Source organism: Vogesella aquatica (assembly GCF_028548455.1).
GTDB lineage: Bacteria > Pseudomonadota > Gammaproteobacteria > Burkholderiales > Chromobacteriaceae > Vogesella > Vogesella aquatica.
Genome location: NZ_JAQQLF010000019.1, coordinates 1 through 80,801 on the forward strand (window position 1 = coordinate 1; position 80,801 = coordinate 80,801).

General features: G+C 62.2%; 88 protein-coding genes and 1 tRNA gene. 61 read left to right on the top strand and 28 right to left on the bottom strand.

The window, feature by feature from the left end; translation table 11 throughout:
* Positions 1 to 197 precede the first annotated feature (197 nt).
* Positions 198 to 518 (top strand): helix-turn-helix domain-containing protein, encoded by a 321-nt coding sequence (locus PQU95_RS14025; protein WP_272752583.1) that lies wholly within the window; start codon positions 198 to 200, stop codon positions 516 to 518.
* Here PQU95_RS14025 and PQU95_RS14030 read toward each other — a convergent pair.
* The 3 genes from PQU95_RS14030 to PQU95_RS14040 all read right to left on the bottom strand — a co-directional run bounded on the left by PQU95_RS14030 (position 507) and on the right by PQU95_RS14040 (position 2,275).
* Positions 507 to 1,313: a hypothetical protein gene (locus PQU95_RS14030; protein ID WP_272752584.1), complete on the bottom strand. Its 807-nt coding sequence runs from the start codon at positions 1,311 to 1,313 to the stop codon at positions 507 to 509. The genes PQU95_RS14025 and PQU95_RS14030 overlap by 12 nt on opposite strands.
* A 12-nt stretch (positions 1,314 to 1,325) precedes the next feature.
* Positions 1,326 to 1,814, bottom strand: coding sequence for a hypothetical protein (locus PQU95_RS14035; RefSeq protein ID WP_272752585.1), 489 nt, complete (start codon positions 1,812 to 1,814; stop codon positions 1,326 to 1,328).
* 371 nt (positions 1,815 to 2,185) lie between these two features.
* Positions 2,186 to 2,275: transfer RNA gene (locus PQU95_RS14040), tRNA-Ser, on the bottom strand.
* A 154-nt stretch (positions 2,276 to 2,429) separates the two neighbouring features.
* Here PQU95_RS14040 and PQU95_RS14045 point away from each other — a divergent pair.
* Positions 2,430 to 3,584, top strand: coding sequence for a pyridoxal phosphate-dependent aminotransferase (locus PQU95_RS14045; RefSeq protein WP_272752586.1), 1,155 nt, complete (start codon positions 2,430 to 2,432; stop codon positions 3,582 to 3,584).
* A 30-nt stretch (positions 3,585 to 3,614) separates the two neighbouring features.
* Here the strand turns inward: PQU95_RS14045 and PQU95_RS14050 are convergent, their stop codons facing one another.
* On the bottom strand, positions 3,615 to 4,505 hold the full coding sequence (locus PQU95_RS14050; protein ID WP_272752587.1) for an EF-hand domain-containing protein: 891 nt from the start codon (positions 4,503 to 4,505) through the stop codon (positions 3,615 to 3,617).
* Positions 4,486 to 5,055, bottom strand: a complete 570-nt coding sequence (locus PQU95_RS14055) for a LemA family protein (RefSeq protein ID WP_272752588.1) — start codon at positions 5,053 to 5,055, stop codon at positions 4,486 to 4,488. Before PQU95_RS14055 ends, PQU95_RS14050 begins: the two co-directional genes overlap by 20 nt.
* Before the next feature lie 159 nt (positions 5,056 to 5,214).
* Between PQU95_RS14055 and PQU95_RS14060 the strand changes: the two genes are divergently transcribed.
* Positions 5,215 to 6,072 carry a Rossmann-like and DUF2520 domain-containing protein gene (locus PQU95_RS14060; protein WP_272752589.1) on the top strand — a complete coding sequence of 286 codons (858 nt, stop codon included), beginning with the start codon at positions 5,215 to 5,217 and terminating at the stop codon, positions 6,070 to 6,072.
* Between the two features lie 2 nt (positions 6,073 to 6,074).
* Here the strand turns inward: PQU95_RS14060 and PQU95_RS14065 are convergent, their stop codons facing one another.
* The 3 genes from PQU95_RS14065 to PQU95_RS14075 all read right to left on the bottom strand — a co-directional run bounded on the left by PQU95_RS14065 (position 6,075) and on the right by PQU95_RS14075 (position 8,332).
* Entirely contained in the window at positions 6,075 to 6,977 is a 903-nt protein-coding gene (locus tag PQU95_RS14065) for a GGDEF domain-containing protein (RefSeq protein ID WP_272752590.1), read from the bottom strand.
* 71 nt (positions 6,978 to 7,048) lie between these two features.
* Positions 7,049 to 7,753, bottom strand: coding sequence for an SAM-dependent methyltransferase (locus tag PQU95_RS14070; RefSeq protein ID WP_272752591.1), 705 nt, complete (start codon positions 7,751 to 7,753; stop codon positions 7,049 to 7,051).
* On the bottom strand, positions 7,754 to 8,332 hold the full coding sequence (locus PQU95_RS14075) for a Maf family protein (protein WP_272752592.1): 579 nt from the start codon (positions 8,330 to 8,332) through the stop codon (positions 7,754 to 7,756).
* 120 nt (positions 8,333 to 8,452) lie between these two features.
* Here PQU95_RS14075 and PQU95_RS14080 point away from each other — a divergent pair, with 120 nt between their 5' ends.
* The 11 genes from PQU95_RS14080 (at position 8,453) to pabC (ending at position 17,638) form a co-directional block, all read left to right on the top strand.
* The gene (locus PQU95_RS14080) at positions 8,453 to 8,953 is read left to right on the top strand and encodes a YceD family protein (protein WP_147689182.1); all 501 of its coding nucleotides are present in this window, start codon (positions 8,453 to 8,455) and stop codon (positions 8,951 to 8,953) included.
* A gap of 30 nt (positions 8,954 to 8,983) precedes the next feature.
* Entirely contained in the window at positions 8,984 to 9,163 is a 180-nt protein-coding gene (gene rpmF / locus PQU95_RS14085; RefSeq protein ID WP_017509929.1) for a 50S ribosomal protein L32, read from the top strand.
* Positions 9,164 to 9,224: 61 nt separating this feature from the next.
* The gene (gene plsX, locus PQU95_RS14090; protein ID WP_026108141.1) at positions 9,225 to 10,259 is read left to right on the top strand and encodes a phosphate acyltransferase PlsX; all 1,035 of its coding nucleotides are present in this window, start codon (positions 9,225 to 9,227) and stop codon (positions 10,257 to 10,259) included.
* Between the two features lie 9 nt (positions 10,260 to 10,268).
* Positions 10,269 to 11,228 (top strand): beta-ketoacyl-ACP synthase III, encoded by a 960-nt coding sequence (locus PQU95_RS14095; RefSeq protein WP_272752593.1) that lies wholly within the window; start codon positions 10,269 to 10,271, stop codon positions 11,226 to 11,228.
* Positions 11,229 to 11,398: 170 nt separating this feature from the next.
* The gene (gene fabD / locus PQU95_RS14100; RefSeq protein ID WP_272752594.1) at positions 11,399 to 12,328 is read left to right on the top strand and encodes an ACP S-malonyltransferase; all 930 of its coding nucleotides are present in this window, start codon (positions 11,399 to 11,401) and stop codon (positions 12,326 to 12,328) included.
* A 43-nt stretch (positions 12,329 to 12,371) separates the two neighbouring features.
* The gene (gene fabG / locus PQU95_RS14105; protein WP_272752595.1) at positions 12,372 to 13,109 is read left to right on the top strand and encodes a 3-oxoacyl-ACP reductase FabG; all 738 of its coding nucleotides are present in this window, start codon (positions 12,372 to 12,374) and stop codon (positions 13,107 to 13,109) included.
* 190 nt (positions 13,110 to 13,299) lie between these two features.
* Positions 13,300 to 13,539, top strand: coding sequence for an acyl carrier protein (gene acpP / locus PQU95_RS14110; protein WP_017509934.1), 240 nt, complete (start codon positions 13,300 to 13,302; stop codon positions 13,537 to 13,539).
* Positions 13,540 to 13,701: 162 nt separating this feature from the next.
* The gene (gene fabF, locus PQU95_RS14115) at positions 13,702 to 14,943 is read left to right on the top strand and encodes a beta-ketoacyl-ACP synthase II (protein ID WP_272752596.1); all 1,242 of its coding nucleotides are present in this window, start codon (positions 13,702 to 13,704) and stop codon (positions 14,941 to 14,943) included.
* 103 nt (positions 14,944 to 15,046) lie between these two features.
* Positions 15,047 to 16,345 (top strand): aminodeoxychorismate synthase component I, encoded by a 1,299-nt coding sequence (locus PQU95_RS14120; RefSeq protein ID WP_272752597.1) that lies wholly within the window; start codon positions 15,047 to 15,049, stop codon positions 16,343 to 16,345.
* Between the two features lie 40 nt (positions 16,346 to 16,385).
* Positions 16,386 to 16,841, top strand: coding sequence for a GNAT family N-acetyltransferase (locus PQU95_RS14125; RefSeq protein WP_272752598.1), 456 nt, complete (start codon positions 16,386 to 16,388; stop codon positions 16,839 to 16,841).
* Complete coding sequence (gene pabC, locus PQU95_RS14130; protein WP_272752599.1) at positions 16,835 to 17,638, top strand: aminodeoxychorismate lyase; 804 nt, start codon at positions 16,835 to 16,837, stop codon at positions 17,636 to 17,638. The genes PQU95_RS14125 and pabC overlap by 7 nt, the downstream gene beginning before the upstream one ends.
* Positions 17,639 to 18,227: 589 nt before the next feature.
* On the opposite strand, the gene PQU95_RS14135 is transcribed toward pabC, so the two are convergent.
* On the bottom strand, positions 18,228 to 18,497 hold the full coding sequence (locus PQU95_RS14135; protein WP_272752600.1) for a DUF4936 family protein: 270 nt from the start codon (positions 18,495 to 18,497) through the stop codon (positions 18,228 to 18,230).
* A 69-nt stretch (positions 18,498 to 18,566) separates the two neighbouring features.
* Here PQU95_RS14135 and PQU95_RS14140 point away from each other — a divergent pair, with 69 nt between their 5' ends.
* From PQU95_RS14140 to PQU95_RS14150, 3 genes are read left to right on the top strand one after another with little or no spacing between them, the layout of a single operon-like run.
* Positions 18,567 to 19,460 (top strand): prephenate dehydrogenase, encoded by an 894-nt coding sequence (locus PQU95_RS14140; RefSeq protein ID WP_373321407.1) that lies wholly within the window; start codon positions 18,567 to 18,569, stop codon positions 19,458 to 19,460.
* On the top strand, positions 19,457 to 19,915 hold the full coding sequence (locus tag PQU95_RS14145; protein WP_272752602.1) for a YaiI/YqxD family protein: 459 nt from the start codon (positions 19,457 to 19,459) through the stop codon (positions 19,913 to 19,915). The genes PQU95_RS14140 and PQU95_RS14145 overlap by 4 nt, the downstream gene beginning before the upstream one ends.
* 19 nt (positions 19,916 to 19,934) lie before the next feature.
* On the top strand, positions 19,935 to 20,519 hold the full coding sequence (locus PQU95_RS14150) for a GNAT family N-acetyltransferase (RefSeq protein WP_272752603.1): 585 nt from the start codon (positions 19,935 to 19,937) through the stop codon (positions 20,517 to 20,519).
* On the opposite strand, the gene PQU95_RS14155 is transcribed toward PQU95_RS14150, so the two are convergent.
* Positions 20,510 to 20,932: a pyrophosphohydrolase domain-containing protein gene (locus PQU95_RS14155; RefSeq protein ID WP_272752604.1), complete on the bottom strand. Its 423-nt coding sequence runs from the start codon at positions 20,930 to 20,932 to the stop codon at positions 20,510 to 20,512. The genes PQU95_RS14150 and PQU95_RS14155 overlap by 10 nt on opposite strands.
* A 124-nt stretch (positions 20,933 to 21,056) precedes the next feature.
* Entirely contained in the window at positions 21,057 to 22,349 is a 1,293-nt protein-coding gene (gene aroA / locus PQU95_RS14160; RefSeq protein WP_272752605.1) for a 3-phosphoshikimate 1-carboxyvinyltransferase, read from the bottom strand.
* A 144-nt stretch (positions 22,350 to 22,493) separates the two neighbouring features.
* Between aroA and cmk the strand changes: the two genes are divergently transcribed.
* From cmk to PQU95_RS14250, 18 genes are all read left to right on the top strand, one after another.
* The gene (cmk, locus tag PQU95_RS14165) at positions 22,494 to 23,168 is read left to right on the top strand and encodes a (d)CMP kinase (RefSeq protein WP_272752606.1); all 675 of its coding nucleotides are present in this window, start codon (positions 22,494 to 22,496) and stop codon (positions 23,166 to 23,168) included.
* A 109-nt stretch (positions 23,169 to 23,277) separates the two neighbouring features.
* Entirely contained in the window at positions 23,278 to 24,960 is a 1,683-nt protein-coding gene (rpsA, locus tag PQU95_RS14170; RefSeq protein ID WP_017509947.1) for a 30S ribosomal protein S1, read from the top strand.
* Between the two features lie 9 nt (positions 24,961 to 24,969).
* Positions 24,970 to 25,263 carry an integration host factor subunit beta gene (locus tag PQU95_RS14175; protein WP_026108145.1) on the top strand — a complete coding sequence of 98 codons (294 nt, stop codon included), beginning with the start codon at positions 24,970 to 24,972 and terminating at the stop codon, positions 25,261 to 25,263.
* A gap of 125 nt (positions 25,264 to 25,388) precedes the next feature.
* Positions 25,389 to 25,679 (top strand): lipopolysaccharide assembly protein LapA domain-containing protein, encoded by a 291-nt coding sequence (locus PQU95_RS14180; protein ID WP_227302822.1) that lies wholly within the window; start codon positions 25,389 to 25,391, stop codon positions 25,677 to 25,679.
* 31 nt (positions 25,680 to 25,710) lie between these two features.
* Positions 25,711 to 26,874: a lipopolysaccharide assembly protein LapB gene (gene lapB / locus PQU95_RS14185; protein WP_272752607.1), complete on the top strand. Its 1,164-nt coding sequence runs from the start codon at positions 25,711 to 25,713 to the stop codon at positions 26,872 to 26,874.
* 31 nt (positions 26,875 to 26,905) lie between these two features.
* Positions 26,906 to 27,652, top strand: a complete 747-nt coding sequence (gene pyrF / locus PQU95_RS14190) for an orotidine-5'-phosphate decarboxylase (RefSeq protein ID WP_272752608.1) — start codon at positions 26,906 to 26,908, stop codon at positions 27,650 to 27,652.
* A gap of 13 nt (positions 27,653 to 27,665) precedes the next feature.
* Entirely contained in the window at positions 27,666 to 28,628 is a 963-nt protein-coding gene (gene rfaE1 / locus PQU95_RS14195; RefSeq protein ID WP_272752609.1) for a D-glycero-beta-D-manno-heptose-7-phosphate kinase, read from the top strand.
* Positions 28,629 to 28,654: 26 nt separating this feature from the next.
* Positions 28,655 to 29,233 (top strand): DUF924 family protein, encoded by a 579-nt coding sequence (locus tag PQU95_RS14200; RefSeq protein ID WP_272752610.1) that lies wholly within the window; start codon positions 28,655 to 28,657, stop codon positions 29,231 to 29,233.
* A gap of 19 nt (positions 29,234 to 29,252) precedes the next feature.
* Positions 29,253 to 30,248 carry an ADP-glyceromanno-heptose 6-epimerase gene (rfaD, locus tag PQU95_RS14205; protein WP_227302826.1) on the top strand — a complete coding sequence of 332 codons (996 nt, stop codon included), beginning with the start codon at positions 29,253 to 29,255 and terminating at the stop codon, positions 30,246 to 30,248.
* The gene (locus PQU95_RS14210) at positions 30,245 to 30,766 is read left to right on the top strand and encodes an NUDIX hydrolase (protein WP_272752611.1); all 522 of its coding nucleotides are present in this window, start codon (positions 30,245 to 30,247) and stop codon (positions 30,764 to 30,766) included. The genes rfaD and PQU95_RS14210 overlap by 4 nt, the downstream gene beginning before the upstream one ends.
* A gap of 68 nt (positions 30,767 to 30,834) precedes the next feature.
* The gene (gene nrdR / locus PQU95_RS14215; protein WP_017509956.1) at positions 30,835 to 31,290 is read left to right on the top strand and encodes a transcriptional regulator NrdR; all 456 of its coding nucleotides are present in this window, start codon (positions 30,835 to 30,837) and stop codon (positions 31,288 to 31,290) included.
* A 99-nt stretch (positions 31,291 to 31,389) separates the two neighbouring features.
* Positions 31,390 to 31,929: a GNAT family N-acetyltransferase gene (locus PQU95_RS14220; RefSeq protein ID WP_272752612.1), complete on the top strand. Its 540-nt coding sequence runs from the start codon at positions 31,390 to 31,392 to the stop codon at positions 31,927 to 31,929.
* A gap of 57 nt (positions 31,930 to 31,986) precedes the next feature.
* Positions 31,987 to 32,529 (top strand): GNAT family N-acetyltransferase, encoded by a 543-nt coding sequence (locus tag PQU95_RS14225; RefSeq protein WP_272752613.1) that lies wholly within the window; start codon positions 31,987 to 31,989, stop codon positions 32,527 to 32,529.
* Positions 32,529 to 33,656, top strand: a complete 1,128-nt coding sequence (gene ribD, locus PQU95_RS14230) for a bifunctional diaminohydroxyphosphoribosylaminopyrimidine deaminase/5-amino-6-(5-phosphoribosylamino)uracil reductase RibD (protein WP_272752614.1) — start codon at positions 32,529 to 32,531, stop codon at positions 33,654 to 33,656. Before PQU95_RS14225 ends, ribD begins: the two co-directional genes overlap by 1 nt.
* A gap of 7 nt (positions 33,657 to 33,663) precedes the next feature.
* The gene (locus PQU95_RS14235; protein ID WP_272752615.1) at positions 33,664 to 34,722 is read left to right on the top strand and encodes a malate/lactate/ureidoglycolate dehydrogenase; all 1,059 of its coding nucleotides are present in this window, start codon (positions 33,664 to 33,666) and stop codon (positions 34,720 to 34,722) included.
* Positions 34,723 to 34,734: 12 nt separating this feature from the next.
* Entirely contained in the window at positions 34,735 to 35,385 is a 651-nt protein-coding gene (locus tag PQU95_RS14240; protein WP_272752616.1) for a hypothetical protein, read from the top strand.
* Positions 35,386 to 35,461: 76 nt separating this feature from the next.
* A complete protein-coding gene (locus PQU95_RS14245) occupies positions 35,462 to 36,949 on the top strand; it encodes a carboxypeptidase M32 (protein ID WP_272752617.1) in 1,488 nt (495 codons plus the stop codon).
* 333 nt (positions 36,950 to 37,282) lie between these two features.
* Positions 37,283 to 38,194, top strand: a complete 912-nt coding sequence (locus tag PQU95_RS14250; RefSeq protein ID WP_272752618.1) for a sensor domain-containing diguanylate cyclase — start codon at positions 37,283 to 37,285, stop codon at positions 38,192 to 38,194.
* A 71-nt stretch (positions 38,195 to 38,265) separates the two neighbouring features.
* Here the strand turns inward: PQU95_RS14250 and PQU95_RS14255 are convergent, their stop codons facing one another.
* Both PQU95_RS14255 and PQU95_RS14260 read right to left on the bottom strand, forming a co-directional pair.
* Positions 38,266 to 38,862: a cold shock domain-containing protein gene (locus tag PQU95_RS14255; RefSeq protein WP_272752619.1), complete on the bottom strand. Its 597-nt coding sequence runs from the start codon at positions 38,860 to 38,862 to the stop codon at positions 38,266 to 38,268.
* Positions 38,863 to 38,913: 51 nt separating this feature from the next.
* The gene (locus PQU95_RS14260) at positions 38,914 to 40,353 is read right to left on the bottom strand and encodes an aminotransferase-like domain-containing protein (protein WP_272752620.1); all 1,440 of its coding nucleotides are present in this window, start codon (positions 40,351 to 40,353) and stop codon (positions 38,914 to 38,916) included.
* A gap of 151 nt (positions 40,354 to 40,504) precedes the next feature.
* Between PQU95_RS14260 and PQU95_RS14265 the strand changes: the two genes are divergently transcribed.
* The 3 genes from PQU95_RS14265 (at position 40,505) to PQU95_RS14275 (ending at position 42,648) form a co-directional block, all read left to right on the top strand.
* A complete protein-coding gene (locus PQU95_RS14265; protein ID WP_272752621.1) occupies positions 40,505 to 41,113 on the top strand; it encodes a LysE family translocator in 609 nt (202 codons plus the stop codon).
* Entirely contained in the window at positions 41,114 to 41,809 is a 696-nt protein-coding gene (locus PQU95_RS14270; RefSeq protein ID WP_272752622.1) for an aspartate/glutamate racemase family protein, read from the top strand. It begins immediately after the preceding gene.
* A 77-nt stretch (positions 41,810 to 41,886) separates the two neighbouring features.
* The gene (locus PQU95_RS14275) at positions 41,887 to 42,648 is read left to right on the top strand and encodes a substrate-binding periplasmic protein (protein ID WP_272752623.1); all 762 of its coding nucleotides are present in this window, start codon (positions 41,887 to 41,889) and stop codon (positions 42,646 to 42,648) included.
* A gap of 35 nt (positions 42,649 to 42,683) precedes the next feature.
* Here the strand turns inward: PQU95_RS14275 and PQU95_RS14280 are convergent, their stop codons facing one another.
* The 3 genes from PQU95_RS14280 to mfd form a co-directional block, all read right to left on the bottom strand.
* Complete coding sequence (locus tag PQU95_RS14280; RefSeq protein WP_272752624.1) at positions 42,684 to 43,964, bottom strand: NAD(P)/FAD-dependent oxidoreductase; 1,281 nt, start codon at positions 43,962 to 43,964, stop codon at positions 42,684 to 42,686.
* A gap of 151 nt (positions 43,965 to 44,115) precedes the next feature.
* Positions 44,116 to 45,726 carry a methyl-accepting chemotaxis protein gene (locus PQU95_RS14285; protein WP_272752625.1) on the bottom strand — a complete coding sequence of 537 codons (1,611 nt, stop codon included), beginning with the start codon at positions 45,724 to 45,726 and terminating at the stop codon, positions 44,116 to 44,118.
* A gap of 384 nt (positions 45,727 to 46,110) precedes the next feature.
* Positions 46,111 to 49,506 (bottom strand): transcription-repair coupling factor, encoded by a 3,396-nt coding sequence (gene mfd / locus PQU95_RS14290; RefSeq protein ID WP_272752626.1) that lies wholly within the window; start codon positions 49,504 to 49,506, stop codon positions 46,111 to 46,113.
* 229 nt (positions 49,507 to 49,735) lie between these two features.
* Here mfd and PQU95_RS14295 point away from each other — a divergent pair, with 229 nt between their 5' ends.
* The 11 genes from PQU95_RS14295 to PQU95_RS14345 all read left to right on the top strand — a co-directional run bounded on the left by PQU95_RS14295 (position 49,736) and on the right by PQU95_RS14345 (position 58,863).
* Positions 49,736 to 52,936 carry a sensor domain-containing protein gene (locus PQU95_RS14295; RefSeq protein ID WP_272752627.1) on the top strand — a complete coding sequence of 1,067 codons (3,201 nt, stop codon included), beginning with the start codon at positions 49,736 to 49,738 and terminating at the stop codon, positions 52,934 to 52,936.
* Between the two features lie 69 nt (positions 52,937 to 53,005).
* Positions 53,006 to 53,752, top strand: a complete 747-nt coding sequence (gene rlmB, locus PQU95_RS14300) for a 23S rRNA (guanosine(2251)-2'-O)-methyltransferase RlmB (RefSeq protein WP_017509973.1) — start codon at positions 53,006 to 53,008, stop codon at positions 53,750 to 53,752.
* 160 nt (positions 53,753 to 53,912) lie between these two features.
* Positions 53,913 to 55,418 carry a multicopper oxidase family protein gene (locus PQU95_RS14305; protein ID WP_272752628.1) on the top strand — a complete coding sequence of 502 codons (1,506 nt, stop codon included), beginning with the start codon at positions 53,913 to 53,915 and terminating at the stop codon, positions 55,416 to 55,418.
* 3 nt (positions 55,419 to 55,421) lie between these two features.
* Positions 55,422 to 55,727, top strand: a complete 306-nt coding sequence (locus PQU95_RS14310; RefSeq protein WP_017509975.1) for a metal-sensitive transcriptional regulator — start codon at positions 55,422 to 55,424, stop codon at positions 55,725 to 55,727.
* 14 nt (positions 55,728 to 55,741) lie between these two features.
* Positions 55,742 to 55,948 (top strand): heavy-metal-associated domain-containing protein, encoded by a 207-nt coding sequence (locus PQU95_RS14315; protein WP_272752629.1) that lies wholly within the window; start codon positions 55,742 to 55,744, stop codon positions 55,946 to 55,948.
* A 148-nt stretch (positions 55,949 to 56,096) separates the two neighbouring features.
* Entirely contained in the window at positions 56,097 to 56,474 is a 378-nt protein-coding gene (gene rpsF, locus PQU95_RS14320; protein WP_017509977.1) for a 30S ribosomal protein S6, read from the top strand.
* An 18-nt stretch (positions 56,475 to 56,492) separates the two neighbouring features.
* Complete coding sequence (gene priB, locus PQU95_RS14325) at positions 56,493 to 56,792, top strand: primosomal replication protein N (protein WP_272752630.1); 300 nt, start codon at positions 56,493 to 56,495, stop codon at positions 56,790 to 56,792.
* Positions 56,793 to 56,796: 4 nt separating this feature from the next.
* Positions 56,797 to 57,024, top strand: a complete 228-nt coding sequence (rpsR, locus tag PQU95_RS14330) for a 30S ribosomal protein S18 (protein WP_017509979.1) — start codon at positions 56,797 to 56,799, stop codon at positions 57,022 to 57,024.
* A gap of 23 nt (positions 57,025 to 57,047) precedes the next feature.
* Positions 57,048 to 57,497: a 50S ribosomal protein L9 gene (gene rplI / locus PQU95_RS14335; protein ID WP_272752631.1), complete on the top strand. Its 450-nt coding sequence runs from the start codon at positions 57,048 to 57,050 to the stop codon at positions 57,495 to 57,497.
* 152 nt (positions 57,498 to 57,649) lie between these two features.
* Positions 57,650 to 57,832: a hypothetical protein gene (locus PQU95_RS14340; protein WP_017509981.1), complete on the top strand. Its 183-nt coding sequence runs from the start codon at positions 57,650 to 57,652 to the stop codon at positions 57,830 to 57,832.
* Positions 57,833 to 58,038: 206 nt separating this feature from the next.
* Positions 58,039 to 58,863, top strand: a complete 825-nt coding sequence (locus PQU95_RS14345; RefSeq protein ID WP_272752632.1) for a hypothetical protein — start codon at positions 58,039 to 58,041, stop codon at positions 58,861 to 58,863.
* Between the two features lie 99 nt (positions 58,864 to 58,962).
* Here PQU95_RS14345 and PQU95_RS14350 read toward each other — a convergent pair whose 3' ends face one another.
* Together PQU95_RS14350 and PQU95_RS14355 are read right to left on the bottom strand one after the other, a co-directional pair.
* Positions 58,963 to 60,018: a GNAT family N-acetyltransferase gene (locus tag PQU95_RS14350; protein ID WP_272752633.1), complete on the bottom strand. Its 1,056-nt coding sequence runs from the start codon at positions 60,016 to 60,018 to the stop codon at positions 58,963 to 58,965.
* A gap of 145 nt (positions 60,019 to 60,163) precedes the next feature.
* Positions 60,164 to 63,049, bottom strand: coding sequence for an FAD-binding and (Fe-S)-binding domain-containing protein (locus PQU95_RS14355; RefSeq protein ID WP_272752634.1), 2,886 nt, complete (start codon positions 63,047 to 63,049; stop codon positions 60,164 to 60,166).
* 80 nt (positions 63,050 to 63,129) lie between these two features.
* On the opposite strand from PQU95_RS14355, the gene PQU95_RS14360 reads away from it, so the two are divergent.
* Complete coding sequence (locus PQU95_RS14360; protein WP_272752635.1) at positions 63,130 to 63,681, top strand: hydrolase; 552 nt, start codon at positions 63,130 to 63,132, stop codon at positions 63,679 to 63,681.
* A gap of 463 nt (positions 63,682 to 64,144) precedes the next feature.
* Here the strand turns inward: PQU95_RS14360 and PQU95_RS14365 are convergent, their stop codons facing one another.
* Genes PQU95_RS14365 through PQU95_RS14395 form a run of 7 tightly spaced genes read right to left on the bottom strand, consistent with a single transcriptional unit; the run spans position 64,145 to position 69,408 of the window.
* Positions 64,145 to 64,576, bottom strand: a complete 432-nt coding sequence (locus PQU95_RS14365) for a hypothetical protein (protein ID WP_272752636.1) — start codon at positions 64,574 to 64,576, stop codon at positions 64,145 to 64,147.
* Positions 64,573 to 65,514 (bottom strand): Nudix family hydrolase, encoded by a 942-nt coding sequence (locus PQU95_RS14370; RefSeq protein WP_272752637.1) that lies wholly within the window; start codon positions 65,512 to 65,514, stop codon positions 64,573 to 64,575. The genes PQU95_RS14365 and PQU95_RS14370 overlap by 4 nt, the downstream gene beginning before the upstream one ends.
* Positions 65,515 to 65,552: 38 nt before the next feature.
* The gene (locus PQU95_RS14375; RefSeq protein WP_272752638.1) at positions 65,553 to 66,431 is read right to left on the bottom strand and encodes an ATP-binding protein; all 879 of its coding nucleotides are present in this window, start codon (positions 66,429 to 66,431) and stop codon (positions 65,553 to 65,555) included.
* A gap of 12 nt (positions 66,432 to 66,443) precedes the next feature.
* Positions 66,444 to 66,962, bottom strand: a complete 519-nt coding sequence (locus PQU95_RS14380; RefSeq protein ID WP_272752639.1) for a GNAT family N-acetyltransferase — start codon at positions 66,960 to 66,962, stop codon at positions 66,444 to 66,446.
* Between the two features lie 3 nt (positions 66,963 to 66,965).
* Positions 66,966 to 67,634, bottom strand: coding sequence for a histidinol-phosphatase (locus tag PQU95_RS14385; protein WP_272752640.1), 669 nt, complete (start codon positions 67,632 to 67,634; stop codon positions 66,966 to 66,968).
* A gap of 1 nt (position 67,635) precedes the next feature.
* Positions 67,636 to 68,313, bottom strand: coding sequence for a DnaA regulatory inactivator Hda (gene hda / locus PQU95_RS14390; protein WP_017509990.1), 678 nt, complete (start codon positions 68,311 to 68,313; stop codon positions 67,636 to 67,638).
* A gap of 18 nt (positions 68,314 to 68,331) precedes the next feature.
* On the bottom strand, positions 68,332 to 69,408 hold the full coding sequence (locus PQU95_RS14395) for an AI-2E family transporter (protein WP_272752641.1): 1,077 nt from the start codon (positions 69,406 to 69,408) through the stop codon (positions 68,332 to 68,334).
* Positions 69,409 to 69,500: 92 nt separating this feature from the next.
* Here PQU95_RS14395 and purM point away from each other — a divergent pair, with 92 nt between their 5' ends.
* From purM to PQU95_RS14435, 8 genes are all read left to right on the top strand, one after another.
* Positions 69,501 to 70,538, top strand: coding sequence for a phosphoribosylformylglycinamidine cyclo-ligase (purM, locus tag PQU95_RS14400; protein WP_272752642.1), 1,038 nt, complete (start codon positions 69,501 to 69,503; stop codon positions 70,536 to 70,538).
* Between the two features lie 99 nt (positions 70,539 to 70,637).
* Entirely contained in the window at positions 70,638 to 71,276 is a 639-nt protein-coding gene (gene purN / locus PQU95_RS14405; protein WP_272752643.1) for a phosphoribosylglycinamide formyltransferase, read from the top strand.
* The gene (locus PQU95_RS14410) at positions 71,273 to 72,454 is read left to right on the top strand and encodes a DUF3108 domain-containing protein (RefSeq protein ID WP_272752644.1); all 1,182 of its coding nucleotides are present in this window, start codon (positions 71,273 to 71,275) and stop codon (positions 72,452 to 72,454) included. Before purN ends, PQU95_RS14410 begins: the two co-directional genes overlap by 4 nt.
* Positions 72,438 to 73,691, top strand: coding sequence for an RsmB/NOP family class I SAM-dependent RNA methyltransferase (locus tag PQU95_RS14415; RefSeq protein ID WP_272752645.1), 1,254 nt, complete (start codon positions 72,438 to 72,440; stop codon positions 73,689 to 73,691). Before PQU95_RS14410 ends, PQU95_RS14415 begins: the two co-directional genes overlap by 17 nt.
* A gap of 75 nt (positions 73,692 to 73,766) precedes the next feature.
* The gene (gene grxD / locus PQU95_RS14420; RefSeq protein WP_206211521.1) at positions 73,767 to 74,090 is read left to right on the top strand and encodes a Grx4 family monothiol glutaredoxin; all 324 of its coding nucleotides are present in this window, start codon (positions 73,767 to 73,769) and stop codon (positions 74,088 to 74,090) included.
* Between the two features lie 321 nt (positions 74,091 to 74,411).
* Positions 74,412 to 75,044 (top strand): uracil phosphoribosyltransferase, encoded by a 633-nt coding sequence (upp, locus tag PQU95_RS14425; protein ID WP_272752646.1) that lies wholly within the window; start codon positions 74,412 to 74,414, stop codon positions 75,042 to 75,044.
* A gap of 64 nt (positions 75,045 to 75,108) precedes the next feature.
* The gene (locus PQU95_RS14430; protein WP_272752647.1) at positions 75,109 to 75,765 is read left to right on the top strand and encodes a hypothetical protein; all 657 of its coding nucleotides are present in this window, start codon (positions 75,109 to 75,111) and stop codon (positions 75,763 to 75,765) included.
* A 48-nt stretch (positions 75,766 to 75,813) separates the two neighbouring features.
* The gene (locus PQU95_RS14435) at positions 75,814 to 77,058 is read left to right on the top strand and encodes a uracil-xanthine permease family protein (protein WP_272752648.1); all 1,245 of its coding nucleotides are present in this window, start codon (positions 75,814 to 75,816) and stop codon (positions 77,056 to 77,058) included.
* A gap of 92 nt (positions 77,059 to 77,150) precedes the next feature.
* Here PQU95_RS14435 and PQU95_RS14440 read toward each other — a convergent pair whose 3' ends face one another.
* From PQU95_RS14440 to PQU95_RS14450, 3 genes are all read right to left on the bottom strand, one after another.
* Entirely contained in the window at positions 77,151 to 77,465 is a 315-nt protein-coding gene (locus tag PQU95_RS14440) for a DUF2322 family protein (protein ID WP_272752649.1), read from the bottom strand.
* Between the two features lie 94 nt (positions 77,466 to 77,559).
* Positions 77,560 to 78,438 carry a 4-hydroxybenzoate octaprenyltransferase gene (gene ubiA, locus PQU95_RS14445; RefSeq protein WP_272752650.1) on the bottom strand — a complete coding sequence of 293 codons (879 nt, stop codon included), beginning with the start codon at positions 78,436 to 78,438 and terminating at the stop codon, positions 77,560 to 77,562.
* Positions 78,435 to 78,968, bottom strand: coding sequence for a chorismate--pyruvate lyase family protein (locus tag PQU95_RS14450; protein ID WP_272752651.1), 534 nt, complete (start codon positions 78,966 to 78,968; stop codon positions 78,435 to 78,437). Before PQU95_RS14450 ends, ubiA begins: the two co-directional genes overlap by 4 nt.
* Positions 78,969 to 79,037: 69 nt before the next feature.
* Here PQU95_RS14450 and PQU95_RS14455 point away from each other — a divergent pair, with 69 nt between their 5' ends.
* The 3 genes from PQU95_RS14455 to PQU95_RS14465 are packed head-to-tail and all read left to right on the top strand — an operon-like array spanning position 79,038 to position 80,618.
* Entirely contained in the window at positions 79,038 to 79,394 is a 357-nt protein-coding gene (locus PQU95_RS14455) for a CidA/LrgA family protein (protein WP_272752652.1), read from the top strand.
* Complete coding sequence (locus tag PQU95_RS14460) at positions 79,391 to 80,098, top strand: LrgB family protein (RefSeq protein ID WP_272752653.1); 708 nt, start codon at positions 79,391 to 79,393, stop codon at positions 80,096 to 80,098. Before PQU95_RS14455 ends, PQU95_RS14460 begins: the two co-directional genes overlap by 4 nt.
* 58 nt (positions 80,099 to 80,156) lie before the next feature.
* Positions 80,157 to 80,618, top strand: a complete 462-nt coding sequence (locus tag PQU95_RS14465) for a SixA phosphatase family protein (protein WP_272752654.1) — start codon at positions 80,157 to 80,159, stop codon at positions 80,616 to 80,618.
* Positions 80,619 to 80,801 lie beyond the last annotated feature (183 nt).

Below are 80,801 nucleotides of genomic sequence, written 5' to 3' on the forward strand. Positions count from 1 at the left end.
CAAGCTGTCCAGTAGTGCGTCAGGTACGTTGTGATTTTTCGAGCTCATTGTGCCTCCAGACTAGGTAGCAGTTTCCTGCCAAATGTCCGTTTACACAAAATTCAGTACACGCCCGACTGCGACTACAATGCTACGAATTACGTAGTATCTGAAATATACAGCACCTACGAATCTCGTAGCTATTTGGGCGCGAGACGATGGATGCAAATCAGCTTTGGGGTCGCCGTCTAAAGCAGGCGAGGTTGGCCGCAGGCTTATCGCAAAAGAGCCTGGGGATTACGGCGGGCATAGACCCGTTTGTGGCCAGTACCCGTATCAATCGCTATGAGCTGGGCGTGCACAAGCCAGACTTGTTGACCGCCAGTAATCTGGCCAAGACCTTGGGCGTGCCTTTGGCGTTTTTCTATGCAGAGGAGGACGATATGGCTGATTTGATCTACCGCTACAGCAAGGCAGATACGGAAGCCAAGGCGCAAGTTGTGCAGTTGCTAGCAGCGAGTCCTGGCTTAGCGGAATAGACGACGGAGTTCGTTCACCACCTCAAGCAGCAATCCTTCCGGTAGTCCTTTGACCGATTCCGGCAACTGCATGGCGAGTAACCGTTGCCTGAGCTGGTCATGCTGCTGGAAGCGTGCAGCCAGGGCTTCGTGCAGGATGGTGCGGTACGCAGTGCTATCTGGCTGCGATTGCCAGGCTTTGCGCAACGCTAACGGCCAGTGATTGAGATGGGCGGATGGCCAGATGCGGCCTGCCAAGACGAAGGGATAAGGGCTTTCTGGCAGTAACCAGCAGGCGGGGGAATCAGCGTTTTCAACGCGCCAAGTGCGGACTATTGGCGTGTGGCCCTGTGGGCTGAAGCTGATACTTCCGTCCAGTGCCGGCAAGTAGCTCAGCTGCCACGTGCTGTTTTGACCTAAGCCCAAACGCAGCCGCAAGGTAATCATGGCGTCGTCTAGCACCATGTTCGCCAGCATCAATCTGGGGGCGGTATCGGTGCCCAGCAGGTCTTTCAGTGCGTGGCCGCTGATGGTGTGACGGAGCAAGGTCAGGTCGAACCGTTTATCGCCTGTCTCCGCTGGTAGCACGCTCAGCCTGTAGCCTGGCGAAGTCAGCACACCATTAACCGAGACACCTTGTACAGTTCCGGTTGGCCGCATGCCGTAACGCAGCGGCGACCAGCACGCCAGCACCCCATCTTCAAAGTGCAGCAACACGGCACCGGCTAGCAGGCCGGGCGTCCCGTTATCGAGACGCCACGGCTCCACCAGCTCGATGTGGTGCAGCTGCTGGAAGTACAAGTCTTCAAGCAGCATGGTGCACCGTCCTTAGCCTTTGGCATCGCGATACAACTCGGTGACCCCGACATACCAAGCGGGCCGCAGCTTGGCGATGTCACCCACGCCGCTGCGCAGGTACAGCTTGGGGTCAGCGTGCGGGTATGGGTCGATCACGTAAGGCTGTGCCGATTTACCGTCCTGGCCCGTGTTGCGGTGGTAGAGCACGCACCGGCCCACCTCCCACTCGGTGTGATAGTCGGTCATCACGATGGCGATTTCCGGCAACTCCGTGTAGCTGGTGCACGGCTTCCATGCACCGCCTTTCAGGTTGTTGGCGGCCAACAGCTTGCCGAGCAAGGTTTCATCCAGCCACGGATAAAACGGGCCGACCTTGGGCATGCCCAGCGTTTCGGCCTGCTGGTACACGGTGTCTAAAGATTTGCTGCTGAGGGTCGCGATCACGGCCAGCAGATCGTCGTGGCGGTCTTGCTGGGCGACACGTTTGAATAAAGGTTGCAGAGAAGTGGGGGTAGTCATGGTGAAGCTCCTGATCCGGATGGAAAAGGCGCAGCGTCACCTGCCCGCAAGATGGCAAGTAAGGCGAAATCAACAGGGAGTGCCCAAGACGGGCGAGGAGGGTGGCTGCGCGTGGTGCCGGGCCGTGGCCGGTAGTAGGTACGGTGGCATTTTCACGTTATCACCGGCGAACAGGCTGGATCGAGGAGCGTAAAACTTTGGCAGCCTGCAGTGTCGGACGGTGCGCAATCCGTGTGGCGGGGCTGAAAAAGCAAAAAAGCGATGCACAGTAGCATCGCTGATTTGATATTAACTTTGATAGTTGCGTTGATTTTTCGTAGCCGGTAAAATACCAAATTGCCTTTTAAATCAACACTTTATCAAGTGTGTACTGGCGGAGAGGGAGGGATTCGAACCCTCGGTACGCTCGCACGTACGCCTGATTTCGAGTCAGGTACATTCGACCACTCTGCCACCTCTCCGACTCAGTAGGCTGCGGATTATAGGTAGGGCTTGGGGGGCTGTCAACTGCTAACCATGCATTTTTTTGCCAAGCCTGCCCGCGTGGCGGTGGCTGCGGCATACTGCTGTTCGATAGAGGCCGCACAGGCCCGCACAGACAAAGGGACAGCAGCAGTGAAACTCTCCAGACGGCTGGATGCCATCGCCCCGTTTCAGGTGATGGCCATCCTGGAAAAAGCCCGCGCCTTGCAGGCGGCAGGGCACGACGTGATTCACCTTGAAATCGGCGAGCCGGATTTTGCCACCCCGCAGGCTATTGTCGATGCCGGCCGCGCGGCGCTGGCCGCTGGGCATACCTTTTATACGGCGGCACAGGGTTTGCCACAGCTGCGCGAGGCGATTGCTGCGCATTACGCCAGCCAGTTTGGCGTGACGGTGGCGCCGCAGCGCATCATCGTGACTCCAGGCGCGTCCGGTGCGCTGCAGATTGCGCTGTCGCTACTGGTGGACGAGGGCGATGGTGTGCTGATGGCCGACCCTACCTACCCGTGTAACCGTCATTTTGTCAGCCTGCTGGGCGGGCAGCCGCAGGCGGTGGCGGTGGATGCAGGCAGCCGCTTCCAGCTGCTGGCGGCGGATGCCGACGCGCACTGGCAGGCCAATACCGTGGCGGCGATGGTGGCCACGCCGGCCAACCCTACCGGCACCATGCTGGCGGCAGACGAGGTGGCCGGCTTGGCCGCAGTGTGCCGTGCGCGTGGCGGGGCGCTGATTGTGGACGAGATCTACCAGGGGCTGTGCTACGGGCAGGCGCCGTTCAGCGCGCTGGCGCTGGCGGACGACGCCTTTGTGATCAACAGCTTTTCCAAGTATTTCCAGATGACAGGCTGGCGGCTGGGCTGGCTGGTGGTGCCGGATGCTTATGTCGAGCCCGCAGTACGCCTGGCGCAGAACCTGTTTTTGTGTGCGCCGGCGGCGGCGCAGTACGCGGCACTGGCCGCGTTTCAGCCGGCGGTGCTGGCCGAGCTGGAGGCGCGCCGCGCCGAGTTTGGCCGTCGTCGCGATTACCTGCTGCAGGCGCTGCCGCAGCTGGGCTGGCGTATTCCGGCGCAGCCGGACGGGGCGTTTTATGTCTATGCCGACGTGTCGGCGGTAACAGACGACAGCTTTGCCTATTGCCAGCGCGTGCTGGACGAGGTGCAGGTGGCGATTACGCCGGGGGCGGATTTTGGTGCCCATCAGGCCGGCCGCTACGTGCGGGTGGCGTACACCACCGGCGTGGAACGTCTGGCGGAGGCGGTGGCGCGTATAGCGCAGGTGCGCGGTTAAGGTTGGCCGCAGGGTGCGGGCCGGCTAGCGCTAGCCTAGCCGTGCCAGCCATACGCCGGCGGCCAGAGCAACAGCAGCGTGGCACCAGCTGAGCAGGCGTAGCTGCTGCGCCTGTGCCTGGGGCGTGCGCCAGCTAAGCATGAACGGGCGCGAGTCTGCCGGGCGGTGCAGGTGGTGGCTGGGCGGGATGCTGGCCAGGGTGCGGTGCTGTTGGTCTACGGCCTGGTGCGCGGCCTGGCGGGCGGCTTCCCATTCGTCGGGGTCCAGCTGGCCGTTGCCGTTCCGGTCAAAGCGCTGCAGCAGGCTGCTGCGGTCGGCTTTCCATTCGTTGAGCAGTAGCTGCAAATCGTCGCGCCAGGCTTGCTGGCCGGGTGGGCCGGCATGGGTGGTGACGCTGCCCAGCGCGTACAGCGGGTCGCCCTCGGCTATCCAGCTTTCCCGGTACTGGTATTGCTCGTCCTGCCACTGGCGCTGGTGCAGGGTTTCTACTTGCGCGCCGTCCGGCTCGATAACCAGCTGGCCGTTGCCCAGCTGCAGCAGCAGGGCGTTATCGCTGCTGTGGCGGGTGTAGTCTGTCAGTACGCTTTGGTGATCGTCGCGTCGCTGGCGGCTGGCGTGGTACCACACGCAGCGCATATGGCCATAGGGGGTGATCAGCGGTGGGCCGCCCACGGCGCGGGCGTGGCCGAAGAATTCGCCATAGCCTTGCACGGGTGTGGCGCTGCGGCTGGTGGGGGTGTCGGCTACCAGGCGGTAGCGGTGGTGGTAGCGCCACCATTGGTATAGGCCGAGTGTGCCTAGCGCAATGGGCGTGGCATGCGGCCAACCAGGGGCGCTGAATAGCCACAGGGGCAGGGCGGCCAGGTAGAGTGCCAGGCTGGCGCGGCCACTGGCCAAGCGGCTAGCGCTGGAAAAGCGCATTCACGTCCACGTCGCGTTTTTCTGCCTCGGCAAATCGCAGTGGCTTGGCGGGGCGAAAGCTGAACAGGCTGGCAATGACCACATCGGGAAACTGTTCGATGCGCACATTGTTCAGGTTGACGGCTTCGTTATACAGTTCGCGCCGGTCGGCAATGCTGTCTTCCAGCTGGGTAATGCGCAGCGCCAGGTGGCTGTACTGGGCGTCGGCTTTCAGCTCGGGGTAGGCTTCGGCCACGGCAAATATCTGGCCGGTAAGGCTGCGCAGCTGGCCTTCCAGCTCGCCGATGCGGCCAACGTTGGCCGCACGTGCGGCTTCGGATAGCATGGCGCGCGCTTCCATGATCCGGCTCAGGGTGTCTTGCTCGAACTGGCTGTAATGGCGGCACACGTCTACCAGCTTGGGCAGCTCTTCGTGGCGCTGCTTGAGCAAGACATCGATATTGGCCCAGCTTTTACTGACCTCGTGCTTCAGGCGCACCAGGCCGTTGTAGAGCATGACACCATAGAAAAACAGTACGGCAAAGGCGGCAAGAAACAGGATGAACGGCATGGGCGTAACCTTTCTGTAAGCAGCTGCCCGCCATTGTAGCGCCGCTTTGGTCTGCGCAGGCGGCGCGACCTATTCGTGTGGTTTATCGCGCATTGCGGCCGAGGGGCGGGGGCGAGCGCTGTTGCGCCACCTCTGCCGCGTTTATCCAAGGGGGACACCATGCAAACATTGAATATCGTCGGGGCTGGCCGCCTGGGCCAGAGCGTGGGGCGCCTGGCGGCGCTGGCTGGCTACCGTATCGGTAGCGTGTATTGTCGTAGCCTGGCTTCGGCGCAGGCGGCTTGTGCCTTTATCGGGCAGGGTATGCCGGTGGCTGGTTTGCAGCTGTTACAGCCGGCAGAGCTGACTTTGCTGGCGGTGCCGGATGCGCGCATTGCCGAGGTGGCAGCGCAGCTGGCGGCTACGGGCACCTTGGCCGCAGGGCAGGTGGCATTTCATGCCAGCGGCGCGTGCGAGGCAGCCTTGCTGGCACCGCTGGCGGCGCAGGGTGTTCATTGTGCCAGCCTGCATCCGGCATTTTCCTTTGCCGAGCCGGCGCGCGCGGTGGCCAGTTTTGCAGGAACCCGCTGTGCGCTGGAAGGCGACCAGCGCGCGTTTGACGCCTTGCAAGCGCTGGCACATGCCATTGGCGGGCAGCCTTTTTTGCTGGGGCCTGGCGGCAAGGTGGCCTACCACGCCGCCCTGGCGGTAGCATCGAACTATCTGGTGACATTGCATGAGCTGGCGCAGCAGCTGGCTGCTCAAGCCGGTATTGGCCAGGCCGATGCCAGGCTACTGTTGGGCGACCTGATGCAGAAAACGCTGGCCAATAGTCTGGCGCTAGGGCCCGCAGCCGCATTGACCGGCCCCATTGTGCGCGGCGATGCCGAGACCGTGATGCGCCATCGCACGGTGATGAGCCCCGCGCAGGATGCACTGTATTGTGCGCTAGGGCAGGCGACGCTCAGCCTGGCGGCCGCGCGGCTGGATGAGGCGCAGCAGGCCGCCGTAGCGGCCGCTTTGGGTGGGGCAGGCTGATGCTAGCCCAGCTCGATGCGATTGCGCCCGTGCTGCTTGGCGCGGTAGAGCGCAGCGTCGGCACGGTGGTAAGCGCTTTGTACGCTGTCGCCAGGTTGTAGCAGGGTCAGCCCGCCCGAGCAGCTGTAATGGAAATCGGCCAGTGCCCCTATCGGGCGTGGCGGGTGCAGGCCGCTTAATAGCTGGTGCATCAGCAGGCTGGCTTGCGCGAGTGGGGTGTCCGGCAGTACCAGCATGAATTCTTCCCCGCCCAGGCGGCCTATGCCGTCGCTGCGCCGCAGCTGGTTTTGCAGGTAGCGGGCAAAGTCCATCAGCACCAGGTCGCCAAAGGGGTGGCCGTGGCTGTCGTTGATACGTTTGAAAAAGTCGATATCCAGAATGGCCACGCAGTGTGTGCCGGAGCGTGCCAGCTGGGTTTCCAGCTGGGCCAGGATGTGGCGGCGGTTGCTCAGCCCGGTCAGCGCGTCGCTACTGGCGGCGCGCAGCGCCAGGTCGCGCGCGGTGCGCAGGCTGCGTTTGCCTGCAGCCAGGCTGCTGATGTCCACTGCGGTACAGAGCATCCAGCCGGCCTCGTTTACCGTTTCCGTCATCATGAGCCAGCGGCCGTCGTGCAGGTCGCTTTCCAGCATGCGGTAGGCTTGCTTGCCGCGCCGCGACAGGGCCGAGCCCAGCCAGGTATCAAAGTCTGCGGTGCGAATGACGGTGCCGGTGTGCTCGGCGTGGTTATCCCGCATCAGCTGCACCCAAGTGGGCATGGCGGTTTCCGCCAGGTGGTAGGCCTGGCGGAAGGCCGGGTTGGCGTAGCGCAGCGTGTCGCTGGCGTCGAACAACGCAACCAGTAGTTCGCTGCCCTGATACAGGGTTTGTAGTTGCTGGATGTGCTCGGTGTGCAGGGTGTTGGGCATGGCAGGCTCTCGCAGTCTCTGTCTTTATAGTAGCGCTTTAACAGTGAGCTGCAGCAAGCCAGGCATGCCGTTTAGCCAGCGTGAATCACAAAGATGGCCGGGCGTTTGTGGAAGTCTGGCGCGTCGCGTGGCCAGTCTTTTACCAGCCGGCTCACAATGGTTTGCGTGGGGGCGGTAAGGTCGGCCGCCACGCACAGGCGGGTGGTTGCGGCCAACGTTTCGCGCAGCTGCTGCAATAGCGCGTTGTTGCGGTAAGGCGTTTCGATAAACAGCTGGGTTTCGTTGTTTTGCCTCGAGCGCAGCTCCAGCGCCTTGATCGCTTTGGCGCGCTCGGCGGCGTCTACCGGCAGGTAGCCGTGGAAGGCAAAACACTGGCCGTTGGCGCCGCTGGCCATCATGGCCAGCAAAATGGACGACGGGCCGATCAGCGGCTCGACGCGGTAGCCCTTTTCGTGCGCCAGGGCCACCAGCTGGGCGCCAGGGTCGGCCACCGCCGGGCAGCCGGCTTCGGATACCAGGCCCAGGTCCAGCCCTGCGGCCAACGGTGTCAGCAGGGCGGCCACGTCGGCCGGTTTGGTGTGCTCGTTCAGCGTATGCATCACCAGCTCGCGTATCGGCGTGGTGACGCCCAGCTGCTTCAGGTGCTTGCGTGCGGTTTTTTCGGCTTCCACCACAAAGTGGGTCAGGTGGGTTACGCGGGCGCGTTCGCCTTCCGGCAGCCACGGTGTGTCACCTTCACCTAGCGGGGTGGGAATCAGATATAAAGTGCCAGCCATTTATAGAATCTCCACGCCTTCGTTGTGCAACATGGTCACCAGTGCAAACAGCGGTACGCCAATCAGCGAATTGGGGTCGTCGGCTTCAACCTTTTGCATCAGTGCGCCGCCCAGGGTTTCGCTCTTGGCGCTACCGGCGCAATGGAGGGCATCCGGCTCGCGGGTAAGATAGTTGCGGATCTGCTGCTCGGTCAGATTGCGCAGCGTCACCTTGGTGATGCCGACGTCTTCCTGCAGTTGGCCGCTGCGGCTGTTGTACAGCGCCAGCGCCGAATGGAAGACCACGGTGCGCCCGCTCATCCATTGCAGCATTGTCACGCCGTTTTCAAAGCTGCCCGGTTTGCCGATCTGGCGGCCATCCAGCAAGGCCACCTGGTCGCCGCCGATGATCAGCGCGTCCGGATACTGGCTGGCCAGCGACATGGCCTTGGTGCGCGCCAGGCGCACGGCGGTCTCTAGCGCGCTTTCATCGGGTAGCGGGGTTTCGTCGCACACGGGGGCGGCGGTAACGAGCGGCAGGCCCAGGCGGGCGACAATTTCACGCCGGTAAGGCGAGGTAGAAGCAAGAACAATCTGCATGGTGTATCCGGTGGGCAAGCTGCAGCGGGCGTTTTGACAACGGCCACGCGCAGGGTGTCGATAGGTTAAGTCCTGATTGTTTTGACAAAATGGCAGCGGCGATTATATCATCCAAGGTTTATGTCTAACCCGATTTTGATTGATCCGCTCGCGTTTGCCCGCGATGGTGGTTTGCTGGAAAGCGAAACACCGGTTGCAGCAATGAATGTCCGCGTGCACGAGGTGCTGGCTTCTACCGCTGGCGCAGCTCGTTTCACCGTTAGTGGTTTTAGTGACCGCTTGCGGCGTCCGTCGTTGCGTTATCGTGTTGTCGCCAATGTCGAGGTCAATTGTCAGCGTTGTCTGGCGGCCATGCCGCTGGAGGTGGTAAGCGAGGGGGTCATCACGCTGTTTGTCAGCGAGGCGAAACTGGAAGCTGCCGTAAACGTGGACGATGAACTGGACGCCATCCTGGCCGAAGAAACATTCGACGTGACCGCGCTGATCGAAGACGAAATCATTATGGGCTTGCCGCTGTCGCCGAAACACGACGATTGCGGTACGGAGCATCTGGAGCGCGCCAAGGCTGACAAGCCTAACCCCTTTGCGGTACTGGCGACGCTTAAGAAATCCGGGTCCTGAACTTTTACTTGAATTTCTTAGGAGTCGACCATGGCTGTTCAACAGAACAAAAAGTCCCCGTCCAAACGTGGCATGCACCGCGCACACGATTTTCTGACCGCTCCGTCGCTCGCTAAAGAGCCGACTACCGGCGAAACCCACCTGCGTCACCACATCAGCCCTAACGGTTTCTACCGTGGCCGTCAGGTTGTGAAGGCTAAAGGCGAGTAATCCGCGCCTTGACCACTCTTACCTTCATAACTACAGGTAGGTTTACTACCGTTTCACGTTGATGACTATCACCGTAGCGGTTGATGCAATGGGCGGTGACGTTGGCCTCAAAGTCACCGTCCCGGCATCTATCCGATTCCTCCAAGAAACCCCCGACATTCATCTGATCCTGGTTGGCGACAGTGCGGCAATCGATGCCGAGCTGCATGGCCTGCAGGATGCTTTGCGTGCGCGTGTGCGTGTTCACCATGCTACCGAAGTGGTAGGCATGGACGAATCGCCACAGCTTGCGCTGAAGAACAAGAAAGATTCGTCGATGAGGGTGGCGATTAACCTCGTCAAAGAAGGCCAGGCGCAAGCCGCCGTCTCTGCCGGTAATACCGGTGCGCTGATGGCGACGGCCAAGTTTGTCCTGAAAACCATCCCCGGTATCGACCGTCCGGCCATTGCCAAAATGATGCCTGGTATCAAGGGCAGCACCTGCGTGCTGGACCTGGGTGCCAACGTTGAATGCTCGCCGGAACAGCTGGTGCAATTCGGCATCATGGGTTCGGAGCTGGCTGCCAGCCTGACACATAAGGCAAACCCGACGGTAGGCTTGCTGAATATCGGTTCGGAAGATATCAAGGGTACAGATTCCATCAAGCGTGCAGCCGAATTGCTGCGCGAATCCGGTCTCAATTTCCACGGTAACGTTGAAGGCAACGACATCTTCAAATCGACAGTAGATGTGGTAGTCTGCGACGGCTTTACCGGCAACATTGCGCTAAAAGCATCCGAGGGGCTGGCGCACATGATTGCTACCTTCCTGCGCGAAGAGTTCGCCAGCACGTGGTGGACCAAGCTGTGCGCCCTGGCTGCCATGCCGGTGCTCAAGCGGTTCAAGGCGCGTGTTGACCCCCGCTATTACAATGGCGCCAGTTTTCTGGGCCTGCGGGGCATCGTGGTGAAAAGCCACGGCGGTACCGACGCGTTGGGGTTCCGTATTGCATTGGAGCAGGCTTGCGAGGAAGTTCGCGCCAATGTGATTGGTCACATCGCAGACCGGGTCGCTTCCCAATTACAAAATCTCAAGCGTTCCGAGTCTGAAGCTTAAAGTTAGCTCATGACCTATTCACGCATTCTTGGTACCGGCAGCTATCTGCCGGAAACCGTTATGACGAATGCGATGCTGGCAGAGCGCATCGAAACCAGTGACGAGTGGATTGTCTCTCGCACTGGTATTCGTGCGCGCCACATCGCGGCAGAAGACCAGAAAACCAGTGACCTGGCCTACCTGGCGGCGCAGCGTGCGCTGGAAAGCGCCGGTTTGCAGCCTGCCGATCTGGACCTGATCATCGTTGCCACCACCACGCCGGACATGGTGTTTCCCAGCACGGCCAGTATCTTGCAGGAAAAGCTGGGTATCCCTGGCGTACCGGCATTTGACGTGCAGGCGGTGTGCGCCGGCTTCGTGTACGCGCTGGCCACGGCCAACGGTTACATCAAAAGCGGTATGGCGAAAAACGTACTGGTCGTGGGCGCTGAAGTGATGAGCCGCCTGCTGGACTGGGGCGATCGCCGTACTTGCGTACTGTTTGGTGATGGCGCCGGTGCCGTGGTAGTCGGCCCGTCCGACGAGCCGGGCATTCTGCACGCCAAGTTGGCCGCAGACGGCCGCTACCGCGACATTCTGAAAACCGAAGCCCAGATTATCGGCGGCGAGGTGGAAGGCACACCTTATCTGCATATGGATGGCCCGGCGGTGTTCAAGTTTGCCGTGAAGGCACTGTCTGATATCGCCGAGAAAACCCTGGCCGAGGCGGGCGTGCCACAAGACAGCGTGGACTGGCTGGTGCCGCACCAGGCCAATATCCGCATCATCGAAGCCACGGCCAAGCATCTGCAGCTGTCCATGGAAAAGGTGATTGTCACGCTGCCGGAGCAGGGTAATACCTCGGCCGCCTCCATCCCGCTGGCGTTTGACCACGCGGTGCGCCAAGGCCGTATACAGCGCGGCCAGACCGTGCTGATGGAAGGTATCGGCGGTGGTTTTGCCTGGGGTGCGCTGCTGCTGCGCTTCTGATCTGCGGCAAGCCGGCCATGTAGCAATATGTAGCCGGCTTGTTTGATTTTCATCAATGAATGGCGGCTATTCGCGCTGATCTTCGTCGATCATACGAGCGTTTGAGTGTTTTCTTTGCATAAATCGCAGCGAGCAGTCATCATTCCCCCCGTTTCAAAAGGAGACCCAACATGGCGTTTGCCTTTCTCTTTCCCGGCCAGGGCTCGCAAAGCCTGAAAATGATGGACGGCTTTGCCGACCTGCCGGTAGTAAAACAGACTTTTGATGAAGCCTCTGCGGCCCTGGGCGAAGACCTGTGGGCCATACTGCAGGCCGATAGTGCCGACGCGATCAACGCCACCGTGAATACCCAGCCGCTGATGCTGGCTGCCGGTGTGGCTACCTATCGTGCCTGGCTGGCGCAAGGCGGTGTGGTGCCTGCCGCCGTAGCGGGCCACAGCCTGGGTGAATACAGCGCCCTGGTCGCTGCGGGCAGCCTGGATTTTGCCGACGCCATCCGTCTGGTGCGCTTGCGTGCGCAGGCGATGCAAGAGGCGGTGCCGGCTGGCGAAGGCGCCATGGCCGCTATCCTGAACCTGTCCGACGACGATATCCGTGCTGCGTGTGAAGAAGCCGCGCAGGGCGAAGTGGTGGAGCCGGTCAACTTCAACTCGCCAGGCCAGGTAGTGATTGCCGGCAGCAAAGCTGCCGTGGAACGCGCCATGGAGCTGTGCAAGGCGCGTGGCGCCAAACGCGCGCTGCCGCTACCGGTATCGGTGCCATCGCACTGCACGCTGATGAAGCCGGCGGCCGAACGCCTGGCTGCCGCCTTGGCCGACGTAGAGATCAAGGCCCCGCAGATCCCGGTACTGCATAACGCCGACGTGGCCAGCTACAGCGATGCGGCACAGATCCGCGACGCGCTGACCCGCCAGCTGTACTGCCCGGTGCGCTGGACCGAAACCATCCAGCAGCTGGCTGCCGGCGGTATCGTGCTGATGGCCGAGTGCGGCCCTGGCAAAGTGCTGGCAGGCCTGGCCAAGCGTATCGATGGTAATGTCAGCTGCCACGCACTGACCGACGCAGCCAAGCTGGACGCCGCCCGCGCCGAGCTGGCGTAAAGATGAAAGGTTGGCCGCATGCGGCCAGCTGCAGGAGAGAAACATGAGCTTGCAAGGTAAAGTAGCGCTGGTTACCGGCGCATCCCGCGGCATTGGTGCTGCCATTGCTGACACCCTGGCCGCCGCAGGTGCCAAGGTGATCGGTACCGCCACGTCCGAATCCGGCGCGGCCGCCATTGGCGAGCGCCTGGCGCAGTGGGGTGGTGCGGGCATGGTGCTGAACGTGGGTGAAGAGGGCGCCATCGACGCGCTGATCGACGCCATCGCCAAGGAACACGGCGACGTGGCCATTCTGGTGAACAACGCCGGTATTACCCGCGATGGCCTGCTGATGCGCATGAAGGACGACGACTGGGACGCCATCATGGACACCAACCTGAAGTCGGTGTTCAAGGCCTCCAAAGCCGTGCTGCGCGCCATGATGAAGGCCCGCACCGGCCGCATCATCAACATTGCCTCCGTCGTGGGCGCGATGGGCAACGCAGGCCAGACCAACTACGCAGCGGCCAAGGCCGGCATCATGGGCTTTACCAAGTCCATGGCGCGCGAAGTAGGCAGCCGTGGCATTACCGTGAACTGCGTGGCACCGGGCTTTATCGATACCGATATGACCCGTGCGCTGCCGGAAGCACAGCGCGACGCGCTGGTGGGCCAGATCGCGCTGGGCCGCCTGGGCGACGCACAAGACATCGCTGATGCCGTACTGTTCCTGGCGTCGGACAAGGCAGCTTACATCACCGGCCAGACACTGCACGTGAATGGCGGTATGCTGATGCCGTGATTTTTCCGGCCGCAAGGCTGGAAAATGCGGGGGTAAAAACAACATTGCCCCCGCGTTTAACCGGATTAAAGGGCCTGCTGGCGGATAAAATCAGCAAGAACTGCTGAGCTAGGTAGGCTACTCTAATTTTTTTTTGTAGAATGTCGGGGTTTTGTTGTCCCGAACACAGAAAGGTAAAGGGTTTAAACAAATGGAAAACATCGAAGCGCGCGTTAAGAAGATCGTTGCCGAGCAACTGGGCGTGAACGAAGCCGAAGTAAAAATCGACTCCTCGTTCGTGGACGATCTGGGCGCTGACTCTCTGGACACCGTTGAGCTGGTAATGGCTCTGGAAGAAGAGTTCGAGTGCGAGATTCCGGATGAAGAAGCCGAGAAGATCACCACCGTTAAGCAGGCTGTTGACTACGTAACAGCTCACCTGAACAAGTAATCCTTTTTTTAAAAGGGTTGCCTGGACCTCTGCTGGTGGCTTTGGCTCGCCTGCAGAGGTCTTTTTGCTGTAGTGGCTCTGAAACGTGCGTTTGATTTGCCGGGCGCGTAAACCGTTTCAGGACTATCGGGAGTACGCTCCCTTTTTTCACGGAGATACCCTGTGTCAAAACGCAGAGTAGTAGTGACCGGCCTCGGGCATATTTCCCCGGTTGGCAACGATGTGAGCAGTGGCTGGGCCAATCTCCTGGCCGGCAAGAGTGGTATCACCAACATCACCCGCTTTGATGCCAGCGATATCACCTGCCAGGTTGCGGGTGAGGTCAAAGGCTTCGACATCAGCCAGTACATCTCGCCCAAGGATGCACGCCGTATGGACGTGTTCATTCATTACGGTATTGCCGCCGCGCTGCAAGCGGTGGCGGATTCCGGCCTGGACGATGTGGCAGGCCTGGACAAGACCCGTGTGGGGGTGAATATCGGTTCCGGTATCGGCGGCCTGCCGCTGATCGAGGAAACCGGCGTGGCTCGCCACGAAGGCGGCATTCGCAAGATTGGCCCGTTCTTCATTCCCGGCTCGCTGATCAATATGGTAGCGGGCCACGTGTCCATCCTGAAAGGCTACCAGGGCCCGAGCTACGGCATCGTGTCTGCCTGCACCACCGGTGCGCATTGCATTGGCGATGCCGCCCGCGTGATTCAGTACGGCGACGCCGACGTGATGGTAGCCGGTGGTGCCGAAGGCACTATTTCCAGCCTGGCCGTGGGTGGCTTTGCTGCCATGAAGGCGCTGTCTACCCGCAACGACGACCCGGCTACCGCCTCCCGCCCGTGGGACAAAGGCCGTGACGGCTTCGTCATGGGCGAGGGCGCCGGCGTACTGGTGCTGGAGGAGTACGAACACGCGGTAAAACGCGGCGCCAAAATCTACGCCGAGCTGGTGGGTTTCGGCATGAGCTCCGACGCGCACCACATTACTGCCCCTAGTGCAGAAGGCCCGGCACGCGGCGTGCTGAACGCCCTGCGCGACGCCGGCCTGAACCCGGACCAGGTGCAGTACGTGAACGCCCATGGCACCTCCACCCCGCTGGGTGATGCCAACGAAACCAATGCGCTGAAGATCGCGTTTGGCGACCACGCCAAGAAACTGGTAGTGAACTCCACCAAGTCCATGACCGGCCACTTGCTGGGCGGCGCGGGCGGTGTAGAAGCCATCTACTCGATTCTGGCCGTGCATAACCAGGTTTCCCCGCCGACCATCAACCTGCACGAGCAGGATATCGAAGGTGGCTGCGACCTGGACTACTGCGCCAATACCGCGCGTGACATGAAGATCGACGTGGCCATCTCCAACTCCTTCGGGTTCGGTGGTACCAACGGTACACTGGTGTTCAAACGCGTATAAATGCCGACACGTCGCGCAGGCGACGTTGACAGCCAAGACCGCTGCGATAAACTCGCGCGGTCTTTTTCTTTTGCGGCTGCCGTTACCGCGGCGCCCGACGCCCATGCATTACGAACTGCTGAACCACACGCCAGACCTGCTGGCCCTGCACGCTGCCGACCGTGGCCGTTTCCCCTACCTGATGCAGTCGTCCGGCGACATCGGCTGGGACATGCTGATGGCGCTGCCACAAGAGCGCCGCATCTACGGCGAAGGCGAGGGTGCCGCCTTCCTGGACGCGGTGCGCGCGCTGCCGCGCGAAGCGACGGTGGCCAACCCGCACGGCCTGCCGTTTACCGGCGGCTGGTTTGTGTACATGGGCTACGACTTGCTGTCCGAGTTCGAGCCCAGCGTGCCGGCTGCCATCAGCGATAGCTTCCCGCTGGCGGCGCTGTGCCGCGTGCCGGCGGCCATCCAGCTGGACCGCGCCAGCGGCCGCTGCTGGCTGATGGCCGAAACGGCAGCCCAGCTGGCCGAGCTGAAAGCCGCGTTGCAAACGGTACCCGCATTTGCGGCCAACCCGGTACAGCTAGCGGCGCTGGAAGAAGACCCGCCGCACTGGTATACCGACGCCGTGGTGCGGCTGAAGGATTATATCTACGAAGGCGACGTGTTCCAGGTAAACATCTCGCGCGGCTGGCGCGCCACCCTGCACGACAGCGTGCGCCCGGTTGATCTGTTTGCCGCGCTGCGCCGCGCCAACCCGGCGCCGTTCTCGGCGCTGGCCGACCTGGGCGACGCCTATATCGTCAGCTCCTCGCCAGAGCGCCTGGTGCGCGTGCACGACGGCTGGGTGGATACCCGCCCGATTGCCGGCACCCACCCGCGTTCGCCCGACGCCGCCGAAGACGCTGCGCTGAAGCAGCGCCTGATCAGCAGCATCAAGGAACGCGCCGAGCACGTGATGCTGATCGACCTGGAGCGTAATGACCTGGGCCGCATCTGCCAGCCTGGCACCGTGGAAGTCAACGAGCTGATGGCGGTGGCCAGCTACGCCTACGTGCACCATATCGAATCCAATGTGCGCGGCCGCATCCGCGACGGCGTGGATACCGTAGAAGTATTTCGTGCGCTATTCCCCGGTGGCACCATTACCGGCTGCCCCAAGGTGCGCACCATGCAGATCATCCGCGAGCTGGAAAACAGCGCACGCCGCGCCTACACCGGCAGCCTGGGCTACCTGAACCGCGACGGCACGCTGGATGTGAACATCCTGATCCGTACCTTCATGCAGCAGGGCCAGCAGCTGCGCTTCCGCGCCGGCGGCGGCATCGTGGCCGATTCCGACCCGCAGCGCGAGCTGCAGGAAACCCGCCACAAGGCCCGCGGCCTGCTGCGCGCGCTTGGTGTAGAGCAAGCCTGAGCCACGGCTGACAAGGTTGGCCGCATACCCAGGAGACGCCATGTACCGCATTGCCCCCGCCGACCCCGCCCACCCGCAGGCCATGGCCATGCAGGCGGCGTTGTCTGCCACATTGGCAGCCATGACCGGCGATAGCGGCCAAGCTTCGTTTGACGCCGGTGATGTGCGTGGCGACGGTGCCGTGTTCCTGCTGGCCTGCGATGGCTACGGGGCGGCGCAAGGCTGTGGCGCGCTGCGACCCTTGCAGCCGGGCGTGGCCGAGCTCAAGCGCATGTACGCCGCGCCCGGCAGCCAGGGCCTGGGCGCGCAGGTGTTGGCGGCGCTGGAGCAGCACGCGCAGCGGCTGGGCTACCGTGCCGTATGGCTGTCCACCCGCCGCATCAATACCCGTGCCGTGCAGTTTTACCTGCGCCACGGTTACCGCGAGATTCCCCCTTATGGCCATTATGTTGGCCGCAGTGCGTCCATTTGCCTGGGCAAGGAGCTGACATGCTGATCAATGGTGTGCCGGCAGACCACCTGCCGGCCAGCGACCGTGGCCTGGCCTACGGCGACGGCCTATACCGCACGCTGGAGGTGCTGGCTGGCCGGCCGCAGCTGTGGCGCTGGCAATGGCAAAGGTTGGCCGCAGACTGCGCCGCGCTGCGCCTGCCGTGCCCGGACGAGGCGCTGCTGCTGGCCGAAATCGCCACCGTCTGCGCCGGCTTGCCGCGTGCGGTGGCCAAGGTGGTGCTGACACGGGGCAGCGGCCAACGTGGCTACGCCATACCCGCGCAGGTGCAGCCCACCCGCATCGTCAGCGCTGCCGCCTGGGCCGGTTACCCGCCCGAGCGCGCCATGCACGGCATCACCGTGCGCTGGTGCAACACACAGCTGGGTTTGCAGCCATTACTGGCGGGTATCAAGCACCTGAACCGGCTGGAAAACGTGCTGGCGCGCAGCGAGTGGGACGACCCGGCGATTGCCGAAGGCCTGATGCTGGACAGCGATGGTACGGTAGTGGAAGGCACCATGAGCAACCTGTTCTGGGTGCGCGCAGGCCAGCTATATACGCCGCCGCTGGACCGCTGCGGCGTGTCCGGCGCCATGCGTGCCTGCGTGATCGACACTGCGCACCAGCTGGGCATTGCCGTGACCGAGCAGCGCCTGCTGCCGGCCGAGTTGCTGGCGGCCGACGAGGCTTTTGTCTGCAACAGCCTGGCCGGCATCTGGCCGCTACGCCAGCTTGATGGCCACACCTGGCAGGCGTGGCCGCTTACCACCCGCCTGCAGCAGGCGCTGGCGGCGGGCTGATTAGCAACCGGCTATAAGCCTGCCCCATCCTGGGCTAGCCGAAAGCGCGCCACCATCTGCGGTATGCTGCCGGCCAGCTCTGCGACGGTGGCGCAGCTTCTCCCGGCCTTTTGCGCCATCTGTTCCATGCTGCGTGCCAGCAGCTGGTTGATGTCGCGCTGTTCATCCAGCGCTTTGCGGATGGCCTCCTGTTCCGCCCGTGTCCTGGCTGGCAGGCGGTCAACTGTGGCTAGCTGTCATGCGTGGTTTGCCCCGGTGCCTGTCATTGCTGTGTGCCAGGCTTCCTGGTGTTGTGGCTGCTGCGTTGGCTGTTGTCGCGTGGGGCTGCCCTGCGGGCGGCGGCGGTGCGCCGGCGGGGCCGTGTCCATGCCGGGCTGAGTTCTTCCTCGGTCTGTTCCGGGTCGTGCCCGGTCGCCTTGCGCTTTACATCCCCGGCTTGGCCATCACGGCCATCAGCAGCAGGCTGCTGCCGAATGCGGCAAGCCGTTTCTGTCGACGGGTAAAGTGCTGATACATGGCACACCTCCCTTTATCAGGCTGGGTGGTGACACCAGGGTTTGTAAGGTGGCGATTGAAAGGCCATCCTGTTTTAAATTTCTGTGAAACATTCGGCGTGCCGTGCCACACCCAGCCAGCTGGCATCGGTCGCCACGGCACGGCTTAGCGCTTGCTCTAGTGCTGCCAGGTCAGTCACCGGCTCGTAGATTTCCATCCAGGTGTGCGCATCGTCGCGACGTTGCAATAATCTGCCTTTTATCTGCATTTCCGATGCTATCTGCGCCATTATTTTTCGAGAAGAGCACTCAAAAGACGGGAAATTGCCGTCAATGCGGTAATAGATGTACAGCGAAACAGACATGATGCACCTCTTGGTCAAGCGGGAATGCGGTTATGATAACGGCTCTGACACACAGTAATGGGCAATAGCATGCAGGCGGGTGAGGGCAGATTGACCCTGGTAGTGATAGGCGTGGGCCTGATTGGCGGCTCGTTTGCGCTGGCCTTGCGCCGCGCCGGCCGGGTGGCCAAGGTCATCGGGGTAGGGCGCTCTGCGGCCAACCTGCAGCGGGCCGTCGAGTTAGGTGTCATCGACGAGGCCAGCCACAGTGCGGCCGAGGCGGTACGCCACGCTGACGTGGTGCTGGTGGCCACGCCGGTAGGGCAGATGGGGCGCGTGTTTGCCGAGATCGCGCCGTACCTGCCGCCGCACTGCGTGGTGACCGATGGCGGCAGCACCAAGAGCGACGTGGTGGCGCTGATGCGCAGCCACCTGCCTGCCCACCTGGCCGGTTGCGTGCCGGCGCATCCGATTGCCGGCTCCGACCTGTCCGGTGCCGCCGCCGCGCAGTACGGCCTGTACGATAACCGCCGCATCGTGGTGACACCGCTGCCGGAAACCCGCCCCGACGCGGCCCTGCTGGTGCGCGAGCTGTGGCAGGCCTGCGGCGCCCGTGTCTACGAGATGAGCGCCGCCGAGCACGACGCCGTGTTTGCCACTGTCAGCCACCTGCCGCACCTGCTGGCCTTTGCCTACGTGGATACCATCGTGGCCAAGGCCGATGCCGCGCGCTGCTTCGATTTTGCCGCCACCGGCTTTCGCGACTTTACCCGTATTGCCGGCAGCCACCCCGAGATGTGGCGCGATATCGCATTGGCCAACCGCGACGCGCTGCTGGTGGAGCTGGACGCGTTCCAGGCTACCTTGGCCGCACTGCGGCAGGAGCTGGTGGCCGGCGACGCCGAGGCGATGACCACCCGCTTCGAGCGCGCCCGCGCAGCCCGCCAGCAATGGCAACAACACTTCAACCGGGGCAACGCATGACGATCTGGGTAGACGCCGACGCCTGTCCGGCGGTGATCAAGGAAATTCTGTTTCGCGCCGCCGACCGTACTGGTACGGCTACTGTGCTGGTGGCCAACCAGCTGCTGCGCGTGCCGCCGTCGCCGCATATACGCGCTGTGCAAGTACCAGCCGGTTTCGACGTGGCCGACAACCATATCGCACAGCAGGCGCAGCCGGGCGATATCGTGGTGACCGCCGACATCCCGCTGGCGGCGCAAGTGGTAGCCAAAGGCGCGCTGGCGCTGAACCCGCGCGGCGAGCTGTACAGCGACGCCACCATCCGCGAGGCGCTGGCGCTGCGCAATTTCATGACCGAGCTGCGTGATAGCGGGGTACAGACCGGCGGCCCGGCCGCCTTCAGCCAGCGCGACCGCCAGGCGTTTGGCGCCCAGCTGGACAAGCTGCTGCAAAGGTTGGCCGCAGGCCGCCGCTAAGCCCCCGTTTTGCCGTGTCATGGACACCTTGTCTTTACCTGCCACACTTGCCGACCTGCGGGTATTGCCCTTGCAAGCCGCTGACATCCCGGCGCTGCAGGCATTCTATGCGGCCAACCCGCTGTATTTCGAGGCGACGGGCGGCGAGCCAGCGCAGCCCGCTGCTGCCGAGGCCGACTTTCATGCCAGGCCACCGCCCGACATGCCGTACCGGCAGCGCTGGCTACTGGCGCTGTGCGATGAGCATGGGCAATGGCAGGCGGTAGTGGAAGTGCTTGCCGGGCTGCTGCTACCGCAGGCGTGGCATATCGCGCTGTTTATGGTGGATGCGCGCCATCACGGCCAGGGCTTGGCCGCGCAGCTGTATAACGCGCTGGAAGCGTGGGCGCTGGCCCGTGGTGCGTATTGGCTGCGCCTGGGCGTGGTGATGGGGCACAGCCGTGCCGAGCGCTTCTGGCTGCGGCAGGGTTTTGTTGAGGTCACGCAGCGCCACGCTGTGCAGATGGGGCGGCGCAGTAACAGCCTGCGGGTGATGCTGAAACCGCTACGCAGCAGTGTGGCAGCCTACCTGCAGCAGGTGCCGCGCGACCGGCCTCAGGCCTGAGACGCCGCGCGGATCACGCCGACTTTGTCTGCCGGCTGCCAGCCTGCCGGTTTCAGCAGCTTGCCGTCGGCGCGGCGCAGTACCTGGCCGTCCACGCACTTGGCCAGGTTGGCCGCATGGATGGCGTCGAACATCGCCTGCAGCGGCAAGCCCTGCGACAGCAGTAGCCCGCACAACACGTTCAGCACATCCACCCCCTCGGCAGCCAGTTCGGCTTGCAGCTGCTGCTGCGTGGCGGCGTCGGCCTGCGGCATGGCCTGGTAGTCGGCCAGCGCGGTCTGGAATTCCTGCCATTCCTCTTGCAGCATGGTCTGCCACATCGCTAATGCCTGCGGCTGGAAGCTGGGGGTGTCGGGGGCGGCCATGTCGAAGCGCTGCATGAAGTCGCGGCGCACAGCAAACGGGTTGTTCATTATCTTGTGTCTTGTAGTTCTGTTGGTGGCATATTTTGTGTTTTTTGTGGTTTGCTGGCAAGGCGTAGCCATGAAAAAACCGCTGCGGCGAGGCAGCGGTTTTGGGCTGGCGGCTGGTGCGACTTCAGCCTGCGGCCAACTTGCCCAGTACCTCGAAATAGTCGGGGAAGGTCTTGGCCACGCATTTCGGGTCGTTGATCACCACCGGGGTGCCCAGCAGCGCCACCAGCGAGAAGCACATCGCCATGCGGTGGTCGTCGTAGGTGTCGATTTCGGCGTTGGCAGTCAGCTGCGCCGGCGGCGTCACGCTGATGCTGTCCTGCGTTTCCACCACGCTGGCGCCTACCTTGCGCAGCTCGGTGGCCATGGCCGCCAGGCGGTCGGTTTCCTTCACGCGCCAGCTTTCCACGTTACGGATGGTGGTGGTGCCGTTGGCGGCCAGCGCGGCCACGGCGATGGTCATCGCCGCATCCGGAATGTGGTTGAGGTCCACGTCGATGGCCTGCAGGCCGCCGGCCGGGGCGCGGGCCTCGATCCAGTTGTCGCCCATGGTGATCTCGGCGCCCATCAGCGCCAGCGCGTCGGCAAACTTCACGTCGCCCTGGATGCTGCTGCGGCCAACCCCCTCCACGCGTACCGGGCCGCCGGCCAGCGCGCCAGCCGCCAGGAAGTAGGATGCGCTGGAAGCGTCGCCTTCCACGTGAATGTCGCCGGGGCTGGTGTAACGTTGGCCGCGCGCGATGGTGAAGCGCTGCCAGCCGTCACGCTGTACTTGCACGCCAAAGCGCGCCATCAGGTTCAGGGTGATTTCGATATACGGTTTGGAAATCAGCTCGCCCACCACCTCGATGGTGACGTCTTCGCCGGTGAGCGGCAGCGCCATCAGCAGGGCGGTGAGGAACTGGCTGGAGACATTGCCTTTTACCGGGATGACCTGGCCGGCGTTCAGGCTGGCCGGCTTGATCTGCAGCGGCGGGTAGCCGTCGTTGCCCAGGTAGTCGATATCGGCACCGGCCACGCGCAGCGCGTCCACCAGGTCGCCGATCGGGCGTTCGTGCATGCGCGGTACGCCGTGCAGGTGGTAGCGGCCCTGCATCAGCGCCAGCGCGGCGGTGAGCGGGCGAAAAGCCGTGCCGGCGTTGCCCAGGAACAGGTCGGCGTCTTTCACGCTAAAGGCACCGCCGGTGCCATGCACCAGGAAGTCGCGGCTATCGCCTTGCTGCTCGACGCGCACGCCCAGTGTGGCCAGTGCTTCCAGCATGCGGCGGATGTCGTCGGAGTCCAGCAGGTCGCGCACCAGCGTGCTGCCTTCGGCCAGTGCGGCCAACAGCAGGGTGCGGTTGGAAATGCTCTTGGAGCCGGGCAGTTTGATGCGGCCGGCCAGCGGGCCAATGGGCTGTAGATGTAGTTGTTCCATGATGTTCTTGTCTGTTTTGCTGCAGGGCAGGGCCCTGCCGGGTGATCTCGGCAACGACTGTACCCGTATTGTGCGCTGCCACGCAAACGCCTCTTTTTGTACTGCTTGCGCTACAATTGCCGGTTTTGATTCAAGGTCTTCGCCATGCCTACGCTCAAACCCGTCATTACCATCGACGGCCCTTCCGCTTCCGGCAAGGGCACCGTGGCTGCCCTGGTGGCACAGCAGCTGGGGCTGCATTATCTGGATTCCGGCGCCCTGTACCGCCTGACGGCGCTGTATGCGCTGCGCGAAGGCGTCAGCTGGGAAGACGAGCAGAACGTGGCGCGCCTGGCAGCCCAGCTGCCGGCGTCTTTTCACGACGATAAAGCCTGGCTGGGCGAAGCCGATGTGAGTGCGGCCATTCGTGCCGAAGATATCGGCATGGGTGCCTCGAAAGTGGCCGCGCTGCCGGCTGTGCGTGCCGCGCTGCTGACCCGTCAACGCGACTTTCTGGTGCCGCCAGGCCTGGTGGCCGACGGCCGCGATATGGGCTCGGTGGTGTTTCCGCGTGCGGAATTGAAGGTTTTTCTGACCGCATCAGCCGAAGTTCGTGCTGAACGACGCTATAAGCAGTTGATCGCAAAAGGGGAATCTGCTAACCTCGTCCAGATTCAGCAGGATATTTCCGATCGTGACGCGCGCGACGCGGCACGGGCGGTTGCCCCGCTAAGACAAGAGCCGGATGCCCACTTGCTGGACACCTCGGACCTGACCATCGAACAAGCGGTGGGGCAGGTACTGTCGTGGTTCGACAAGGCCCGTGGCACCGGCCATTAATTTTTTGTAAGCCGCCGTCTGTCATACCTTGCGCTGACGGCGTATGAAAAACCTAACCCTGCGTGACGCAAGGCATGCCTGAGAGTTACATCTGATGACTACCCTCGTTATGGATAGCTTCGCCGCCCTGTTCGAAGAGAGCTTGGCTCTGCAAGAAATGCGTGCTGGTGAAGTAATCACCGCTGAAGTCGTTGGCATCGATTCCAACTTCGTGACCGTTAACGCCGGCCTGAAGTCCGAATCCCTGATCCCGGTTGAAGAGTTCAAGAACGACAACGGCCAAGTTGAAGTTGCCATCGGCGATTTCGTTACTGTTGCGATCGACTCCCTGGAAAACGGCTTTGGCGAAACCAAGCTCTCCCGTGAAAAAGCCAAACGTCTGGCTGCATGGGTTGACCTGGAAGAGGCTCTGGAAGCTGGCAAGATCCTGTCCGGCGTTATCAGCGGCAAAGTCAAAGGTGGCCTGACCGTTATGGTTAACGGCATCCGCGCCTTCCTGCCGGGTTCCCTGGTTGACGTACGTCCGGTGAAAGACACCACTCCGTACGAAGGCAAAGAAGTTGAGTTCAAGGTTATCAAGCTGGACCGCAAGCGTAACAACGTTGTTGTTTCCCGCCGCGCTGTTCTGGAAGAAACCCTGGGCGAAGAGCGCAAAGCGCTGCTGGAAACCCTGCGTGAAGGTGCCATCATCAAAGGTATCGTCAAGAACATCACCGACTACGGTGCGTTCGTTGACCTGGGCGGTATCGATGGCCTGCTGCACATCACCGACCTGGCATGGCGCCGCGTGAAGCACCCGTCCGAAGTTCTGGCCGTGGGCGACGAAGTTGAAGCCAAGGTACTGAAGTTCGACCAAGAGAAGAACCGTGTATCCCTGGGTCTGAAGCAACTGGGCGAAGATCCGTGGGTGGGCCTGTCCCGTCGTTACCCGTCCGGCACCCGTCTGTTCGGCAAGGTAACCAACCTGACCGACTACGGCGCGTTCGTGGAAATCGAACAAGGCATCGAAGGCCTGGTACACGTGTCCGAAATGGACTGGACCAACAAGAACGTACACCCGTCCAAGGTAGTTCAGGTTGGCGACGAAGTTGAAGTGATGATCCTGGAAATCGACGAAGACCGTCGTCGTATCAGCCTGGGCATGAAACAGTGCCAGGCTAACCCATGGAACGAGTTCGCTGACAACTTCAAGAAAGGCGACAAGCTGAAAGGCGCGATCAAGTCGATCACCGATTTCGGCGTGTTCGTTGGCCTGCCTGGCGGTATCGACGGCCTGGTACACCTGTCCGACCTGTCCTGGAACGAAACCGGCGAAGACGCTGTGCGCAAGTTCAAGAAGGGTGACGAGGTTGAAGCCATCGTTCTGTCCATCGACGTGGAAAAAGAGCGTATCTCCCTGGGCATCAAACAGCTGGAAGGCGATCCGTTCAACAACTACGTAGCCATGAACGACAAAGGCGCGCTGGTTAAAGGTACCGTGAAGACCGTTGACGCCAAAGGCGCCGCCGTGACGCTGGACACCGACGTTGAAGGCTACCTGCGTGCTTCCGAACTGTCCCGCGACCGCGTTGAAGACGCTCGCTCGGTTCTGAAAGAAGGCGACGAAGTTGAGGCTGTGATCATTGCTGTTGATCGCAAGTCCCGCGCTATCAGCCTGTCGATCAAAGCCAAGGACGCACAGGAAGAGAAAGCTGCCATGTCCGCTATCGGCGCTGGCGACTCCAACGTGTCCGCTGGTACCACCAGCCTGGGCGCGCTGCTGAAAGCTAAACTGTCCGGCGGCAACGAATAAGTGATGGACATGACCAAATCTGAGCTTATAGCGAGGCTTGCCGAGCGTTATCCTCAGTTGGTCGCCAAAGATGCTGAGCTGGCTGTTAAAACCATTCTGGATGCAATGGCCAGCAGCTTGGCAAAAGGGCAGCGGATCGAAATCCGCGGTTTTGGTAGCTTCGATCTGAACTACCGTCCGCCGCGGATGGGCCGCAATCCCAAGTCTGGCTCCAGCGTTGTCGTTCCTGAGAAATACGTGCCTCACTTCAAGGCAGGTAAAGAACTGAGAGAGCGGGTTGATCTGACCGGTTCGAACGACTAAGCAGTTTTTTTGCCTGTCCCAAAGCGCCGCAGCTTGTCTGCGGCGCTTTTTTTATCTGCGCTTTACTTGGGAGGGGTGTCGCTTTCGTTTAAACTTGCAGCATTGCGACGATGCGAAAGCCCCCGATGCGTTATCTCTTCCGCTTGTTTGAGCTGCTCGTACTGGTGTTGTTGATTGCCGTTACCGTGCAAAACAGCGCTGTAGTGGAATTCAAGCTGTTCTTTGGCCAGACCTGGCAAGCCCCGCTGATTCTGCTGTTGCTGATCTTCTTTGTGGCCGGTGCCCTGATTGGCCTGGTGGCTACGTTTGCCTATTCCCTGCGCGTACGCCGCGAGCTGTCGCAGCTCAAAAAAGAGCTGCGCTCGCGCCAGAGTAGCAAAGTGGTGGTTGACCCCAGCGATGCCCTGGCTGACTAAGCCGTCCTGTTTTTTGCCCCGAGGTTGAATTTTGGATATCGATTTGTGGTGGCTGTTGCTGTTTCCGGCCTTTTTCGGCCTGGGATGGTTGGCCGCACGCGTAGACATGCGTGCAGTACTGAAGCAGGCGCGGGAAGTACCTGCCGGTTTTTATAAAGGTCTGGACGCGCTGGTAGACGACCAGACCGACGTGGCCGCCCGTTCGCTGTCCGAGGTGGCACGCGCCCACCCGCACGCGCTGGAAGTGCAGCTCAGCCTGGGCAAGCTGTACCGCCGCCGTGGCGAGAATGACCGCGCCATCCGCCTGCACCAGCAGGTGCTGGAGCTGCCCGACCTGACACGCGAGCAAAAGGCGCTGGTGCGCTTCGAGCTGTCGCAAGACTTTCACAAGGCTGGCTTGGTAGACCGCGCCGAAGAGATTCTGGTGAAGCTGCTGGATAGCCACACCATGGGCCGCGCCGCGCGCGAGCAGCTGTTGTCCATCTACCAGCAAGACCGCGACTGGGCCAAGGCCATCGCCACCGCGCTGGAGCTGCGCAGCGATGCGCACAGCTTCCAGCACGAAGTGGCGCAGTTCTACTGCGAGCTGGCGCAGGGTGCGCTGTACCAGTCCGATTACGACAAGGCACGCGAGGCGGTGAAAAACGCCTTTGCGGCCAACCGCAAGTGCGTGCGCGCCAGCATCCTGCTGGGTGATATCGAAACGGCGCAGGGTAAGCACGAGGCGGCCATCGCGGCGTGGCAAGCCATCGAAAAGCAAAACTACGAATACCTGGCCATGGTGGCCGAGCGCCTGTTCGATGCCTACGAATCGCTGGGCAAGCCGCAGGAGGGCATCGCCTTGCTGCGTGGCTACCAGCGTACCTTCTCGCAGCTGGAGCTCACCGACCTGTTGTACCAGAAGGTGGCTACCTACGAAGGCGAAGCCCGTGCGCTGGAGGCCGCCCGCGAGGCGGTACACGCGCGCCCCAGCCTGCTGGGGGTGTACCGCCTGGTAGAGTCGCAGATGGACGAGCTCAGCACCGAAGGCCGCCTGGACGCCGAAGTGGCGCGTGCGCTGATCATGAAGCACGCACAGCGCCTGACCGTACACCGTTGTAAACGCTGCAACTTCCGCTCGCGGGCTTTCTTCTGGCATTGCCCCGCCTGCGGCGAGTGGGAAAGCTTTACGCCCAACCGCTCCGAAAACCACTGAACCGAATACGCGACAAGAAAGACAGGAAAACATGAACCCGTTAATGGCACATGGCTTTGCGGCCAACGTTAATTCGCCGGTACTGGTGGCGCTGGATTTTGCCACCGCAGACGCCGCACTGGCCTTTGCTTCCCGTCTGGACCCCTCGCAGTGCCGCCTGAAGGTAGGCAAAGAGCTGTTTACCGCTGCAGGCCCGCAGCTGCTGGAACAGTTGGCCGCACGCGGCTTCCAGGTGTTTCTGGACCTGAAATTCCACGACATCCCCAATACCGTGGCGCACGCCTGCAAGATGGCTGCCGAAGCCGGGGTGTGGATGGTGAACGTGCACGCCAGTGGCGGCCGCCGCATGATGGAAGCCTCGGCTGACGCGCTGGCGCAATACAGCCAGCGCCCGCTGCTGATTGCCGTTACCGTGCTCACCAGCATGGACGCGGCCGACTTGCTGGAAATCGGCGTGACCGTGCCGCCGCAAGAGCACGTGCTGCGCCTGGCGCGCCTCACCCGCGACAGCGGCCTGGACGGCGTGGTGTGCTCGGCGCAGGAAGCCGGCGTACTGAAAGCCGAGTTGGGTCAGGACTTCAAACTGGTGACGCCGGGTATCCGCCTGGCCGACAGCGCCGCCGACGACCAGCGCCGCGTGATGACGCCGGTGGCCGCGCTGCAAGCCGGCTCCGACTACCTGGTAATCGGCCGCCCCATCACCCGTGCAGACGACCCGTTGATGGTGCTGAACAAGATCAATGCCGACATCCAGGCCTATCAGGCCAGCCTGGCCTGAGCCGAGGTAGCCCATGACCCTGATGCAACAGCTGGGCCTGAGCCCGCAAGAATTGACCCGCAGTCTGGCCAATAGCCGCGTGCTGGTGGTGGGCGACGTGATGCTGGACCGCTACTGGTTTGGCGACGTATCGCGCATCTCGCCGGAAGCCCCGGTGCCGGTGGCCAAGATTGCCCGCATGGAAGAGCGTGCCGGTGGTGCGGCCAACGTGGCGCGCAATATCGCCAGCCTGGGCGGCAAGGCGACCATCCTGTCCGTGGTAGGCGACGACGAAGCCGCCACCGCGCTGACGCGGCTGATGGAAAGCGACGGTATTACGCCGTCGTTCAAGCGCGACCCCGGCATTTCCACCACCATCAAACTGCGCGTCGTAGCGCGGCAGCAGCAGCTGATCCGCCTGGATTTCGAAGACGCGCCCAGCCACGAGATCCTGGCCGACAAGCTGGACGACTACGCCGCCATCGTGGCCGACCACGACGTGGTGATTTTGTCCGACTACGGCAAGGGCGGCCTGACCCACGTCAGCCGCATGATCGAACTGGCGCGCGCTGCCGGCAAGCCGGTGCTGATCGACCCCAAGGGCGACGATTACAGCAAGTACGCCGGTGCCACGCTGCTCACGCCTAACCGTAGCGAGTTCAAGCAGGTAGCCGGTAGCTGGCAGAACGACGAACAACTGGCCGCCAAAGCACAAGCGCTGCGCAGCCAGCTGCAGCTGGACGCGCTGCTGGTGACGCGCAGCGAAGAGGGCATGACGCTGTACCGCGAAGCCGGTGCCGTACACGAGCCCACGCTGGCGCAAGAGGTGTACGACGTCTCCGGTGCGGGTGACACCGTTATCGGCACCCTGGGCCTGATGTTGGCCGCAGGGCTGGACATGCCGCTGGCCATGCGCCTGGCTAATGCTGCCGCCGGTATCGTGGTGGCCAAGCTGGGTACCGCCGTGTGCCACCAGCGCGAGCTGTTTGCCTTGTAATAACCCAGCCTAGCAAGGAGCGGATGATGGCCTGGTACGAGCAGGTATTGCAGTTCTGGTTCGGCGGTAGCGGCGACGACATGCTGGCCCTGCCGCGCGAGGCCTGGTTCAAGAAAGACCCGGTGTTTGACGGCATCATCCGCGAGCGCTTTGCGCCGCTGCTGGCCGAGTTGGCCGCCGGCACGCTGCAGCCCGACGCCAGCGACGCGCGCCAGGTGCTGGCCTGGCTGATCGTGGCCGACCAGTTCCCGCGCAACCTGTACCGTGGCCAGGCGCAGGCTTTTGCTACCGACGCGCAGGCGCTGGCCGCCAGCCACGCCGCGCTGGCGGCGCGGCTGGATATCCGCCTGCCGCCGGTGGCGCGCTGGTTTGTCTACCTGCCGCTGGAGCACAGCGAGCAGCTGGCCGACCAGGAAGCATCCGTGCGCCGCTTCGAGAGCCTGCCGCATGGCAGCCCGGGGCGCGACAATGTAATCGACTTTGCCCGGCGGCATCACGAGATCGTCGCCCGTTTCGGCCGTTTCCCGCACCGCAATGCGGCGCTGGGGCGGCCGTCTACCCAGGACGAGCTGACCTTTCTGGCCCAGCCAGGCAGCGCGTTCTGAACGCATACAAGGAACAAGCATGACTATCGTAGTGACCGGTGCGGCCGGTTTTATCGGCTCCAATATCGTGAAGGCGCTGAACGCGCGTGGCGAAACCGACATCCTGGCGGTGGACAACCTCAGCAAGGGCGACAAGTTCGTCAACCTGGTGGGCTGCGAGATCAGCGACTACCTGGACAAGCAGGACTTCATCAGCCTGATCGGCAGTGGCGATTTCGACGGTGAAATCACCGCCATCCTGCACCAGGGTGCCTGCTCCGACACCATGAACCACGACGGCAAGTACATGATGGAGAACAACTACCAGTACACGCTGGAGCTGTTCGAATTCTGCCAGGCCGAGGAAATCCCCTTCCTGTACGCCAGCAGCGCCGCCACTTACGGTAAGGGCACTACCTTCAAGGAAGACCGCCAGTACGAAGGCCCGCTCAATGTATACGGCTACTCCAAGTTCCTGTTCGACCAGATCCTGCGCCGCCGCATGGCCGAAGGCCTGACCGCGCAAGTGGCCGGCTTTCGCTACTTCAATGTGTACGGCCCGCAAGAGCAGCACAAAGGCCGCATGGCCTCGGTGGCCTTCCACAACTTCAACCAGTACCGCGAAACCGGCAAGGTGAAATTGTTTGGCGGCTACGACGGCTACGCCGACGGCACGCAGAGCCGCGACTTCGTGTCGGTGGAAGACGTGGTGAAGGTGAACCTGTACTTCCTGGATAACCCGGACAAGAGCGGCATCTTCAATCTGGGCTCCGGCCGTGCGCAGCCGTTCAACGACGTGGCCGTGGCCACCGTCAACGCCTGCCGCCGCCACGAAGGCAAGCCGGCACTGACGCTGCCCGAGCTGGTAGAGCAGGGCATCCTGGAATACATCGACTTCCCGGACGCGCTGAAAGGCAAGTACCAGAGCTTCACCCAGGCCGATATCGGCAAGCTGCGCAGTGCCGGTTACAGCGATGCCATGCTCACCGTAGAGCAGGGCGTGGACCGCTACGTGGACTGGCTGATGAGCCGATGAGCCGACACGCCGCCCTGCCGGTACGCGTGGCAGCGCGTTTGCTGCTGCGCGACCCCGACGGGCGGGTGCTGCTGTTCCCCTACCGGCCGCCCGCTCTGGGCGGCCGTATTGTTTACTGGTTCACCCCTGGCGGTGGTGTGCACGCCGGCGAAAGCCTGGCCGACGCTGCCTGCCGCGAATGCCTGGAGGAAACCGGCTACGCGTTGGCCGACCCTGGCGAGCCGCTGGCGCGGCGCCAGTTTGCCATGCGCCTGCCGGACGGAGGCGAGGTATGGGCCGACGAGTATTACTTTCACGTACGGGTTGGCCGCATCGCCCTGCAGCAGGATGGCTGGAGCGTGCAGGAGCGCGCCAGTATGGGGCAGGGGCGCTGGTTTGACGCGGCTGCGCTGGCTCACCCGCCGCAGCCTGTTTTTCCCGAACACCTGCCGGCCATGCTGGCCGCAGCCGATGCGCGCGACGCACTGGCCGCGCCACCTGACGTGCGCGATGGCGACACGCTTGTGCCCAAAAAATGAGCATTACTGTTGCCAGGCGGCGATAGCTGATAACATCAGGCTATTGAAATTGCCAGGATTGTAAAGCCATGAAATGCCCCTTCTGCGGCTGCGCCGATACCCAGGTGGTAGATTCCCGCGTCAGCGAAGACGGCAGCAGCATACGTCGCCGCCGCCGCTGTACCAGCTGCGACAAGCGCTTTACAACCTTTGAAACCGCCGAAGTGCGCATGCCGCAAGTGGTGAAAACCGGCGGCCACCGCACCGAGTTCGACGTGGAAAAGGTACGCACCAGTTTCCTGCGCGCGCTGCACAAGCGCCCGGTGTCTACCCCGCTGGTAGACGACGCCATCAACCGCATCAGCCAGCGCCTGTTGCAGCTGGGCGAGCGCGAGGTGTCCAGCCGTTATATCGGCGAAATGGTAATGAACGAGCTGGCCAAGCTGGACAAGGTGGCCTACGTGCGCTTTGCCTCGGTGTACAAGAGCTTCCAGGATATTTCCGAGTTCACCGACGCCATCGAGGAAATACAGGGCAAAGGCTAAGGCCGGCCCAGGCCGTAGCGGCCGCCAAGATGCGGTGAACCAGACAACCCTGTCGTGCGCGGCAGGGTTTTTCATAGCTGGAACTTAAGGGGGAGTGACGTGAATACTTGTCTGCGGCCAGTCGCCGAGCAGGATGCCGCAGCGTTGTTTACGCTGGTGGACACCCACCGCGCCGCGCTGGCGAGCTGGCTGCCGTGGGTGGCGGCCACCCATACCCAGCAAGATAGCCTGGCTTTTTTGCAGCATAGCGTGGCGGCGCGCCAGCAAGGCAGCCAGTACGACTGGCTGATTCTGGTGGATGGCCAGCTGGCCGGTGTGTGCGGCCTGCATAGCGTGTCTGCGGCCAACCGCCGTGCCTGTGTCGGTTACTGGCTGGCGCCGCCTTACGTTGGCCGCGGCGTGATGCAGGCGGCGCTGCAGCAGCTGTGCGGGCAGGCGTTTGGCCCGCTGGGCCTGCAGCGCCTGGTAATCGACCCGGCGCTGGCGAATGTGCGCAGCATCGCGGTGGCACAGCGTGCAGGCTTCGGTTTCGAGGGCATACTGCGCCAGCATTTATGGTTGCACGGCCAGCCGCACGACGCCGCCAGCTACAGCCTGCTGGCCACGGAGTGGGCAGTACGCCAGCCTGTACAGGCTTGACGCTGGCTGGCGGCCAACCTTAGTCTGTGGGCTCGCAGTTCCATCAGAAAGCCTGACATGACCTCCGCCGTTACCCTTCGCCCGCTTGAACCTGCCGACGCCGATGCGTTGTTCTCCCTCGTCAATAGCAGCCGCGACAGCCTGTCGCAGTGGCTGCCCTGGGTGGATACCACCCGCAGCGCCGCCGATTCGCTTACCTTCATCCAGCATACGCAAGCCGAGCGCGACGCCGGCCGCGTTCATACCTGGCTGATTCTGGCCGACGGCCAGCCTGCCGGCGTGTGCGACCTGCACGGCGTGAGCTTGCTGAACCTGCATGGCTCTATCGGCTACTGGCTGGCCGATAGCTACGTTGGCCGCGGCTATCTGCCACAGGCGCTGGCACAGGTGCTGCATACCGCGTTTGCCGAGCTGGGTTTGAACCGTGTGGATATCGTGAGTGCGGCGGCCAACCTGCGCAGCTGCGCGGTGGCAGAGCGTAGCGGCTTTACCCAGGAAGGCGTGCTGCGCGGCTATCTGCGTATCCGCGAGCGTTTCTGGGATGCCCGCATCTACAGCCTGCTGGCCGCCGACTGGCGTGCCGCGCAAGGGCAGGCATGATGAGCGAGCCGCAAGGCCTGCTGCCGCAAGATTACCCCTATATGCAGCAGGCCTTGCGCCTGGCTGCCGCGGCGACCCGCCGCGCCGCGCCCAACCCCGGTGTGGGCTGCGTGCTGGTGCGCGATGGCCAGGTGATAGGCGAGGGCGCTACCCTGCGTGTGGGGGGCGACCATGCCGAAATCCAGGCTATCAAAGACTGCTACGCCCGTGGCCATAGCCCGGCCGGCGCCACCGCCTACGTCACGCTGGAGCCGTGCAGCCATTATGGCCGTACCCCGCCGTGCGCCGAGCGGCTGATCAAGGAAAACATCGGCCGCGTGGTGGCCGCCATGGTGGACCCGTACCACGAAGTAGCCGGGCGCGGCATTGCCATGCTCAACGCGGCCGGCATTCCGGCGGTGGCCGGCTGCCTGCAAGCCGAGGCACAGTACGTGCACCGTGGTTTCCTGTCGCGCGTTACGCGCCAGCGCCCCTGGGTCACGCTGAAGGCCGCCGCCACGCTGGATGGCAAGACGGCGCTGCTCAATGGTGTCAGCCAATGGATTACCGGCCCTGACGCCCGCCGTGACGTACAGCAGCTGCGTGCGGCCAACTGTGCCATGCTCACCGGTAGCGGTACCGTGCTGGCCGACGACCCGCAGCTCACCGTGCGCGAGGTGGCCGTGCCCAGCCAGCCGCTGCGCGTGGTGGTGGACAGCCGCCTGGCCACGCCGCCCGCGGCACGCATTTACGATACCGCCGTGGCGCCCACCCTGCTGGTGACTGCGGTGGCGGATGCCACGCTGCATGCGCCGTATCTGGCCCGCGGCGTACAAATACGCGTGTTGTCTGCGCCAGATCAGCGTGTGGATTTGCCGGCACTGCTACAAAGCCTGGCAGCAGATGGCATCAACCAGCTAATGGTAGAAGCCGGTGCCGGCCTGAACGGTGCGCTGGTGCAAGCCGGGCTGGTGGACGACATCGTGCTCTACCTGGCGCCTTATCTGGCCGGCGATGCGGCACGCGGGCTGTTTGCCTGGCCGGCGTTGCAGTCGCTGGACGACAAGCTGGCGCTGCGCATCAGCGACACCCGCATGGTTGGCCGCGACCTGCGCCTGACCCTGCAGCCCGACCCTAACCCGAGCTAACCCCCGCATGCTGCTGACCGAACACACCCTGTACCGCCTTGCCCACGCCACCTTGCTGGCGCTGGGTTCTGGCAATGAAGAAGCCGCTGTCGTGGCACAGCATCTGGTGTCAGCCAACCTCAAAGGCCACCCCAGCCACGGCGTGGGCATGCTGCCTTTCTATGTGGACAGTGTGCGCAACGGTACTTTGCAGCCGGGTGAGCCAGCCTGGCTGCTGAACGACAGCGGTGCCATCCTGCAGTTTGACGGCGAGCGCGGTTACGGCCAGCGCGTGGTGCGCGAGGCGGTGGACGCCGCTATCGAGCGCGTGGCGCACACCGGCATCGTGCTGCTGACTGTGCGCAATAGCCACCATATGGGCCGCATCGGCAGCTATGGCGAGCAGGTGGCGGCTGCGGGCAAGGTGGGGCTATTCTTTGTCAACGTCACCGACTTTCCCCAGCCGCTGGTGGCACCGTTTGGCGGCTCTGCCGCGCGCTTTGGTACCAATCCCTTGTGCGTGGCGTTTCCGGCGGGGGAGCAGGAGCCGCCGTTCATTCTGGATTTCGCCACCAGCATGGTGGCCTATGGCAAGACGCGGGTAGCCTACCTGGCCGGCAAGACGTTTGACGAAGAAGTCATGCTGGACGCGGATGGCCTGCCCACGGCCAACCCTGCCGCCATGCACGAGCAGCCTACCGGTGCGCTGCGCCCCATCGCGGCGCACAAAGGCGGTGGCCTGGTGGCGGCCATCGAGTTTCTGGCGGGCCTGCTGTCGGGCGGGGGCACCCTGCAGCCGGGCAATGCCCGCCTGGGCGGTATCGTGAACAACCTGACCGCTGTCATCATCGACCCGGAAGCCGTAGCCGACGTAAGCTGGCTGCGTGAGGAATACGACGCCATGGCCGCCTATATCCGCAGCTCGCCAGCCCCGGCCGGGCAAGCGCCGCTGATGCTGGCCGGCCAGCCGGAGCGCCAGCGTGCAGCAGAAGCCGCAGTACACGGGGTAGAGATGTCGGATAATGAATGGGCAGCCATACTGGGCGCTGCGCGTAGAGCAGGGGTGCCCGCACCCGAGCTGCTGTAAGGAAGCAAGACCATGCCTCAGGACAAGATGGACGACGCACTGGATGCCTACCTGCGTCTCTTGGACAGCAAAGGTGCCGATGCCGGGGTTATCGCCTATCGGCGCCGCATTCTGGCCAGGCTGAACCAGATTTTACGCAGCCAGCGCGGCGGTACGGATATCTACCGTGCCGCCGTGGATGCCCTGTTGTCGCTGTGCCCGCCAGGCGACCGCGCCGGCGCCATGACCGCAGCGCGCGAGTACTATTATTTCTGGCTCGACGACGTCAAAAAGCTGGCCGCACTGAACGCCCGCGACGGCTTTACCACCCACCATATCCGGCTGCCGGCGCACGGCAGTTTTGAAAGCCTGCAGCAGCGTATGCTGAGCGATGGTTTTAGTAGCTATCCGCCCTCGCTGGACATTTATCTGGGCCAGCTGTACGAGCTGGGCTCGGACGAAAGCATGCTGGCCGAGCGCGGCGAGCTGATTCGCCCGCTGCTCTACCTGCTGCATGGCCACCCGCACCACCCGGACAGCTTTCGTACCGCTATCGATGCCATGCTGCTGCACCTGGGCGATAGCCAGGCGCGCGATACCTTCCTGATCATTGCGCGCGAATTTTTCTACTACTGGATATCGTTTCCCGACGCCGGCGTACGCGCCGCACCGCGCCCGGCCTGAGCCCGTCCGAACAGACAATTGCCGCCCGGCGCAGCTGCAGGCATCATCTCAGCCTTGTTTATCCAAGGTGCCTGCCATGACCCAACCCGCTTACCCGCAGCTGGAAACCGCCTTTACCCGCCTGTACCGCTACCAGCACCTGGCCGCCATTGCCGGCTGGGATCAGGCTGCCATGATGCCATCCAAAGGTAACGATGCCCGCGCGGCAGCCATGGCAGAGCTGCAGGTGCTGATGCACCACACGCTGACCGACCCGGCTTTGCGCGGCCTGTTCGATGCGGCCAACAGCGAAGCACTGACGCCGGTACAGCAAGCCAGCCTGCGCGAGATGCGCCGCGAGTGGCAAAACGCCAACCTGCTACCCGCCAGCCTGGTCGAGGCCAAAAGCCTGGCCGGCAGCCGCTGCGAACACGCCTGGCGTAGCCAGCGCAAGGCCAACGACTGGCAAGGCTTTTTGCAGAACTTCCGCGAGGTGGTCAAGCTGTCGCGCGAGGAAGCACAGTATCTGTCCGACACCACCGGCGTATCGCGCTACGACGCCCTGATGAACCTGTACGAGCCGGGCATGAACAGCGCCGAAGTACAGCGCATTTTCGACGACGTGAAGAGCTGGCTGCCAGGCCTGATCCGCGACACTATGCAAAAACAGGCGGGCGAGCAGGTATTGCAGGCGCAGGGGCCGTTTGCCATCGAAGCACAGCGCGCGCTGGGCATCGAGGTGATGGGGGTGCTGGGCTTCGACTTTGACGCAGGCCGCCTCGACGTATCGGTGCACCCGTTCTGTGGTGGTGTCGCCGAAGACGTGCGCATCACCACCCGTTACCGGGACGACGATTTCGTGCAAAGCCTGATGGGTATCGTGCACGAAACCGGCCACGCCCGTTACGAGCAAGGCTTGCCGCGCGAGCTGGCGCACTTGCCCGTAGGCCACGCCCGCTCCATGGGCATACACGAAAGCCAGAGCCTGTCGTTTGAAATGCAGCTGGGCCGCAACCCGGCCTTCTTGCAGCTGATTGCGCCGCTGGTGAAAAAGCACCTGGGCGAGCAGCCGGCTTTCGATGCGGCCAACCTGGGCCAGCTGTACAGCCGTGTACGCCCGGGCTATATCCGCGTAGATGCCGACGAGCTGACGTATCCGGCGCACGTGATTCTGCGCTTCGAGATCGAGCGGGCGCTGATCGAAGGCGAGATCGAGGCAGAGGATATTCCTGCACTGTGGGATGAAAAAATGCTGGCTTACCTGGGTGTGGATACCCGCGGCAATTACCAGAACGGCTGCCTGCAGGATATCCACTGGACCGATGGCAGCTTTGGCTACTTCCCTAGCTACACCCTGGGTGCCATGTATGCGGCGCAGTACTTTGCCACCATCCGCCAGCAATACCCGGATCTGGATAGCCGTATTGCTACTGGCGACCTGGCACCGGTATTCGACTGGCTGCAGAGCAATATCTGGCAGCAGGCCAGCCTGTGGAGCACGCCCGAGCTGGTACGCCGCGCCACCGGTGAAAGCCTGAACCCCGCGCATTTCCGTGCGCATTTGCAGGCGCGTTATCTGGGCTGAATATGGCGCGGTGTGCCTGGGTTAGGTGCCGGCATATTATGCTGATATCGCGAAGCTAAGCGAAATAATACCCCGCATAAATCACTTCCAAGGAAGTTGTGCGGGGTATTTTACATATGTTGATTTATAAGCTAGCTATTTAATATGTGTTGTATGTATCGAAATATCAGAAGATGTGATGTCACTATTTCACCCCCGCATGATTAGCAGTATAAATCCTGAGAAAGGGGCGTAGCGACGCGCCCGGATACCATAAGAACATCATCAGGCAACACAGACGCAGTGCGTACTGCAGCCTGACAGGGGAGAAACATGTCGACGGGGCAGCAAGTTTTGGCACCTTACGACATCGAAAAGGTGCTGTTTCATAGCCTGGACGTGATACCCATTCCGGCGCTGGTGTCTACTTCGGACCCCGCGCTGGAGGGGAAGCGCAACCATTTGTTTATCAACAAGGCTTTCCTGCAGCAGATCGGCTACAGCGCCGAGGAAATGCCCGATATGCTCAGCTGGTTTCAGCTGGCGTACCCCGACCCGGTTTACCGGCAGCAGGTTATCCGCGAGTGGCAAGAGACGGTAGAGGATAGCCTGGCGCGCGGGGAAAATGTGGCCGAGACCAGTGCCCTGGTGCGTTGCAAGAATGGCGAGCGGCGCTGGTTTATCGTGGCGGCCCAGATCAAGGCCGAGGTCCTGCCATCCTGGCATATCGTTACTTTTCGCGACGTACACGACCTGCATTGCATGGTGGAAGAAAATCGCCGCCTGTCCATTACCGACACGCTGACCCAGCTGGCCAACCGCCGCGAGGCCCAGATGCAGCTGGACCTCGCACGCAATGCCTTTTTGCACCGCGACCAGCCATTTAGCGTACTGTTGTGTGATGTCGATCACTTCAAAGCGCTGAATGACCGTTTCGGTCACAGCTGCGGTGATGAGGCGCTATGCCTGTTGTCCGCTACCTTGCAGGCCTGCGCGCGCCAGGGGGACTGTGTCGCGCGTTGGGGGGGGGAAGAGTTTCTGCTGCTGTTACCGGGTACGGCTTTAGCGGGTGCCATCGTGATGGCGCAGCGTATCCGTACCCAGATAGCGCAGATCGCCTTGCCTTGGGAGAACGCCCCATTGCTGAGCGTAAGCATAGGCTGTGCCACCATGACGCCCGAGCTCACACTGGACGGCCTGATCCAGCAGGCCGACATGGCCTTGTATCGCGCCAAGGCAGCCGGGCGCAACTGCGTGATGGCCTGACGCTGTTGCTACTGTTATACGGGTGTTTGCTTTTGCTGAACTTTCCGGCCGCGTGGTGCTATTCCGGCGGGCTAATGCCCGAATTGCTGCTCGCACGGCTCGCCATCACCATCGCCATCCATTTTTGCGCCAGGGCAATGCGCCAGAAAATACAGCGCCTCGCTACGGGATGTCATTTGCGAGCAATAAATGCGCTGGTCGCATTGGAACTGTGTGCCGCCCGGGGGCACGTGTTCGGCGCGCAAGCTGCTGGCCGGTGCCGCTATCGCTGGCGGGGTACCGTGTGTCAGCGTCAGCAGCTGCCGTGCCCGATAGTATTCCTTTACGCCGTAACCGGCTGCGGACACGGCCAGCAGCAGTAGCAGGCCATTGAGCAGTTGGCCGCGTCGCCGCCGCTTGCTGGTGTACGCCGGGCGTGTGGCGCGTGCTGTGGCCGGTTTGCCGGGGGCTTTGGGCAGGAATTTTTCGCTGTGGACATGGTGGGCCGCAAATTTGCCATTCTGCGCGGCTGTGAGCTCGAACGACACCACCCAGCCTGTCTGTGGCCGTATGGCGCCGCGGGGGCAATCGCTGATGTGGAAGAAAACCCTGTCGCCGTTGTCTTTGCGGGTAATGAAGCCGTAGCCTTTTTCATCCAGCCAGTGTGTGATGGTGCCTTGATGACGCAACTGACAATCCTTTTTGCATAATTTGCATTATTATGCCATGTGATCATCGTGTCAGGTGCCACTGTTTGCCTTGCACCGTGCTGCCAGTTCACCCACGGTACGCAATGCATTGATGAAGCGCTCGTCCAGTGGCTGGCAGCATGACAGCCGTAGCGCATTGCGGTAGCGGCCACTGGGTGAGTACAGCGGGCCGGGGGAGATGCTGATGCGCTCGTGGATGGCCAGGTCGAACAGTTTTACCGTGTCGTAGCCGTCGGGTAGCTCTACCCAAATCAGAAAGCCGCCGCTGGGGTGCGTGGCACGGGTGCCGGGCGGGAAGTGGGCGGCAATCAGCGCCCGTACCTTGTCGATGTGCAGCGTGTAGCGGCGCTTGAGTGAGCGCAGGTGGTGGTCGTAGCCGCCCGATTCCAGAAACGCGCCCAGTGTTTCGCACAGCACCAGCGGTTCGGCGATCGAGCTGGCGAACTTCAGCTTCTTGATGTCGGCGCCGAAACGCCCGCCTTCCAGCCAACCCACCCGAAAGTCCGGCGCCAGCGTCTTGGTGTAGCTGGCGCACACGATCACCCAGCCGTCCTGGTCGTAGGCCTTCACCGCTGGCTGCAGCGCATCGCCGAATTGCAGCTCGGCGTATAGCGCGTCTTCGATCAGTGGCACCTGGTAGCGGTTCACCAGTGCGGCCAACCTTTTCTTGTTGTCGGTAGACATGCTGCAGCCCAGCGGGTTGTGCACATTTGGCATCGCCACCACGGCTTGCAGGCGCTGTTCGCTGAGCAGCATTTCCAGCGCGTCCAGCGACAGGCCGTGCTGCGGGTCGGTGGGGATTTCCACAGCTTTCAGCCCCAGGCTGGCAAACAGCGGCAGCAGGTTGAAATAGGTAGGCGACTCTATGCCCACGGTGTCGCCGTGGCGACATACCGCACGCAGTGCCAGCTGCAGGGCTTCCATGGCGCCGTGGGTGAGGATGATGTTGTCGGCCTGCAGTGCCATGCCCAGCTCCAGCCCGCGCCGCGCGATCTGGGTGCGTAGCCGCTCCGAACCCGGTGGCAGCGCGTAGTTGCTCACCAGTCCGGGGCTTTTGCGCAGCACCTGGCCCATCAGCCGTGCCAGCTTGCCGGCCGGATAAAAATCGCCACCGCGCGGGCAGGCCAGCGCCATGTCGATGTAGCCGGGCGTTTGCTGCGCCTGCAGCGCGGCGCCGATCAGGTCCAGCACCGCGCCGTCGGTACCTTGGGCAGGCCCCGCTTCGCGCAGTGCGCCGCGTGCCGGCGAGGCCAGCCGCGCCTTGACGTAATAGCCGGACTGCGGCCGCGCTTCTACCAGCCCCCGGTCTTCCAGCACGCGGTAGGCGGCCACCACGGTATTGAGCGACAGCTGGCGGCTGTGCGCGGTCTTGCGTACCGACGGCAGACGCGAGCCGGGGGGCAGGGTGCCGCGATTGATGGCGCTGGACAGATCGTCGGCCAGTTGCTGGTACAGGGTGGCATTTTCCATGGCGGGCTCGGGTGTGACAGTTGGGTGGGCGAAGCGTGGTGACAGTTGTATTTTGAGTCAAACTGTCACCGTGACAATGATAAATTCTTGGTTCTGTAACCGGCAAGCGGCTTTCTCTACGATAGGGCTACACACACTACAGGGAGCTGCCATGCTGACCTTGCCACTACTGAGTTATGTCTCGCTGATGTCCATCACGCCCGGCCCCAACAACCTGATGTTGGCCGCATCGGGTGTCAATTTCGGTTTTCGCCGCAGCCTGCCGCACCTGCTGGGGATCAGCATCGGCCATGGTGTGCAGGTGCTGATCGTGGCACTGTTGCTAGGCTGGGTGATGACGCTGCTGAACGACTGGCGCCTGCTGTTAAGCCTGGCCGGCTGCGGCTATCTGTTCTGGCTATCGTGGCAGGTGTGGCTGGCGGGGGCACCAGAGGCCAAACAGGCTGTCACGCCGATGAGCTTTCTGGGCGCTGCGGCGTTTCAATGGGTGAACCCCAAGGCCTGGGTGATGGTGGTGAATACCAGCCTGTTGTTTCTGCCGGCAGCGGCGGGTTGGCCGCAGGCACTGGCCTTGGCAGGCCTGTGTGCGCTGATCAACTTTCCCTGCATCTGCCTGTGGGCTGCGCTGGGCGAAGGGCTACGCCGCTACCTGAGCCAGCAGTTTGCACGCAGGCTGTTTAATGGCGTGATGGCGGGGCTGATGGCGGCAACGGCTGCCTGGTTATTGTGGGATGAACTGACATTGGCAAAGGTGCTGTAAATGACACAAAAGATGCTGGGTTTGCTGGGCGGCATGAGCTGGGAATCCACCGCGCACTATTACGCGCAGATCAACCGTAGTGTACGCGGCGCCCGCGGTGGTCTGCATTCTGCCCGTTTGCTACTGCATAGCGTCGACTTTGCGCCTATTGCCGACATGCAGCGCCGTGCCGACTGGGCAGCGGCGGCTCAGTTGCTAGGCGAAGCCGGGCGTGGCCTGGCTGCTGCCGGTGCCGGTACGCTGCTGATCTGTACCAATACCATGCACAAGGTGGCAGGGCAGATTGAAGAGATGGCCGGTATCCCGCTATTGCATATTGCCGACCCCACCATCGCGGCGCTGCGGGCTGCCGGAGTAGAGCGTGTTGGTTTGCTGGGCACCCGCTTTACCATGGAAGACGACTTCTACAGTGCACGCCTGTGCGGTGCCGGCCTGCAGGTTTGCGTACCCGATACTGACGACCGTACCGAGCTGCACCGCGTGATTTTTGAAGAGCTCTGCCGTGGCCTGCTATACGATGCCTCGCGCCTGCGTTTGCTGGCCATGGTTGATGCCTTGCGTGCGGACGGTGCCCAGGCGGTGATTCTGGGGTGTACCGAAATTGCCATGCTACTGGGGCAAGACGATACCGACATGCCCTTGTTCGACACCACCGGGCTACACGCCGATGCAGCGGCGGCATGGTTACTGGGCTGATATTGTCTTAGTTTTTTTATCGACGTTAAGCATAATGAGAGTAGAGTTGTTATCAACTTCTGCGTTGCGAGCACGATATGAAAACGATTTTTGCCGCTATGTTTGGGGGCAGCCTGTGGCTGTCGGCGGGGGGGGCTGCAGCCAACCCCGTGGTCAGCGTTTGTGCCGAACCCTGGGCGCCTTTTATCGACAGTGCCCCGGACCAGCCTGCCATCGGCTTGGCTGCCGATGTCATCAACCGGGTGGCCGAAGCTAACAAGCTGCGGGTGAAGTATATTTTCAAGTCGGCAGGAGCCTGCCTGCGCCTGGCGCGCCAAGGGCAGGTGGACATGCTGGCCTTTGCCGGTGCGGCCGATAGCCCTGCCGGGTGGGTACAAACCCGCCAGCCGCTGGTGTACTGGGTGCTGGGGGCCTGGGTAGCAACAGGCAGCCCGCAGCAGGCATTTACCGGGCTGGAGGCATTCAGCCAGCAGCGTGTCGGCTGGGTATCGGCCTATGATTACCCGGTGGCGCTAAAGCGCAAGCAGGATTGGCAGCGGGTGGACGTTATCGATACCGCGCGCGGCATGCGCATGCTGCTGGGCGGGCGGGTAGATGTGGTGTTCGATGATGGCCTGGCCGGTAGCAACCTGCCCCCGGCCATGCGTGATAAAGTGCGCTTGCTCAAGCCGCTGGTTGGCAGTGTCAGCCAGCCCATCAGCCTGCGCCCGGGCTTGTTTGCCCTGCGTGAGGGCATCGACGCGGAAGCCGAGCTGTTGCGCAAGAATGGCCAGCTGGACGATTTTTACCAGCATTACTTCGATAATTCTATCCATCAGGTGCTGCACTCCCTGCACTGACGGCCTGCGTGTGCAGGCCGTTGGCCGGTAGCCGTTCAGTCATGGTGATCCAGCCGCTCGATACCCAGTAACTTCAGCACGTATTTCTCGTAAACCGGCTCGGAAGAGCCGGTTTTCATTTTGTGCATGAAGTATTTCTCGAATGCTGCTTTGGCCAGATGCACCCACTTGCCCTTGGCGAACCAGTTTACATTGCGTGGGGGTAGCTGAGGCAGTGCCACAAAGGCGGCTCCGGTGTCGCCCATATCGGCCAGGCAGATGGCGTTCCAGCTTCCCTTGGCCTTCGCCGCCTGGCCATCCAGCTCCGCTCCGATGTTATGCACGATGGCGGTGACCATGGTCTCGATCATATAGCCGGTTTTCGGCGCCCCGGTGGCTACCGGCGTGGCTTCTACCGGTGGAATGGCGACACAGACGCCGGCAGCAAAAATGTTGCGGTACTGTTTGCTGCGCTGGTACTCGTCGATCAGCACAAAGCCACGCGGGTTGCACAGCCCTTCCACTGCTGCAACCGGGTCGACGCCACGGAAGGCAGGTAGCATCATGCTGAAGGCAAAGGGCAGGGTGTGCTCTTTGCGCACATTGCCGTCATCCGCCAGCTCGCTAATGTGCATCTGGCCTGGCTCTACCTGTGTGGTGCGGGCATTGCAGATCCACTTGATATCGTTATTGCGCAGCTCACTTTCCAGCACCGATTTGGAGTCGCCCACACCGCCCAAGCCCAGGTGGCCAATATAAGGCTCGCTTGTCACGTAGGTGATGGGGACTTTATGGCGCAGCTTGCGCCGGCGCAGATCGGTATTGACGATGAAGGCAAACTCGTAAGCCGGGCCAAAGCAGGACGCACCCGGCATGGCACCGATGATGATGGGGCCGGGCTGCTCCAGAAAGGTCATGTATGCCGCGTTGGCATGCAAGGCGTGTTGCAGTGTGCAGATGGATTGGGTATAGCCGCCTGCCGGCCCGGCACCGGGTACTTCGTCGAAGGCCAGTTTGGGGCCGGTGGTTATCACCAGGTAGTCGTATCCCAGCTGTTGGCCGTCGGCCAGCGTAAGCTGGCTGTTGGCCGCATCGATGTGGCTGACCGGGCTGGCGATGAAGCCTATGCCTTTCTTTTCCAGATAGGGGCGGATGGGGAAGGAGATTTCCTCGGCCTCGCGCCAGCCCACGGCGACCCACGGGTTGGAGGGTACGAACTGGAAATGCTCGCTGTTATTCACCACAGTGATCTGGCAGCGCTTGCCCAGCTTTTCCTGAAGTTCATACGCGGCGGGCATACCTCCGGTTCCGGCACCAATCACGACGATCTGTTTCATGTCTTCTCCTTTAGCCAGCTTTACGGGCAGTGTTGTCATTTAATTAAAATACAAAAAAATATAATGTAAAGCGCTAAATGGATTGTGTTTCCGGCAAGCCAGGCATGCAAAAGCCCGGCGGACTGCCGGGCTGTGTGTGGGGGAAAGTATCTTACAGCTTGTAGGTACGAACCTCGTTGTCCAGGGTGGAGGCCAGCTCGTTCAGGTGGTGCGCCAGGTCGGTCACGCTGTGGGCGGCGCTGGCGTTTTCTTCCGACATTTGCGCCACGGTTTCTACCTGCTGCGCAATGCTGTTCGCTGCCGCACCTTGCTCGCGGATGGCACTGGCAATTTCACCTACCACCCCTTTGTTATCGTCTGCGGCCTGGGCGATTTCCTGCATGGTCAGGCGTGCCCGCTCGGTTTCCTGCACGCCGCTTTCCACGCTGCTGACGGCACGGCTTACCCCGGCGGCGGCGTCATCAGACTTGCCCTGCATGGTGTTGATCATCTGGGCGATTTCGGTAGTAGAGCTGGCGGTGCGTTCGGCCAGCTTGCGTACCTCGTCGGCTACTACGGCAAAGCCGCGGCCCATTTCGCCTGCGCGGGCGGCTTCGATGGCGGCATTGAGCGCCAGCAAATTGGTCTGGTCGGCCACGTCGCGTATCACGTTAATAACCGTATGAATGGCATTGGTTTGCTGGTTCAGGGCTTGCATATGGGTGGACACGTCGCGCACCGACTCGGCCATGCTGAGGATGGTGCCGTTGCTGCTTTCTATCACCTGTTCGCCGTGGCGCGCCTTGTGGCCGGTGTCCTGCGCCAGGGTATTGGCTTCCTGGGTGCGGTCGGCCACGTGGTTGATGCTGACGGTAATCTGCTCCAGCGCCGCCGCCATGGACGAGGCCGACTGGCTTTGTGCCGACGAGCCAGCGGCAACCTGCCCGGCAGCGCTGGCCAGGTTGGCCGCAGCCGATGCCACATCGCTGGACGATGCCGCCACGCGCTGCATGCTGTCGTGCAGGCGGCTGGCCAGCTGGTTGAAGTGGCGTAGCAGGCCGCCCATTTCATCGTCGTGACGGATCTGGCAGCGGCGAGACAGGTCCAGGTGCTCGGTCATGTCGGCAATATCGCTGGCCGCGTCGTGAATGCTGCCTACAATCTGGCGATAGGTGCGTATCGCGATGATGACCAGCGCCAGCAAGGCGACGCCGGCGGTAATGGAAAGCCATAACAAGGCACTCTGTTCGGCCTCGTTCAGTGCCTGATGCGCTTCACGCCCTACCTGCTTGTTGTGCTCTATTTCTTTCAGTGCGGTGTCGCGTACCTGCAGGAAGTCGCTGCGGCTGTTGTTGAGTATTTGCGAGGCATTGGCGACGTCTCGCGCCTTGAATGCCGCCAGCACCTGGTCGTAGGTCTGGTTGGTGCGCGCTACCCCGCGACGGAATTCTTCCAGTAGCTGCTTGTCGGCGTTGTCGTTTACCAGGGCTGCATAGCTTTGCAGATTGTTGTCTACCAGCTGGCGATAATTTTGATAGGCCGCCAGGATCGCATCCTGTGTGGCGGCTTCTTCCGACGCCACCAGGCTGAGCAAGGCAGCGCGCTGCTGCACAAAGTTCAGGCTGGCGGTACCGAGCAGCTCGATGCTTGGCACGACATCTTCGGCGATAACCGACGACTTTTCCTTGATGCTGGCTAGCTGGATAAAGGCAATCAGCAGAATCGTGGCAAAAGCAGCCACAGCCACCAGGGTCTGCAACTGCAAACGTGTAGCAATTTTCATGAAACACCTCTAACCGATGGGGTGGGTTGTTTGGGGCTGAAGCGGTGCAGTCAGGTCAATGGCAGTGTTCGCCAGCCATCGCTGGCGATGGCGGGGTGGCTGGCGGTACGGCTTGGCGCACACGGTTGATCCCTGTCGGTGGCCCGCAGTGCACCAGGTCATGCATACCTCGGGCAATGCCGGGTTATTTTGCTCGTAATTTATAGATATTGCTTGGGCTTATAGCAAGATGACATGTTGCGATGCGTCAACTTCATGCCGCATCTGTCATCCCATGCGATGTGCTGGCGGGCTGCCGAGTGCGGCCAAAAAAACAGCCCGAAAAGGGCTGTGGGATGAATGAGCAAGTTGGCGCTATAGCATGCGCGGGCGGGTGCTTTCCGGCTAGCTTAGCTCTTTCATCAGCTCTTTCACGCGCACGATGCGCATCGCCACATCCGGTATCGGGCTTTCTACCCGCAGCTTGTCCTGGCCCGCCAGCTTGTAGTTACGCTTGCTCTGGATCAGCTGGATGATCTTCATCGGGTCGATGGGCGGGTTGGGCACGAAGGTGAGCTGGATGGCCACTTCGCTGGCGTCCAGCTTCTGGATACCCATCTCGCGTGCGGCCAACCTTAGGCGGTGGCTTTCGATCAGCGTTTTCACGTTTTGCGGTGGCAGGCCGAAGCGGTCGATCAGCTCCTCGTGGATGGTGTCGATGTCGTCTTCGCTATCGCAGGTGGCCAGCCGCTTGTAGATCACCAGCCGCTCGTGCACGCCGGGGCAGTAGTCGTCCGGCAGCAGCGCCGGGCTGTGCAGGTTGATTTCGGTGGTCACGCCCAATGGCGCGTCCAGGTCCGGCTCGCGCCCTTTTTTGAGGTCGCGCACCGCTTGCTTCAGCATTTCGGTAAACAGGCTGAAGCCGACCTCCTGCATCTCGCCCGACTGCCCCTCGCCCAGCACCTCGCCGGCGCCACGGATTTCCAGGTCGTGCATGGCCAGGTAGAAGCCGGCGCCCAGTTCTTCCGACGCCTGGATCGCTTCCAGCCGCTTTTGCGCATCGCGCGTCATGCCTTCGCCGGTAAGCAGGTAGGCATAGGCCTGGTGGTGGCTGCGGCCAACCCGGCCGCGCAGCTGGTGCAGCTGCGCCAGGCCGAACTTGTCGGCGCGGTTGATCAGGATGGTGTTGGCGTTGGGGATGTCGATGCCGGTTTCGATAATGGTGGAACACAGCAGTACATTAAAGCGTACCTGCAGGAAGTCGCGCATCACCTGTTCCAGCTCGCGCTCGCGCAGCTGGCCGTGGGCCACGCCGATGCGCGCCTCCGGCACCAGCTCGGCCAGCTTTTCGCGCATGTTCTCGATGGTGTCCACCTCGTTGTGCAGGAAGAACACCTGGCCGCCGCGCTTGAACTCGCGCAGCATGGCCTCGCGGATAATGCCGTTGTTGATGGGGCTGACAAAGGTTTTGACCGCCAGCCGGCGCGATGGCGCGGTGGTGATGGCCGAGAACTCGCGCAGGCCTTCCAGCGCCATCGATAGCGTGCGCGGAATCGGCGTGGCAGTCAGCGTCAGCACGTCCACGTTGGCGCGCAGGCGTTTGAGCTGTTCTTTCTGGCGCACGCCAAAGCGGTGTTCCTCGTCGATGATCACCAGCCCCAGGTTTTTGAAGCTCACATCCGGCTGCACCAGTTTGTGGGTGCCGATGACGATATCGATGCTGCCTGCGGCCAACCCTTCCATCGCCTGCTTCACTTCCTTGGCGCTCTTGAAGCGCGACAGCTCGGCAATGCGTACCGGCCAGTCGGCAAAGCGGTCGCTGAAGTTCTGGAAATGCTGCTCGGCCAGCAACGTGGTGGGCACCAGCACCGCCACCTGCTTGCCGCCCATCACCGCCACAAAGGCAGCGCGCAGCGCGACTTCGGTTTTGCCAAAGCCCACGTCGCCACACACCAGGCGGTCCATCGGGCGGCCGCTGGTCATGTCGTGGATCACCGCCTCGATGGCACTGGCCTGGTCGGGGGTTTCCTCGAAGCCGAAGCCGGCGGCAAAGGCGTCGTAATCGTGGTGGTTCAGCGTAAAGCTGTGGCCTTCGCGCGCGGCGCGCTGCGCGTACAGGTTCAGCAGCTCGGCGGCGGTATCACGCGCTTTTTCGGCGGCCTTTTTCTTGGCCTTGTCCCAGGCCGGGCTACCCAGCCGGTGCAGCTGCACATTGTCGCTGGCGTGGCCGGCGTAGCGGCTGATCAGCTGCAGCTGCGCCACCGGCACGTACAGCGTGGCGCCTTCGGCGTACTCCAGCTGCATCATCTCGGTTTCGCCTTCGCCCAGGTCGATAGACACCAGGCCCATATAGCGGCCGATACCGTGCGATTCGTGGACTACCGGGTCGCCCACTTTCACCTCGGCCAGATCGCGCAGCATGGCGTCGTTGTTGGCCGCCGTTTTGCGGCGCTTGCCGTGGCTGCGGGCGATGTGCTGGTACAGCTCGGCTTCGGTGACGATGGCGATACCGGCTTCGTGCAGCTCGAAACCGTTAAACAGCGGCGCGTGAATCAGGCCCAGCGCGACTTTGCCATCGGCAAAGGCCTGCCAGCTGTCTACCGGCTGTGCCTTGATGCCGTGTTCCTGCAGAAAGTGCTGCAAGGTTTCGCGCCGGCCCAGGCTTTCGGCGGCAATCAGCACGCGGCCGCTGTAGCGGCGGCTGAAGTCGGCAAGCCGGGTGAGCGGGTTGTCGGCGCGGCGGTCTACCGCCAGCTCGGGTAGCGGCAGGTAGCCGCAGTCGCCGCTGCCGGACATGTCCAGCCGGGCGTACGGTTTGATGGCGCCCATCAGCTCGTCCGGGCGCAGGAACAGCTCGGCCGGGGCCAGTACCGGGCGCTCCGGGTTGCCGCCGGCCATATTGTGGCGGCTTTGCGCATCACGCCAGAAGTCCTCGGCGGCGGCCATCACATTGCCGTGCAGGATCAGCTGCGCGCTGTCGCCCAGGTAGTCGAACAGGGTAGCGGTGTGATCGAAGAACAGTGGCAGGTAGTACTCGATACCGGCCGGCCACAGGTTATTGGACACATCCTTGTAGATACGGCTCTTGGACGGGTCACCGTCGACTTTTTCGCGGTAGTGCTGGCGGAAGGCGGTGACGGCGGCTTCGTCGGTGGGGTACTCGCGTGCCGGCAGCAGGCGGATCTCCGGTACCGGGTACAGCGTGCGCTGGGTGTCGGGGTCGAAGGTTTTCAGGCTGTCGATTTCGTCATCGAACAGGTCGATGCGATAAGGCAGCGCGCTGCCCATGGGGAACAGGTCGACCAGGCCGCCGCGTATCGAGAACTCGCCCGGTGCCACCACTTGCGAGACATGCTGGTAGCCGGCGGTGACCATGTCGGCGCGCAGCCGGTCTACGTCCAGGCGCTGCTTCAGCTTGAGCCAGAAGGTACGGCCCAGCAGAAAGCTCATCGGCGATAGCCGCGTGATGGCGGTGGTGAGCGGCGCAATCACCACATCGCATTCACCATTGCGGATTTGCCACAGCGTGGCCAGGCGCTCGGATACCAGGTCGCTGTGTGGAGAAAAGTGGTCGTAGGGCAGGGTTTCCCAGTCGGGCAGCAGGGCGATACGCCAAGACGGGCGGAAGAAGGGCAGCTCTGCCTTTAGGCGTTGGGCATCCTGTGCGCTGGCGGTCAGGATCAGTACAGGTTGGCCGCTATCCGGCAGCGCGGCTATCAGGGCGCTGTCGGCGCTACCGGCTGGCAGCGCCAGCAGGGTCTTCTGCCCGTTTGCGGGCCACTGTCGCAAAGTGGTGGTCATATCGCTACACATTCTCAAAGAGGCAGGTATTATAGAGCCACACCGGGCCTACAGCTGCGCCAGACAGCGACCTTCATCATGAATCCGGTGTCCCGCCCTTAAGTTCACCACAGAATGAATACAGCCAGCTTGTACAGGGGCGGGGCGGCGTTACGATAAAACAGGCAGGGGAGAGGTGGAAAAAAACACCATAGGTGCGCTGGTCGCACTGATTTTTTTTGCAACAGGCATGCTGTTCTGGCCAATTCAGTGGCTGGAAACCTTGCCGATGGCCGCATTTGTGCCCCACGCCATGATGGCGTGGCGCTTTGCCGCCGGGCGTTTTGGCGTGGTGTGGTGGTGGGGTGGCCCGGTAGCGCTGCTGGCACTGCTAACCATGCCGCTGGCCGAGGCCGCGCCCTGGACGCTATCGTTTGCCAGCATGTTGCTGGCCCTGTCCCGCGTGTTGCCTGCCGCCGATTACCGGCTGTCCTCCTTATCTTCCCTCTTCCGTTTGCAGCTGCGCTGTCTATTGCCTGCGGCCCTTCTGGTGGCCACTCTGGCCGGGGTGATGCCTGCCGCAAACTGGCCGGTGCTGGTGCAGCACTTTACCCTGGCATGGCTGACACTGGTGCTGGTGCTGCCGCTGGCGTATGCCAGCTTTCCCGGTAATGTGATGCAGCGTGACACCCTGTGGCTGATGCTGGCCACGATGCTGGCGGGTGGCCTGCTGTGGGCACTGCAGCGCCAGGCTTGTGTTGCCTCGTGTCTGCTGGTTTTTTTACCGCTGCTATTGCTGGCCGCATTGCGTGCCGGGCTGACCGGGGTGGCCGGGGTAGGGGTAACGGTGCTGCTTACCCTGTCTTTGCCTGGCTTGTTGTGGGGGCAGCCATGGCCGCTGAGCCTGAATGCAGCGGGCTGGCTACTGTTGGCAAGCCTGGTCTTGCTGGCGGGCATGGTGGCGGTATTTGGCGATGGCTACCGTCGCCGCGAGCGTTTGCTGCAAGATGTACAGGCGCGTTTTGAGTCCTTGCTGAACCAGAGCACCAGCCTGATGACGCTGAAAGACCTGGACGGCCGCTACCTGGTGGTGAACCTGAACTTTGCCCGGCTGTTTGGCTTGTCACCGCTTTACTTCAAGGGGCGTGCCGCGCGTGATGTCTTTGCTGCCGAAGAGGCCAGGCAGATTGCCGAGCACGACTTGCAGGTATTGCGCAGCCTGGAGCCACGCCAGTTCGAAGAAAACATCACGGTAAAGGGTCACAGCCTGCGCATGCTGTCCAGCGTGTTTCCGCTGTTTGATAGTGAAGGGCTGCCCTCCGGGGTGGGCAGCATTTCGGTTGACATTACCCAGCGTGCCGCCGAAGAGCGTTTGCGCCAGGAGGCAGTGGAAAAGTACCGTGCTGTCGTCGAGCAATCCATGGTGGGTATTTACATCACGCAGGAAGAAGAGCTGGTGTACGTCAACCCCAAGCTGGCCGACCTGGTGCAATACAGTGCCGACGAGCTGGTGGGCCGTCATATCGGCGTGGTGCTGGCACCGGCGGAGGCGCAGCGTATCAGCGCACAGATACGCCGCCGTATCGCCGACCGCATCCAGAACATGCACTACACCACGCGTTTGCTGCGCAAGGATGGTGAGGAAGTAGACGTCGAGGTGCACAGCCGCCTGTTCGACTACCAGGGCCGCAAGGCGATTATCGGCGTGGTAATGGATATTTCCGACCGCGTGGCCGCCAGCGCCGAGCTGCGCCTGGCCGCCACCGTGTTCGACAATGCCACCGAAGGCATTCTGGTCACCGACGCCGAGGGCCGTATCGTCATGGTGAACCAGGCCTTTACCCGCATTACCGGCTTTGGCTCGGACGAAGCCATCGGCCGTGTTTCGCGCATGCTGCGTACAGCCAACCGCGAGCGGAACCGCGCCCTGGTCGAGGCGCTGGAGCGTGACGGGCACTGGAAAGGCGAAATGTTCGACCGCCATAAAAACGGTGACCCATACGTGGCCGAGCTGTCCATCAGTGCTGTGCGGGCAACGCACGGCGGGCTGACGCACTATGTGGGGGTGTTTTCCGATATTACCGGCCGCAAGCAGGCCGAAGACCGGCTGCAGTTTCTGGCCAGCCACGATCCGCTTACCCGTCTGCCCAACCGCAGCGCCCTGATCGAAGCCATCGATAACGCCATTATCGAATCGGAAGAGGCAGTGCCGGCGCTGGCGGTGATGTTCATCGACCTGGACCGTTTCAAGCTGATTAACGACTCCTTTGGCCACCAGGCTGGCGATGAGGTGCTGCACGAAATTGCCGCCCGGCTGACCCAGTCGGCGCAGCGCTTTGGCCTGGTGGCGCGGCTGGGCGGCGATGAATTCACGCTATTGGTCAGCGATTTTGACAGCCACGAGGCGCTAGGCCGCATGGCCGAGGAAGTGTTGGCCGCATTGGCCCGCCCCATGCGGGTAGAGCAGCACGAGGTCTTTGTCAGCGGCAGTATCGGCATCAGTGTGTACCCCAACGACGGCATAGACGCCACCACGCTGCTGAAGAATGCCGACGCAGCCATGTACCGCGCCAAGGAAGCCGGCAAGAACACCTACCAGTTCTTTGATGCCGACATGAATACGCAAACCTTCGAGCGCTTGCTGATGGAAAGCGGCCTGCGCCAGGCACTGGAGCGGCGCGAGTTCGAGCTGCATTACCAGCCACAAGTATCGTGCGATGGCGTGTCGCTGCAGGGGGTGGAGGCGCTGATCCGCTGGCGCCACCCGCAGCTGGGGCTGATACCGCCTGGCCGTTTCATTCCGCTGGCCGAAGAAACCGGCCTGATCAAGCCCATTGGTGCCTGGGTGCTGCGCGAAGCCTGCCACCAGATGGTGGCGTGGGACAAAGCCGGCATGCGTGTACCGCGGCTGGCGGTGAATTTGTCGGCCCGCCAGTTCGAGCAGCAAACCCTGCTGAACGAAGTAAACGACGTGCTGGCGGTAACTGGCCTGGCCGCGTCGCGGCTGGAGCTGGAAATTACCGAATCCATGCTGATGCAGAACCCGCAAGAGGCCATCTCGCTGCTGGGCGAGTTGAAGGCGCTGGGCGTCAAGCTGTCTATCGATGACTTCGGCACCGGCTACTCGTCGCTGTCCACGCTCAAGCGCTTTCCACTGGATTACCTGAAAGTGGATCGCTCATTCATCGAGGGCTTGCCGGACGACGATGATAGCGCCGCCATTACCGAGGCCATCATCGCCATGGCGCGCAAGCTGCACTTCACCGTGATTGCCGAAGGGGTGGAAACCGCTGAGCAGGGCAACTTCCTGCGCCAGGCGGGCTGCGCCATCCTGCAAGGGTATTTCTTCAGCAAGCCGCTATCGGCCGCTGCGCTGGAACAATGGTTGGCCGCAGGGTTGCAGCACGCCACCCTGCCTGGCGTTGACGGTGACGGTGACGACGAGCTGTAAACTGCAAAAGCACAAAGGGCTGCGCATTAAGCGGTACAATGCGCGGTTCTATTGATAAGGTGATGCCTCATGAGCAACAAGAAACTCATTCACGGCTTTCATGCCGTAAATGCCCGCCTGTGGCAAAACCCGAAATCGGTGCTGGAAATCTTCCTGGCCGGCGGCCGTCAGGACGCCCGCGCCCAAGCCGTACTGGACAAGGCCGCCGGCGAAAGCGTGAAAGCCCACATTGTGGATAAAGCGCGCCTGGACAGCCTTACCGGCAACGCCCGCCACCAGGGCGTGGTGGCAATGATCGACGCCAACCAGAACTTTGTGACGCTGGACGACGTACTGGAAAACCTGTCCGAGCCGCCGCTGCTACTGATTCTGGACGGTGTGACCGACCCGCATAACCTGGGTGCCTGCCTGCGCGTAGCCGACGCCATGGGCGCACACGCGGTTATCGCCCCGAAAGACCGCTCTGCCACGCTGAACGCTACCGTGTCCAAGGTGGCCTGCGGTGCCGCCGAGGTCATGCCCTACATTACGGTAACCAATCTGGCGCGTACGCTGCGCGACCTGAAAGACGCCGGGGTGTGGATTGCCGGCACCACCATGGAAGCCGACACCGACCTGTACCATTTCGACGCCAGCGGCCCCCTGGCCTGGGTGATGGGGGCAGAAGGCGAGGGCATGCGCCGCCTGACGCGCGAGCACTGCGACGTGCTGGTGTCCATCCCGATGTTTGGCACCGTGGAAAGCCTGAACGTGTCGGTCTCGTCCGGCATGGTGCTGAGCGAAAGCCGCCGCCAGCGTGTGCTGAAACAGGGCTAAGCCGTTTCCTGGCCACGCAAGGGCCTGTCCGCTATGGCGGGCAGGCCTTTTTGCATGCGGCAAGCTTTTATTGCCATGGTGCCGGAACACCATGCCTGGTGCCTTGCCTACATACCCTTATGGGGTATATAGTGCTATGCAACTGACACAAGGAGTCGTCATGCAGCGTCGCCATTTCCTGAAAACCGCCGGCCTGTTGGCCGCAAGCTTGTCTGCGCTGCGACCGGCGCTGGCACAAAGCAGCATGGACCACGCCGCCATGGGGCACGACACGGCCCACGGCAGCGATGGCGCCATGCCAACCGCCGCCGATAACAGCCTGAAGCTGCCCAGCGGCGAACGCCTGCCGGCCTTGCAGCCGCTGGTGAACGAAAGCAGCGACGCCGGCCGCTTTGTCGGCAGCCTGCGCGCGGCGCCAGTACCGGTGCCGCTGTGGGGCGACGGTGCCAAAACCACGTTCTGGGCCTACAACGACAGCGTGCCCGGCCCGCTGATCGAGCTGTGGGAAGGCGACGAAGTGGACATCGGCTTCGAGAACGCGCTGACGCAGCCGTCCACCATTCACTGGCACGGCATGCCGGTGCCGCCCGCTGAAGACGGCAACCCGCAAGACCCGGTCGCCCCCGGGCAGCGCCGCCGCTACCGTTACACCTTGCCCGCCGGTTGCGCCGGTACTTACTGGTACCACCCGCACCCGCACGGCCATACCGCCGAGCAGGCGTACCGCGGCCTGGCCGGCCCGATCATCATCCGCAGCAAGCAGGACCCGCTGCGCCATTTGCCGGAGCGCCACCTGCTGCTGTCCGATCTGAAGCTGGACGCGCAGCGCCAGATTCCGGCCAACGATATGGCCGACCTGCACGATGGCCGTGAAGGCCAGTTCGTGCTGATCAACGGTGCCTGGCAGCCGGTGATCACGCTGGCCGAGGGCGAGCGCCAGCGCTGGCGCATCTGGAACGCCACCAGCAGCCGCATCATCAAGCTGGCGCTGCCGGCGCACGAGGTACAGCTGGTGGGTACCGACGGCGGCCTGATCGGCGTGCCGCAGCCGGTAGACAGCGTGCTGCTGTCACCAGGCGAGCGCTGCGAGCTGGTGGTGACCGGGCGCTTCAAGCCCGGCCAGCCTGCCGGCCTGCTTAGCCAGCCGTACGAGCGTGGCAAGCGCATGCACGCGGAACAAGAAAAGGACGAAGCCCTGGCCGGCATCGTGGCCTACGGCATGCGGCCAACCCTGGCGCTGCCGGCCTCGCTGCGGCCGATTGAACCGTTGGGCGCACCGGGCTTTCGCCGCAAGATCGTGCTGTCGGAAAACATGGCCGACCCGAAAGCACCGTTCCTGATCAACGGCCAAAGCTATGACATGAACCGTATCGACGGTACCGGCCAGGTTGGCCGCATCGAAGAGTGGGAAGTGATCGCCGACGCGCATATGGACCACCCCTTCCACCTGCATGGCACGCAGTTCCAGGTGCTGGCGCGCACCGTGGACGGCATCTGGGAAGACGAGCCCTTCCTGGCGTGGCGCGATACTGTCAACGTGCCGGCTGGCGGCATGGTGCGCCTGCGCTTCGTGCAAACGCTGCCGGGGCTGCGCATGTTCCACTGCCATATCCTGGAGCACGAAGACCAGGGCATGATGGCGCAAATCGACTTTCTGCCGGGGTAAGCCATGACCGAACCGCAACACGACTGCTGCCACACGCCCAAAAGCGTGGTGCAGCCGGACAAGACCGCACTGCTCAAGCGCCTGGCACGGCTGGAAGGTCAGGTGCGCGGCATCGCCGGCATGATTGAAGGCGACCGCTACTGCGTGGACGTGCTGACCCAGATTGCCGCCGCCCGCTCGGCGCTGGACGCCGTGGCGCAGCAGCTGCTGGAAAACCACCTCAAGGGCTGCGTGGCCCGTGCGGTAAACGAAGGCAATAGCGACGAGGCCATCGCCGAAGTGATGGCCTTGCTCAAGAAAATGCGTTGAACAGGAGAACAGACATGAATCAGCAAACGATCAAGGTAGACGGCATGACCTGCGGCGGTTGTGCTGCGGGTGTGACCCGTGCACTGCAGGCCGTGGCCGGCGTGGCCGAGGTACAGGTAGACCTGGCCAGCAAGGCGGTGACCATCCGTTTTGATGGCGATGCCCAGCCGGCAGCCTGGCAGCAGGCGGTAGAAAACGCCGGTTTTGATGTAATCGGCTGACACAGTTGGCCGCATGGCCGGCCAAATGCCTGAATATCCACGTGTTTGGCTTGCTAGCGCGGGCCAAACTCCGTACAATCTTCAGCTTTTAACCCTTGCCCTTCGCTATCGCGCATGACGAAGGGCTTTATAGCCACAAGGAGTTCACATGCGGCATTACGAAATCGTGTTCATCGTCCATCCGGATCAGAGCGAACAGGTTGGTGCTATGGTTGAGCGTTACAAGGGCATGGTCCTGAACGCTGATGGCAAGATCCACCGTCTGGAAGACTGGGGCCGTCGTCAACTGGCTTACCCGATCCAGAAAGTTCACAAAGCTCACTACGTTCTGATGAACGTTGAGTGCGCTCCGGAAACTCTGGCCGAGATCGAGCACGCCTTCAAATTCAACGATGCCGTTCTGCGTCACCTGACCATCAAGATGACTCGTGCTATCACCGAAGCATCCCCGATGATGAAGGACGAAAAGGCCAAGAGCCTGCTGGAAGGCCAGCAAGCTGCAGCCGAGGCTGAAGTAGCTGCCTAATTGGGCAATACTGCATCCTTGCAGAACCGACTTGAACTGACCGTTACGGTCGAGCGCGAAGATCCTTTGCGACACACCCCTGCCGGCATGCCGGTACTGGAAATGTGGCTCAGGCATCACTCCCGGCAAACCATTGCCACCCTGGAGCGCGACGTGTCCTGTGAAATACAGGCCGTAGCGATGGGGGAGCTAGCCAAAAAGCTGGCAGGGAAGGTGGCAGGAAACACCGTGCACTGCACAGGCTTTCTGAATCAGCGCAGTCTACGTAATCCGCGGTTGGTTCTACACATCGAATTTGTTGAATTTGTTAAAGGTTAATCACATGGCTCGTCAACTCTTCAAGCGCAAGAAGTTCTGCCGCTTTACCGCGGAAGGCATCAAGGAAATCGACTACAAATCCGTTGATCTGCTGAAGGACTTCATTGCCGAAAACGGCAAAATCATCCCGGCCCGTATCACCGGCACCAAAGCAGGCTATCAGCGTCAGCTGTCCGAAGCCATCAAGCGCGCGCGCTTCCTGGCCTTCCTGCCGTACACCGACCAGCATTAATTCCGGGATAAGGATACGACAAGATGCAAATCATTCTGCTCGAACAAGTTGCTAACCTGGGTGTACTGGGTGACGTGGTAAACGTGAAGAACGGCTACGCCCGTAACTTCCTGATCCCGCAAGGCAAAGCAAAACGCGCAACCGCCGCTAACCTGCAAGAATTCGAAGCTCGCCGTGCCGAGCTGGAAGCCAAACAGGCTGAAATTCTGGCAGACGCGAAAGTCCGCGCTGAAAAACTGGTAGACGCTTCCTTCACCATCGCTCAAAAAGCAGGTGTTGATGGCCGTCTGTTCGGTTCCGTAACCAACGTTGACATCGCCGAAGCTATTTCCGCTACCGGCGTTGCAGTTAAGCGTTTCGAAGTTCGCCTGCCGAACGGCCAGCTGAAGGCCATCGGTGAGTACGACGTAGAAATCGCTCTGCACCACGACGTGGTTGCTGCAGTGAAGATCGTTGTTGTTGCTGCTGTTTAATCCAGCGTAACGGCATCATCAAAAAGCCGCCTTCGGGCGGCTTTTTGTTTTTCTGCGCCGCCATGTCGCGCCGTGCAAAGCTAGCGTCCTGTTTCTGAACGATTTTCCGGCTGTCATGGCCGATAATGTGTAGACATTATCGGAGAAAAATCATGGAAACCCTGATTGTGCTGTGCGCGGTCTACTTTCTGCTGATGCCCATTGTAGGTGGTGCGCTGGCCTTTCTGGCTGGTGCTGTACGTGCCCGTCTGGCGGCGCAACCTAAAGCACTCACAGGCTGGCATCCGCTGAACCCGTACTACAAACTGTCGCCCTACCATTTCGGCAAACGCTAAGCGCGCCGGTTGGTCAAAAAATAGCCCCGCACTGCGGGGCTTTGTTTTTATTGATATCGATAATTTGCAGTGAAATTAAAGTTTCCAGTGTGCTGTTTCTATATACAGGCACTAAATTTTAAGTAAATCCCTATGGCTGGATTTTTAATGCCATTTGGTAAAAAGACAAAATGCATACCCGTTTTGACTAAATGAGGTATGCACCAATGAAAAATCAACTAAAGCTGATTGCATGCATTGGCTTGCCACTGGCGCTGGCTGCGTGCGGCGGCGGTGGTGGAGATGCTGCGGCTCCTGTGTTGCCGACCAGTTCTGCCACTACAACGGTACCAGCACCCGCCAGTGGTGATTTTACCGGTAGCGTTAGCAAACTGCTGGACACCAACGGTGTCCGCGGCGGCATGTACAGCAAGGGGCTCAGCCTGGTGGCGAATGCTACCGATCTTGTGCAGACGGCAAATGGTGCCGTTACCAAATTCTCCGCGAATTCGCTGGCTGGCAGCTACGGTGTGAAAGAAATGCACGGTGACCAATGGTATGCAGTCGGTCGCTGGAATAAAGGCACCGCCACGGTAGGTTTCACCCAAAACCTGACCCTGACCGACGCCAATGCGGCGCATTATCTGGTTTATCACCCAGCATCCAGCTCTTACGGCACGAGCCTGGCGGGAGCCAAGCTGTCTTGCGCCGATACGCATGCAACCAAGCCATCGACGGATAGCACCATTACCTCTGTCGCTATCAGTAATGCCACGGTTGCCGTGAAAGCGAACGGTACGGTAGATGCGGCATTTACCATCACCGCTGATGGCAGTAGTGGCAAGGTAAGCAAGCAGTTTGCCGGTAGCGCACTCTGGGCAAATTCGGCGTATGCCGCCGTGAACCTGGGGCTGGATGGTGCCGCAGCCGATAGCAAGAATGGCAGCCTGATGATTGGCGCGCATGAAACCAACCAGATTATGGCGGGTGGCATGTTCAGCCTGAATGGCCACCCGGCGGTGTATAGCCTGGTATGCAAGGTGGCGGTCTAGTGACGGTATCCCGATCAGGAGCCGGTAGTTGGCCGCATTAGCACGCCAGGCTACCACGCCCCTGAACAGCCCGGACATGTTAAGCATGCCCGGGCTTTTTTATTTCAGCCACAAACTCATCTGTACGCAGTCGCGGTACTGGCCGGCCTGGTAGGCGTAGCCGGTCAGTAGCGCTTCCTGCTGGAAGCCCAGCTTGCGGTACAACGCAATGGCTGGGGTGTTGCCGGCAAAGGCGGTTAACTCCATGCGGCGGTAGGGCTGGTAATCGCGTACCTGTTGCACCATGGCAGACAGCAGTGCACTGCCCACGCCACGGCCTTGCCACGCAGGCGACACGGTAATGCCCACGCCGATGATATGCGCTACCCGCGGGTTGTCGCTTGGTGCCCAGGCGCCACAGTGGCCGATGATGGTACCGCCCTCGTCGCAGGCTACCAGCACGGTGCCGCCGTGTTTGGCCAGCCGCTTTTGCCAGATGGCGGGGCTGGGGTAGGGTAGCTGCAGCGTGTTGCCGTAGGTGCTGTCGTAGGCCATCAGCGCGGCCATGCCGGCGGCGTCGCCCGGTTCGGCGTGGCGCAGGCTGAAGGCGCTGCCGGCAGGCATGCGTTCGCCAGCCTGATCCGGCGATTCACCGCGCGGCGCGCCCAGTTCACCTTCACGGAAGCGCAGCCGTGCCATCAGTACCGCGTCCTCGTATACGCCTTCGCGCAGGTTGAAGCCGCGGCTGACGCCTTCGTGGCGGAAGCCGAAGCGCTCGTACAGCGCGATGGCGCCGTGGTTGTCGTGTACGGCGTCCAGCTCGATGCGCTTCAGATCGAGCCAGTTGTCGGCGTAGTCCAGCACCGCCCGCAATAGTGCGCTACCCACGCCCTTGCCCTGCCAGTCGTCACGCACAAACAGAAAGAACAGCGCGGCGTGGCGGCGGCGCGGGCTGTGGCCGGACGGGTGCAGCCCGCCACAGCCGACCAGCTCGCCGTCGTCGGTACAGGCCACCAGCGCGTGGCTGGTTTCCGAGTAGTTGTCGAGAAAGGCCTGGGTGGCCGCCAGCGACTGGAACGGCTGTTGCAGGGTATTGCGCACCACGCCGGGGGATTGACGCAGGCGGTACAGTGCAGCCGCATCGGTGGGCTGCAGGCGACGGATGATATAAGCCATGGGGGCTCCCGGAGTTGATGGGCGGCGGCGGCGGTTGGCCGGGCCCGAAGTCCTACCTTGCCATTGCTGCATGCCAAATGGCAACTGCCCGTGCGGGCAAGCCGGCACGGGCAGCAAGGTTGGCCGCAAGCGGGCGCGTAGCCGTTTAGCGCTTGGCTTGGGTGGCGCGGTCTACCAGTACCATCAGGTGCTGGTAGGGAATGCCGCCGTGTTCCGACAGGCCGATCTCGCAGGTGGCGCTGGTGGAGAAGCCGCTGCCACAGTCGCGTACTTGCAGGCGCAGGCCGCTGAGCGCGCTTTCGTTCAGCTCCGGGTGGCTGAAGCCCTTGTCGCCGGCAAAGCCACAGCAGGTAATGCCCTTGGGCTCCAGTACCTGCGTGGCGCAGCGGCGCGCCAGCGCGTTGAGCAGGCCGGCCTGGCCTTTCTTGCGCATGCTGCATACCACGTGTAGCGCCACCTGCTCGTTTTGCGGGGTGAAGCTCAGGTGTTCAGCGGCCACGTCGTGTACAAAGCGGGTGACGTCCATCACCTGCAGGCGCGGGTCGCGGATGCCGTCCAGCAGCGCGGCGGTGCACACGCCGTTGTCGATAATCACCGGCAGGCGGCCGTTGTCGCTGGCGGCCAGCAGTGCGGCTTCCAGCTCGCTCACCTTTTTGTCGGCAGCGTCCTGTGCGCCTTTGGATTTGAACGGCGTACCACAGCACAGATTGGCCAGCCCGTCGGGGTAGACAATGCCGTAGCCGGCTTTGCCCAGCACCGAGGCCACTACTTCGTTCAGCGGGCGCTGGTCCGGCATGTGGCGCGAGGGCACGAAGGTACGGGTGAGGCACGATGGCAGGTACACCACCTGGCGCGGGCTGTGCATGTTGACGCCCAGCGTTTTCATCTTGCCAGCGGCGCGCGGGAAGTAGCGGTTCCAGCGCGGGATATGGCGGCCGCCCACCTTGCGCAGTACGCGCATCACGCCGCCGGTGGCACCGTCGCCGGCCACCGCGTGTACCACGTCCAGCGCCTTCAGCCCCAGCTTGGCGCCAGTCGTGGCGCTAGCAAAATTGTCGGCCAGTGTGTCTGCTACCGCCCAGCCCACGTCGCTGAGGCTGGCCTGGCGGATCAGGCTGGTGAGGCTGCCGGTGTTGATTCCCACCGGACAGGCAGTTTCGCACAGGCCGCAGGTGGTACAGGTTTCGTCGCCCGCGTACTGGTAGGCGGCGCGGATCTCGGCCAGACGGCCGCTATCGCCGGTTTTTTCCAGCAGCGCCATTTCACGGTTGGCCACAATGCGCTGGCGCGGGGTAAGGGTAATGGCGCGGCTAGGGCACATTACCTCGCAGAAGCCGCACTCGATACACTTGTCGATCAGCGGGCCCACCGCCGGAATCGGCTTCAGGTCGCGCACGTGCAGCAGCTTGTCGTGGGTGATGATCACGTCCGGGTTCAGGATGCCTTGCGGGTCGAACAGCGCCTTGATTTCCTGCATCAGGCGGTAAGCGGCGGGGCCCCATTCCATCTCCACGAACGGCGCCATATTGCGGCCGGTGCCGTGTTCTGCTTTCAGCGCGCCTTCGTATTCCACCGCCACCAGTTGGCACACCGCTTCGATAAACGCTTCGTAACGGGCGATCTCGGCCGGGCCGCTGAAATTGGGGGTGAACACGAAGTGCAGGTTGCCTTCCAGCGCGTGGCCGAAAATGATGGCCTCGTCGTAGTGGAACTGGCGGAACAGCGCCTGCAGCTTCAGCGTGCCTTCGGCCAGGTGCTCGATGGGGAAGGCCACGTCTTCGATGATCACCGTGGTTTCGGCGGCGCGCATCGCCCCCACGCTGGGGAACATGCCTTTGCGGATGTTCCAGTACTGGGTGTATTCGGCTACGTTGCTGGTAAAGCGGATGCCGGTTTCGGTACGGATGTGCGCAATAAAGCCGCTGATGGCCGCTACGTTGGCCGCAATGGCCTCCGGGCTGGCGGCGCGGGTTTCGATCAGGATGGCGGCGGCGTCCGGCCCCAGCGTTTTGATGAAGTCCGGCACACCGGCCTTGTTTTCTACCGACTTCAGGCTGGCGCGGTCCAGCAGCTCGGCCGACGACACCACGTCTTTGTGCTGCGCCAGAATCTGGATGGCGTCGCAGGCGGCCTTGATGTCGGGGTAGAACACCAGGGCCGAGGCCTTGTGCGGGTGCTCCACCACGGTGTGGTAGGTCACCTCGGACACAAAGGCCAGCGTGCCTTCGCTGCCCACAATCAGGTGCGCCAGCATGTCCACCGGGTCGGCAAAATCCAGCAGCGCGTTCAGGCTGTAGCCGGTGGTGTTCTTCATCTTGTACTTGCGGCGGATGCGCGCGGCCAGCGTGTCGTCGGCCAGAATGCGCGCGCGCAGTGCGCCCAGCTGCGCCAGCAGGCCGGCGTGGCTTACGCGGAAGGCGGCCGCGCTGGCCGCGTCGCCGGTATCGAGCACCGTGCCGTCAGCCAGCACCATGCGCAGCGATTTCAGCGTCTGGTAGGTGTTTTCGGCGGTGCCGCAGCACATGCCGCTGGAGTTGTTGTTGACGATGCCGCCGATCATGGCCGAGTTGATGGTGGCCGGGTCGGGGCCGATCTTGCGGCCGAACGGCAGCAGTGCGGCGTTGGCCTCGGCGCCGATTACGCCCGGCTGCAGGCGGATAGCCAGGCCATCGTCCAGCACCTGCAGGGTTTTCCAGCCGTGGCTGGCCACCACCAGGATGGAATCACTCACCGCCTGGCCGGACAGCGACGTGCCGGCGGCGCGGAAGGTCACCGGCAGCTGCAAGCTGGCCGCCTCGCGCAGAATAGTGCGCACCTCGGCTTCGCTTTCGCTTTTGATCACGATCTTGGGCATCAGCCGGTAACAGGAAGCGTCGGTGCCGTAGGCCAGCGTGGACAACGGGTCGGTAAACACCCGCCGCGCAGGCAGGGTTTCCAGGATACGTTGATGGAATTCGCGGTAGGCACCTTGCAGCATGTCACTCTCCGGTGGCGTGGGGGTGTTGGTTTTGTGGATGCTTGATGTTGCCATACTTTATAGCCTTGCCCATCAGGGGTTTGCCCTCGATTGCGACCTGCAGTTAAGCTGCAAAGTCATCTTGAGGAGCAAGCATGCTGATCAACAAAGACGATGCCACGCTGCTGGTGGTGGATGTACAGGAAAAGCTGGTGCCAGCGGTGCAGGACGCTGTTGGCATGGTGGCGCGCTGCCGCTGGCTGATTGCGGTAGCGATCGATCTGGGGCTACCGGTTGTGTTTTCCGAGCAATACCCGCAAGGCCTGGGCGAGACTTTGCCCTTGCTGTCGGCACTGGCCCCGCAGGCGGCGGTGGTAGAAAAGCTGCATTTTTCCTGCATGGAAGGGCAGTGCCTGCCTGATAGCCTGATGTCGCGCCGCCAGGTCATTGTGTGCGGCATGGAAACCCATGTATGCGTGCTGCAAACCGTGATGGGGCTGCTGCAAGAAGGCAAACAGGTATTTGTGGTGGCGGACGCGGTATCCAGCCGCTCGCTGCTGGACCGCGACTATGGCCTGCAGCGCATGCGTGACGCCGGTGCTGTGCTGGTAACGCGCGAGATGGTGCTGTTCGAGTGCCTGCGTGTATCCGGTACGCCGTTGTTCAAACAGATGAGCCAGCGTTATCTGGTGGGGGATCAGCCCTGAGTGGTGCATTGGTGCAGGCGCCGGGGCCAGAAAAGCAAAAGGTTGGCCGCATCGCTGCGGCCAACCCCTGGCTTGTTGAGATGACGGCTTGGCCGTTCTGGTTCTCCCTCTATCAAACCCTGGCGCCCCGCCTTGGCGTGGCGCATCAATCCGAAAATGAAGCCCCGAATTGGCGCATGGCACCAATTCGGGAAGCTTTTGCACCAAATTTGTGCAAAATATTTCCCTCTCCATGCTTGGTTTATTAAAACCAAGCCCAAAAAACGGGAAACAACACCTGTCGCTCCAAAGAGCACGGTATGTTAAGCAAACCATGTGCCAGCTTTATTTTTTGATAAAAAAGCATGAAGAGTCCTGTCGGCGTAGGCACTACGCTGGCAGGCCGTGTGCCGGTGCATGCTTGGCAAAGAAAATGCCAGTCAGCGCGGGCTGACTGGCAGTCTGGTGTGGTCTGGGTGCGGGCTTACTGGCTTTTGAAACGCACGCGGTAGCTGTGGTCGCTGTATTTCAGGTCCAGCAGCCAGTCGCCGCTGCCGCTGATGCAGACCGGCAGCGTTACCTTGGCCTGCCACTGTGACTGGCCATCGATAAAACGATAGCGGTTAAAGCCCATATCCATTTTTTCCATGGAAAACTCGGCAGCCGGTGCAGTGCCGCCTTGTTTGCTCAGGCTGATCAGGAATGGCTGGCTGTGGCGTGGTGTGCGGTCAAAGCGCAGCACACTGCCATCGGGCAAGGTGCAGCCCTGCTGCAGGTTGCTGCAGCTCACGTCCTGGCGCTGCAGCTCGCTGCCTTTGTTTTGCAGGTACCAGTAGATCAGCCCGGCTTTGAGCACGGCAAAGCAGATCAGGGCAATGCCGACAAACAGCCATTGCTGGCGGCTGAGCTTTTTCATTGCCAGGCCCCCCGCATTTGCGCCACGCCATGCGCGCCTGCTTGTCTGGCTGCATCAAGGTTGGCCGTACGCAGCCCGCCCAGCGCAAACACCGGCAGCGGTGCCGCCGGCGCCAGGCAGGCGGCCAGCCCGTCCCAGCCCAGCGCTGCCTGGCCGGGGTGGCTGGCGGTGGCTTGCACGTGGCCCAGCAGCGCGTAATCCAGCCCCAGCGCGGCAGCACGGTCCAGCTCGGTGCGGCTGTGGCAGGACGCGCCGACCCAGGCGAAGTGCGGGCGCGCCTCGCAAGCGGCCAGACGCTGGCTATTGAGCTGTACGCCATCCACTGGCCAGCCTTTCAGCCAGGCCGGGTCAGCGTTGACGATGAGCTTGCCGCCACGCGGGTGGATGATTTCGCTGATCTCGCCCACCAGTGCGGCCAACTGTTCGCGGTTTTTTTGCGGTTCGCGCACGATGACCCACGGCGCGTCCTGGTGCTGGGCCAGCTTGTCCAGCAGCGCATCGCGCCCGGTTTCGGCAATGCAGGTGAGGTTCAGTACGTCCGGCAGCTGCAGCGAGCGCAGGATGGGGTCGTTGGCCGGCAGCATGGGTTTTACCGACAAATGGCCGGGCTGCTGCCAGGCAAAGGCCTGGCCTTCGTGCGGCTGCGGTTCGCCTTGCCACGCCCAGATGCGGTAGAACAGCAGCTCGACTGACGCGTGTTCGTAATGGTGTACGCGGCGCAGCCACGGTGTGGCGTGGGTAACGGTGATGCCCATTTCTTCCTGGAACTCGCGAACCAGCGCGGCCAGCGGTGTTTCGCCGGCCTCTACCTTGCCGCCGGGGAATTCCCAGTAGCCGGGGTAGGGTTTGCCGGCCGGGCGGCTGCCCAGCATGAACTGGCCGTCAGGGCGCATCAGCGCACCGGCGACCACGGGAATGGTTTGCTTGTGTTCAGGCATGGTTGACTCGGTAGGCCGCAGTGCGGCCGGTATCAGGGTTAGCGGCCGACTTCGGCTACGCGTTCGGCCGGCTCGCGCCCGGCCCAGTCGCAGGCAAACTGCCAGGCTACGCGGCCGGAGCGGCTGCCGCGCAGCTGGCTCCATTGCAGCGCGGCGCGTTCGGCTTCTGCGTCCAGCGGCAGGCTGAAATGGGCCAGCCAGCCGCGCACTGCCGCCAGGTAGGCGTGCTGGTCGAAGGGGTAGAACGATAGCCACAGGCCAAAGCGGTCGGATAACGATACTTTTTCTTCGGTGGTTTCGCCGGGGTGAATTTCGCCATCCTTTACCCAGCCTTCGCGGTTTTCGCTGGCGCGCTCCGGCATCAGGTGGCGGCGGTTGGAGGTGGCGTACACCAGCAGGTTGGCCGCGCGCTGCGCCAGGCCGCCATCCAGTGCCGATTTCAGCGCCTTGTAGCTGTCTTCGCCCTCTTCAAACGACAGATCGTCGCAGAACAGGATGAAGTGCTCCGGCCGCGTGGCCACCAGCGCCACGATCTGGCCCAGGTCGGGCAGGTGGGTTTTATCGACCTCGATGACACGCAGCCCCTGTGCCGCATACTGCGCCAGCAGCGCCTTGATCAGCGACGACTTGCCGGTGCCGCGCGCGCCGGTAAGCAGTACGTTATTGGCCGGGCGGCCCGCCAGAAACTGCTCGGTATTGCGCACGATCAGCGCTTTCTGGCGCTCGATGTCGGTCAGGTCGGCCAGGCGTACGGTATGCGGCGCGTGGATGGCTTCCAGCCAGCCGCTGAGGCCGGCGCGGCACCAGCGGAAGGCCGGTGCGCTCCAGTCCGGCTCGGGAATGGCCGGCGGTAGCAGCGGCTCCAGGCGGGCCATCAGTGCTTCGGCGCGGGTAAGAAAAGCGTCCAGTTTGTCCATTGCAGCTCCGGTTCAGGCGACGAGCGGTTTTTCCAGCATTTCCAGATCCAGCGTGGCGTCCCGCGGTTGGCCAACGCCAGCGTCCAGTGGGTAAGCCTGGCGTTCGCCGGTGGGCAGGTAGCCGCGGCGCAGGTAGTAGGCGCGCAGCTCGGGGCGGCCGGCCAGCACGCTCATGCGCGCCCGCGGCAGCCGGTAGTGGCTGGCCAGCGTGGCTTCGGCGTGCGCCAGCATGGTTTTGCCGATGCCGCCGGCCTGACAGGCAGGGTCTACTGCCAGCATACCGATATAGCCGTAGCCGCTGGCCGGCTCGATGTGCACGCAAGCTACCAGCTGCCCAGCTTGCCAGCCCAGCAGTACTTGTCCGGGCGCAGCCAGCACGGTGGCCAGTTGCGCCTCGCTAGTGCGTGCACCGCGAATCAGTGCCGACTCGTGCGTCCAGCCGGCCTGGCCATCGCCGGGGCGGTAGGCCAGGTTGACCAGGCGGCACAGCGCGGGCAGGTCAGCGGCGGTAGCCGTGGTGAGCTGCAGCATGGCCTAGTCGCGCAGCGTGATGCTGGGCCAGCCTTGCTCGCGTGCGTGCGCCAGCAGCGTGTCGTCGGCGTCTACCGCTACCGGGTGGGTCACGATGGACATCAGCGGCAGGTCGTTACGCGAGTCGCTATAGAAATAGCTCTTGTCGTAGCTTTGCAGCGTTTCGCCGCGTGCGGCCAACCATTCGTTCAGGCGGGTGATCTTGCCGGCCTGGAAGCTGGGTACACCGGTGGGTTTGCCGGTGTAGTTGCCGGCTGCGTCCTCTTCCAGCTCTACCGCAATCAGGTGCGCCACGCCCAGCTCGCGGGCGATGGGGGCGGTAATGAAGCGGTTGGTGGCGGTGATGATCATCACCACGTCGCCGGCTGCCTGGTGGGCGGCTACCAGCTCGCGCGCCTTTTGCGGAATGATGGGCAGGATGTGCGCCTGCATGTACTGCGCGTGCAGGGTGTCCAGTTCGCTGCGGCTGAAGCGCGCCAGCGGCGCCAGCTGGAAGTCCAGAAATTCGTAGATATCCAGCGTGCCGGCTTTGTACTGCTCGTAGAAGTAGTCGTTCTGGCGGGCGTGGTGCTCCGGGTCCAGGATGCCGCGTTTGATCAGGAACTTGGGCCACTCGGTGTCGGAATCACCGGCAATCAGGGTGTTGTCGAGGTCAAACAGGGCAAGGTTCATGTCAGGTTCCGGGGTTGGCGGTTTGCAATACGTTTTTCACCAGCGGCACAGTGATGGGCCGGCGCATGGCTAGCGAGTAGCGGTCCAGTGTATCCAGCATGGTAATCAGGCTGGACAGGTCGCGCCGCCAGTGGGTGAGCAGGTAGCGGAAAACATCGTCGCCAATGGCCAGCTGGCGGCTGGCGGCGTGGTGGCGCAGGGCGGCCAGCTTGTCGTTGTCCGACAGGGCTTTTACCTCGAACACCAGGCCCCAGCCCAGGCGGGTGCGCAGGTCGTCGCGCACCGGGGCCTGCATTGGCGGCTGGCGGCCGGCCATCAGCAGGCGGCCTTCACCGCTTTCCTTCAGCGAGTTGTAGATGGAGAACAGCATGATCTGGTCGTCCGGTGGCAGGTCGTCCACGTGGTCGACGGCGATGAAGCTGGCCTCGCGCGCAAAGTCGGGTAGTTGTTCGTGCTGGGCGTCCAGGTAGATGGAGGCGCGGCCCATGCGCTCGGCGTGGGCGATCCAGGCCTGCAGCAGGTGGGTTTTACCGCACCCCGGCTCGCCCCACAGGTACACGAAGCGCTCGCCTTCTTCGTGGGTGAGCGCTGCGATGATTTCGCGGTTGCGCTGCGCCAGAAAATTATCGAAGGCGGGGAGCGGGGTGGGGCTGAGGTCTAGAACAAGCTGATCCAACATGGGGGCGGTCAAAAAGAGTCAGGGGTCGATTTTACGCTGATAAAAGCCACTATTGAAATAATGTCTGACCAGATGGCGCATCAGAATCACGCTAATGGCAGAAAGCGGCAGGGCCAGCAGGATGCCGACAAAGCCCATCAGCTCGCCAAACGCCATCAGGGCAAAGATCACGGTCATGGGCGACAGGCCGATGCGCTCGCCCACCAGATAGGGCGTCACCAGAAAGCTTTCCAGCATTTGCCCCACCATGAACACCCCCCACACCATCAGGATGCCGCTGGCGCTGTCGTACTGCAGCACGGCGGCCAGGGTCGCCAGCAGCAGGCCCAGGAAGGCGCCCAGATAAGGGATGAACACCAGCAGGCCGGCAATAATGCCGATGGCCAGGCCGGAATCCAGCCCCACCAGCCACAGGCCGCCGCCATAAATGGCCGCCATGATCAGCATCACCGACAGCTGGCCGCGCAGGAACTGCCCCAGCATGCTGTCTACTTCACGCGCGATGCGACCAACTTCGGCCTCCCAGCGCCGCGGTATCAGGCTGGCGATGCGCGCCACCATATCGTCCCAGCCGTGCAGGAAGTAATACAAAAGGATGGGCAGCAGGCTGAGGTTGGCCAGGCTCGATAGCAGCAGTGCGCCGCCATGGGTGAGCTGCGGCGCCACGCGGGTAATGGTCTGGCGCACATTGCCGGCGTTCTGGCTCAGCACATTGCGCCAGCTGTCACTGTCTATGCTCAGGCTGGTGCCCAGCCAGGCGTTGATGCGCGGCAGTGCCTGGTGTTGCACAAAATCCACCAGTACCGGCAGCCGGGCTGCCAGCGCTTGTGCCTGCGAAACCAGCATGGGCACCACGATCAGGATCAGCCCGAGTATGGCAATAAACCCGCCCACCATCACCAGCAGCAGCGAACCGGTGCGCGACAGGCCTTTTTCCTGCAGCCGGTCTACGGCCGGGTCCAGGATGTAAGCCAGAATCGCCGCGGTGACAAAAGGCGCCAGTACGCCGGCCAGCCTGCCAGCCAACCATAGCAAGGCTGCCAGTGCGATAGCGATAATCAACCACGGAAGATAAACAGAGCGGGAGCGTTCCATTGTCTTTTCAGTTAAAATACAGCCGCTTTGGGCCAAGAGCCCAGGGCGCTCAAAGCAGCAAAACGATCACGTTAGCAGAAAGCGAGTTTACCTTGAACACCACGTCCCTCAGTTACCGTGATGCCGGCGTCGATATCGATGCCGGCGACGCGCTCGTCGAAAACATCAAGCCGTTTGCCAAACGCACCATGCGTCCGGAAGTCCTCGGTGGCCTCGGCGGTTTCGGCGCACTGGTGGAAATTTCCAAAAAATACCAAGAGCCGGTACTGGTTTCCGGTACTGACGGCGTCGGTACCAAGTTGAAGCTCGCCTTTGACTGGAACAAGCATGATACCGTCGGCATCGACCTGGTGGCCATGAGTGTCAACGACATTCTGGTACAAGGCGCCGAACCTTTGTTCTTCCTGGATTACTTTGCCTGCGGCAAGCTGGATGTACCGCAAGCAACCGACGTAATCAAGGGCATCGCCGAAGGCTGCGAGCAAGCAGGCTGCGCACTGATCGGTGGTGAAACCGCCGAAATGCCGGGCATGTACCCGGTAGGCGAATACGACCTGGCCGGCTTTGCCGTTGGCGTGGTTGAAAAGAGCAAGGTCATCACCGGCCGCGACATCAAGCCGGGCGATGTGGTACTGGGCCTGAAATCCAACGGTGTGCACTCCAATGGTTACAGCCTAGTGCGCAAGATCATCGAGCGCGCCCAGCCAGAGCTGGATGCTGCCTTTGACGGCGACAAAACCCTGCGTGAGGCCGTTATTGCCCCGACCCGCATCTACGTGAAGCCCCTTCTGGCGCTGATGGAGAAGCTGACGGTAAAAGGCATGGCGCACATCACCGGTGGCGGCATTACCGAAAACACCCCGCGCGTGCTGCCGGCCAACACCGTGGCGCAGATCGACGCTGGCAGCTGGGCCATGCCCAAGCTGTTCCAGTGGCTGCAGGCCGAAGGCAATGTGGATGCGCAGGAAATGTACCGCACCTTCAACTGTGGCATCGGCATGGTGGTGATCGTGGATGCTGCGGATGCTGACGCGGCAGCGGCGTTCCTGGCCGAGCAGGGCGAAACCGTATCGCGCATCGGCGTGATCCGTGCCCGTAACGGCGACGAGCACCAGACCCAGGTAGCCTGAGCCCTGTCTGGCTGACGCAAGGCGCCGCCGGCAGTGCTGGCGGCGTTTCTGTTTGCGGCCAACCTTTCTGCTGTTGCACAACCGTTTTTGACTGCCGACATGAAAAACATCGTCATCCTGATTTCCGGCCGTGGCTCCAATATGCAAGCCATTGTCGATGCGCAGATCGCCGGCGCGCGTATTGCCGCGGTAATTGCCAACCGCCCCGATGCTGCCGGCCTGGCCTGGGCCGCCGAGCGTGGCATTGCCACCGTGGGCCTGGACCACAAGCAGTTTGCCAGCCGTGAAGCGTTTGACGAGCGCCTGGCCAGTGAAATCGACGCTTTCGCCCCCGATCTGGTGGTGCTGGCCGGCTTCATGCGTATCCTGACGCCCGCGTTTACCGCCCGCTACGAAGGCCGCATGCTGAATATCCACCCCTCGCTGCTGCCGTCGTTCCCTGGCCTGCATACCCACCAGCGTGCTATCGACATGGGCTGCAAAGTGGCCGGCTGCACCGTGCATTTCGTTACTGCCGAGCTGGATCATGGCCCGATCGTGGCGCAGGGCGTGGTACCGGTGCTGGATGACGATACCGAGGCGGCGCTGGCTAACCGTGTGCTGGCGCTGGAGCACCAGCTGTACCCGCAAGCCGTGCGCCAGTTTGTGGCCGGCGAGCTGCAAGTAAACGGCAGCCGTGTCAGCGGCGTGGCCGCCAGCCAGGCCGACGCCAGCCTGATGGTGCCGGCGCCGCGTTGACGCGCTGGCGTAAACCGGCTGCCAGCCTGATGGCGGTGGCCTTTATCCTGTCCCTGCTGGCGCATATTCTGGCGCTGGGCAGCGGGCTGGTGTCGTTTGATAGCATCGATATGCCGGAAGACCCGGCGCTACGCCAGCTCAGCGCCACGCTGCAAGACATGCAGCTGGATATACCCAAGCCGCCTGCATTGAGCGCCCCCCGCATCCCCGGTACGCTGGGTGTGCCGCGTGGCGAGGCGTCGCAGCCGGTGGCCGACAAGCCCAAGCCGAAGCACAAGAAAGCAGCGGCCAGCCCGGCCAAGACCAAGCCACGGCACGCCGCCAGTGCCGTAGCCGCCGTGCCGCCAGTGCCAGAGCAGCAGGTAGCGCAGGCAGAGGCTAGCGTACCCATGGCCAAAGCGGCCAACGTGGCCAAGCCTGCCGCCAGTGCACCGCTGGCTGAAGTGGCCAGCAAGCCGGCTGACAAGGCCGATGCGGACAACGAAAAAGTGGTGAAGCCCGACGAGCGCATTACCCGCTTCCCGGCTGCGGCGCGCATGCAGTATGGCTTATATCTGTCTGGTGTCTTGCTGGGCAGTGGCGAGATGCGTTGGCAACGCAACGGCGGCAACTATAGTTTGATCACCGATGTCACGCCGGTGGTGGGCCCCAAGCTGCGTTACGAAACCGTGGGCAGCATCACGCCGCAGGGGTTGAGGCCGGAAAATTTCAAGGCCACGCGCAACGGCGAGCCACGCGAGTACGCCCGCTTTGACTGGGCCGCCGCCACGCTGGCTTATGGCGACAAGGAACACAAGACCGAGCCGCTGCAACGCGGTGCCCAGGACTGGCTCAGCCTGGGGGTGCAGCTGGCGCTGCACGGCAAGAAACTGAGCGACGCGCCTATCCAGATCACAACGGGTAAAAAGGTTTACCGCATGGCGCTGCGGCCGGAAGGGGAAACCGACTTTGACACGGGGGCAGGTGCTATCCGTGCCGTAGTGGTCCGGGTGCGGGACGAGGGGGAGCTGACAGAGTTCTGGCTGGCCCCGGACTTCGCCAATATTCCGGTACGTATCCTGCGCGCAGACAAAGACAAGCGTATCGAGCTGCGTGCGAATCTGATTGAACTAGATGGCGACACTGTGTGGAAACAGCCGCCACGACAACCGAGACAACAAAATGAAAGTAAACGTTAGCCAATTCAACCACCTGGAACAGGTGCTGTTTGCCATGCTGCGCTTTGACCGCCCGGCCGACGCCGTGCTCACCGCGCATTTCCGCCAGCACAGCAAACTGGGCGGCACCGACCGCCACCTGATTGCCGAAACTGCCTTTGCCTGCCTGCGCCACCTGGAAACCCTGCGCCCGCTGTGTGGCAAGCAGGTGAACTCGCGCCGCCTGGCGCTGGCTACCCTGGTGCGTATCGGTGGTACCAACCTGCGCGAGCTGGACGGTGTCATGAAAGAAACCGAGCGCGAATGGCTGGCGTCGGTCAAAGGCGCCGAGCTGCCGGACGACCTGAGCGCCCGCTCCGGCCTGCCAGGCTGGGTCATCGGCCTGCTGGGCGAGCAGGAAGAAGCCGACGTGATTGCGCTGGGCAAGGGTCTGGCGTCTTACGCGCCGCTGGACCTGCGTGTGAATACCCTGAAAATGAAGCGTGACGACGCGCTGATCCAGCTGCAGGATTCCGGCATTGCCTGCGAGCCTACCCCGTATTCGCCTATCGGCATCCGCCTGAAAGGCAAGCCGGCGCTGGCTCGCCACCCGCTGTTTGTCGGTGGTGCCATCGAAGTGCAAGACGAAGGCAGCCAGCTGCTGGGCCTGCTCACCGGCGCGCGCCGTGGTGAAATGGTGGTGGATTTCTGCGCTGGTGCCGGTGGCAAAACCCTGCTGCTGGGTGCACAGATGGCTTCCAGTGGCCGCCTGTACGCGTTTGATATCTCGGAAAAACGCCTGGCCAACCTGAAGCCGCGCCTGGCGCGCTCCGGCCTGTCCAACGTGAACAGCACGCTGATCGCACACGAGAACGACACCAAGGTGAAGCGCCTGGCCGGCAAAGCCGACCGCGTGCTGGTGGATGCGCCGTGCTCCGGCCTGGGTACCCTGCGCCGCAACCCGGATCTGAAATACCGCCAGAGCGTGGAAAGCGTAGCCGAGCTGAACGCCAAGCAAACCGCCATTCTGGCATCGGCCTCGCGCCTGGTGCGTGCGGGTGGCCGTCTGGTATACGCCACCTGTAGCCTGCTGCCGGCCGAAAACCAGGACATCGTGAATGCCTTCCTGGCCAGCCACCCGGAGTTCGAACTGCTGCCGGCCAACGCCTTGCTGGCCGAGATGAAAATCGCGCTGGATACCGGTGATTACCTGAGCCTGCGCCCGCATCTGCATAACAGCGACGGCTTTTTTGCCGCCGTGTTGCAGCGCAAGGCTTGAGTCGCAGCGCCTGCAGCTCTAGAATAGCCGATTGAATTTGTCGGGTAATCGCCCGGCCATTAATGCAAAAGGAAGATCATGTCGATTCAGGACACCATCCGCCAGACCGTGACCGAAAACCCGGTCGTGCTGTACATGAAAGGCTCCGCCACCTTCCCGCAGTGCGGTTTTTCCAGCCGTGCCGTACAAATCATCAAGGCCTGTGGCGTTGAGAAGTTTGTTACCGTCGATGTGCTGGCCGACCCGGAAGTACGCCAAGGCATCAAGGACTACGCTAACTGGCCGACCATCCCGCAGCTGTATGTCAACGGCGAGTTCGTTGGCGGCTCGGACATCATGTACGAGATGTACCAGGCCGGCGAGCTGCAGGAACTGCTGAAAGACATCGCAGCGTCCTGATTGCCCGCAGCGCAGCCTGCCCTGTGCAGCTGTCTTGCCACACGAACCCTGTCGCGCCTGCGGCAGGGTTTGTCTTTTTCCGGCCCATCGTGTGGGCGCATCCCCTGTGGCCTTGTTTGATCTGACGCAGTTGGCCGCACAAAACAGGGAAAACCCTGCATAGAGGGCATGGCTGCAAACAGCTGTTTGCTTGTACAATGTCGCCCCATACCAATTTAGCGAACCGGCTGCCGCCTGGCGGCCGGTTTTCCGTATCAAGAAAAGCGGTTTGCACGGGCGCCAGCCTGAGGCAGCCGCTTTTTGCCAAGGTTTGGGAAGAGCATGAACATCACCGTAGTTAATCACCCGCTGGTACAACACAAACTCGGCCTGCTGCGCGAGGGCGATATCAGCACCATGAAATTCCGCCTGCTGACCCAAGAGCTGGCCCGCCTGCTGGCGTATGAAGCCACCCGTGATTTCGAGCTGGAAACCGTCACTATCGATGGCTGGTGCGGCCCGATCGAAGTACAACAAATCAAAGGCAAGAAGGTCACCGTGGTGCCTATCCTGCGCGCCGGTATCGGCATGCTGGACGGTGTGCTCGACCTGGTACCGTCGGCCAAGATCAGCGTGGTAGGCCTGGCACGCAACGAAGAAACCCTGGAACCGGTGTCCTACTTCGAGAAGTTTGTCGGCAACCTGGACGAGCGCATCGCCATGATCATCGACCCGATGCTGGCCACCGGCGGCTCGCTGATTGCCACCATCGACCTGCTCAAGCGCAATGGCTGCAAGCACATCAAGGCGGTGGTGATGGTAGCGGCACCGGAAGGCGTGAAAGCGGTAAACGATGCCCACCCGGACGTGCAGATCGTGGCCGCTTCGCTGGACAGCCACCTGAACGAGCACGGCTATATCATCCCGGGCCTGGGTGACGCCGGCGACAAGATATTCGGTACCAAACACGCCTGATTCCTGGCAGACAGCCGCTTGCAAGAGCGGCTTTTTTGCGGGCGCGGCCAACCTTGGGGGCAGCATGAGCAGCAGTATCAGCAAGGCACAAGTAGCACAGATCGAGCAGGACTTTCTGCTGCGCTTTCCCGACGGCTTGCAAGACCCGGCCTGGCTGGCGCTAGGCAAAAAGCATCGCAGCACCCTGCAAGCCATGGCGCTGTTTGATACCGCGCTATCGCAGCCAACGTTGGCCGCAGCCATCGCACAGCGGCGCTACGGCGAGGTAATCGAAGCCTGCAGGCAGTTTGTCGGGCACTGTACCACGATCAGCACGTTCGAAAAGATTGCCTTTCGCAACTATCTGGCGTTTGGCGATGTGCACGAGCCGTTTGTACGCTGCCTGCACGCGCTGCTGACGCGTTGCGATGCGGCCAGCTTTGACGATTTTGTCGACGTACTGCTGCTGTGCCGCCACGACAAGAATGCCAACGCCGCCAAATGGCCGCTGGTCACCGCGTTTCTGGCCTATAGCGACCCGCAGCAACATGTGTGCGTCAAACCGACCACGATAAAAAAACTGGCTGCCCGGCTGGGTGTGGATATGGCTTATCAGGCGCAGCCGGCCCACCACACTTACCAGTGCGTGCAGGCCATGGTGGCGCAGTTTCGCCAGCACAGTACGCAGCTGGTGGTAGATAACAACATTACTGCCCAGGCGGTGATGTACTGCACGGTGTAATACACGCTGCACAGACACAAAGCATTCAACAACAAGAAGGTAAAACCTATGTTCCAACAAGTGAAAGTGGCCCTGTCCGGCGCCCAGATCCTGTTCGTCGCCTTTGGCGCGCTGGTGCTGGTACCGCTGCTGACCGGCCTGAACCCCGCCATGGCGCTGCTGGGCGCCGGCCTTGGCACCTTGCTGTTCCAGCTGTGCACCGGCCGCCAGGTGCCCATCTTCCTGGGCTCTTCCTTTGCTTTTATCGGCCCCATCATTTACTCGATACAAACCTGGGGGCAGGGCGCCACCATGTTTGGCCTGTTCTTTGCCGGCTTCATGTACTTCGTGTTTGCTGCCATCGTGAAATGGCGCGGCATGGCGCTGGTGAACAAGCTGCTGCCGCCGGTGGTAATCGGCCCGGTGATCATGATCATCGGCCTGTCGGTAGCCGGTGCGGCGTCCAATATGGCCATGGGCCGTGCTGGCGGCCAACAGATCATGCCGTATGAAACCTCGCTGCTGCTGGCGGCCATCTCGCTGGCGACCACCATTGCGGTGTCGATCTACGCCCGCGGCATGTTCAAGCTGGTGCCGATTCTGGCTGGCGTTACCGTGGGCTATATCGCGGCAGCCTTCATGGGTGTGGTGGATTTTGCCAAGGTGGCCAATGCACCGTGGTTTGCCGCGCCTGTGTTCCATAGCCCGGAAGTGAACTGGGCTGCGGCGCTGTTCATGCTGCCGGTGGCGATTGCCCCGGCCATCGAACATATCGGTGGCGTAATGGCCATTGGTGGTGTGACCGGCAAGGACTACACCAAGACCCCTGGCCTGCACCGCACGCTGGCGGGTGACGGCCTGGGCGTGTGCGTGGCCGGCCTGATCGGCGGCCCGCCGGTGACAACCTACGCTGAAGTTACCGGCGCGGTGATGATTACCCGCAACTTCAACCCGGTGGTGATGACCTGGGCGGCGGTCTTTGCCATCGCCATGGCGTTCTTTGGCAAGTTCAATGCGCTGCTGCAGTCCATCCCGATGCCGGTGATGGGCGGCATCATGGTACTGCTGTTCGGTACCATTGCTTCCATCGGCCTGAAAACGCTGATCGAAGCCAAAGTCGACCTGATGGAGCCGCGCAACTTGGTGATCATCTCGGTGGTACTCACCGCCGGTATCGGTGGGCTGGAGCTGAAGTTCGGTTCCTTCGGCCTGGTGGGCGTGGGCTTGTGCTCGGTGCTGGCGCTGATTCTCAACCTGATACTGCCAGGCAAGTCGGCCAGCCACGACGGTATCGTGGAAGGGCAGGACGTCTAGCCTGCTAGTTGGCCGCAGGCTGCGGCCAACCTGTCTATCTAGTAAAACAAACACCCCGCTACGGCGGGGTGTTTTGTATTGCGGCGAGGGTATCAGGCCAGAATCAGCTGCACGTTCAGAACATCGTCATGGCCGATGGCCAGCAGGCGGTCGATATTGGGGTGCTTGCCGGGAAAAGCCAGTGCGTCGGCGGTATGTTCTGCGTACAGCGCCAGGCCCTGCAGGGCGGCGGCATGGTTGATACAGCCGTGCTGTTGCCACAGCGCGTGGTACAGGCGTACCGAGCCGGCCGAGCCGGGCTTGTTTTCCAGCAAAGCCACTTGTTCGCCGCCAGGGCTGTGCAGGCTCAGTGCATTGATGTGGTCGATAGTGGGGAGGGTGGGCAGAATATCGGCAAAAGCGGGCATGAAAAACTCCGGTAGTAAATATCCGGAGTTTGGTGCATCGGGCTGAAATTTCCAGGTAATGTTATTGAAATTTTTCAGCGTGAGGCTGTGGTGTTTAGTGCAGGTACAGCCCGTATTCCAGTAGCAAGCTGGCGAACATCACGGCACCTACGCGGTTGTTGTCCAGAAAAGCCTTGAAACACAGGGCACGGTCACGGGTGCGGATCTCCAGATACTGTTTGCCGATTAGCACGGCCGAGATCGCCAGCCCGGTAAAGTAGGGCCAGCCCAGCCCCAGCTGCCAGCCCAGGCCCAGCATCAGCGCCATGAACACGCCATGGCACAGCATGATGGCGGCGACATCGTAATCACCAAAAGTAATGGCCGAGGTCTTGATGCCGATCTTCAGGTCATCCGGTTTGTCGGCCATGGCGTAGGCGGTGTCGTAGGCTACTGTCCAGAACAGGTTGGCCGCCAGCAGCCACCAGGCGGTGCTGTCTACGCGCCCGGTTTGAGCGGCGTAGGCCATGGGGATACCAAAAGAAAAGGCCAGCCCCAGATAGGCTTGCGGCAGCGGAAAGAAGCGCTTGGTGTACGGGTAGGTGGCCGCCAGCAATACCGCCGGCACGCTCATCAGCAGCGTCAGGCTGTTCATCGGCAGCACCAGCAGCAGGCTCAGCAGTGCCAGGCCTGCAGCCAACAGCAGTGCTTCTTTTCCGGTGACCGCACCGCGAGCAAACGGGCGCTGCGCGGTACGTGCCACGTGGGCATCAAAATGGCGGTCGGCGTAATCGTTAATCACACAGCCGGCGGAGCGCATCAGAAAGGTACCCAGCACAAAAACCAGTAGTACCAGCCAGTCTGGCCGGCCTTTGGCGGCCAGCCACAGGCCCCATAGTGTGGGCCACAGCAGCAGCAGGGTGCCGATGGGTTTGTCTACGCGCATCAGTTGGCCATAGACCGTTGCGCGCTCGCGCAGCAGGGCGGTGTTCATCGCAGGTAATTCTCCAGGGCCGGCAAAAACACCTCGCTCACCAGCAGCGGGGAATTGGCCAGGGTAAAACGGCAGCGCCGTGCGGTCAGCTGGGGGGCATGGTGGGTATCGTGTACGCTGGCCAGGGCATACAGCGGGTGCGGGTGATCGCTTTGCAGGAACTGCAGCGCTTCGCGCCCCAGGCCGGGCAGGCCGCCAAACAGCGTCAGTCCCAGCGAGCGGCTGCCGCGTTCCAGTATCGGGCGCCATACCTGGCAGTCATCCAGGGTGATGCTGCGTGCAATCACCACCGGTTCACCAGCTAGCATTAATCGAACGTGTCTGGCATAAACCGGCTGCTTTGCGCTAATCTGCAGCAGTTCGGCTTCGTCTGCATACGCGGGGGTATTACCTTGCGTCAGCACGTCCACCGCAAATGGGTGGCCGGTGGCCATCAGGTGTTCGGTTAGCGAGCCACGCGTGCCTATGCAGGCGGCCAGTAGAGGGCTGCATGTCGGCAGCGTAGCCGACCAGCGTTGTTTTTCATCCATGGGCGGCATTATGCCAAAACGTGCTTTGTGCTGTCCTGCCCTTGCGGCCAACCTTGTCTTCTAATTGCCATGATCGAAACCTTTATCTGGCTGCTGGCTTACCAGTTTATGGGTGAAGTCATCGCCCGCAGCCTGGGCTGGCCGGTGCCCGGCGCCGTGCTGGGCATGCTGCTGCTATTCCTTACCCTATGCGCCCGCCGTGGCGTGCCCGCAGCGCTGCGCGACAATATCCCGCGGCTGATGACGCACATGTCGCTGCTTTTCATTCCGGCTGGGGTCGGCATTCTGGCATTCTGGCCCATGCTGTCGGCACACCCGCTCAGCCTGCCGCTGGTGTTGGTGGTGGCTACTTTGTCTACCTTCATCATCACGGCGCTGGTGTTGCAACTGGGGCTGTGGTGGCAGGCTCGGGGGAAGGCGCGATGAGTGTACTTGCCTGGGTGCAGGGCTCACCACTTACCGGCCTGTTGCTAACGTTGGCCGCATACCGCGCCGCACTCGCCCTGAGCCGCCGCTATCACGGCCACCCCCTGGCCAATACCGTGCTGATTGGTGCCGTGATGGTGATTGCGGTACTGCTGTTGCTGGGCATGGATTTCCAGCAGTACATGAAAGGCGCCAGCTTTATCCAGTTTCTGCTCGGGCCGGTCACTGTGGCGCTGGCCATACCGCTATACAACAATCTGGGGCGGCTGCGTAAAAGCGGTTTCGCCATTCTGCTGGCGATCGTGGCAGGCAGCGTGGCCGGTGTGGTAACGGCGGTGTGTAGCGGGCTACTGTTTGATATGCCGCGCAGCATGTTGCTATCGCTGGCACCACGCTCGGTCACCACCCCCATCGCCATGGGTGTGGCCGAGGTGCTCGGCGGGATCCCGGCGCTATCGGCAACCTTTGTGATTGTCACCGGTATCATCGGCGCCATCTTTGCCAAACCACTGGTGCGGTTGATGGGCATGCACGACGACGTAGTGCTGGGCGTGGCGACCGGTGTCGCGGCGCATGGTATCGGCACGGCACGTGTTTTCCAGCTATCGGAAACTGCCGGTGCGTTTGCCGGGCTGGCCATGGGGCTGACCGGCTTGTTTACTGCCATCCTCGCCCCCATCCTGGTGCATTACCTGCTGCTGTAATCAGCCATCGATATACTGCATCACCATAAACACAACAACATTCACCGAGGAACACACCATGGATCTGATTCTGTGGCGACACGCCGAAGCCGAAGACGGCAACGACGACCTGGCGCGCGCACTGACCCGCCGCGGCCAACAACAAGCCCGCCGCATGGCCGACTGGCTGCACAAGCAGCTGCCGGACAATTTCCGCCTGCTCGCTTCCGAAGCGGTGCGCTCCCAGCAGACGGCAGCTTCTCTGGCAAAAAGCTACGAAATCCTGCCCGCACTCAACCCGGATGCCTCGGTAGAGGCGGTGCTGGCCGCAGTAGGCTGGCCGGAGTGCGGTAAAACCATCGTACTGGTCGGTCATCAGCCCTATATTGGTCGCTTGGCCGCCACACTGCTTAGTGAGCAGCCACTATTGTGGAGTGTGAAAAAAGGCTCCGTCTGGTGGCTGAACCACCGCGAACGCCATGGCATCGAGCAAATTCGCCTGAAAGCCATGATGACGCCCGCCATGCTCGAATCCATTTAAGCCTGGCAAGCAGTACACTTCACCCGGTTGGCCGCTTGCGGCCAACTTTTTTGCTTTTCGTAGTCGTTGCAAATCAACACCTTAAGCAAATACTTGCAGTTTATTGCGAGGTAAGTGTTGACGCCCTTTGTCTGTCTGGGTATAGTTCGCCTCCTCAGCTGACGACGCAAACGAAACAAGCCA

Bases quoted from the DNA above. Each gene is read 5' to 3' on its own strand.
- PQU95_RS14025 (WP_272752583.1), top strand. From the start codon at position 198: ATGGATGCAAATCAGCTTTGGGGTCGCCGTCTAAAGCAGGCGAGGTTG.
- PQU95_RS14030 (WP_272752584.1), bottom strand. From the start codon at position 1,313: ATGCTGCTTGAAGACTTGTACTTCCAGCAGCTGCACCACATCGAGCTG.
- PQU95_RS14035 (WP_272752585.1), bottom strand. From the start codon at position 1,814: ATGACTACCCCCACTTCTCTGCAACCTTTATTCAAACGTGTCGCCCAG.
- PQU95_RS14050 (WP_272752587.1), bottom strand. From the start codon at position 4,505: ATGCGCTTTTCCAGCGCTAGCCGCTTGGCCAGTGGCCGCGCCAGCCTG.
- PQU95_RS14055 (WP_272752588.1), bottom strand. From the start codon at position 5,055: ATGCCGTTCATCCTGTTTCTTGCCGCCTTTGCCGTACTGTTTTTCTAT.
- PQU95_RS14060 (WP_272752589.1), top strand. From the start codon at position 5,215: ATGCAAACATTGAATATCGTCGGGGCTGGCCGCCTGGGCCAGAGCGTG.
- PQU95_RS14065 (WP_272752590.1), bottom strand. From the start codon at position 6,977: ATGCCCAACACCCTGCACACCGAGCACATCCAGCAACTACAAACCCTG.
- PQU95_RS14070 (WP_272752591.1), bottom strand. From the start codon at position 7,753: ATGGCTGGCACTTTATATCTGATTCCCACCCCGCTAGGTGAAGGTGAC.
- PQU95_RS14075 (WP_272752592.1), bottom strand. From the start codon at position 8,332: ATGCAGATTGTTCTTGCTTCTACCTCGCCTTACCGGCGTGAAATTGTC.
- PQU95_RS14080 (WP_147689182.1), top strand. From the start codon at position 8,453: ATGTCTAACCCGATTTTGATTGATCCGCTCGCGTTTGCCCGCGATGGT.
- rpmF (WP_017509929.1), top strand. From the start codon at position 8,984: ATGGCTGTTCAACAGAACAAAAAGTCCCCGTCCAAACGTGGCATGCAC.
- plsX (WP_026108141.1), top strand. From the start codon at position 9,225: ATGACTATCACCGTAGCGGTTGATGCAATGGGCGGTGACGTTGGCCTC.
- PQU95_RS14095 (WP_272752593.1), top strand. From the start codon at position 10,269: ATGACCTATTCACGCATTCTTGGTACCGGCAGCTATCTGCCGGAAACC.
- fabD (WP_272752594.1), top strand. From the start codon at position 11,399: ATGGCGTTTGCCTTTCTCTTTCCCGGCCAGGGCTCGCAAAGCCTGAAA.
- fabG (WP_272752595.1), top strand. From the start codon at position 12,372: ATGAGCTTGCAAGGTAAAGTAGCGCTGGTTACCGGCGCATCCCGCGGC.
- acpP (WP_017509934.1), top strand. From the start codon at position 13,300: ATGGAAAACATCGAAGCGCGCGTTAAGAAGATCGTTGCCGAGCAACTG.
- PQU95_RS14120 (WP_272752597.1), top strand. From the start codon at position 15,047: ATGCATTACGAACTGCTGAACCACACGCCAGACCTGCTGGCCCTGCAC.
- PQU95_RS14125 (WP_272752598.1), top strand. From the start codon at position 16,386: ATGTACCGCATTGCCCCCGCCGACCCCGCCCACCCGCAGGCCATGGCC.
- pabC (WP_272752599.1), top strand. From the start codon at position 16,835: ATGCTGATCAATGGTGTGCCGGCAGACCACCTGCCGGCCAGCGACCGT.
- PQU95_RS14135 (WP_272752600.1), bottom strand. From the start codon at position 18,497: ATGTCTGTTTCGCTGTACATCTATTACCGCATTGACGGCAATTTCCCG.
- PQU95_RS14140 (WP_373321407.1), top strand. From the start codon at position 18,567: ATGCAGGCGGGTGAGGGCAGATTGACCCTGGTAGTGATAGGCGTGGGC.
- PQU95_RS14145 (WP_272752602.1), top strand. From the start codon at position 19,457: ATGACGATCTGGGTAGACGCCGACGCCTGTCCGGCGGTGATCAAGGAA.
- PQU95_RS14150 (WP_272752603.1), top strand. From the start codon at position 19,935: ATGGACACCTTGTCTTTACCTGCCACACTTGCCGACCTGCGGGTATTG.
- PQU95_RS14155 (WP_272752604.1), bottom strand. From the start codon at position 20,932: ATGAACAACCCGTTTGCTGTGCGCCGCGACTTCATGCAGCGCTTCGAC.
- aroA (WP_272752605.1), bottom strand. From the start codon at position 22,349: ATGGAACAACTACATCTACAGCCCATTGGCCCGCTGGCCGGCCGCATC.
- cmk (WP_272752606.1), top strand. From the start codon at position 22,494: ATGCCTACGCTCAAACCCGTCATTACCATCGACGGCCCTTCCGCTTCC.
- rpsA (WP_017509947.1), top strand. From the start codon at position 23,278: ATGGATAGCTTCGCCGCCCTGTTCGAAGAGAGCTTGGCTCTGCAAGAA.
- PQU95_RS14175 (WP_026108145.1), top strand. From the start codon at position 24,970: ATGACCAAATCTGAGCTTATAGCGAGGCTTGCCGAGCGTTATCCTCAG.
- PQU95_RS14180 (WP_227302822.1), top strand. From the start codon at position 25,389: ATGCGTTATCTCTTCCGCTTGTTTGAGCTGCTCGTACTGGTGTTGTTG.
- pyrF (WP_272752608.1), top strand. From the start codon at position 26,906: ATGAACCCGTTAATGGCACATGGCTTTGCGGCCAACGTTAATTCGCCG.
- rfaE1 (WP_272752609.1), top strand. From the start codon at position 27,666: ATGACCCTGATGCAACAGCTGGGCCTGAGCCCGCAAGAATTGACCCGC.
- PQU95_RS14200 (WP_272752610.1), top strand. From the start codon at position 28,655: ATGGCCTGGTACGAGCAGGTATTGCAGTTCTGGTTCGGCGGTAGCGGC.
- rfaD (WP_227302826.1), top strand. From the start codon at position 29,253: ATGACTATCGTAGTGACCGGTGCGGCCGGTTTTATCGGCTCCAATATC.
- PQU95_RS14210 (WP_272752611.1), top strand. From the start codon at position 30,245: ATGAGCCGACACGCCGCCCTGCCGGTACGCGTGGCAGCGCGTTTGCTG.
- nrdR (WP_017509956.1), top strand. From the start codon at position 30,835: ATGAAATGCCCCTTCTGCGGCTGCGCCGATACCCAGGTGGTAGATTCC.
- PQU95_RS14225 (WP_272752613.1), top strand. From the start codon at position 31,987: ATGACCTCCGCCGTTACCCTTCGCCCGCTTGAACCTGCCGACGCCGAT.
- ribD (WP_272752614.1), top strand. From the start codon at position 32,529: ATGAGCGAGCCGCAAGGCCTGCTGCCGCAAGATTACCCCTATATGCAG.
- PQU95_RS14235 (WP_272752615.1), top strand. From the start codon at position 33,664: ATGCTGCTGACCGAACACACCCTGTACCGCCTTGCCCACGCCACCTTG.
- PQU95_RS14240 (WP_272752616.1), top strand. From the start codon at position 34,735: ATGCCTCAGGACAAGATGGACGACGCACTGGATGCCTACCTGCGTCTC.
- PQU95_RS14245 (WP_272752617.1), top strand. From the start codon at position 35,462: ATGACCCAACCCGCTTACCCGCAGCTGGAAACCGCCTTTACCCGCCTG.
- PQU95_RS14260 (WP_272752620.1), bottom strand. From the start codon at position 40,353: ATGGAAAATGCCACCCTGTACCAGCAACTGGCCGACGATCTGTCCAGC.
- PQU95_RS14265 (WP_272752621.1), top strand. From the start codon at position 40,505: ATGCTGACCTTGCCACTACTGAGTTATGTCTCGCTGATGTCCATCACG.
- PQU95_RS14270 (WP_272752622.1), top strand. From the start codon at position 41,114: ATGACACAAAAGATGCTGGGTTTGCTGGGCGGCATGAGCTGGGAATCC.
- PQU95_RS14275 (WP_272752623.1), top strand. From the start codon at position 41,887: ATGAAAACGATTTTTGCCGCTATGTTTGGGGGCAGCCTGTGGCTGTCG.
- PQU95_RS14280 (WP_272752624.1), bottom strand. From the start codon at position 43,964: ATGAAACAGATCGTCGTGATTGGTGCCGGAACCGGAGGTATGCCCGCC.
- PQU95_RS14285 (WP_272752625.1), bottom strand. From the start codon at position 45,726: ATGAAAATTGCTACACGTTTGCAGTTGCAGACCCTGGTGGCTGTGGCT.
- mfd (WP_272752626.1), bottom strand. From the start codon at position 49,506: ATGACCACCACTTTGCGACAGTGGCCCGCAAACGGGCAGAAGACCCTG.
- PQU95_RS14295 (WP_272752627.1), top strand. From the start codon at position 49,736: ATGCTGTTCTGGCCAATTCAGTGGCTGGAAACCTTGCCGATGGCCGCA.
- rlmB (WP_017509973.1), top strand. From the start codon at position 53,006: ATGAGCAACAAGAAACTCATTCACGGCTTTCATGCCGTAAATGCCCGC.
- PQU95_RS14305 (WP_272752628.1), top strand. From the start codon at position 53,913: ATGCAGCGTCGCCATTTCCTGAAAACCGCCGGCCTGTTGGCCGCAAGC.
- PQU95_RS14310 (WP_017509975.1), top strand. From the start codon at position 55,422: ATGACCGAACCGCAACACGACTGCTGCCACACGCCCAAAAGCGTGGTG.
- PQU95_RS14315 (WP_272752629.1), top strand. From the start codon at position 55,742: ATGAATCAGCAAACGATCAAGGTAGACGGCATGACCTGCGGCGGTTGT.
- rpsF (WP_017509977.1), top strand. From the start codon at position 56,097: ATGCGGCATTACGAAATCGTGTTCATCGTCCATCCGGATCAGAGCGAA.
- rpsR (WP_017509979.1), top strand. From the start codon at position 56,797: ATGGCTCGTCAACTCTTCAAGCGCAAGAAGTTCTGCCGCTTTACCGCG.
- rplI (WP_272752631.1), top strand. From the start codon at position 57,048: ATGCAAATCATTCTGCTCGAACAAGTTGCTAACCTGGGTGTACTGGGT.
- PQU95_RS14340 (WP_017509981.1), top strand. From the start codon at position 57,650: ATGGAAACCCTGATTGTGCTGTGCGCGGTCTACTTTCTGCTGATGCCC.
- PQU95_RS14345 (WP_272752632.1), top strand. From the start codon at position 58,039: ATGAAAAATCAACTAAAGCTGATTGCATGCATTGGCTTGCCACTGGCG.
- PQU95_RS14350 (WP_272752633.1), bottom strand. From the start codon at position 60,018: ATGGCTTATATCATCCGTCGCCTGCAGCCCACCGATGCGGCTGCACTG.
- PQU95_RS14355 (WP_272752634.1), bottom strand. From the start codon at position 63,049: ATGGCAACATCAAGCATCCACAAAACCAACACCCCCACGCCACCGGAG.
- PQU95_RS14360 (WP_272752635.1), top strand. From the start codon at position 63,130: ATGCTGATCAACAAAGACGATGCCACGCTGCTGGTGGTGGATGTACAG.
- PQU95_RS14365 (WP_272752636.1), bottom strand. From the start codon at position 64,576: ATGAAAAAGCTCAGCCGCCAGCAATGGCTGTTTGTCGGCATTGCCCTG.
- PQU95_RS14370 (WP_272752637.1), bottom strand. From the start codon at position 65,514: ATGCCTGAACACAAGCAAACCATTCCCGTGGTCGCCGGTGCGCTGATG.
- PQU95_RS14375 (WP_272752638.1), bottom strand. From the start codon at position 66,431: ATGGACAAACTGGACGCTTTTCTTACCCGCGCCGAAGCACTGATGGCC.
- PQU95_RS14380 (WP_272752639.1), bottom strand. From the start codon at position 66,962: ATGCTGCAGCTCACCACGGCTACCGCCGCTGACCTGCCCGCGCTGTGC.
- PQU95_RS14385 (WP_272752640.1), bottom strand. From the start codon at position 67,634: ATGAACCTTGCCCTGTTTGACCTCGACAACACCCTGATTGCCGGTGAT.
- hda (WP_017509990.1), bottom strand. From the start codon at position 68,313: ATGTTGGATCAGCTTGTTCTAGACCTCAGCCCCACCCCGCTCCCCGCC.
- PQU95_RS14395 (WP_272752641.1), bottom strand. From the start codon at position 69,408: ATGGAACGCTCCCGCTCTGTTTATCTTCCGTGGTTGATTATCGCTATC.
- purN (WP_272752643.1), top strand. From the start codon at position 70,638: ATGAAAAACATCGTCATCCTGATTTCCGGCCGTGGCTCCAATATGCAA.
- PQU95_RS14415 (WP_272752645.1), top strand. From the start codon at position 72,438: ATGAAAGTAAACGTTAGCCAATTCAACCACCTGGAACAGGTGCTGTTT.
- upp (WP_272752646.1), top strand. From the start codon at position 74,412: ATGAACATCACCGTAGTTAATCACCCGCTGGTACAACACAAACTCGGC.
- PQU95_RS14430 (WP_272752647.1), top strand. From the start codon at position 75,109: ATGAGCAGCAGTATCAGCAAGGCACAAGTAGCACAGATCGAGCAGGAC.
- PQU95_RS14435 (WP_272752648.1), top strand. From the start codon at position 75,814: ATGTTCCAACAAGTGAAAGTGGCCCTGTCCGGCGCCCAGATCCTGTTC.
- PQU95_RS14440 (WP_272752649.1), bottom strand. From the start codon at position 77,465: ATGCCCGCTTTTGCCGATATTCTGCCCACCCTCCCCACTATCGACCAC.
- ubiA (WP_272752650.1), bottom strand. From the start codon at position 78,438: ATGAACACCGCCCTGCTGCGCGAGCGCGCAACGGTCTATGGCCAACTG.
- PQU95_RS14450 (WP_272752651.1), bottom strand. From the start codon at position 78,968: ATGGATGAAAAACAACGCTGGTCGGCTACGCTGCCGACATGCAGCCCT.
- PQU95_RS14455 (WP_272752652.1), top strand. From the start codon at position 79,038: ATGATCGAAACCTTTATCTGGCTGCTGGCTTACCAGTTTATGGGTGAA.
- PQU95_RS14460 (WP_272752653.1), top strand. From the start codon at position 79,391: ATGAGTGTACTTGCCTGGGTGCAGGGCTCACCACTTACCGGCCTGTTG.
- PQU95_RS14465 (WP_272752654.1), top strand. From the start codon at position 80,157: ATGGATCTGATTCTGTGGCGACACGCCGAAGCCGAAGACGGCAACGAC.